This window comes from Chitinimonas taiwanensis DSM 18899 (assembly GCF_900119825.1).
Classification (GTDB): Bacteria; Pseudomonadota; Gammaproteobacteria; order Burkholderiales; family Chitinimonadaceae; genus Chitinimonas; species Chitinimonas taiwanensis.
Genome location: NZ_FPKR01000003.1, coordinates 1 through 109,458, shown reverse-complemented (window position 1 = coordinate 109,458; position 109,458 = coordinate 1). Strand labels below are relative to the sequence as shown.

At 64.4% G+C, this 109,458-nt stretch carries 115 protein-coding genes (1 of these 115 only partly in view); 67 read left to right on the top strand and 48 right to left on the bottom strand.

What is annotated here, in order from left to right:
* The 3 genes from BT173_RS04250 to BT173_RS04240 all read right to left on the bottom strand — a co-directional run.
* Positions 1-724, bottom strand: the 5' portion of a protein-coding gene (locus BT173_RS04250) for a hypothetical protein (protein WP_072427391.1). Its footprint begins 572 nt before the window's first position; only the first 724 of its 1,296 coding nucleotides appear in the window; the start codon lies at positions 722-724; its stop codon lies off the left edge, out of view.
* Positions 721-1,155 carry a hemerythrin domain-containing protein gene (locus BT173_RS04245; RefSeq protein WP_072427390.1) on the bottom strand — a complete coding sequence of 145 codons (435 nt, stop codon included), beginning with the start codon at positions 1,153-1,155 and terminating at the stop codon, positions 721-723. The genes BT173_RS04250 and BT173_RS04245 overlap by 4 nt, the downstream gene beginning before the upstream one ends.
* Positions 1,156-1,265: 110 nt before the next feature.
* Complete coding sequence (locus BT173_RS04240) at positions 1,266-1,862, bottom strand: DJ-1/PfpI family protein (protein WP_072427389.1); 597 nt, start codon at positions 1,860-1,862, stop codon at positions 1,266-1,268.
* Between the two features lie 92 nt (positions 1,863-1,954).
* Between BT173_RS04240 and BT173_RS04235 the strand changes: the two genes are divergently transcribed.
* Positions 1,955-3,292: an aminotransferase-like domain-containing protein gene (locus BT173_RS04235; RefSeq protein WP_072427388.1), complete on the top strand. Its 1,338-nt coding sequence runs from the start codon at positions 1,955-1,957 to the stop codon at positions 3,290-3,292.
* Here the strand turns inward: BT173_RS04235 and BT173_RS04230 are convergent.
* Positions 3,289-4,215 carry a LysR family transcriptional regulator gene (locus BT173_RS04230; RefSeq protein WP_072427387.1) on the bottom strand — a complete coding sequence of 309 codons (927 nt, stop codon included), beginning with the start codon at positions 4,213-4,215 and terminating at the stop codon, positions 3,289-3,291. The genes BT173_RS04235 and BT173_RS04230 overlap by 4 nt on opposite strands.
* Positions 4,216-4,309: 94 nt before the next feature.
* Between BT173_RS04230 and BT173_RS04225 the strand changes: the two genes are divergently transcribed.
* From BT173_RS04225 to BT173_RS04215, 3 genes are all read left to right on the top strand, one after another.
* Positions 4,310-5,308 (top strand): sodium-dependent bicarbonate transport family permease, encoded by a 999-nt coding sequence (locus BT173_RS04225; protein ID WP_072427386.1) that lies wholly within the window; start codon positions 4,310-4,312, stop codon positions 5,306-5,308.
* Positions 5,309-5,310: 2 nt separating this feature from the next.
* A complete protein-coding gene (locus BT173_RS04220; protein WP_072427385.1) occupies positions 5,311-6,120 on the top strand; it encodes a DUF6671 family protein in 810 nt (269 codons plus the stop codon).
* 109 nt (positions 6,121-6,229) lie between these two features.
* Positions 6,230-6,826 (top strand): YitT family protein, encoded by a 597-nt coding sequence (locus tag BT173_RS04215; RefSeq protein ID WP_072427384.1) that lies wholly within the window; start codon positions 6,230-6,232, stop codon positions 6,824-6,826.
* A 55-nt stretch (positions 6,827-6,881) separates the two neighbouring features.
* On the opposite strand, the gene BT173_RS04210 is transcribed toward BT173_RS04215, so the two are convergent.
* Positions 6,882-7,547 (bottom strand): response regulator, encoded by a 666-nt coding sequence (locus BT173_RS04210; protein WP_072427383.1) that lies wholly within the window; start codon positions 7,545-7,547, stop codon positions 6,882-6,884.
* Positions 7,548-7,566: 19 nt separating this feature from the next.
* Complete coding sequence (locus tag BT173_RS04205; RefSeq protein WP_072427382.1) at positions 7,567-9,501, bottom strand: type IV pili methyl-accepting chemotaxis transducer N-terminal domain-containing protein; 1,935 nt, start codon at positions 9,499-9,501, stop codon at positions 7,567-7,569.
* On the opposite strand from BT173_RS04205, the gene BT173_RS04200 reads away from it, so the two are divergent.
* Positions 9,500-9,988: a SirB2 family protein gene (locus tag BT173_RS04200; RefSeq protein ID WP_245794125.1), complete on the top strand. Its 489-nt coding sequence runs from the start codon at positions 9,500-9,502 to the stop codon at positions 9,986-9,988. The genes BT173_RS04205 and BT173_RS04200 overlap by 2 nt on opposite strands.
* A 6-nt stretch (positions 9,989-9,994) precedes the next feature.
* Here BT173_RS04200 and mobA read toward each other — a convergent pair whose 3' ends face one another.
* The 5 genes from mobA to trhP all read right to left on the bottom strand — a co-directional run bounded on the left by mobA (position 9,995) and on the right by trhP (position 14,172).
* Entirely contained in the window at positions 9,995-10,555 is a 561-nt protein-coding gene (mobA, locus tag BT173_RS04195; RefSeq protein WP_072427381.1) for a molybdenum cofactor guanylyltransferase, read from the bottom strand.
* Complete coding sequence (gene mobB, locus BT173_RS04190; RefSeq protein ID WP_072427380.1) at positions 10,552-11,052, bottom strand: molybdopterin-guanine dinucleotide biosynthesis protein B; 501 nt, start codon at positions 11,050-11,052, stop codon at positions 10,552-10,554. Before mobB ends, mobA begins: the two co-directional genes overlap by 4 nt.
* Positions 11,049-11,708: a carbonic anhydrase gene (locus BT173_RS04185; RefSeq protein ID WP_072427379.1), complete on the bottom strand. Its 660-nt coding sequence runs from the start codon at positions 11,706-11,708 to the stop codon at positions 11,049-11,051. The genes mobB and BT173_RS04185 overlap by 4 nt, the downstream gene beginning before the upstream one ends.
* 9 nt (positions 11,709-11,717) lie before the next feature.
* On the bottom strand, positions 11,718-12,716 hold the full coding sequence (gene moaA / locus BT173_RS04180; protein WP_072427378.1) for a GTP 3',8-cyclase MoaA: 999 nt from the start codon (positions 12,714-12,716) through the stop codon (positions 11,718-11,720).
* An 88-nt stretch (positions 12,717-12,804) separates the two neighbouring features.
* Positions 12,805-14,172, bottom strand: a complete 1,368-nt coding sequence (gene trhP / locus BT173_RS04175) for a prephenate-dependent tRNA uridine(34) hydroxylase TrhP (protein ID WP_072427377.1) — start codon at positions 14,170-14,172, stop codon at positions 12,805-12,807.
* Between the two features lie 234 nt (positions 14,173-14,406).
* On the opposite strand from trhP, the gene BT173_RS04170 reads away from it, so the two are divergent.
* A complete protein-coding gene (locus tag BT173_RS04170; RefSeq protein ID WP_072427376.1) occupies positions 14,407-16,182 on the top strand; it encodes a PAS domain S-box protein in 1,776 nt (591 codons plus the stop codon).
* A 15-nt stretch (positions 16,183-16,197) separates the two neighbouring features.
* Here the strand turns inward: BT173_RS04170 and BT173_RS04165 are convergent, their stop codons facing one another.
* From BT173_RS04165 to BT173_RS04125, 9 genes are all read right to left on the bottom strand, one after another.
* Complete coding sequence (locus BT173_RS04165) at positions 16,198-16,602, bottom strand: ribonucleotide reductase subunit alpha (protein ID WP_072427375.1); 405 nt, start codon at positions 16,600-16,602, stop codon at positions 16,198-16,200.
* Between the two features lie 92 nt (positions 16,603-16,694).
* Complete coding sequence (locus BT173_RS04160) at positions 16,695-17,441, bottom strand: peptidylprolyl isomerase (protein ID WP_072427374.1); 747 nt, start codon at positions 17,439-17,441, stop codon at positions 16,695-16,697.
* A gap of 64 nt (positions 17,442-17,505) precedes the next feature.
* Positions 17,506-18,294 carry a type IV pili methyl-accepting chemotaxis transducer N-terminal domain-containing protein gene (locus BT173_RS04155; protein WP_072427613.1) on the bottom strand — a complete coding sequence of 263 codons (789 nt, stop codon included), beginning with the start codon at positions 18,292-18,294 and terminating at the stop codon, positions 17,506-17,508.
* 62 nt (positions 18,295-18,356) lie between these two features.
* The gene (gene narI, locus BT173_RS04150) at positions 18,357-19,040 is read right to left on the bottom strand and encodes a respiratory nitrate reductase subunit gamma (RefSeq protein WP_072427373.1); all 684 of its coding nucleotides are present in this window, start codon (positions 19,038-19,040) and stop codon (positions 18,357-18,359) included.
* 15 nt (positions 19,041-19,055) lie between these two features.
* Positions 19,056-19,793, bottom strand: coding sequence for a nitrate reductase molybdenum cofactor assembly chaperone (gene narJ, locus BT173_RS04145; protein WP_084658162.1), 738 nt, complete (start codon positions 19,791-19,793; stop codon positions 19,056-19,058).
* Between the two features lie 73 nt (positions 19,794-19,866).
* Positions 19,867-21,435 (bottom strand): nitrate reductase subunit beta, encoded by a 1,569-nt coding sequence (gene narH / locus BT173_RS04140; protein ID WP_072427372.1) that lies wholly within the window; start codon positions 21,433-21,435, stop codon positions 19,867-19,869.
* Complete coding sequence (locus BT173_RS04135; protein ID WP_072427371.1) at positions 21,432-25,166, bottom strand: nitrate reductase subunit alpha; 3,735 nt, start codon at positions 25,164-25,166, stop codon at positions 21,432-21,434. The genes narH and BT173_RS04135 overlap by 4 nt, the downstream gene beginning before the upstream one ends.
* Positions 25,167-25,442: 276 nt before the next feature.
* Positions 25,443-26,828 (bottom strand): NarK family nitrate/nitrite MFS transporter, encoded by a 1,386-nt coding sequence (locus BT173_RS04130; RefSeq protein WP_072427370.1) that lies wholly within the window; start codon positions 26,826-26,828, stop codon positions 25,443-25,445.
* 36 nt (positions 26,829-26,864) lie between these two features.
* The gene (locus tag BT173_RS04125) at positions 26,865-28,139 is read right to left on the bottom strand and encodes an MFS transporter (protein WP_072427369.1); all 1,275 of its coding nucleotides are present in this window, start codon (positions 28,137-28,139) and stop codon (positions 26,865-26,867) included.
* 257 nt (positions 28,140-28,396) lie between these two features.
* On the opposite strand from BT173_RS04125, the gene BT173_RS04120 reads away from it, so the two are divergent.
* The 11 genes from BT173_RS04120 to BT173_RS04070 all read left to right on the top strand — a co-directional run bounded on the left by BT173_RS04120 (position 28,397) and on the right by BT173_RS04070 (position 38,278).
* Positions 28,397-29,398: an efflux RND transporter periplasmic adaptor subunit gene (locus tag BT173_RS04120; RefSeq protein WP_175545551.1), complete on the top strand. Its 1,002-nt coding sequence runs from the start codon at positions 28,397-28,399 to the stop codon at positions 29,396-29,398.
* Positions 29,395-30,636 carry an ABC transporter permease gene (locus BT173_RS04115; protein ID WP_072427368.1) on the top strand — a complete coding sequence of 414 codons (1,242 nt, stop codon included), beginning with the start codon at positions 29,395-29,397 and terminating at the stop codon, positions 30,634-30,636. The genes BT173_RS04120 and BT173_RS04115 overlap by 4 nt, the downstream gene beginning before the upstream one ends.
* A complete protein-coding gene (locus BT173_RS04110) occupies positions 30,633-31,322 on the top strand; it encodes an ABC transporter ATP-binding protein (RefSeq protein ID WP_072427367.1) in 690 nt (229 codons plus the stop codon). The genes BT173_RS04115 and BT173_RS04110 overlap by 4 nt, the downstream gene beginning before the upstream one ends.
* 88 nt (positions 31,323-31,410) lie before the next feature.
* Positions 31,411-31,926: a hemerythrin domain-containing protein gene (locus tag BT173_RS04105; protein WP_072427366.1), complete on the top strand. Its 516-nt coding sequence runs from the start codon at positions 31,411-31,413 to the stop codon at positions 31,924-31,926.
* Entirely contained in the window at positions 31,923-33,155 is a 1,233-nt protein-coding gene (locus tag BT173_RS04100; protein ID WP_084658158.1) for an NnrS family protein, read from the top strand. The genes BT173_RS04105 and BT173_RS04100 overlap by 4 nt, the downstream gene beginning before the upstream one ends.
* 33 nt (positions 33,156-33,188) lie before the next feature.
* A complete protein-coding gene (locus BT173_RS04095; protein ID WP_072427365.1) occupies positions 33,189-33,395 on the top strand; it encodes a DUF3079 domain-containing protein in 207 nt (68 codons plus the stop codon).
* A gap of 215 nt (positions 33,396-33,610) precedes the next feature.
* Positions 33,611-34,093, top strand: coding sequence for a (2Fe-2S)-binding protein (locus tag BT173_RS04090; protein WP_072427364.1), 483 nt, complete (start codon positions 33,611-33,613; stop codon positions 34,091-34,093).
* 3 nt (positions 34,094-34,096) lie between these two features.
* A complete protein-coding gene (locus tag BT173_RS04085) occupies positions 34,097-36,265 on the top strand; it encodes a xanthine dehydrogenase family protein molybdopterin-binding subunit (RefSeq protein ID WP_072427363.1) in 2,169 nt (722 codons plus the stop codon).
* Positions 36,265-37,260, top strand: coding sequence for an XdhC family protein (locus BT173_RS04080; protein WP_072427362.1), 996 nt, complete (start codon positions 36,265-36,267; stop codon positions 37,258-37,260). The genes BT173_RS04085 and BT173_RS04080 overlap by 1 nt, the downstream gene beginning before the upstream one ends.
* Positions 37,257-37,844 (top strand): nucleotidyltransferase family protein, encoded by a 588-nt coding sequence (locus BT173_RS04075; RefSeq protein ID WP_072427361.1) that lies wholly within the window; start codon positions 37,257-37,259, stop codon positions 37,842-37,844. The genes BT173_RS04080 and BT173_RS04075 overlap by 4 nt, the downstream gene beginning before the upstream one ends.
* 113 nt (positions 37,845-37,957) lie before the next feature.
* The gene (locus BT173_RS04070; protein WP_072427360.1) at positions 37,958-38,278 is read left to right on the top strand and encodes a cupin domain-containing protein; all 321 of its coding nucleotides are present in this window, start codon (positions 37,958-37,960) and stop codon (positions 38,276-38,278) included.
* A gap of 44 nt (positions 38,279-38,322) precedes the next feature.
* Here BT173_RS04070 and BT173_RS04065 read toward each other — a convergent pair whose 3' ends face one another.
* A complete protein-coding gene (locus tag BT173_RS04065) occupies positions 38,323-38,490 on the bottom strand; it encodes a DUF1398 domain-containing protein (RefSeq protein ID WP_217651399.1) in 168 nt (55 codons plus the stop codon).
* A gap of 134 nt (positions 38,491-38,624) precedes the next feature.
* Here BT173_RS04065 and BT173_RS04060 point away from each other — a divergent pair, with 134 nt between their 5' ends.
* The 3 genes from BT173_RS04060 (at position 38,625) to BT173_RS04050 (ending at position 41,704) form a co-directional block, all read left to right on the top strand.
* Positions 38,625-40,616, top strand: coding sequence for a ribonucleoside triphosphate reductase (locus tag BT173_RS04060; protein WP_072427359.1), 1,992 nt, complete (start codon positions 38,625-38,627; stop codon positions 40,614-40,616).
* 178 nt (positions 40,617-40,794) lie between these two features.
* Positions 40,795-40,965, top strand: coding sequence for an anaerobic ribonucleoside-triphosphate reductase (gene nrdD / locus BT173_RS19210; RefSeq protein WP_072427358.1), 171 nt, complete (start codon positions 40,795-40,797; stop codon positions 40,963-40,965).
* Positions 40,928-41,704, top strand: a complete 777-nt coding sequence (locus BT173_RS04050) for an anaerobic ribonucleoside-triphosphate reductase activating protein (protein WP_072427357.1) — start codon at positions 40,928-40,930, stop codon at positions 41,702-41,704. The genes nrdD and BT173_RS04050 overlap by 38 nt, the downstream gene beginning before the upstream one ends.
* Before the next feature lie 17 nt (positions 41,705-41,721).
* Here the strand turns inward: BT173_RS04050 and BT173_RS04045 are convergent, their stop codons facing one another.
* Positions 41,722-42,285: an isochorismatase family protein gene (locus tag BT173_RS04045; RefSeq protein ID WP_072427356.1), complete on the bottom strand. Its 564-nt coding sequence runs from the start codon at positions 42,283-42,285 to the stop codon at positions 41,722-41,724.
* Between the two features lie 142 nt (positions 42,286-42,427).
* Here BT173_RS04045 and BT173_RS04040 point away from each other — a divergent pair, with 142 nt between their 5' ends.
* The 8 genes from BT173_RS04040 (at position 42,428) to BT173_RS04005 (ending at position 49,507) form a co-directional block, all read left to right on the top strand.
* On the top strand, positions 42,428-43,105 hold the full coding sequence (locus tag BT173_RS04040; protein ID WP_072427355.1) for a Crp/Fnr family transcriptional regulator: 678 nt from the start codon (positions 42,428-42,430) through the stop codon (positions 43,103-43,105).
* Between the two features lie 200 nt (positions 43,106-43,305).
* Positions 43,306-44,472, top strand: coding sequence for an NAD(P)H-dependent flavin oxidoreductase (locus BT173_RS04035; RefSeq protein ID WP_072427354.1), 1,167 nt, complete (start codon positions 43,306-43,308; stop codon positions 44,470-44,472).
* Positions 44,473-44,707: 235 nt separating this feature from the next.
* On the top strand, positions 44,708-45,031 hold the full coding sequence (locus BT173_RS04030) for a DUF2249 domain-containing protein (RefSeq protein WP_072427353.1): 324 nt from the start codon (positions 44,708-44,710) through the stop codon (positions 45,029-45,031).
* Positions 45,031-46,371, top strand: a complete 1,341-nt coding sequence (locus BT173_RS04025; RefSeq protein ID WP_072427352.1) for an aldehyde dehydrogenase family protein — start codon at positions 45,031-45,033, stop codon at positions 46,369-46,371. The genes BT173_RS04030 and BT173_RS04025 overlap by 1 nt, the downstream gene beginning before the upstream one ends.
* A 103-nt stretch (positions 46,372-46,474) precedes the next feature.
* A complete protein-coding gene (locus BT173_RS04020) occupies positions 46,475-47,017 on the top strand; it encodes an iron transporter (protein ID WP_072427351.1) in 543 nt (180 codons plus the stop codon).
* Positions 47,018-47,019: 2 nt separating this feature from the next.
* Positions 47,020-47,337, top strand: a complete 318-nt coding sequence (locus tag BT173_RS04015) for a cupredoxin domain-containing protein (protein ID WP_072427350.1) — start codon at positions 47,020-47,022, stop codon at positions 47,335-47,337.
* Positions 47,338-47,343: 6 nt separating this feature from the next.
* Positions 47,344-48,144 (top strand): FTR1 family iron permease, encoded by an 801-nt coding sequence (locus BT173_RS04010; RefSeq protein ID WP_072427349.1) that lies wholly within the window; start codon positions 47,344-47,346, stop codon positions 48,142-48,144.
* Position 48,145: 1 nt separating this feature from the next.
* Positions 48,146-49,507, top strand: coding sequence for a 4Fe-4S binding protein (locus BT173_RS04005; RefSeq protein WP_072427348.1), 1,362 nt, complete (start codon positions 48,146-48,148; stop codon positions 49,505-49,507).
* A gap of 22 nt (positions 49,508-49,529) precedes the next feature.
* Here BT173_RS04005 and BT173_RS04000 read toward each other — a convergent pair whose 3' ends face one another.
* On the bottom strand, positions 49,530-50,165 hold the full coding sequence (locus BT173_RS04000; protein WP_072427347.1) for a cation efflux transmembrane domain-containing protein: 636 nt from the start codon (positions 50,163-50,165) through the stop codon (positions 49,530-49,532).
* 62 nt (positions 50,166-50,227) lie between these two features.
* Between BT173_RS04000 and BT173_RS03995 the strand changes: the two genes are divergently transcribed.
* Positions 50,228-50,656 carry a MerR family transcriptional regulator gene (locus BT173_RS03995; RefSeq protein ID WP_072427346.1) on the top strand — a complete coding sequence of 143 codons (429 nt, stop codon included), beginning with the start codon at positions 50,228-50,230 and terminating at the stop codon, positions 50,654-50,656.
* A gap of 70 nt (positions 50,657-50,726) precedes the next feature.
* Here the strand turns inward: BT173_RS03995 and BT173_RS03990 are convergent, their stop codons facing one another.
* The 3 genes from BT173_RS03990 to BT173_RS03980 form a co-directional block, all read right to left on the bottom strand.
* Positions 50,727-52,298 carry a M20/M25/M40 family metallo-hydrolase gene (locus tag BT173_RS03990; RefSeq protein WP_072427345.1) on the bottom strand — a complete coding sequence of 524 codons (1,572 nt, stop codon included), beginning with the start codon at positions 52,296-52,298 and terminating at the stop codon, positions 50,727-50,729.
* Between the two features lie 106 nt (positions 52,299-52,404).
* Positions 52,405-54,225, bottom strand: coding sequence for a M4 family metallopeptidase (locus BT173_RS03985; RefSeq protein WP_072427344.1), 1,821 nt, complete (start codon positions 54,223-54,225; stop codon positions 52,405-52,407).
* Positions 54,226-54,661: 436 nt separating this feature from the next.
* Positions 54,662-55,432 (bottom strand): substrate-binding periplasmic protein, encoded by a 771-nt coding sequence (locus BT173_RS03980; RefSeq protein WP_175545550.1) that lies wholly within the window; start codon positions 55,430-55,432, stop codon positions 54,662-54,664.
* Positions 55,433-55,574: 142 nt separating this feature from the next.
* On the opposite strand from BT173_RS03980, the gene BT173_RS03975 reads away from it, so the two are divergent.
* The 3 genes from BT173_RS03975 (at position 55,575) to BT173_RS03965 (ending at position 57,611) form a co-directional block, all read left to right on the top strand.
* Complete coding sequence (locus tag BT173_RS03975) at positions 55,575-56,174, top strand: TetR/AcrR family transcriptional regulator (RefSeq protein WP_245794124.1); 600 nt, start codon at positions 55,575-55,577, stop codon at positions 56,172-56,174.
* An 18-nt stretch (positions 56,175-56,192) separates the two neighbouring features.
* Entirely contained in the window at positions 56,193-56,396 is a 204-nt protein-coding gene (locus BT173_RS03970; RefSeq protein WP_072427341.1) for a tautomerase family protein, read from the top strand.
* A 111-nt stretch (positions 56,397-56,507) separates the two neighbouring features.
* The gene (locus tag BT173_RS03965) at positions 56,508-57,611 is read left to right on the top strand and encodes an alkene reductase (protein WP_072427340.1); all 1,104 of its coding nucleotides are present in this window, start codon (positions 56,508-56,510) and stop codon (positions 57,609-57,611) included.
* Between the two features lie 102 nt (positions 57,612-57,713).
* Here BT173_RS03965 and BT173_RS03960 read toward each other — a convergent pair whose 3' ends face one another.
* Positions 57,714-58,889 (bottom strand): amino acid aminotransferase, encoded by a 1,176-nt coding sequence (locus BT173_RS03960; RefSeq protein ID WP_072427339.1) that lies wholly within the window; start codon positions 58,887-58,889, stop codon positions 57,714-57,716.
* 23 nt (positions 58,890-58,912) lie between these two features.
* Complete coding sequence (locus BT173_RS03955) at positions 58,913-59,824, bottom strand: DMT family transporter (protein ID WP_072427338.1); 912 nt, start codon at positions 59,822-59,824, stop codon at positions 58,913-58,915.
* Positions 59,825-59,972: 148 nt separating this feature from the next.
* Between BT173_RS03955 and BT173_RS03950 the strand changes: the two genes are divergently transcribed.
* The 16 genes from BT173_RS03950 (at position 59,973) to BT173_RS03875 (ending at position 70,835) form a co-directional block, all read left to right on the top strand.
* Positions 59,973-60,446, top strand: a complete 474-nt coding sequence (locus BT173_RS03950) for an Lrp/AsnC family transcriptional regulator (RefSeq protein ID WP_072427337.1) — start codon at positions 59,973-59,975, stop codon at positions 60,444-60,446.
* Positions 60,447-60,540: 94 nt separating this feature from the next.
* Positions 60,541-61,950 carry a sigma-54 interaction domain-containing protein gene (locus tag BT173_RS03945; protein WP_072427336.1) on the top strand — a complete coding sequence of 470 codons (1,410 nt, stop codon included), beginning with the start codon at positions 60,541-60,543 and terminating at the stop codon, positions 61,948-61,950.
* A gap of 164 nt (positions 61,951-62,114) precedes the next feature.
* Positions 62,115-62,555 (top strand): hypothetical protein, encoded by a 441-nt coding sequence (locus BT173_RS03940; RefSeq protein WP_072427335.1) that lies wholly within the window; start codon positions 62,115-62,117, stop codon positions 62,553-62,555.
* Positions 62,556-62,888: 333 nt separating this feature from the next.
* Positions 62,889-63,224 carry a hypothetical protein gene (locus tag BT173_RS03935; RefSeq protein ID WP_072427334.1) on the top strand — a complete coding sequence of 112 codons (336 nt, stop codon included), beginning with the start codon at positions 62,889-62,891 and terminating at the stop codon, positions 63,222-63,224.
* Between the two features lie 269 nt (positions 63,225-63,493).
* Complete coding sequence (locus BT173_RS03930; protein WP_072427333.1) at positions 63,494-63,835, top strand: YciI family protein; 342 nt, start codon at positions 63,494-63,496, stop codon at positions 63,833-63,835.
* Positions 63,836-64,017: 182 nt separating this feature from the next.
* Positions 64,018-64,476: a hypothetical protein gene (locus BT173_RS03925; RefSeq protein ID WP_072427332.1), complete on the top strand. Its 459-nt coding sequence runs from the start codon at positions 64,018-64,020 to the stop codon at positions 64,474-64,476.
* Between the two features lie 120 nt (positions 64,477-64,596).
* The gene (locus tag BT173_RS03920) at positions 64,597-65,070 is read left to right on the top strand and encodes a GNAT family N-acetyltransferase (RefSeq protein WP_217651397.1); all 474 of its coding nucleotides are present in this window, start codon (positions 64,597-64,599) and stop codon (positions 65,068-65,070) included.
* Positions 65,071-65,176: 106 nt separating this feature from the next.
* Entirely contained in the window at positions 65,177-65,707 is a 531-nt protein-coding gene (locus BT173_RS03915; RefSeq protein WP_084658154.1) for a GNAT family N-acetyltransferase, read from the top strand.
* A 153-nt stretch (positions 65,708-65,860) separates the two neighbouring features.
* Positions 65,861-66,610, top strand: a complete 750-nt coding sequence (locus tag BT173_RS03910; RefSeq protein WP_139256038.1) for a sterol desaturase family protein — start codon at positions 65,861-65,863, stop codon at positions 66,608-66,610.
* Positions 66,611-66,790: 180 nt separating this feature from the next.
* A complete protein-coding gene (locus BT173_RS03905; RefSeq protein WP_139256037.1) occupies positions 66,791-67,210 on the top strand; it encodes a hypothetical protein in 420 nt (139 codons plus the stop codon).
* Between the two features lie 132 nt (positions 67,211-67,342).
* Entirely contained in the window at positions 67,343-67,744 is a 402-nt protein-coding gene (locus BT173_RS03900) for a hypothetical protein (RefSeq protein WP_072427328.1), read from the top strand.
* 146 nt (positions 67,745-67,890) lie between these two features.
* Positions 67,891-68,637 (top strand): GNAT family N-acetyltransferase, encoded by a 747-nt coding sequence (locus tag BT173_RS03895; protein WP_072427327.1) that lies wholly within the window; start codon positions 67,891-67,893, stop codon positions 68,635-68,637.
* Positions 68,638-68,657: 20 nt separating this feature from the next.
* Positions 68,658-69,242 carry a hypothetical protein gene (locus BT173_RS19730; protein ID WP_217651396.1) on the top strand — a complete coding sequence of 195 codons (585 nt, stop codon included), beginning with the start codon at positions 68,658-68,660 and terminating at the stop codon, positions 69,240-69,242.
* A 64-nt stretch (positions 69,243-69,306) separates the two neighbouring features.
* Positions 69,307-69,807 carry a hypothetical protein gene (locus tag BT173_RS03885; protein WP_072427326.1) on the top strand — a complete coding sequence of 167 codons (501 nt, stop codon included), beginning with the start codon at positions 69,307-69,309 and terminating at the stop codon, positions 69,805-69,807.
* 145 nt (positions 69,808-69,952) lie between these two features.
* Positions 69,953-70,399 carry an SRPBCC family protein gene (locus BT173_RS03880; RefSeq protein WP_072427325.1) on the top strand — a complete coding sequence of 149 codons (447 nt, stop codon included), beginning with the start codon at positions 69,953-69,955 and terminating at the stop codon, positions 70,397-70,399.
* 73 nt (positions 70,400-70,472) lie between these two features.
* On the top strand, positions 70,473-70,835 hold the full coding sequence (locus tag BT173_RS03875; protein ID WP_072427324.1) for a DUF1801 domain-containing protein: 363 nt from the start codon (positions 70,473-70,475) through the stop codon (positions 70,833-70,835).
* Between the two features lie 49 nt (positions 70,836-70,884).
* On the opposite strand, the gene BT173_RS03870 is transcribed toward BT173_RS03875, so the two are convergent.
* Positions 70,885-72,945, bottom strand: coding sequence for an alkaline phosphatase family protein (locus tag BT173_RS03870; RefSeq protein WP_175545549.1), 2,061 nt, complete (start codon positions 72,943-72,945; stop codon positions 70,885-70,887).
* Positions 72,946-73,275: 330 nt separating this feature from the next.
* On the opposite strand from BT173_RS03870, the gene BT173_RS03860 reads away from it, so the two are divergent.
* The 8 genes from BT173_RS03860 (at position 73,276) to BT173_RS03825 (ending at position 78,025) form a co-directional block, all read left to right on the top strand.
* Positions 73,276-73,983 carry a DUF4386 domain-containing protein gene (locus tag BT173_RS03860; RefSeq protein WP_072427321.1) on the top strand — a complete coding sequence of 236 codons (708 nt, stop codon included), beginning with the start codon at positions 73,276-73,278 and terminating at the stop codon, positions 73,981-73,983.
* Between the two features lie 72 nt (positions 73,984-74,055).
* Positions 74,056-74,556, top strand: coding sequence for a DinB family protein (locus tag BT173_RS03855; protein ID WP_072427320.1), 501 nt, complete (start codon positions 74,056-74,058; stop codon positions 74,554-74,556).
* Positions 74,557-74,630: 74 nt separating this feature from the next.
* Complete coding sequence (locus BT173_RS03850) at positions 74,631-74,840, top strand: DUF4287 domain-containing protein (protein ID WP_072427319.1); 210 nt, start codon at positions 74,631-74,633, stop codon at positions 74,838-74,840.
* Positions 74,841-74,865: 25 nt separating this feature from the next.
* Positions 74,866-75,321, top strand: a complete 456-nt coding sequence (locus BT173_RS03845; RefSeq protein ID WP_072427608.1) for an SRPBCC family protein — start codon at positions 74,866-74,868, stop codon at positions 75,319-75,321.
* A gap of 39 nt (positions 75,322-75,360) precedes the next feature.
* Positions 75,361-75,753 (top strand): VOC family protein, encoded by a 393-nt coding sequence (locus BT173_RS03840; RefSeq protein WP_072427318.1) that lies wholly within the window; start codon positions 75,361-75,363, stop codon positions 75,751-75,753.
* 51 nt (positions 75,754-75,804) lie between these two features.
* Positions 75,805-76,278, top strand: coding sequence for a GNAT family N-acetyltransferase (locus tag BT173_RS03835; RefSeq protein ID WP_072427317.1), 474 nt, complete (start codon positions 75,805-75,807; stop codon positions 76,276-76,278).
* A 68-nt stretch (positions 76,279-76,346) separates the two neighbouring features.
* Positions 76,347-77,348 carry an alpha/beta hydrolase gene (locus BT173_RS03830; RefSeq protein WP_072427316.1) on the top strand — a complete coding sequence of 334 codons (1,002 nt, stop codon included), beginning with the start codon at positions 76,347-76,349 and terminating at the stop codon, positions 77,346-77,348.
* Between the two features lie 122 nt (positions 77,349-77,470).
* Entirely contained in the window at positions 77,471-78,025 is a 555-nt protein-coding gene (locus tag BT173_RS03825) for a hypothetical protein (RefSeq protein ID WP_072427315.1), read from the top strand.
* Positions 78,026-78,065: 40 nt separating this feature from the next.
* Here BT173_RS03825 and BT173_RS03820 read toward each other — a convergent pair whose 3' ends face one another.
* The gene (locus BT173_RS03820; protein WP_072427314.1) at positions 78,066-78,824 is read right to left on the bottom strand and encodes an SDR family oxidoreductase; all 759 of its coding nucleotides are present in this window, start codon (positions 78,822-78,824) and stop codon (positions 78,066-78,068) included.
* 139 nt (positions 78,825-78,963) lie between these two features.
* Between BT173_RS03820 and BT173_RS03815 the strand changes: the two genes are divergently transcribed.
* Positions 78,964-79,869, top strand: coding sequence for a LysR family transcriptional regulator (locus BT173_RS03815; RefSeq protein WP_072427313.1), 906 nt, complete (start codon positions 78,964-78,966; stop codon positions 79,867-79,869).
* A gap of 13 nt (positions 79,870-79,882) precedes the next feature.
* Here the strand turns inward: BT173_RS03815 and BT173_RS03810 are convergent, their stop codons facing one another.
* The 10 genes from BT173_RS03810 to BT173_RS03765 all read right to left on the bottom strand — a co-directional run bounded on the left by BT173_RS03810 (position 79,883) and on the right by BT173_RS03765 (position 92,258).
* A complete protein-coding gene (locus BT173_RS03810; protein WP_072427312.1) occupies positions 79,883-80,530 on the bottom strand; it encodes a DsbA family oxidoreductase in 648 nt (215 codons plus the stop codon).
* 124 nt (positions 80,531-80,654) lie between these two features.
* On the bottom strand, positions 80,655-81,776 hold the full coding sequence (locus BT173_RS03805; RefSeq protein WP_072427311.1) for an ABC transporter substrate-binding protein: 1,122 nt from the start codon (positions 81,774-81,776) through the stop codon (positions 80,655-80,657).
* A 113-nt stretch (positions 81,777-81,889) separates the two neighbouring features.
* Entirely contained in the window at positions 81,890-83,650 is a 1,761-nt protein-coding gene (locus BT173_RS03800) for an extracellular catalytic domain type 2 short-chain-length polyhydroxyalkanoate depolymerase (RefSeq protein WP_072427310.1), read from the bottom strand.
* A 274-nt stretch (positions 83,651-83,924) separates the two neighbouring features.
* Entirely contained in the window at positions 83,925-84,926 is a 1,002-nt protein-coding gene (locus tag BT173_RS03795) for a porin (protein WP_072427309.1), read from the bottom strand.
* Positions 84,927-85,232: 306 nt separating this feature from the next.
* The gene (locus BT173_RS03790; protein WP_072427308.1) at positions 85,233-87,371 is read right to left on the bottom strand and encodes a 3-hydroxybutyrate oligomer hydrolase family protein; all 2,139 of its coding nucleotides are present in this window, start codon (positions 87,369-87,371) and stop codon (positions 85,233-85,235) included.
* Positions 87,372-87,488: 117 nt separating this feature from the next.
* Positions 87,489-88,490 (bottom strand): branched-chain amino acid ABC transporter permease, encoded by a 1,002-nt coding sequence (locus BT173_RS03785; RefSeq protein WP_175545547.1) that lies wholly within the window; start codon positions 88,488-88,490, stop codon positions 87,489-87,491.
* 1 nt (position 88,491) lies between these two features.
* Complete coding sequence (locus tag BT173_RS03780; protein WP_072427307.1) at positions 88,492-89,397, bottom strand: branched-chain amino acid ABC transporter permease; 906 nt, start codon at positions 89,395-89,397, stop codon at positions 88,492-88,494.
* A 101-nt stretch (positions 89,398-89,498) separates the two neighbouring features.
* Positions 89,499-90,701: an ABC transporter substrate-binding protein gene (locus BT173_RS03775; protein WP_072427306.1), complete on the bottom strand. Its 1,203-nt coding sequence runs from the start codon at positions 90,699-90,701 to the stop codon at positions 89,499-89,501.
* A gap of 53 nt (positions 90,702-90,754) precedes the next feature.
* A complete protein-coding gene (locus BT173_RS03770; protein ID WP_072427305.1) occupies positions 90,755-91,477 on the bottom strand; it encodes an ABC transporter ATP-binding protein in 723 nt (240 codons plus the stop codon).
* The gene (locus tag BT173_RS03765; RefSeq protein ID WP_072427304.1) at positions 91,470-92,258 is read right to left on the bottom strand and encodes an ABC transporter ATP-binding protein; all 789 of its coding nucleotides are present in this window, start codon (positions 92,256-92,258) and stop codon (positions 91,470-91,472) included. The genes BT173_RS03770 and BT173_RS03765 overlap by 8 nt, the downstream gene beginning before the upstream one ends.
* A 505-nt stretch (positions 92,259-92,763) precedes the next feature.
* Here BT173_RS03765 and BT173_RS03760 point away from each other — a divergent pair.
* Genes BT173_RS03760 through BT173_RS03740 form a run of 5 tightly spaced genes read left to right on the top strand, consistent with a single transcriptional unit; the run spans position 92,764 to position 96,878 of the window.
* A complete protein-coding gene (locus BT173_RS03760) occupies positions 92,764-93,399 on the top strand; it encodes a thermostable hemolysin (protein WP_072427303.1) in 636 nt (211 codons plus the stop codon).
* Positions 93,396-94,823, top strand: coding sequence for an AMP-binding protein (locus BT173_RS03755; protein ID WP_072427302.1), 1,428 nt, complete (start codon positions 93,396-93,398; stop codon positions 94,821-94,823). Before BT173_RS03760 ends, BT173_RS03755 begins: the two co-directional genes overlap by 4 nt.
* On the top strand, positions 94,820-95,494 hold the full coding sequence (locus BT173_RS03750; protein WP_072427301.1) for an iron-containing redox enzyme family protein: 675 nt from the start codon (positions 94,820-94,822) through the stop codon (positions 95,492-95,494). The genes BT173_RS03755 and BT173_RS03750 overlap by 4 nt, the downstream gene beginning before the upstream one ends.
* The gene (locus BT173_RS03745) at positions 95,491-96,273 is read left to right on the top strand and encodes an SDR family oxidoreductase (protein ID WP_072427300.1); all 783 of its coding nucleotides are present in this window, start codon (positions 95,491-95,493) and stop codon (positions 96,271-96,273) included. The genes BT173_RS03750 and BT173_RS03745 overlap by 4 nt, the downstream gene beginning before the upstream one ends.
* Positions 96,270-96,878, top strand: a complete 609-nt coding sequence (locus tag BT173_RS03740) for a tetratricopeptide repeat protein (protein WP_072427299.1) — start codon at positions 96,270-96,272, stop codon at positions 96,876-96,878. The genes BT173_RS03745 and BT173_RS03740 overlap by 4 nt, the downstream gene beginning before the upstream one ends.
* Before the next feature lie 11 nt (positions 96,879-96,889).
* Here BT173_RS03740 and BT173_RS19590 read toward each other — a convergent pair whose 3' ends face one another.
* The 7 genes from BT173_RS19590 to rfbB all read right to left on the bottom strand — a co-directional run bounded on the left by BT173_RS19590 (position 96,890) and on the right by rfbB (position 101,645).
* Complete coding sequence (locus BT173_RS19590) at positions 96,890-97,066, bottom strand: hypothetical protein (RefSeq protein ID WP_175545546.1); 177 nt, start codon at positions 97,064-97,066, stop codon at positions 96,890-96,892.
* Between the two features lie 3 nt (positions 97,067-97,069).
* Positions 97,070-97,444 (bottom strand): ExbD/TolR family protein, encoded by a 375-nt coding sequence (locus BT173_RS03735; RefSeq protein ID WP_308417552.1) that lies wholly within the window; start codon positions 97,442-97,444, stop codon positions 97,070-97,072.
* A gap of 51 nt (positions 97,445-97,495) precedes the next feature.
* On the bottom strand, positions 97,496-98,239 hold the full coding sequence (locus BT173_RS03730) for a MotA/TolQ/ExbB proton channel family protein (protein ID WP_072427297.1): 744 nt from the start codon (positions 98,237-98,239) through the stop codon (positions 97,496-97,498).
* A gap of 67 nt (positions 98,240-98,306) precedes the next feature.
* Complete coding sequence (locus tag BT173_RS03725) at positions 98,307-98,963, bottom strand: energy transducer TonB (RefSeq protein ID WP_072427296.1); 657 nt, start codon at positions 98,961-98,963, stop codon at positions 98,307-98,309.
* Between the two features lie 191 nt (positions 98,964-99,154).
* The gene (gene rfbC / locus BT173_RS03720) at positions 99,155-99,700 is read right to left on the bottom strand and encodes a dTDP-4-dehydrorhamnose 3,5-epimerase (RefSeq protein ID WP_072427295.1); all 546 of its coding nucleotides are present in this window, start codon (positions 99,698-99,700) and stop codon (positions 99,155-99,157) included.
* A complete protein-coding gene (gene rfbA / locus BT173_RS03715; RefSeq protein WP_072427294.1) occupies positions 99,697-100,581 on the bottom strand; it encodes a glucose-1-phosphate thymidylyltransferase RfbA in 885 nt (294 codons plus the stop codon). Before rfbA ends, rfbC begins: the two co-directional genes overlap by 4 nt.
* Positions 100,578-101,645: a dTDP-glucose 4,6-dehydratase gene (rfbB, locus tag BT173_RS03710; protein WP_072427293.1), complete on the bottom strand. Its 1,068-nt coding sequence runs from the start codon at positions 101,643-101,645 to the stop codon at positions 100,578-100,580. Before rfbB ends, rfbA begins: the two co-directional genes overlap by 4 nt.
* 106 nt (positions 101,646-101,751) lie before the next feature.
* Here rfbB and BT173_RS03705 point away from each other — a divergent pair, with 106 nt between their 5' ends.
* Complete coding sequence (locus tag BT173_RS03705) at positions 101,752-102,813, top strand: YheT family hydrolase (protein WP_217651395.1); 1,062 nt, start codon at positions 101,752-101,754, stop codon at positions 102,811-102,813.
* Positions 102,814-102,817: 4 nt separating this feature from the next.
* On the opposite strand, the gene BT173_RS03700 is transcribed toward BT173_RS03705, so the two are convergent.
* Positions 102,818-103,603 (bottom strand): MOSC domain-containing protein, encoded by a 786-nt coding sequence (locus BT173_RS03700; RefSeq protein WP_072427292.1) that lies wholly within the window; start codon positions 103,601-103,603, stop codon positions 102,818-102,820.
* A 138-nt stretch (positions 103,604-103,741) separates the two neighbouring features.
* On the opposite strand from BT173_RS03700, the gene BT173_RS03695 reads away from it, so the two are divergent.
* The 4 genes from BT173_RS03695 to BT173_RS03680 all read left to right on the top strand — a co-directional run bounded on the left by BT173_RS03695 (position 103,742) and on the right by BT173_RS03680 (position 109,130).
* Positions 103,742-105,217, top strand: coding sequence for an AGE family epimerase/isomerase (locus BT173_RS03695; RefSeq protein ID WP_072427291.1), 1,476 nt, complete (start codon positions 103,742-103,744; stop codon positions 105,215-105,217).
* 108 nt (positions 105,218-105,325) lie between these two features.
* The gene (locus BT173_RS19585; RefSeq protein WP_072427290.1) at positions 105,326-105,568 is read left to right on the top strand and encodes a hypothetical protein; all 243 of its coding nucleotides are present in this window, start codon (positions 105,326-105,328) and stop codon (positions 105,566-105,568) included.
* An 89-nt stretch (positions 105,569-105,657) separates the two neighbouring features.
* Positions 105,658-108,471 carry a YjbH domain-containing protein gene (locus tag BT173_RS03685; RefSeq protein ID WP_072427289.1) on the top strand — a complete coding sequence of 938 codons (2,814 nt, stop codon included), beginning with the start codon at positions 105,658-105,660 and terminating at the stop codon, positions 108,469-108,471.
* A complete protein-coding gene (locus tag BT173_RS03680) occupies positions 108,468-109,130 on the top strand; it encodes an MORN repeat-containing protein (RefSeq protein ID WP_084658150.1) in 663 nt (220 codons plus the stop codon). The genes BT173_RS03685 and BT173_RS03680 overlap by 4 nt, the downstream gene beginning before the upstream one ends.
* Positions 109,131-109,458 lie beyond the last annotated feature (328 nt).

The window sequence follows — 109,458 nt, the reverse complement described above, 5'->3', positions numbered from 1 at the left end:
CGCCCTCCAAACCACCGAGCGCAAGCGGGATATACAGCAGCCAGGGCAGCAGGCGCTCGGCCGCGGCCGGCGGGCGCGGCGTCTGCCAGAACATCGGCAGCACGGTGGCCGCCACGCCAGCCAGCAGCGTAGCCAGCCAGCCGCCCAGGCCCCAGGCGATATGCCAGTCGAGCAACCAGGGCAGCGGCAGCGCCAGGCCTGCGCCGAACAGGCTGGCCAGCAGGCCGCCCAGCAGCAGGGTGAGCAGCAGCGCGATGCCGATATGGCGCAGCATGCGCGTGCTGGCATTCACCGCCACCACGCGCCAGCCAGCCCGGCAGATCGCCAGCGCGGGCAGGCCCAGTAGCGGCGCACCCAGCCAGCCAGCCCAGCGAAAGCCCAGGGCAGAACCCTGCAGAAAGCCAGCCGCCAGCGCGCTGGCCGTGCCTACGCAGCACAGCGCCACGCCAGGCGCCAGCCAGCGTGCCAGCGGCACCGGCACCCCGGCCAGCACCGGCAGCAACTGGAACAGCGCGCCCAACATCACTGGCAGCAACATGCCCAGCGCCAGCAGGTGCACGAGGCTGAGGCTGAGCGGGGCAAAGCGGTCGGGCAGCCCATCCGGCGGGCCGAAGGCCAGCAGCAGGCCGGCTGCCACACCTACCCAGGGGGCGGGCAGCAGGCAGCCGAAGACCAGGCCTGGCTGCGGCGCGCGCTCGAAGGCGAGCGCTGGCGCCGCACTCATGCCGGCTGGCCGCTGCGCGCCAGCAGGGTGGCAAGGTCAGCCACGCGCAGCGCGCACATCGGGTAGAGCACGTTCTCTTCCTTGACGTTGTGCTGCTGGATCAGCACCAGCAGCGTATCGAGCTCGGCCAGCAGGCCATCGCGGTCGGCGGCGATCAGCTGCATGCGGCAGCTGTCGAGCAGATCGCGCATGGTGGCGTGCTCGTCGCGCATCACCGCGGTCGGGCCGTGGCGCATGCCGGTGGCCGCCTCGAAGGCCGGAAACAGCTGCTGCTCTTCCAGCTCGAAATGCCCGAGCAGCGACTGCTCGGCCTCGTCGAAGCAGCGCTGCGCCAGCGGCCAATCGTCGCCACGCAAGGCGCCCTCCACGCGCGCCAGCAGCGCGTCAGCTTCATGGTGTTGATGGATGAGGGTGGCAATCGGGTCGGACATGGCGGCGCTCCGCGAAGGGGAATGCCGCCATGCTAGGGCGCCTGCCAGACGCCGGCCTTGATGGGGAGCAAGCGAATCGCTGCCGACGCCGGCATGCGGCGCGGGCGTGCCTACAGATAAGGCTGGATATGCGCGAGCGCCTGCGCCTGATACGCCTTCTTCTCCCCCACCGGGGCGACGTAATGCAGCGCGCTTTGCGCGGCCGCGATGCCGGCCAGGCGGGCGATCACCCAAGCGGCCAGATAGGGCGAGGCCAGACAGCCGCCGGCGGTGGCGATATTGCCGCGCGCCACGAAGGGCTGCTCGAGCACCGCCACGCCCGCTTCCTGCACCCAGGGCTTGCTGATCAGATCGGTGCAGGCCGGCAGATCATTGAGCAGGCCGAGCTTGGCCAGCACCAGGGTGCCCGAGCACTGCGCACCGAGCAGCTGGCGCTGTGGGTCCAGGTGCAGCCGCGCCATCAGCGCCGCATCGGCCACCACCTCGCGCGTGCGCATGCCGCTGCCCACCAGCACCGCATCGGCCATGGCCGCCTCCTCCAGCGAGGCCTGCGCCTCAAGCACCACCCCGTTCATCGAGCGCACGTGCGGCGTGGGGCAGGCCAGGCTCACGCGCCAGCCCGGCTGCTTGACCCGGTTCAGGATGCCCAGCGCAATCAGCGAATCGAGTTCATTGAAACCGTCGAAAGTCAGGATGGCGATATGCATGGCGGGCTCGGCAGCAGGTGGGTGAAGGCAATGCCGGCAGCGTAGAATCAGTCAGCAATACAATCAAAAAATTGTCATGGATACATTGACCGATGCCCATCGCCCGCTACCGCCTGCTGCTGGATAAGCTGGCCGCCGAGATCCGCAGCGGCCGCTGTGCACCGGGCAGCCGCCTGCCCACCCACCGCCAGTTCGCCGCCGAACAGGGCGTGGCCCTGGTTACCGCCAGCCGCGTGTATGCCGAGCTGAAGGCGATGGGCCTGATCAGCGGGGAAACCGGGCGCGGCAGCTTTGTGCGCGCCAGCGCGCTGCCGCGTGGCCAGGGCATAGACCAGCACGCCAGCGCGGCCGGCATGCTGGACCTGAACTTCAACTATCCGGCCCTGCCCGGCCAGGCTGAGCTGTTGCGCACGGCCTTGCGCCAGCTGGCCAGCAGTGGCGACCTGGACGCCCTGCTGCGCTACCAGCCGCACGGCGGCCTGCTGCATGAGCGCGCCTGCGTGGCGCGCCACCTGGCCGCGCGCGGCCTGACGGTAAGCGGCGAGCAGGTGCTGATCGTGGATGGCGCCCAGCACGGCCTGACCATCTGCGCGATGGCCCTGCTGCGTCCGGGCGATATCGTGGCGGTGGATGCGCTCAGCTATCCGGGTTTCAAGGTGCTGGCCGAGGCCCTGCATCTGGAACTGGCGCCCATCCCGGTGCGCACAGACGGCCCCGATCTGGCCGCGCTGGCCAAGCTGTGCCAGCAGCGCCCGCTACGCGCCATTTATGCCATGCCCACTCTGCACAATCCGCTCGGCTGGGTGCTCGATCAGGCACAACGCACGGCACTGGTGGCGATTGCGCGCCGCCATGCGCTGCTGATCATCGAAGACGCCGCCTATGCCTTCCTGGCCGAAGACCCGCCCGCGCCGCTGGCCGCGCTGGCCCCCGAGTGCACGGTCTATGTATCGGGTCTGTCGAAGAGCGTGGCCACCGGCCTGCGTGTGGGTTTTGTGGCGGCGCCACGCAAATGGATAGGCCGGCTGGAGCGCGCGATCCGCGCCACCACCTGGAATACGCCGGGTGTGATGACGGCCCTGGCCTGCGCCTGGCTGGAGGACGGCACAGTGGCGCGCCTGGAAGCCGAAAAGCGCGCCGATGCGCAGGCGCGCCAGGCCATCGCCGCCCAGGTACTCGGCCACCTACCCTGCACCAGCCACCCAAGCTCTTACTTTATCTGGGTAGCGCTGCCCGACGAGGCGCGCGCCGACCGGGTCGTCCAGGCCCTGCTCGCGCAGGGTATCTCGCTGGCCAGTGCCGAGCCGTTTGCCACCGGCGCGCAGATTCCCCAGGCCCTGCGCGTGGCGCTCGGCTCGCTGGCGCGGGATGCGCTGGGTGGGGTGCTGGAAAGCGTGCGCGCAGTGATCGACGCGCAGCGCTACCCCTAGCGCGGCGCGGCGAGTGGAGCGGCGCTGCCCGGCAGGCGCGCCACATATTCGCGTAGATGGAGCAGGAATTCCGCCGCTACCGGCGAGAGGCGCTTCGCCTTCTGGTGCACGATGTACCAGTTGGCCTCGATGGGAAACTGCACCACCGGCAGAATGGCCAGGCCATCGAGCGCCGGGTCGGCATGCAGCGCGTGGCGCGATAGAACGGCCAGCCCGAGGCCAGCGGCAACGGAATGCTTGATCGCCTCATTGCTGCCCAGCTCCATGCGGATCGAGGGCTGGAAACCCAGCGCGGCGAAATGGCTGTCCACTGCACGGCGCGTGCCCGAGCCCGGCTCGCGCAGGATGAAACGCGCGTCCTGCAGCGCATCCAGACTCAGCGCTGCCTGCCCAGCCAAGGGGTGGCCGAGGGCGGCCACCAGCACCAGCGGATTGGCCAGGAAGGCCTCGGAGGCGATATCGCTGTGCAGCGGCGGCTGGGACATGATGTAGAGATCGTCCTCGTTATGATCGAGCCGACCGAGCACCCCGTCGCGATTGAGCACCGACAGGCTGACATCCACCTGCGGATACTGGGTGCAGAAGGCGCCGAGCAGGGCCGGCACAAAGTACTTGGCGGTGCTGACCACCGCCAGGCGCAGGCGGCCGCGCTGCAGACCCTGCAACTGGTCGATCTGCTGACCGAACTCGCTCCAGGCGCGGTAGATGGTCTGCGCGGTCTCGGCCAGATGGCGCCCGGCCTCGGTCAGGTGCACGCGCTTGCCGATCACCTCATACAGCGGCAGACCAACGTTCTCCGACAACTCCTTCAGCTGCATCGACACCGTGGGCTGGGTGATATGGCAGGCCTTGGCCGCCGCGCTGATGCTGCCGTGCTCGGCCAGGGCCAGGAAGAGCTGTAGTTGACGGAAGGTGACATTCATCGTTTTTTATCTATGCAAAAGATATTTATTATCGATTTTACCTGATTAACGTAAAGCCCTAGCATGCCGGCCACATTAATCAGGGAGCCGCACCATGCAAAGCTTGCTCGACCCAGCCATCCTGTTCTTCGTCTTTGGCGTCGCCGCAGGCCTGCTGAAATCCAATCTGGAAATCCCCCCGGCCATCTCGCGCTTTCTCTCGCTGTATCTGCTGATGGCGCTCGGCCTGAAGGGCGGCTTCGCGCTCGCGCACTCGGGGTTGACGGGTGAAGTGTTGCGCAGCCTGCTGGTAGCGGTGAGCCTAGCCGTCCTGGTGCCACTGCTCGGTTACAGCCTGCTTAAACGCCTGACCACGCCCCTGGATGCCGCGGCCATCGCGGCCACCTATGGTTCGGTCAGCGCGGTCACCTTTATCACCGCCACCCAGTTCCTCGATCGCAGTGGGCTTGAATACGGTGGCCATATGGCGGCGGCCATGGCGCTGATGGAGTCGCCCGCCATCATGCTGGCGGTGCTGCTGGCCAATCAGCTACGCACCAGCGCCCAGCTGGCCACGTCGGGCGCGCACGGCGCGACCTTGCAGCTGGGTACACCGGCAAGCACACCGGTGGGCAAGCTGCTGCATGAATCGCTGACCGACGGTGCGCAGCTACTGTTGCTGGGCGCCATGCTGGTCGGCCTGCTGACCGGCGAGGCGGGCAAAGCCGCCATGCAGCCTTTCTCGGGCGATCTGTTCAAGGGCATGCTGGCCTTCTTCCTGCTGGATATGGGCCTGTTGGCCGCGCGCCAGCTGCCGCAGCTGCGCCAGAATTCGCCCTGGCTGCTGGCCTATGCGCTGCTGGCCCCGCTGCTGCATGCCGGCTGCGCACTGCTGCTTTGCCTCGTCATGCAGATCAGTGCCGGCAATACCGCCTTGCTGATGGTACTGGCAGCCAGCGCCTCCTATATCGCCGTCCCGGCCGCCATGCGCCTGGCCATTCCGGAAGCCAAGCCCTCGCTGTATGTCGGCATGTCGCTGGGCATCACCTTCCCCTTCAACATCCTGCTCGGCATTCCGCTCTACACCAGCATTGCGCGCTGGGCGATGGCCTGATCATGCAAGCCATCACCCTGCTCAGCCGTCATGCCAAGCAGATGGCGCTGACCGCGCCGCTGGCCCAGGCCGGTTACGCACTGCACTGCTATACGGATTTCGATACCGACCAGCTCGGCACCTTCTGCGGCCAGATTCCACGCCGCCAACACCAGATCGAGACCGCGATTCATAAGGCGCAGCTGGCAGCCGAGCTGGGCGGCACACGCTTCGGCTTGGGCAGCGAGGGGGCCTTTGGGCCCGACCCTTTCATCGGCCTCTCGGCCTGGAGCCATGAGCTGCTGGCCTGGTGGGACGCAGCGCAGCAGTACGCGGTGCTGGCCCATAGCGCCACGCCCGACACCAACTTCGCCCACGCCCTGGTGCATGGCTGGGATGCGGCGCGCGACTTTGCCCAGGGCGCCGGCTTCCCCACCCATGCCCTCATGGTCGGCACGCCGGCGCGGCAGATTCTGGCCAAAGGTCTGAGCGAGCCGGATGCCTTGCATGCCCAGGTCGAGGCCCTGCTGGCCGAGCATGGCGCCGCTTGGCTGGAAACCGATATGCGCGCACATCTGAACCCCACCCGCATGGCCGTCATTGGCCAGACCGGGTTCAAGCTGGCTGCCAAGCTGAATAGCCACTGCCCGGCCTGCGCGCGCCCCGGCCATGCCGCTCACCGCCCGCTTGCCGGCGCACCTTGCCGGCAGTGTGGTACGGCTACCCGGCGGGCCAAGGCGGAAATCTGGCAGTGCCCGGCCTGCCAGCACGAGGTGACCCTGGCCTTGGCCAGCCAGGCTGACCCGGCCGAATGCGACGCCTGCAATGCCTGAATGGCGCGCCCGACGGTCACGGCCTGCGCAATGCTTGATCCAGGTCCATGACCCAGGGCCAGCGCCACGCTAGGCTAGCTCCCCTTGTCTTTTCCGCTTTGCCCGCCCCATGCCCCAACACCATAGCCTGCTCGAAGACCTGCAAGCGCTGCTGATCGGCAGCCTGTTCGTGGCGCTGTCGGTGCTGTTGCTGCGTCAGAGCGGGCTGTTGACCGGCGGCACGGCCGGCCTCGCCTTTATCGGCCACTACCTGAGCGGCCAGGCATTCGGCCTGGTGTTCTTCCTGCTCAATCTACCCTTCTACCTGTTTGCCTGGCGCGCGCTGGGCTGGGTATTCACGCTGAAAACCTTCGCCGCGGTCAGCCTCTTATCGCTGTACAGCGAATGGCTGCCGCACCTGATCCATATCGACCGGCTGCAGCCGGCGTTTGCCGCGATCTTGGCCGGCCTGCTGGCAGGTGCGGGGCTATTGATGCTGGTGCGTCATCGCGCCAGCCTGGGCGGTCTGGGCGTGTTGGCGATCTGGTTGCAGGAGCGCTATGGCTGGCGCGCCGGCAAGCTGCAGATGGGGGCCGACGCCCTGATCCTGCTACTCGCCCTGCTGGCCATCGACCTGCATTCGGTCGCCCTGTCGGTGCTCGGCGCGGCAGCCATGAATGCGGTGATTGCCATCAACCACAAGCCTGGGCGCTATGTGGGCATGTAGGTCAGCCCGCATGTCCCAGCGAGGATGACGCGGGCCGGTACAGTCTGCGCGGGTTTCAGCCCTGCTCGCCACTCATGCCGTGCTCGACCGCGTACACGGCCACCTGCACGCGACTGCTCAGGTTGAGCTTCTTTAGGATGTTCTGCACATGGATCTTGACCGTGCTCTCGGCCACATCGAGGTTGCGGGCAATTTCCTTATTGCTTTCGCCGCGCGCCAGGCACTGGACGATCTCGCGTTCGCGCGTAGTCAGCCGGTCGCGTTCGGCCGGTGCGCTGGGACTGGGTGCGGCGCTCGGTTGGGCGCGGAATTGCGCCACCAGCTTGGCGGTCATGCTGTCGGCAATCACCGGTTCGCCCTTGTGAGCGCGGCGGATCGCGGCGGTCAGCGCCTCGGCCTCGATATTCTTGATCAGATAGCCGCGCGCTCCGTCGCGCAGCGCCTGGCCAAGCTCGTCCGCCTCTTCCGATACGGTCAGGATGATGACCGCGGTTTGCGGCAGGTCCTGCACCAGCAGCTGCAGGGTTTCCAGGCCGGATAGGCCGGGCATGTTCAGGTCGAGCAGGATCACATCGGGGTGATATTCCTTGGCGCGTTTGATGCCTTCCACGCCATCGGCCGCCTCGGCCACGATCTCAAGGTCAGCCTCGCGCTGCAGGAGCTGGCGTACGCCGGAGCGAAACAGGCTATGGTCGTCAATCAGCAGGATACGAATCGTCATGTCGGGTTCCGGGAAAAATTCAGGCAGCCTGGCGTTCGCTGCTGGGCAGGATGAGCTGGACGCTGGCGCCCTCGCCGGGGCGGCCCTCCAGGGTCAGCTGGGCATTCAGGCGCGCGGCGCGCTCCTGCATGATGTGCAGGCCGATATGCCGCTCGCCACGCTCGGCCACTTCGCCCGCCTCATAGCCCTCGCCATTATCGCGGACCAGCAGCTCGAAATCGCGCGCATTGCGGATCTGCACGTCCACTCGGCTGGCATGCGCATGCTTGCGCACATTCGACAGCGCCTCCTGCAGGATGAACAGCACCTGCAGCTGCTGCTCGGGCGGCAGCGGCGCGCCGTCCGGGTCGTCCACCTGCAGCGCCACCTCGATACCGGTCTGGCGACGGAAACGCGCCAGCGTGTCCTCCACCGCTGCCATCAATTCGCCCTGGCCGAGCTTGCTGCGGAAGTTGATCAGCAGCTCACGCACATCCTGGTAGCTTTCATCCACACCGGTGCGCAGCAGCGGCAGGATATTGCGAACCTCGTCCAGATCGTTGCGCTGCACTGCGGCGTCCAGCATCTGCAGCTGCAGATTGAGGAAGTTCAGGCCCTGGGCAATGCTGTCGTGCAGGCCCTGCGCGACCAGGCTGCGCTCCTCGGCCACCGCTAGCTGGCGCGCCTTGGCGCTCAGGCGGCGGTTGTCCAGCGCCACACCCAGGTGCTGACCGAGCGTTTCCAGCAGCTGGGCCTCGGCCGCCGGCACCTCGTGTGAGTTACGGAAATGCAGCGAGAAGGAGCCGAGCACCTCGTCCTGGGTCACCACGCGGAACACGGCCAGACCCTTGAAGCCATCCTTGGCGCAGTGGAAGGCCTCGGGCTGCGGCAGCTTGCGGAAGTCGCGGATCACGACCACGCCCTGCTGGGTGGCCTCACCACAGAAGCAGGCATCCACCTTCATGCAGTGCTCAGTCTCCTCGAGTGCTTCCGACAGGCCCTCGGACACCACCAGGTGCAGCTTTTCACCCAAGGGGTCAATCACCCGGATGCTGCCGCCGTCGGCATTGAACTGCTGCATCACGCGCTGCAAGAAACCCTGGCAGAGCGCATCGATATCATTGGGCAGGTTCAGGAAGGCGGCCATATCGTAGAGTGCCCCGAGCTCGCGGTTCTGCTCGGCCAGCTGGGCCGTTTTCTGTTGCACGCGGTCTTCCAGCTCGCGGTACAGTCCTTCCAGCTCATCGGCCATATGGTTGAAGCCCTGGGCCAGCGCGCCGAATTCATCGCGGGTCTCCACCGGCACACGTACACCGAATTCGTGTGCGGCCATGCGGCGCAGGGCGTCCTGCAGATGCAGGATGGGCGCGATGATCCATAGATACAGCAGGTAGATGGTGGCCAGCGTGCCCACGCAGGCCAAGCCCAGCAGCACAGCCTGCGACAGGCGTAGCAGCGTGGTCTTGCCGGCATTGTCGGTTTCTATCATCTGCACCAGCTGGTCGGCTTCGGCCACGAAGACCGGCAGCGCCTGCAGATAGCGGCTGCGGTCCGCCCCAGCCAACGCGCTGCTGGCGGCCGGCTGCAGCTGCTCAAGCCAGATCTGTTCGACCTTGCGCATCTGCTCGCGAATAGCCGGCACATTGGGCAGGAATAGCGGGCGCGATGGTACGCCGCTTTCCAGGCGCAGCAGGGTGTCTTGCTGGGCCTGCAGCTGCAGCTGGGCCTCGGCCGCATGCATGGAGCCCGGTTGTAGCAGCTCGATGGCCACCCGGTTGGCGCGCATGCGTAGGCTGCCAGTATCGTTGATGGCCGCACCCGCTCCTTCCAGCTGCCAGGACAGCCACAGCGTCCAACCTATCATGCCCAGCACCAGCAACAGCGCCAGCAGCGCGCTGGCAATGATGCGGGTAGACAGACGATCGCGTAGCGAAGGCTGTTCTACCGGGCTGACATCGGGATACACATCATTCATGGTCTTGATCTATTACAAGGCCGCCCTGGGCGGCTTGCCCTATGCTATCGCAGCGTCACCACACGGTCGCCGCATCCTGTTCACGCTTTCCGACATCCCAGCCATGAGCTATTTCGCCCTGCGCCATCTGCACATCAGTGCCGCCCTGCTCAGTATCACCCTGTTTGCGCTGCGCGGCGCGCTGGCGCTGTACGGCGTGCACTGGCGACGCTGGTCGCTGCTGCGCTGGCTGCCCCATATGAACGACAGCGTCCTGCTGGCCGCCGCCATCACCCTGGCCTGGATGAGCGGGCAGTACCCATTCCAGCAAGCCTGGCTAAGCGCCAAGGTGCTGGCCCTGCTCGCCTATATCGGCCTGGGCAAGCTGGCCCTACGTGCCGAGCAGCCGCAAGTGCAGCGGCTGCTTTGGTTCATCGGCGCGCTCGCCTGCGTCGCCTATATCGTCGCGGTGGCGCGCACCCGCAGCCCCTGGCTGGGCCTGGCCTGAACGCCTTCAAGCCGGGTCAAGCAGGCTATCCAGGGTATTCCGGTTCTCCAGGCGCTCGGCCACCCAGACCTCGCGACCACCCACAGCCTGCTGCCAGCGCATCACCCCGCGCTGGCCGGCATCCAGACGACGGGCTATCTCGGCGCGCTGGCTGCTGCGCAGCAGGCAGACCGCCGGGTGGCTGCGCGCGTTATCGCGCGCGCTGACCACCGCCACGCCGTCCTCCAATCCCGCCTGCAACAGCGCCAGCAAGTTGGCCGGGTAGGGTAGTACATCGCAGGGCAGCACCAGCAGCGCCTCGGCCTGGCTGGCGGCCAAGCCCGCCTCAATGCCGGCCAGCGGGCCGGGAAAACCGGCGCGCAGATCGCTGAGCACCGGCTGGCCATAGCTGCGGTAAGCATCGAGATTGCGATTGGCGGAAACCCACACCTGGCCCAACGGCCAGGCGCGGCAGGCCTGCAAGGCATGCTCGACCAGGGTCTGCCCCTGATAGCGCTGCAAGCCCTTGTCCAGGCCCTGCATGCGCGTGGCCGCCCCGCCGCACAGGATCAGCGCATCCACCTTCATGTCCACTCCCTTGCCTGGGCCAAGATAAACGCCGCCACGGCCTCAGCATCGTTCAGGTCGAGCTGGGGCAGGGTGCACGCCAGGCGCGCATCGCTAGCCACCGCCAACAGGCTGGCATCCTCAGCATACAAGGGCGGCAGGCCCAGGGCGGGGCGGAAGACCTCTAGGCGCGGCAGTGCCGCATGCTTGAAGCCTTCCACCAGGGTCAGCTCGGCCGGTGCCAGGCGGGCCAGCTGTTCGTCCAGCGTGGGTTCGGGTGCGTCGCGCAACTCATGGAAAATCGCATAGCGATAGGGTGAGGCGAGCAGCACCTCTGCCGCGCCGGCGGCGCGAAAACGCGCGCTGTCCTTGCCGCTCGGTTCCAGTACCACATCATGGTGGCTGTGCTTGATCACATTCACCCGCAGGCCCTGGGCAGCCAACAGCGGCAGCAGTGCTTCGATCAGGGTGGTCTTGCCGCTGCCCGAGCGGCCCACCAGACCAAACACGCGCCTCATGCGCCCTCCGGCACCAAGGGGCAGACCAGGGGCAGGAAGGCATCGGCGCGCGGCGAATAGGCGAGCAGCGCGCCGGCATCCAGGTCGAAATACCAGCCATGCAAGGTCAGACTGCCGGCGGCCAGCCGCTCGGCAATCCACGGGTAGCTTTCCAGATTACGCAGCGATACCAGGATGGCGGCCAGCTCGCAGGCGCGCTGGCGCTCGGCCGGGCTGGCGCTAGGTAGCTGGCGCATGATGGCGGCGCGGGCCGGCTCGGCAATGTGTATCCAGCGGCCGATATAGTCCATCGGCGCCTCGCCGCTGAAGCGCTGCTCGACCAGCGCGCGGATGCCGCCGCACTGGGCATGGCCCATCACGATGATGCGCGCCACATTCAGCTGCTGCACGGCGAACTGCACGGCCGAGGTGACCCCGGCGAAATGCTGCTTGGGGTCGCAAGGCGGCACCAGATTGGCCACATTGCGCACGGTAAAGATATCGCCCGGATCGCAGCCGAGCAGCAGGGCCGGGTCAACGCGCGAATCGCAGCAGCCGATTAGCAGCGTGTTCGGGTGCTGGCCCTGGCGCAGATCGCTGTAGAGCGAGGGGTCGGTTTCGAAATACTGCTGCTGAAAGCGCTGGAAGCCATCGATAAAGCGTTCAAGGTCGTGCATGGCCGGCTCCTAGCCCCCGGTCTGCGACATGAAGCGGATGATCTTAGACGGTGCGGTGTTGAATTCATGCCGCTCGGGCTTGATCGCGATGGCCGCCACGATGGCTGCGCGCAGCTCGGCATCCGTGGCGCCCGCGCGCAGCTGGGCGCCGAGTGCGACCTTGTCTTCCTGACCCAGGCATAGATAGAGCGTGCCATCCACCGACAGGCGCACGCGATTACAGGCGGCGCAAAAATGCTGCGACATCGGGGTGATCACCCCGAGGCTCATGCCGCCCTGCGGCGCGGTCCAGTAACGGGCCGGGCCGGCGCCCTGCCCTTTCAGCTCAGGGATCAGCGCAAAGCGCTGCGCCAGGCGCTGGCCGAGCTGGCTGAGGTCAATGCCGGCCGTGGCGCGCCCCGAGTCACCGATCGGCATCGGTTCGATCAGGCGCAGCACGAAGCCATGTTCGATGGCAAAGGCCACCATGCGTTCGACCTCAACCTCGTTCACACCGGCCTGCACCACCATATTGAGCTTGATCGGCGCAAAGCCGGCCTGTTTGGCGGCCATCAGCCCATCCAGCACATCGGCCAGGCAGTCGCGCCCGGTGATGCGCGCAAAACAGCCCTCGTCGAGGCTGTCGAGACTGATATTCAGGCGCTGCACGCCGGCCGCCTTCAGCTCGGCCGCATGGCGCGCCAGCTGGGTGCCATTGCTGGACAGGGACAAATCGCGCAGGCCAGGCAGGGCGGCTAGCCGGCCGGCCAGCTCGCTAATGCCACGGCGCAGCAGCGGCTCGCCACCGGTCAGGCGCAACTTGGCCACGCCGAGCTGCACGAACAAGCCGACCAGGCGGCTCATCTCGGCATGGCTCAGCCAGTTGGCCGGCTCTTCAAAGCCCTTGAAGCCCTTGGGCAGGCAATAGGTACAGCGCAGATCGCAACGATCGGTGACCGAAACACGCAGGTAATCGATACGGCGACCGAAAGGGTCGATCAAGGCGGGTGCGGCAGGATCAGCATTCATGGCTACAGCCCGAGGGGAGTCTGGCTGTCATTGTGCGCAAAGCCGCGCCGCCGCGCCATTGGCTGGTCGGACTAGTTACTTTGGGTGGCTAACGCAACTCGCCATCGGCGCAGAAGCGCGCCAGCAACGCACCCGGCTGCGCCTCCGGCCAGTGCATGCGCACCGTGTGGCCAACGCCGGGCGCTTCATCCAGCCATTGTCCATCCAGACCCTGCAGGGCGGCCAGCTGGCGCTGCTGGTTGCCACTGGGGTGGATCAGCTCCAGCTGGTCGCCCAGGCGGAATTTGTTCTTCACCGCGATCTCGGCCCAGCCCTCGCGCACCGCCAGCACATCGCCCACATACTGGCTGCGTGCCGAGCGCGAATGGCCGTACAGATAGTTCTGCGCCTCCTGGCTCGGGTGGCGCTGGTAGAAGTAATCGGTGTAGCCACGGTTGGACAGGCCATCCAGCTCGGCCAGCAGGGCCGGGTTGAACGGCCGCCCAGCCAGCGCGTCGTCGATGGCGCGCCGGTAGGTTTGCGCGGCGCGCGCCACGTAGTAGCGCGACTTGGTGCGCCCCTCGATCTTGAGCGAGTCCACGCCAATCTGCACCAGCCGTTCCACATGCTGAAGCGCGCGCAGGTCCTTGCTATTCATGATGTAGGTGCCGTGCTCATCCTCGCTGATTTCCATCAGCTCGCCGGGTCGGCCACCCTCCTCGATCAGATAAGCGTGTTCGGCGAGCGGATGGCGCGGCACCTGGCCCGCACTGGCCAGCGCAAGATTGGCGTCTGTCATGGCGCGGCCGACGTCGAGGTCAATCTTCTGCAGCTGACCGGCGCCATCGGCGCAACCGCCATGCAGCTTGTAGTCCCAGCGGCAGGCATTGGTGCAAGTGCCCTGGTTGGGATCGCGATGGTTGAAATAGCCGGACAGCAGGCAGCGGCCCGAGTAGGCAATGCACAGCGCGCCGTGCACGAAGACTTCCAGCTCCATATCGGGGCAGAGCTGGCGGATTTCCGCCACCTCATCGATCGACAGCTCGCGCGACAGGATGATGCGCGTGAGCCCCAGCGCCTGCCAGAACTTGACCGCCGCATAGTTGACGGTATTGGCCTGCACGCTCAGGTGGATGGGCATGTCCGGCCAGGTCTCGCGCACCAGCATGATCAGGCCGGGATCGGCCATGATCAGCGCGTCGGGGCGCATGGCAATCACCGGCGCCATATCGGCCAGATAAGTCTTCACCTTGGCGTTATGCGGCAGCAGATTGGAGGCCACGAAGAACTGCTTGCCGCGCGCATGCGCTTCTTCGATGCCGAGACATAGGTTTTCCAGTTTGAAGTCGTTATTGCGCGCGCGCAGCGAATAGCGCGGCTGACCGGCATACACGGCATCCGCACCGAAATCGAAGGCGGTACGCATGCGGTCCAGATCGCCCGCCGGCAGCAGCAGTTCAGGTTTGGGTACGGGCATGGGGGCTGGCTCGTGGTTCAAACCTGCCAGTTTAGCGAGCCGGCCGACACCAGGCAGGCATGCGGCGCGATGGCTTGATCTGGATCAAGCCGCGGCAGCGATCGGTTCATACCAGCCAGAGCCAGGCAGACGGCGTACTGCTACGGCGATTTCGTTCTATACCGGAGAGCAGCAAGCCGCCCGGCCCTGCCAGACGGCCTCCACCCATTCCTGCTGCCCGGACAAGGACCCATCATGCTCCGCTGGATTCAGCGCTGGCTTGCCGCTGGCGATGTCGTACAGGCGCTCAATAGCGCCCAGGCCGTCATACAGTTCCGTACCGATGGTTGCATAGAGCATGCCAATCCGATCTTCCTGCGCCTGATGGGCTATCAGGCGGCTGAGATCCTCGGTCAACACCACCGCCTGTTCGTGGACCCGGCCACCGCGCAGAGCGATGCCTACCGGCAGTTCTGGGAGCGCCTGCGCGCAGGCGAGGCGCAGACCGCCTGCTTCAAGCGCCTCGCCAAGGGTGGCCGCGAAGTGTGGATACAGGCGTCCTATGTGCCAATACGCAGCCGCGGCAAGGTCAGCAAGGTGATCAAGTTCGCCTCCGATGTGACCGAGCAGGTGCTGCGCAATGCCGATTACAGCGCGCAGCTAGCCGCCATCGATCGCGCCGAAGCCGTGATCGAGTTCGATCTCGACGGGCATATCCTGTATGCCAACGCGAACTTCCTGAACCTGATGGGCTACCAGTTGGCCGAGATCAAGGGCAAGCACCACCGCCTGTTCGTGGCGGCCGAGGAAGCGGCCAGCACCGAATACAGCCGCTTCTGGCAGCGCCTGCGCGAGGGTGAATACCAGACCGCCGATTACCGGCGCATCGGCAAGGGCGGCAAGGAGGTATGGATCCATGCCACCTATAACCCGATCCGCAGCCCGGACGGCAAGCTGATCAAGGTGGTCAAGTACGCGTCAGACATCAGCGAACAGGTGCGCCGCCAGACCGCCTTCCGGCTGATGTCGCTGGTGGTGAACGAAACCGATAATGCCGCGCTGGTGACGGATGCGGCCGGCGCGGTGATCTTCGTCAACCAGGGCTTTGTGCGCATGACAGGCTATAGCGCCGAGGAGATGCTTGGCCGCAAACCCGGCGAGCTGCTGCAGGGCGAGGCGACCGACCCGGCCACCGTGGCTGACATCCGGGCGAGCTTGAAGGCGCGCAAGGCCTTCAATGGTGAGATTCTCAATTACGACAAGCAGGGGCGCGAATATTGGATTTCACTGGCGATCAACCCGATCTTCGACGCCGAGGGTCGGCTGATCAATTTCGTCTCGGTGCAGGCCAATATCAGCAGCACCAAGGAGCGCGAGCTTGAGTACAGCAAACGCTTTGCCGCCATCGATGTGACCAATGGGGTCGCGCGCTGGGATATCCAGGGCAGGCTGGTGGAGGCCAATTCTTTCATCATCGAGCACCTCGACTACCCCAACCTAGCCGAGCTCTTGCCCAAGGCACGCACCCTGCCCGAGATTCTCGGCCCAGAACGTTTCCAGCGCCTGCTGGGCGGCGAGCAGATCGCGGCCGAATGCCAGCTGTTCCGTCGCGATGGCTCACAGGTGCTGATGAATGCCAGCATCTCCCCAATTACCGATGCCAAGGGACGGGTCAGGCATATCGTCAGCTATGGCGTGGATATCACCTCGAAGATGGAGGCGGAGCGGGTCACCGAGCAAGAGATGCATCAGGTAATCGCCTCGAGCGAGCAGATCCGCCAGATCATCGAGACCATCAACCAGATTTCCAAGCAGACCAATCTGCTCGCCCTGAACGCCGCCATCGAGGCAGCGCGCGCCGGCGAGCAAGGACGTGGCTTCGCCGTGGTGGCGGACGAGGTGCGCAAGCTGGCTGTGCAGTCGGCCAGCTCCTCGCACGAGATCGCCGGCCTGGTAGAGGAATCAATCGGGCGCATCCGGAACCTGGAGGCCTCGCTGCGCCGGCTCAGCGAAACCAACCGCGCGCATTAGCGCAGGCTGGGGCGTTCAGTGCAGCATCAGCAGCTCGCCCTGACGATCGAAAGCCAGGAAGGACTGTAGATGGCCCTGTTGGATGGCCTCGATCATGCGGTTCAGATGCGGCTCGGCCTCGGCGCTGCTGGGCGGTTGGCCGGCGCGGCCGGACAGGCTGGCGGCGAACATCAACTGCCAGTGCTGCCCCATCTGGGCCGCCTCGGCGGCCAGGCTGGCGAAGTCGGCCAGCTCGGCAGGCAACTTGTCCACGCACATACGTGGCACCAGCGCACCGCCTTGGCCAGCTTCGAAGCGGGCGCGTTGCGCCGGCGTGGCATCGCTGGGCAGCTCGGCCGCGGCAAACACGAACAGCAGCCTTTGCGGCTGGTCCTGCTGCTGGGCGGCCTGCAGCAAGTCGGCGAATGAGGCAAGTTGCATGGTCAATTCCCTGAAGTGAATGGCGTGGTGGCTAGGCGGCGGGACTGGCCTCAGCCAGTCGCACACTGGGCGCAAATGGGATAGCGAGGTGCTTACTGCACCAGCGGGCTGTCGGCGCCTTCCAGGGTAATCCCCTCGATCTTGGCCCGGCCCACCAGCAGTTGCAGGTACTGGCGCCAGGCTGCATCGCGGCTGGCTGCCTGCAGGGCCTCGCCGATATGGGCTTGCACACGCTCGAAAGGCAGCACACGCCCCTCGATACGGCGCGCCACGCGCACGATATGCAGGCCAAAACGGGTTTCCAAGAGGCGGGGCAGAATCTCACCCGGGTTCATGGCAAACACCACGCGCTCGAATTCCGGCACCGTGTCACCGCGGCTGAGCTGGCCAAGATTGCCGCCCACCTCGCCAGATGGGCAGTTGGACAGACTGCGCGCCAGCTCGGCAAAACGCGTCGGCTCGGCCAGCAGTTCCTGCAAGCTTTGTTCGGCCAGCTCGCGCAGCGCTTCCAGCGGCACGCGCTCGGTGATCTGGAACAGGATGTGATCGACCTCGACCAGCTCACCCACGGTAAAGCGCTGCGGATACTGCTGGTAATGACGCAGGCAGCTCGCCTCGTCCGGTTCGGGCACCTGCACCTCGGCGGCCAGCAATGCCTCGATGGCGGCTTCCTCGCTGGCGGCGGGCAGGCCCAGACGTGCCGCCTCGTCGAGCAGGATGCGCCGCAGCGCCAGGGTAGTCACCGCGCGCTTGAGCGGGTTGGCCGCATCCTGATGCAGCGGCAGCTCGCGCTCGACCTCGGCGTCTTCGATTTCATAACCATTGATGACGATAGCCATGCTGTACTCCTTGTGCCGGCAACGCGCCGGCCGTGCGTTCGGGCAGAAGCTGCTGCCGCTGTGCCTATTTCGGCCCGGCGCTATACAGCCGGGTCACCTCGTCCATCACCTCCACCAGGCGTTCGCTGGTGGTGGCGATATGCGCGACATCGCCTTGCGGCTGATTCAGTGCGTTTTCCAGGAATTGCCATTGCTGCTTGGCCAGCTCCAACTGGCGACGGATGGCCGGGCTGTTGACCGGCGCGCGTTGCAAGCTGTCCAGCGCGCCACCGAGCTCGGTACGTGCCTGCTCGGTCGCATCCCGCTGCACTGCACCATCCACACCCAGCTTCTGCAGCAGCGCGTACTTGGCCAGGCGCTGGCTGAGCATGCGCGTGCGGCCGGCCAGATTGACCCAGCGACCGCTATCGGTGCCGCTCTGCTCCTGCAGGCTCAGGGTCAGCACATGACTGGCGCCCAGCACCGCCTCGGCCTGCTGCTCGACCTGGCGGCTGCTGTCGCGGCCCGGCCGCTGAGCCAGCATGGGCTTGAGCCGCTGCCATTCGGCAGCCAGCCGCGCCAGCTCATCCTGGCTGGCCGGCCAGGGCGCCAGCTGCTGTTGCAGCTGCTGCTGGCTGGCATCGAAGCGGGCCACCGAGTCGCGCAGCTGTCGTTCGGCCGCCTCGCTCAGCACGCCCAGCCCCAGCTGGGTGTAGTTCTTCACGATGCGCTGGCTGAGCATGCGCTGCCGGCCAGCCAGGTTGATGGCGTCCAGCGCGCTGGCGGACTGGGTGGTGCCCGCCATCAGCGGCAGGAGCGCTGGGGCCAGCACCAGGCTGGCCGCGAACAGGAGCTTGCTGAAACGAAGAGACATGATGGGTTTCGATTCGGGGAAGGGGCTGGCCGCCGGCGGGCGACGGCCAGCGTGAAACACGCTCAGCGCGGACGGACCAGCTGCCAGGCACGGCCCAGATAGGTGACCGAGCCAAAGCCGCTCCACACATGCACGAGGCGGGTGAAGGGGAAGATCGCAAACAAGCTCATGCCCATGAACAAATGGGCTTTGAACAGCCAGTGCGCACCGACGATAAAGGCCGGGGCATCGCCCTTCAGGGTCACGATGTGCTGGGCCCAGCTCATCAGCAGCACCATTTCATGGCCGTCCATATGCTGGGCGGAAACAAAGATGGTCGACAGGCCCAAGAGCAGGGTGATCAGAATCCACAGCAGCAGCACCTTATCGCCCGGCTTGGTCACCGCGGCGATGCGCGGGTCACTGAGGCGACGATGCAGCAGGATGACGAGGCCCAACAGGCAGATCCCGCCCATCACACCGCCGGCGGCCATGGCAAAGCCTTGTTTGAAGCTATGGGTCACACCCAGCGCATCCCATACCGCCACCGGGGTGAGCAGGCCGACCAGGTGGCCGAAGAACAGGCCGATGATGCCAAGGTGAAACAGGATATTGCCCAGACGCAAATTGCCGCGATGCAGCAGCTGCGAGCTGTCGCTCTTCCAGGTGTATTGCTCGCGCTCGAAGCGCGCCAGGCTGCCGAAGATGAAGATGGCAAAGGCGATATACGGATAGATGCCGAAGATGAATTGGTGCAGGTAGCTCATGATGGTCTCCAAGGCTTACAAGCCCCTCTCCTCGCGGGAGAGGGGTTGGGGTGAGGGAGGGACGGCGGCGGAGGCATACAATGCCCCCTCACCCCCGGCCCCTCTCCCGGTGGGAGAGGGGTGAGCACGCGGGTAAAACTGCACGGTATGGGTGCCGTTCAGGCTGGGCTTGAGCAGCGGTTCGACGCCGTCGGCACCAGGGCCGAAGGTTTCCATCGCCTCGTCCATATCGCGTACCGGTGGGTCGGTCTGTTCCAGTGGCACCACATCGGTCAGCGAACACAGCACGACAAACACGCTCGCATACGGGCTGTCGTTGCGGGCCAAGCGCTTGCCGATGGCGGCCAGCACATGGATCGCATCGCCGAGCAGGGCCTGGGCCTGCTCGGGCTCGACCAGGCTCAGGTACTCGAGAAACAGCGGTACATGGTCGGGCAGCTCGGCAGCGTCGGGTTCGAAGCCGTTGCGCTGGTATTCCTGCAGCAGGTCGACCATGGCCTGACCACGGTCGCGGCTTTCGCCATGCACATGCTCAAACAGATGCAGCGAGTGCGCAGGGCTGCGGTCGAAGGTGCCGACATAGTTCTCCTGCAAGGCCACAAGACCGTGCTGCTTGAAGTAGTCGGTCAGCGGGCTCAAGGTTTCCTGCGCGTCCGGATAGGCATCGAGCGCGTCGTCGATTTCGACCAGCGCGTCGATCAAGTCCTGCTCCGGGTAGGTAAGCAGGGCGGAAAGAATTCGGTAAAGGCTCATGGTGGGCTCCTGAAACGATGGGGAAGATCGCGCAGCACAACGTCCCGGAAGGCTGCGCGCCCTCCCCTGTCGTTTACTCCTCCGTTGTCACTGGCTTCTTGCGCGACTTGGGCATGTCGACAAAGATCACGCTGCCCTGCGGCTTCTTGCCGAACAGCGAACCCTCCGAAGTCCCCCCCGAGCAACCATTGCCAAAGGTGAAGCCGCAGCTGCCCTTGTCATTGAAGCTGTCCTCGACCATTTCCTTATGGCTGGTCGGAATCACGAAGCGGTCTTCGTAATTGGCAATCGCCATGATCTGGTACATGTCTTCCACAGTGGCCGCGTCCAGACCCACCTTCTCGATCAGACTGGTTTCGGCCTTGCCATGCACGACCTCGCTGCGCTTGAAGGCGCGCATGGCGATCATGCGTTCCAGCGCGGTGACCACCGGCTTTTCCTTGCCGGCCGTCAAGAGATTGGCCAGGTAGCGCACCGGGATACGCAGGCTCTTCACATCGGGGATGATGGTGTCGCCCACGGTGCGATGCGGCATGCGCCCGGCCTCGGCCGCGCCCTGGATGGGTGAGAGCGGCGGGATGTACCAGACCATGGGCAGGGTGCGGTACTCGGGGTGCAGCGGAAAGGCCACCTTCCACTCGCAGGCCATCTTGTAGACCGGGCTCTTACGCGCCGCTTCCAGCCAGCTTTCCGGAATGCCCTGCTTGCGCGCCTCGGCAATCACGGCCGGCGAGTGCGGGTCGAGGAAGACCTTCAGCTGTTCTTCGTACAGGTCCTGCTCGTTCGGCGTGGACGCGGCCGCTTCGATCAGGTCGGCGTCGTACAGCAGCACACCCAGGTAACGGATGCGGCCTACACAGGTTTCCGAGCAGACCGTGGGCTGGCCGGCTTCGATGCGCGGGAAGCAGAAGGTGCACTTCTCGGCCTTGCCGCTCTGCCAGTTGTAATAAATCTTCTTGTACGGGCAGCCCGAGATGCACATGCGCCAGCCGCGGCACTTGTCCTGGTCGACCAGCACGATGCCGTCGTCCTCGCGCTTGTAGATCGAACCGGACGGGCAGGACGCCACGCAGGTCGGGTTCAGACAGTGCTCGCACAGGCGCGGCAGATACATCATGAAGGTCGACTCGAAGGTCGAGTACAGCTCCTTCTGCACGCCCTCGAACAGCGCATCGCGGCTACGCGAGCTGAACTCGCCGCCGAGGTCGTCTTCCCAGTTCGGACCCCATTCGATCTTGTCCATCTTCTTGCCGGTAAGCACCGACACCGGCCGCGCGGTGGGCGGGGTCTGGCTCAGCGGCGCATTCTTCAGATGCTCGTAGTCGTAGGTGAACGGCTCGTAGTAGTCGTCGATGGCCGGCAGGTTCGGGTTGGCGAACAGATTGGCCAGGATCTTCAGCTTGCCACCCTGACGTGGCTCCAGCTTGCCCGCGGCATTACGCTTCCAGCCGCCATTCCACTTAGTCTGGTTTTCCCACTCCTTCGGGTAGCCAATGCCAGGCTTGGTTTCCACATTATTGAACCAGGCGTATTCGACGCCATCGCGGCTGGTCCAGACGTTCTTGCAGGTCACCGAACAGGTATGGCAGCCGATGCACTTGTCCAGATTCAGCACCATGCCAACTTGGGCGCGGATTTTCATTTGGCGACTCCTTCTTCCTCAACCCGGGGGCCTTCCAGCCAGTCCACCTTCTTCATCTTGCGCAGCACCACGAATTCATCGCGGTTGCTGCCCACGGTGCCGTAGTAGTTGAAGCCATACGCTTGCTGCGCATAGCCACCGATCATGTGGGTGGGCTTGAGCACGGTACGGGTCACCGAGTTATGAATGCCGCCGCGCTTGCCGCTGGTTTCCGCACCCGGCACGTTCACGATCTTTTCCTGGGCGTGGTACATCAGGCACATGCCCTGCGGTACGCGCTGGCTCACCACCACCCGGGCGGTCAGCGTGCCGTTCACGTTGAAGACTTCCACCCAGTCGTTGTCGACGATGCCTGCCTGCTTGGCCTCGGCTTCCGAAATCCACACATGCGGGCCACCACGGCTCAGGGTCAGCATGCGCAGGTTGTCCGAGTAGGTAGAGTGGATGCCCCACTTCTGGTGCGGGGTGATCCAGTTCAGCACCAGCTCGTGCTCGCCATTCGGCTTGCGACCCAGCATGGGCTTCACGGTCTTGGTGTCGATGGCCGGCTTGTACACGCAGGAGCCTTCGCCAAAGTCCAGCATCCAGCGGTGATCCTGATAGAACTGCTGGCGGCCGGTCAGCGTGCGCCAGGGAATCAGCTCGTGCACATTGGTGTAGCCGGCGTTGTAGCTGACCTCTTCGCTTTCCAGGCCCGACCAGGTCGGGGCCGAGATGATCTTGCGCGGCTGCGCCTGCACATCGCGGAAGCGGATCTTGTCGTGCTCGCGGCCGATGGCCAGATGGGTGTGATCGCGGCCGGTGATCTTGGACAGCGCGTCCCAGGCCTTGACCGAGACATGGCCATTGGTTTCCGGCGCAAAGGTCAGAATCATCTCGGCCGCATCAATCGCGCTATCCAGACGCGGACGGCCCTTGCTCACGCCTTCCTCGGTAACGGTCTTGGTCAGATCGGCGATCTCATGCACCTCGTGCTGGGTATCCCAGTTGATGCCCTTGCCGCCGTTGCCGAGCTTGTCGAGCAGCGGGCCGATCGAGGTGAACTTCTTGTAGATGTCATGGTAATTACGTTCGACCACGGTCATATTCGGCGCGGTCTTGCCGGGGATCAGCTCGCATTCGCCATGCTTCCAGTCCTTCGGCTCCAGCGGCTGACCGAGTTCGCCCGGGGTGTCGTGCATGAGCGGGGTCAGCACGATGTCCTTGCGCGTACCCAGATACGGCCCGCCGATCTCGCTGAACTTCTTCGCCAGCAGCTTGTAGATTTCCCAGTCGGTCTTGCTTTCCCATAAGGGTTGCACAGCCTCACTCAGCGGGTGAATGAAGGGGTGCATGTCCGAGGTATTGAGGTCGTCCTTCTCGTACCAGGTGGCGGTGGGCAGCACGATATCGCCGTACAAGCAGGTGGTGCTCATGCGGAAGTCGAGCACGGTCAACAGGTCGAGCTTGCCCTCGGCCGCGGCGTCGCGGAACTTCACTTCCGAAGGCTTGATCGCATCGGCTTCATCGCCGAACAGCGCGTTCTGGGTGCCGAGCAGATACTTGAGGAAGTACTCGTGCCCCTTGCCGCTGGAACCGAGGATGTTCGAGCGCCAGACGAACATATTGCGCGGGAAGTTGGCCGGGTTGTCCGGGTCATCACAGCTCATATGCAGATTGCCGGACTTGAGCTGGCTGGCGGCAAAGGCGACCGGGTCCTGGCCGGCGGCTTCGGCGGCGGCCACCACATCGAGCGGGTTGGTCTGCAGCTGCGGGCAGGACGGCAGCCAGCCCATGCGCTCGGACTTGGCGTTCAGGTCGATCATGCTCATCCGGCCATATTTGGCGCGGTCGGCGGTCGGGGCGAGGATCTCGTCCACATGCAGCTTTTCATGCCGCCACTGGCTGGTGTGCGCATAGAAGAAGCTGGTGCCATTCATCTGACGCGGCGGGCGCTGCCAGTCGCTCGCGAAGGCCAGCGGTGCCCAGCCGAACTGTGGACGCAGCTTTTCCTGGCCCACATAGTGGGCCCAGCCGCCACCGCTCTGGCCCACACAGCCGCACATCATCAAGAGGTTGATGATGCCGCGGTAGGTCATATCCATGTGGTACCAGTGGTTGAGCGCGGCACCGACGATGACCATGCTCTTACCCTGAGTGTCATGCGCATTCTGGGCGAATTCGCGCGCCACCTGGATCACCAGCTCGGGCTTCACGCTGGTGTGCTTTTCCTGCCATGCCGGGGTATAGGGCACGTCGTCTTCATAATTGGCAGCCACATTGCTGCCGCCCAGGCCACGGTCTATGCCGTAGTTGGCCATCTGCAGGTCGTACACGGTGGCCACCAGCGCGCTGCTGCCGTCGGCCAGGGTGATGCGCTTGACCGGCACATTGCGTACCAGCAGCTCGTCGTGCTCGCCACCGAAATAGGGGAAGCCCACGCCGGCCACCTCATCGCGGCTGTCGATCAGGCTCAGGAGCGGGTCGACCTCGCGGCCGCTGCCGCCGTCCTTCTGCTCCAGGTTCCAGCGCCCGACCTTCTCGCCGTCATTGACCTTGCCTTCGCCCCAGCGGAAACCGATCGCGCCATTCGGCACCACCAGGTCGCCGGTCTTGGCGTCGATTTCCAGCGTCTTCCACTCGGGGTTGTTGGCCTCGCCGTGGTTGCCGGCCAGATGGGCGGCGCGCAGGAAGTGGTCGGGCACCAGGCAGCCGTTGCGCTCCTTGAGCAGCACCAGCATTGGCATATCGGTGTATTGCTTGGCGTAGCGGCTGAAGTACTCGGACTTAGCGCCATGGTGGAATTCCTTCAGCACCACATGGCCCATGGCCATCGCCAGCGCGGCATCGGTACCCTGCTTGGGCGCCAGCCAGATATCGCCAAACTTGACCATTTCGCCAAAGTCGCTCGACACCGCCACCGTCTTGGTGCCCTTGTAGCGCACCTCGGTATAGAAGTGGGCGTCCGGCGTACGGGTCATCGGCACGTTCGAACCCCATACCATCAGGTAGGTCGCGTTGTACCAGTCGGCCGATTCGGGCACGTCGGTCTGCTCACCCCAGATCTGCGGGCTGGCCGGCGGCAGGTCGCAGTACCAGTCATAAAAGCTCAGGCAAGCGCCGCCCAACAGGCTCAGATAACGCGCGCCCGCGGCATAGGACACCATGGACATGGCTGGAATCGGCGAGAAGCCGACCACGCGGTCCGGGCCGTATTTCTTGATGGTCAGCGCATTGGCCGCGGCAATGATTTCGGTCGCGGTATCCCAGTCGGCGCGCACAAAGCCGCCCTGGCCACGCACGCTCTTGTAGCGCTTGGCCTTCTCGGGGTTCTGGCTGATGGATTCCCAGGCCGCAATCGGGTCCATGGTCTTGCGCGCCTCGCGCCACATCTCGATCAGGCGGCCGCGGATCATTGGGTATTTCACGCGCTGGGCCGAGTACACATACCAGCTATACGAGGCGCCACGCGGGCAGCCGCGCGGTTCATGATTGGGCAGGTCGGGCCGGGTGCGTGGGTAATCGGTCTGCTGGGTTTCCCAGGTGATCAGACCGTTCTTCACATACACCTTCCAGCTACACGAGCCGGTGCAGTTCACGCCATGGGTGGAACGGACGATCTTGTCGTGCTGCCAGCGCGAGCGGTAAGCGTCTTCCCACTTGCGGTCTTCGTCCACCACCGCGCCGTGGCCATCCGCAAAGGTGGACTTCACGCGCGACATGAACTTCAGTCGATCCAGAAAGTGACTCATTGTTGTTCTCCGATGCGGCCACCCGAGGGGCGACCGAGGCTGCGATTGGGACAGTGCCACTGTAGGTTTTTGCGTGGCAGCGGCCCATTCACCGGAGGAGGAAGAGCGCCAAGGCAGTGGGACTAGGTCAGCTAGGTCGAAAGGACTAGATCGGCGCTCGACGACCCAAGCCTCGCGCACCTCTAGCTTGGCTTCAGCGCAGCGAAGCCCAACATCGGTCGCGGCAAAACAAAACGCCCGGCATGCACCGGGCGTTTTGGCTTACTGGACTGACACTCAGCACGGCATCGGCGCATTACGGCGTGCGTACCACCACCAGGTGATCGCCATGCAACTCAGGTAGAAGCCGATAAAGCAGATCAGCGCCGCATCCACCCCACCGGTCAGGTCGAGCGAGGTGCCGAAGCTCTTCGGGATGAAGAAGCCGCCATAGGCGCCGATGGCACCGGAGAAACCGAGCACGGCGGCCGCTTCCTTGCTGGCATCCAGCACGGCCTGCTTCTCGGCCTTTTCGCCCTTGCCGGCGGCGGCGCGCTGACGTTCGGTCAGGAAGATGACCGGGATCATGCGGAAGGTGGAGCCGTTACCGATACCAGTCAGCGCGAACAACACGATGAACATGGCCAGGAAGCCGTAGAAATCCCCGCCGACACCGTTCTGCGGCAGGTAGTGCAGCACGCCGAACACCGCCGCAATCATGGCCGCGAACGTCCACAGCGTGACGCGGGCACCGCCGAGCTTGTCCGACACCCAGCCGCCCAGCGGCCGCGCCAGCGCACCGACCAAGGGGCCGAGGAAGGCATAGGCAGTCGGGTTGATGCCGGGGAACTGCGACTTGGTCAGCATGGCGAGGCCGGCCGAGAAGCCAATGAAGGAGCCGAAGGTGCCGATATACAGCCAGCACATCAGCCAGTTGTGCTTGCGCTTGAAAATGACTGCCTGATCGGCGAACGAGGCCTTGGCGTCGGCAATATCGTGCATGCCAAACCAGGCAGCCAGGCTGGCGATGATGATGAAGGGCACCCACACGAAGCCGGCATTCTGCAGCCAGATGCTCTTTTCCACGCCGTCCTTCACATAGCTATGGCCGTCGCCGCCCAGCGTGCCCAGCACGGCACTGGAGATCACCACCGGCACCACGAACTGCACCAGGGAGACACCGAGATTACCGATACCGGCATTCAGACCGGTGGCCAGGCCCTTCTTCGCCTTGGGGAAGAAGAAGCTGATATTGGCCATGCTGGAGCTGAAGTTGCCGCCGCCCAGGCCGCATAACAGCGCCAGGATCAACAGGGTGGGAAAGCTGGTACTTGGGTCGCGCAGTGCAAAGCCCATGCCGATGGCCGGGATCAGCAAGCTGGCGGTGGAAATCGCTGTCCAGCGCCGCCCGCCGAAGATGGGTACCAGGAAGCTGTAGAAGATGCGTAGGGTGGCGCCCGACAGCGCGGGCAGCGCAGTCAGCCAGAACATCTGGTTCTTCGAAAGCTGAAAGCCGGCCTTGTCGAGGTTGACCACCACCACGCTCCACAGCATCCACACGCTGAAGGCCAGCATCAGGGCGGGGATGGAAATCCACAGATTGCGATTGGCGATGGCGGCGCCGGTTTGCTGCCAGAAGCCGGGGTTTTCCGGCTCCCAGCGTTTAAGCACATGACTGGACATGATGAAGATCCTGGTAAGCAGATAGGGAAGTCGGAATCAGGCGGGCTTGCCAGCCAGCGCGCGCTGGCCCTGGGCCACGCTCTCGGGGCGGAAGCTGAAGTGCATCCAGACCAGGCTCACGCACACCGTGCCGTACAGCAGCATGAAGGCGCTCGAACGCACGCCGGTCAGGTCGAGCAGCAGGCCAAACAGGATGGGCAGGATGAAGCCGCCCAGGCCGCCAGCCAGGCCAACGATGCCGGACACGGCGCCGATGTTTTGCGGGAACTCATCCGAGATGAACTTGAATACCGAGGCCTTGCCCACCGCCATGGCGATGCCGACCACGAACAGCAGGATGGTGAACAGCGTGGCATTCAGGCCGATATGGAAGGTCTGCGGGCCGCTCACGGTCAGGATGGTGAACTGGGTTTGCGGATAGCTGAGCAGGAAGAAGGCCACCCAGCACACCCACATCACCCACCAGGTGGTCTGGTAGGCGCCGTACTTGTCCGAGATCCAGCCGCCAATCGCGCGCAGCACACCACCGGGCAGCGAGAAGCAGGCAGCCAACAGGGCGGCCAGTTTCATATCGAAGCCGTATTCGCCGATGTAGTACTTGGTCATCCACAGCGCGAGGCCCACATAGCCGCCGAACACCACCGAGTAGTACTGGCAGTAGCGCCATACGCGCGGGTCGCGCAGCATCTTCAGCTGGGCGCCGAAGCTGGCGGTGGACTTGACCAGGTGTTCGGGCTTGCTGGCCGAGCCGAACCAGAACAGCAGCGCGGTCACCAGCATGGCCACCGCATACACCTTGGGCACGATCATCCAACTGCCGCCGGCTGCGGCGATCAGTGCCGGGGCGACGAACTTGGTCAGGGCCGAGCCGGAGTTGCCGGCGCCGAACACGCCCATGGCAAAGCCCTGGCGGCTCTTGGGAAACCAGCGCGCCACATAGGGCGTGCCCACCGAGAACGAGCCGCCGGCAAGGCCGACGAACAGTGCCAGCACCAGGAAGTGCCAGTACTCGGTCGCATAGCTCATCAGCCAGATCGGCACCACCGTGGACAGCATCAGCAGGAAGAGCACGATGCGGCCGCCGAAACGGTCGGTCCAGATACCGAGCGGCACGCGCACCAGCGAACCGGTCAGCACCGGCATGGCGGCCAACAGGCCAAACTGGGTTTCGCTCAGATTGAGCTGGGCCTTGATGGGAATGCCCAGCACCGCAAACATCATCCAGACGGCAAAACAGATGGTGAAGGCAAAGGTACTGGAGATCAGCACCGAGGTGGCGCCGGGTGGGGCCTTATCGGGTACGGTCGTCATGATGGGGGGCTCACGATCTTTCAGGGGTTTGTGACGCAGAGCTTAGGGCTGCCCCCCAGCGTCCACCATTCGCCACAAGGCGAGCCGGCCGCACGCAATCGGACTAGTTCGAGCTGCCTATGGCCCTAGTTCCCCGGACGAGCGTGGCGCCGCCAGACCACCCCGGCCGCACACCAGGCGCGGCGGCGCCAGATGCCTGCGCTACCATGGCAATGGCAATCTGTTCGTATCCAAACCGATACCTCAAGGACAACAAGGTGAAACGCGCTACCGTGCTGTGGCTGCTGGGTGTGATTGCGGCGCTGGCGGGCCTCTTGGTCTGGTTCATGCAGCCTGCGCGGCTGGTGGTGATCTCGCCGCAGCGCGGCGAAGCAGTGGAAGCCGTGTATGCCAGCGGCCAGATCGAGCCCGGCGTGCAATTGCCCATCGCACCGCGCAGCGCCGGCTATGTGGCCGCGGTGCTGGTGCACGAGGGCGATACCGTCCGGCGCGGGCAGCTGCTGCTGCGCCTGCAGGATGACGACCTGGCCAGCGGCGAGGCCGAGCTGGCCGCGCGCAGCGAACTGGCGCGCCGTCAGTGGGAGCGCGCCCAGGGCCTGCGCGCTCAGGGCTTCGTGTCCCAAGCCGAGCTGGACCGCAACCACACCGAATACCGGGCTGCGAAAGCCGCCCTGGCGCGCAGCCAGAGCCAGCGCCGCTTCCTGCATTTGAGCGCCCCGGCCGATGGCCTGATCCTGAAGCGCGATGTGGAGGTCGGCCAGTTCGTCAATATGGGCCAGCCGCTGCTCTACCTGGCCTGCTGCGCCCCCCTGCGCGTGGTGGCCGAGGTGGACGAGGAGGACATTGGCCGCGTGCAGCCGGGCCAGGCGGTGCTGCTGCATGCCGATGCCTTGGGCGAGGCGGTGCTGCAGGGTGAAGTCAGCGAAATCACCCCCAAGGGCGATCCGGTCAGCCGCAGTTATCGCGTACGCATGAAGATTGCCGAGCCCGCGCGCTTCAGGGTGGGCATGACGGTGGATGCGAACATCGTGCTGGCGCGCCGGCCCGATGCGCTGCTGCTGCCGCGCAGCGCCGTGCAGGACCAGCAGGTATGGCGCGTGCGCGCGGGCCGGCTCGAACGGGTAAAGGTACTGACCGGGGCCGCCAGCGCCGAGCAGATTGAAATCCGCAGCGGCGTGGCGACTGGCGACGCGATTGTGGCCAGCCCAAGCGACACCCTGGCGGTGGGCCAGCGCGTGCGGGCGGTGCGCGCACCATGATTGCGCTCGGCATTGCCTTCACCCATCTGACCAGCCGCAAGCGCCAGACCGCGGTCTCGCTGATCGGCGTCGTGCTCGGCGTGGCTTTCTTCCTGGCGGTGTCGGCGCTGATGCGCGGCTCGGAAAAGGACTTCATCGTCCGGCTGATCGACAACAGCCCCCACATCACCGTATCGGACGAATACCGCAGCGCGCGCCTGCAGCCGGTAAACCAACAATGGCCGCAGGCGCTGGCCGAGATCCGTGGCCTGAAGCCGCAGACGGAAACCCGCGGCATACGCGGCTGGCGTGCCAAGCAGGCGCTGATTGCCGCCCTACCCGGCCTGCGCGTGGCGCCGGTGCTGACCGGCTCAGCCGTGCTGGTGTTCGCCGGCCAGCAGCAGGGCGTCAGCCTGTCCGGCATCATTCCGGCGCAGATGCGCGGGGTGAGCACCATCGAGGACAAGCTGATCGCCGGCACGCTGGACCAGCTGTCGGCCAATAGCAATGGCGTGATCATCGGTGCCGGTCTGGCCGACAAGTTCAAGCTGCGCCTGGGTAGCACCCTGAGCGTGATCGCGGCTGGCGGCGCCAACCGCACGCTGACCGTGGTCGGCATCTTCCGCAGCGGCAATGCCAGTTACGACGAGAGCCAGACCTATGTGCTGCTCAAGCGCGCCCAACTGCTGCTCGACCGTCCCGACCGCGTGAACCGCTTCATCCTCAAGCTGGACGATGCCAATAGCGCGCGGGCCGTGGCCAGCCGCATCGAGGCACAGATAGGTTACAAATCGGTCAGCTGGGCCGAAGCGTCCGAGGACATCCTCAATGTGCTGTTCGTGCGCAATGTGATCATGTACTCGGTGGTGTCGGCCATCCTCGTGGTGGCCTCCTTCGGCATCTACAACACCATTTCGACCATCGTGATGGAAAAAACCCGCGATATCGCCATTCTCAAATCGATGGGCTTTCTGGCCGCCGACATCAAGCGCATCTTCCTGCTGGAGGGACTGATCGTCGGTGCCATCGGCAGTGTGCTGGGGCTGCTGTGTGGCCTGGGGCTGATGCGGCTGCTGGCCAGCATCCAGATCCGCCCGCCCGGCGGCACCGAGACGGTAAACCTGCCTATCTGGTGGGGTAGCGAGCAATTCCTGATGGCCGCCGCCTTCGCGCTGGCCTCCTGCCTGCTGGCCGCCTGGCTGCCCGCGCGCAAGGCCGGTCGCCTGCATCCGGTCGATATTCTGCGCGGGGCGACATGAGCACCGTGTTACGCGCGCGCCAGCTGACCCGCATCCTGCCCGGCGAGGTGCCCACCACCCTGGTGCGGGGCATAGACCTGAGCATCGAGGCGGGGGAATTCGTCTGCATCATGGGGCCCTCGGGCTCGGGCAAGTCATCCCTGCTTTACCTCTTGGGCCTGCTCGATGTGCCGAGCAGCGGCACGGTGGAACTGGATGGCGTGAACACGCAGGGCTTCAGCGACGATCAGCTCACCAGCGCGCGGCTGGCCAAGCTGGGTTTCGTGTTCCAGTTCCACTTCCTGCTGGCCGAATTCACCGTGCTGGACAATGTGCTGCTGCCGATGCGGCGGCTGGGCAAACTCGGCGACAGCCAGGCCCGCGCCCGCGCCACCGAGCTGCTGGCCCGGCTGGATGTGGCCGAGCATGCACACAAACACCCCAGCCAGCTATCGGGCGGCCAGCGCCAGCGGGTGGCGATTGCGCGCGCCCTGGCCAATGACCCGCTGGTGCTGCTGGCCGACGAGCCAACCGGCAATCTCGACACCGCTTCCAGTAGCAATGTGCGCCAGATCCTGCATGACCTGACCCGCGAGATGGGCAAGTCGGTGCTCGCCGTCACCCACGACCCACGCTTTGCCGCGCTGGCCGACCGGCGCATCAATGTGGTGGACGGCCAGTTGGACCCAGACTGGCAACCTGTCTGACGCCATCGCGCAAAAGCTTGATCGCCGACAGGGCAGGCTGCACCGGCATCACGCATGCTGCTCACCAAGCCTTAGTGAAAGTCGCCCCATGTTGAATTCCCCTGCCATTGCACCCGGCTTTGACGAACCGATTGCGCTCTTGACCGCCTGCCACGACAAGGTGCGCCGCTTTGCCAGCCTGAGCCTGAAGCTGGACGAGCATCTGAGCCGGCGCGGCCAGGATGAGGAAGCGGCCCAGGCGGCGGCCAATATCCTGCGTTACTTCGATATGGCGGCGCCGCTGCACCACGCGGACGAGGAGGACGACCTGTTCCCCGCCCTGCGCGAGCTGGACGACCCGGCCCTGAATGCCGACCTCGCCCGCATCGAGGCCGAGCACGCCTCTCTGGATGTGCTCTGGCAAGCGGTACGCCCCTGGCTGCAGGCGATTGCCGACCACGGCGTGCCGCTGCGCCCCGCGGAGCTGGCCGCCTTCGCACGCGACTACCCGGCCCATGCAGCGCGCGAGGAAGCACTGCTCTACCCGGCCGCGCGCCAGCTCTCGCCCACCACCCTGGCCCGCATCGGCCAGAATATGCGCGCCCGACGCGGAGCCACAGCATGAGCCTGACCGTCTTCAATACCTCGATCGAACCACCGAGCCCCCCCACACCGGCCGTGGGCAGCGCCTGGCAGAGGCTGCGCAGCGTGCCGCACCGCGCCTATTTCGGCGCCGGCGTGCTGGCCATCCTCAGTCTTGGCTTCTGGTGGGCACTGGCCATTGCCCGTCCGCTGCTGGGCAGCTATCCGGCCCTGATGGTGCACGGGCTGATGACGCCGCTGGGCGTATTCCCGCTGTTCATGCTCGGCTTTATCTTCACCGCCGGCCCGCGCTGGCTGAATGTGAGCGAGCCGGCCGATGCCGCCAGCCACCTGCCGCTGGCACTCGCCTATCTGGCGGGTCTGTGGCTGGCCCTGGCCGGTTTCAGCCTGGGCGGCAGCTGGCCGGCCGCGGGCTTCCTGCTCATGCAGCTCAGCTGGAGCATCGCCAGCCTGCGCTGGTGGCGGCTGTACCAACGCAGCCAAGTGGCCGACAAGCGCCATGGCCTGCGCATCCTGCTGGCCATGGGCCTCGGTGCACTGGCGCTGATGCTGGCCCTGCTGTGGGTGCGCTCGGGCGATGGGCGACTGTGGTGGCTGGCGCGCCAGATCGTGTTCTGGGGCTTGCTGCTGCCGGTCTTCCTGACCGTGTCGCATCGCATGCTGCCCTTCTTCACCCAATCCGCCCTGCCCGGCCACGCCAGCTGGCGCCCGCACTGGCTGCTGGATGGCTGGCTGGCCGGCTGCGCGCTGCTGATCATGGCCGATGCATTCGGGCAGGCCTGGCTGGCGGCACTCAGCGCCTTCGCCCTGGCTGCCAGCCTGGCCTACACCAGCTGGCGCTGGGGTCTGCGCGCCAGCCTGCAGAACCGCCTGCTGGCCATGCTGCACCTGAGCTTCGCCTGGCTGGCGCCGGCCCTGTTGCTGCAGGGTCTGCATAGTGCCGGCGTGGCGGTGGGTGCCGCCCCGGCCCATGCAATCGGCCTCGGCTTCTGCTGCACCATGCTGGTCGGCTTCGTGACCCGCGTCACCCTGGGGCATGGCGGGCGCGATCTGGTGGCCGACAACACTTACTGGACCATCTATCTGGGCCTGCACGCCGTGGCCGCGCTGCGCGTGGGACTGGCGTTGTGGGGCGGCCCACCGGCCTGGCTGCATCTGGCCTCGGCCGGCTGGCTCTTGCTGATGCTGGCCTGGGCCGCGCGCGTGCTGCCCATCTACTGGCACGCCCGCGCCGATGGCAAACCCGGCTGAGTCGCTAAGCAGCCTTCCTGGCGGAGTCCCATCATGGCCAAGAAAATCCCGCTCCATCCCAAGCACCCCGAGCGCATCTGCTGGGGCTGCGACAAATACTGCGCGGCCGATGCGTTGAACTGCGGCAATGGCAGCGACCGCACCCAGCATCCGGTCGAGCTATGGGGCGAGGACTGGTTCGAATGGGAGCAGGCCACGGCAGGTACAACGCCCGCCCCTGCGGCCGGAACAAGCGAGTAAAACCCGCCCTGCCACTAGGCAGCGGGGCGCAGTGGCTTGCTCCGGCCCAGTCACTTCGGGGCAATCCGCCCCGACGATCTTGCGCCCTCTCTCTCGCTACACCGTGCGCTTGAGCGCCGCTTGTCTCCTCTGAGTTTGCGTCTGCTGCCTGCTCGCCAATACTGCTTCGGTTAGCCAGCCCACCGATACCGGATCAGCCAGCCACGGAGCACGCAATGACCGCACTCAACGTCAACGGCAAGACCGTTCAGGTCGATGTCGAACCCGATACCCCACTGCTTTGGGCCCTGCGCGACGAGCTAGGCCACACCGGCACCAAATACGGCTGCGGCATGGCCCTGTGCGGCGCCTGTACCGTCTGGATGGATGGCCAGCCCGTGCGCTCGTGCAGCATGCCGGTATCTGCCGTGGGTAAGGCCAAGGTCACCACGATAGAGGGGCTGAGCGGCAAGGCCGGCCGCGCGGTGCAAGCTGCCTGGCGCAAGCTGGACGTCGTGCAATGTGGCTATTGCCAATCGGGCCAGATCATGTCGGCCGCGGGCCTGCTGGCCAAAAACGCCAAGCCGTCCGACGCCGATATCGACGCCGCCATGGCTGGCAATGTGTGCCGTTGCGCGACCTATCACCGCATCCGCGCCGCCATCCACGAGGCTTCCGCCATCATGGCCGGCAAGGCCAGCGAAAAGATGGAGGGCTGAGCCATGCATCTGCCCGAACTCTCACGTCGCGATCTGCTCAAGGCCGGTGCCGCCACGGCGCTACTGATCGGCTTTCAACTTACCCCCGGTGGGCGCGCCCGCGCCGCCGCCATGCCGACCAGCGCGGTGCCGAATGCCTTTGTGCGCATCGGCAGCGACGACACGGTGACCGTGCTCTCCAAGCATCTGGAAATGGGGCAAGGCACATATACCGGCCTTGCCACCATCCTGGCCGAAGAACTGGATGCCGACTGGCAGACCGTGCGCGTGGAAGGCGCACCGGCCAATGCCGCCGTGTACAACAACCTCAACTGGGGGCCGATACAGGGCACGGGCGGCAGCTCGGCCATGGCCAACTCTTGGATGCAGCTGCGTCAGGCTGGCGCCAGTGCGCGCGCGCTGCTGGTGGCAGCGGCCGCCAAGGATTGGGGTGTGCCGGCCACGGAAATCAGCGTACAGGCCGGCTTGGTCACGCATGCCGCCAGCGGCCGCAAGGCTCGCTTTGGCGAGCTGGTGGCCACAGCAGCCACGCTGGAAGCCCCCAAGGAGGTCAAGCTCAAGGACGCCAAGGACTTCAAGCTGGTCGGCAAGCAGAAGCTGTCGCGTCGCGACAGTGCCGACAAGATCAACGGCAAGGCCATCTTCACCCAGGATGTTCAATTACCCGGCATGCTCACCGCCGTGGTTGCCCACCCACCGCGCTTCGGTGCCAAGTTGCGCAGCGTGGACGCGAGTGCGGCCAAGGCCGTGAAGGGTGTGGTTGATGTGCTCACCATCGAGTCGGGCGTGGCGGTGCTGGCCAAGGGTTTCTGGGCCGCCAAGAAAGGCCGCGATGCACTGAAGCTCGATTGGGACGAAAGCGGCGCAATCCAGCAGGGCAGCGGCGAGCTGCGCGATGAGTTCACGGCCCTGCTCAAGCAGCCCGGTGCAGTGGCCAACCTGCAAGGCGAGCCCGATGCTGCCTTTGCCAGGGCCGCCCAGGTGGTGCGCGCGGTCTACGAGTTCCCCTACCTGGCCCATGCCGCGATGGAGCCGCTCAATTGTGTGATCAGCCTGGGCACGGATGGCGCCGAAGTCTGGAATGGCGAGCAGTTCCACACCTTTGACCAGGGCGCGGTTGCCGCCGTGTTTGGGCTCAAGCCCGAGCAGGTGAAGATCAATACCCTGTATGCAGGCGGCAGTTTTGGCCGGCGAGCCAACCCGGCATCGGACTTCGTGATCGAATGTGCGCGCATCGTGAAAGCCAGTGGTGGCAAGACACCGGTCAAGATGGTGTGGACGCGTGAGGATGATATGCGCAGCGGTTACTACCGCCCTATGTATCTGCACGAGGCCGAAGCCGCGCTCGATGCGCAGGGCCAGCTGATCGGCTGGCGGCAGCGCATCGTCGGCCAGAGCATCATCACCGGCACCGCCTTCGAAGGCTTCATGGTCAAGAACGGTGTGGACGCAACCTCGGTGGAGGGCGCAGCCAACCTGTCCTACCACGTGCCCAATCTGCGCGTGGACCTGCATTCGCCTCAAAAGGCCGTGCCTGTGCTGTGGTGGCGTTCGGTGGGCCATACCCATACCGGCTTTGCCGTAGAGACACTGATCGACGCAGCGGCCAGCGCGGCCAAGGCCGATCCGGTCGCCTTCCGGCTGGCCTTACTCGACAAGCATCCGCGCCATGCCGGTGTGCTCAGGCTGGCGGCCGACAAGGCCGGCTGGGGCAAGCCGCTCAAACCCGGCAAGAAGGGCGAAAAACGCGGGCGCGGCGTGGCAGTGGTCGAGTCCTTCGGCAGCTATGTGGCCGAAGTGGCTGAAGTGACAGTGCTGGCCGATGGCAGCTTCCGCATCGACCGCGTGGTATGCGCGGTGGATTGCGGCATCGCGATCAACCCCGATGTGATCCGCGCCCAGATGGAGGGCGGCATCGGCTTTGGCCTGTCGGCCACCTTGCATGGCGCGATCACGCTCAAGGATGGGCAGGTGGAGCAAAGCAATTTCCACGACTACCCGGTGCTGCGCATCAACGAGATGCCCAAGATCGAGGTGCATATTGTGCCCAGCGACGCCCCACCCACCGGCGTGGGCGAACCCGGCGTACCGCCGATTGCCCCCGCGGTGGCCAACGCGCTAGCGGCCATCACCGGCAAGCGGCTAAGCACCCTACCGCTGAAGCTGGCCTGATGGACGCGCTTGATCTGCAGGTGTTGGCGCGGGCGCGCGACTGGTTCATGGCTGGCGAGGCCGTCTGGCTGGTCAGCGTGATCGAGACCTGGGGCTCGGCACCGCGTCCGGTCGGCTCCTTGCTGGCGGTGCGCGGCGATGGGGCGGTCACCGGCTCGGTATCGGGCGGCTGCGTGGAGGACGACCTGGTCCGCCGCGTCAGCCGCGGCGAGCGGCCGAGCGAGGCCGGCATCGTTCGCTACGGGGTCAGCAAGGAAGAGGCCACCCGCTTCGGCCTGCCCTGCGGTGGCACGCTACGCCTGCTGGTTGAGCCGCTGCGGGCGACCGACTGGCTCGACACCCTGCTGGCTGCCACCGCCCGCCATGAACTGGTCGCTCGCATCGTCACCCTGGGCAGCGGCCAGATCGAACTGCGCCCGGCCCAACGTGGCGACAAGCCGGCCTTCGATGGCGAACGCTTCACCAGCATCTTCGGCCCGCGTTGGCGCCTGCTGCTGATCGGTGCCGGTCAGCTATCGCGCATCACCGCGCAGATGGCGCAAGCACTGGGCTTTGCCGTGCATGTGTGTGATCCACGCCGCGAATACCGCAGCGATTGGGACGTGGATGGCGTGCTGTTCGAGGACGGCATGCCCGACGATGTGGTGGTGGCGATGGAGCCGGACGCCCACACCGCCATCGTGGCGCTGACACACGACCCCAAGCTCGACGATATGGCCCTGCTCGAAGCACTCAAATCGCCCGCCTTCTATGTGGGTGCACTCGGTTCGCGCAGCAATACGGCGGCGCGACGTGAGCGGCTGGCGCTGTTTGATCTGTCTGGCGAGGAAATCGACCGCCTGCACGGCCCAGTCGGCCTCTATCTGGGCAGCCGCACGCCGGCGGAAATCGCCATCGCCATCCTGGCCGAAATCGTCGCGGTGAAGAACGGCGTGCCGGTGTTGCAGCGTCCACCCGCTTTAGCGCCGGCCCATGTGGAAGCCAGCCGGCGATGAGGGCAGTAGGCCTGCTGCTGGCAGCCGGGCGCGGCCAGCGTTTTGATCCGAGCGGCGCCCAACACAAGCTGCTGCAGACCCTGCCCGATGGCCGCCTGGTGGCCGAAGCGGCCGCCGATGCCCTGCTGGCCGCCCTGCCGCAGGTGCTGGCCCTGCTGCCCGCCAATCACGATAGGCATACCGATGCGCTGAGTGCTGCTTTACAGCGCCGGGGCTGCAGGCTGCTCCATTGCGAGCAAGCGCACCTTGGTATGGGCCATACGCTGGCCGCCGGCGTGGCGGCCAGTGCGGATACCCAAGGCTGGCTGGTGGCACTGGCCGATATGCCCTGGGTGCAGCCAGCGACAGTCCGCGCGGTGCGCAATGCACTACGCGAGCGCGAGACGCTGGTGCAGCCGCTTTACGCAGGCCAGCCCGGCCACCCGGTCGGTTTCCCACACCGTTACCGAGCAGCCCTACTGGCCTTGCAAGGCGACCGCGGCGCGCGCGCTGTGCTGGCTGGACAGACCGTCTGGCAGATTGAAACCAGTGACGCCGGCGTGACGCGGGATGTGGATACGCCTGCTGATCTGTACCTAGCCTAGCCGGCAAGCTTCCAGCCCTAGCACGCCCTAAGCAGGACGAATCGCACCGAGTCCGTCTCACTGTGCATCGGCAGCCGCTAGACTGAAGCTAGGCATCCCTCAAGGAGTAAGTCATGGCCCAAACCCACGCCAAGTCGGGCGATCTGGTCTGGATCAATACCCAGAGCGGCGAAGCCAACCAGGTACTGGTGCGCGACACGCATATCGAAATCTTCCGCCTGAGCCTGGCTGCCGGTGCCCAGCTGCAAAGCCACCGCGCCGCTGGTGCCATGAGTGCGCAATGCCTGAGCGGCGAAGTCCGCTTCAGCTGCCACGGCCAGACCCACACCCTACTACCCGGCGCCCTCATCTATCTGCAGGACGCCGAACCGCATGCGGTCGACTGCGTGCAGGACGCCAGCCTGTTGGTCACGCTGTTCCTGCATCGCCGTTAAGGCCGAACTCAAGTGTGGCCAGCCAGCTGGCCGGGACGGCGCCATCAGTCCGGGAAACGCTCGATATGGGTCTCGCCCCTGCGCCCGACATAGCAGACATGACGCCCAGCCAGCCACACGGTGTAACCAACGCAGCCAGCGGCCTGGGAAAGTCGTTTGAACTCGGGATACATAACCTTGCCCTGTTGGGCGCCCACGATGGCGGCACGCAACACAGCTGCTGGGCCACGCGGCAGGGCACAAACTTGACCCTCATCAAGCCTTTGCAAAACACCCGCCCCGGCCTGCTTTAAACCACTACATCTAGTGCTAGTCTGCGCATCAAACCACTAGATGGAGTGTTTTCATGCATCCGCAGCACGTAATGAAACGTGATGGCACCTTGGCCGTTTTTGACCAGGGCAAGATACAGCAGGCGCTGGCGGCGGCTGGGCGGGCGACCGGGGAGTTCGATCCCGTGGTGGCCGGGCTACTGACCGAGCGGGTGCTGGCCAACCTGGCCGATCAGCCTTGTCCAGGCATCGAGACCATCCAGAACCGGGTGGAGGAAACCCTGGTGGCGGCCGGTTGCTGGCGCACGGCGCGCGCCTACATCGTCTACCGCGAGCAGCATGCGCGTCTGCGCGCGCTGCAGCACACGCTGGTGGACGTGGAAAGCGCGATGGAGGAATACCTCGAGCAGCGCGACTGGCGCGTGAATGCGAATGCCAACCAGGGCTATAGCCTGGGTGGGCTGATCCTGAATGTGGCCGGCAAGGTGACCGCCAATTACTGGCTCAACCATGTCTACAGCCCCGAGGCAGGCCGCGCGCACCGCGAGGGCGATCTCCATATCCATGACCTCGATATGCTCAGCGGCTACTGCGCCGGCTGGTCCTTGCGCCAGCTGCTGACCGAGGGCTTCAACGGTGTGCCGGGCAAGGTGGAGGCCACGCCACCCAAGCATATGTCGGCCGCCATCGGCCAGATCGTCAACTTCCTCGGCACTCTGCAGAACGAATGGGCGGGTGCGCAGGCGTTTTCCAGCTTCGATACCTATATGGCGCCCTTTATCCGCCGCGATGGCATGAGTTATCGCGAGGTCAAGCAGGCCATGCAGGAGCTGATCTACAACCTGAACGTGCCGAGCCGCTGGGGCACCCAGACGCCGTTCACCAATCTGACCTTCGACTGGACCTGCCCGCAGGATCTGGCCGGGCAGATTCCGTATATCGGTGGCGAGGAGATGCCATTCAGCTATGGCGAGCTGCAGCACGAGATGGACCTGATCAACCGTGCCTATATCGAGGTGATGATGGCCGGCGACGCCAAGGGCCGCGCCTTCACCTTCCCGATTCCGACCTACAACATCACACCCGACTTTGACTGGGATCACCCGAACACCGAGCTGCTGTTCGAGATGACCGCCAAGTATGGCCTGCCCTACTTCCAGAACTTCCTCAATTCCGACCTTGAGCCGCATATGGTGCGTTCGATGTGCTGCCGCCTGCAGCTGGATCTGCGCGAGCTGCTCAAGCGCGGCAACGGCTTGTTTGGCTCGGCCGAGCAGACCGGCTCGGTTGGCGTAGTCACGGTGAACTGCGCGCGACTCGGCTACCTGCACTGGGGTGACGAGGCCGGCCTGTATGCGGCGCTGGACCGCTTGCTGGAACTGGGGCGCGATGTACTGGAAGTGAAGCGCAAGGTGGTGCAGCGCTATATCGACCAGGGCCTTTACCCCTACACCAAGCGCTACCTGGGCACGCTGCGCAATCACTTCAGCACCCTGGGGGTGAATGGCATCAACGAGATGGTGCGTAACTTCAGCCGCAATGCCTACGACATCACTGCGCCGGAAGGCCATGCGATGGCGGTGCGCCTCTTGGACCATGTGCGCGCGCGCATGACCGAATTCCAAGAGCAGACCGGCCATCTGTACAACCTGGAAGCCACACCGGCCGAGGGCACTACCTACCGCTTTGCGCGCGAGGACAAGAAGCGCTGGCCGGGCATTTTGCAGGCCGGCACGCCCGAGCAGCCCTACTACACCAATTCCAGCCAGCTGCCGGTCGGCTACACCGACGACCCCTTCGAGGCGCTGACCCTGCAGGCCGAGCTGCAGGGCAAGTACACGGGCGGCACCGTGCTGCATTTGTATATGAATGAGGCGGTCAGCAGCAGCAGCGCCTGCAAGCAGCTGGTACGGCGTGCACTGAGCAACTTCCGCCTGCCCTATATCACCATCACGCCCACCTTCTCGATCTGCCCCAAGCACGGCTATCTGAGCGGCCAGCACGAGTTCTGCCCGAAGTGCGACGCCGAGCTGCTGGCGCGACAAAGCAGTTGTTGTGCCGAATAAAGTCCCTCTCCCCTCGGGAGAGGGGTTGGGGTGAGGGGCGACGCTTGTTCATCGCGCAGATGACTGATCAACCGACGTTCCCTCACCCTGCCCTCTCCCAGAGGGAGAGGGGCCAAACCCGTAGCTCGGTACTGGTGCCGGCCTACTCCAACATCACCACTCGCCAAGGAGACTTGCCATGATCGCGACACAGCCCCACCCCCAGCCCGTACTCGACCCCAGCCTGCGCACGCGCTGCGAAGTCTGGACCCGTGTGATGGGCTATCACCGGCCGGTTTCCTCCTTCAACACCGGCAAGCAGGGTGAATTCCATGAACGCCGCTTCTTTACCGAACAGCGCGGCGCCTGATGCCGGGCGGAGCCGGCTGGAGGGCGCGCAGCCCATCCAGCTGATACCGGCTCCCCGCCCCGGCCAGAGCGCCCCGCATGAGCCAGCCCTGGCCGGGCTGGTGCCGTTTTCCAGCGTGGACTGGCCGGGGCAGCTGGCGGCCGTGCTGTTTATCGGCGGCTGCCCGTGGCGCTGCCATTACTGCCACAACCCGCATCTGCAGGAACGCAGCAGCCAGTACCGCTGGCAGGCGGTGCGCGACTGGCTGCACAGCCGGCGCGGCCTGCTGGATGGCGTGGTGCTATCGGGCGGCGAGCCGCTGAGCGAAGCGGCCCTGCCCGGCATGATCGCCGAGCTGAAGGCGATGGGCTTCAAGGTGGCCCTGCATAGCGCCGGCATATACCCGCAACGCCTGGCCGCCGTGCTGCCCGATCTGGACTGGGTGGGCTTTGATGTGAAGACCGATGCCGACGGCCACGATGCGCTGACCGGCCGCGTGCGCAGCCATTGGCCAACCGGCATCAGCCTGGAAATGCTGCTGGCCTCGCCCTGCGCGTTCGAATGCCGCACCACCTGGAGCCCGGCCTGGCTCAGTGAAACCCGGCTGCTGGCCTTGGCGGAAAGCCTGGCCGAGCGCGGCGTGCGCCATTACGCCGTGCAGAACTACCGCAGCAGCCCGGATGTGCCGCCCGATGCGGTATTGAGCCTGTCGGCGCAGAGCCAGCTCGCGCAGTGGTTCGAACGCTTCGAATACCGTTAGGGCGGCCCGCAGCCTGACTAAGCCGCGCCGAAGGCGAACTCGGCCGCGCCGGCCACCGCATTGCGCCGGCCTGGGTAGCTGAGCCAGTGCAAGGCGATATTGAGCTCGCGCATGACCTGGGCGGCATCGATGCGGCTGCCGTCGTCCAGCACCAGGTTGGCGGTGCTGTGCGCGTCCTCCAGCAGGGTCAGGTCGTAGCCGCGTTCCAGCGCGGCATAGGCGGTGGCGCGTATGCACCAGCCCGAGGCCGCGCCGGCCAGCACGATATGGGCGATACCGGCCTCGGCCAGCACCTGCTCAAGCTCGGTCTGCTCGAAGGAGGAGTGGAAGTGCTTGTCGATAAGTCGCTCATGCGCCAAGGGCTTCAGCTCGGGCACCAGCTGCCAGGCCGGCGAGCCCTGCGACAGCTCGGCATCGGCATGCGCAACCCAGATCACCGGCACGCCGGCCGCGCGGGCGCGCGCCACGGCGGTCGCGATCTGGGCAATCACCCTGGCGGCATCCCAGCACTCGGCCATCACGCCCACCTGTACATCCACCACCAGCAAAGCCTGCTGGCTACCTGCACGAATACTGGCCATCGTTTTCCTCCTGACTGGGTTTTGATTCCATGCTGCTATCGGGCAGCTTAGGTGCCAGTCAGTCTAGTCCATCCGGCGAATACCGCCGCGCGCGCCACAGGCCTAGCATCGCGCCATCTTCCTCAGCAAGGCGGCACCGGCCATGGCCCACAAACTCGATATCGACGCGCTGCTGGCGCGCCTGCCGCTGTTTCGCAATTTGGATGCCGCCCAACTGGCGCTGATGGCACGTGCCAGCCAACAGGTGCGCGTGGCCAAGCATCAGTTCGTGTTCCACCGCGGCGATCCGGCCAATGGCCTGTATGTGGTGGCGGTGGGCGGCATCAAGCTGGCCATTCCCTCGCCCAGCGGGCAGGAAAAAGTGATCGAGTTCTTCGCACCCGGCCAGGCTTTCGGCGAAGCGGTGATGTTTCTCGACAAGCCCTATATGGTGCAGGCCCAGGCGCTCGAGGACACACTGCTGATCTGGATAGACAAGCAGGACATCTACGCGGCCATCGATCACGACCCGTCGTTTGCCAAGCGCATGCTGGCCGGCCTGTCGCTGCGCCTGCACGCGCTGGTGCAGGATATCGAGACCATCAATCTGCAGAATGCCTCGCAGCGCGTGATCAGCTTCCTGCTCAAGCAGCCGCGCGAGGGCGACCAGGTGCATTTCCCCTTCAACAAGAATGTGATCGCCTCCAAGCTCGGCCTCACGCCCGAGACCCTGTCGCGCCTGCTGCACCAGCTAAGCGCCAAAAACCTGATCCGCGTGGACGGCCGCGATGTGCAGATCCTCGACCCCGAGGCGCTGGAAGCCCAGCTCTACGGCAGCTAGGCGGTATGGGGCGGCCGGCCTGCGACATGCCCCGCCCCGCGCCCATTACCTTTCACGCCTCACGCCTCACCACCAAAAATTCGAGCAAGCGATTGATTCTGCAATACTTTCCCCGCCCGCATACGTCCTTGACGCCGCTCAAGGAAAGCCGGCGCACAAGCGCCTAGGCTGCGGCATCTCTTCCTATTCGGAGCATTAGCATGTGGTTCAAGCAGCTGAAACTGGCCGGGCGCGAGGTATTGCCCATCGTGCAGGGCGGCATGGGCGTAGGGGTGTCGGCACACCGGCTGGCCGGCGCGGTGGCCCGCGAGAACGCGCTCGGCACCATCGCCAGCGTGGACCTGCGTCACCACCACCCCGATCTCCTGGAAGCCACCCACCGCTGCCGCGACCATGCCCAGATTGACGCAGCCAATCTGACCGCGCTGGACCGCGAGATCCAGTCGGCCAAGGCGGTGGCCCAGGGGCATGGACTGATTGCAGTGAATGTGATGAAGGCGGTGCGCGAACACCCGGCCCTGGTGCGCCAAGCCTGCGAGAGCGGTGCCGATGCCATCGTGATGGGCGCCGGCCTGCCGCTCGACCTGCCCGAGATGACGGCCGATCACCCCAAGGTGGCGCTGATTCCGATTCTGTCCGATGCACGCGGGGTGAGCATCGTGCTGAAGAAATGGCTGAAGAAGGGACGCCGTGCCGATGCCATCGTGATCGAGCACCCAGCCCATGCCGGCGGCCATCTGGGCGCGGCACGCATCGATGATCTGCGCGATGCGCGTTTTGATTTCGCGCGCGTGCTGGAGGAATGCCGCGCGCTGTTCGCCGAGCTGGGCCTGGGCCGTGATGCGCCGCAGCTGATCCTGGCCGGCGGCATAGACAGCCATGCCAAGGTGCGCCACTGGCTGGAAGCGGGCGCCGATGCGGTACAGCTGGGCACGGCCTTCGCGGTCAGCGCCGAGGGCGATGCCCACCCCAACTTCAAGCACACGCTGGCCGGCGCCGACCCGGCCGAGCTGGTCGAGTTCGTCAGCGTGGCCGGCCTGCCGGCGCGCGCGGTGGCCACCCCCTGGCTGAACAACTATCTGCGCCGCGAAGCCAGCCTGCAGGCGCATGCCAAGGCCGATGTGCGCCGCTGCACCCAGCGCATGGACTGCCTGAGCCAGTGCGGGCTGCGCGATGGCATCAGCCGTATCGGCCAGTTCTGCATCGATCTGAAGCTGGCCGCTGCGGTGCGCGGCGAGGTGGACAAGGGCCTGTTCTTCCGCGGCGCTAGCCGCCTGCCCTTCGGCCAGGCCATCCGCCCGGTACGCGAGCTGATCGCCTACCTGCTGCACGGCACCTTCCCGGCGGATTTGCCCCAGCCGGTTTAACGGCAATGACCAATTCACCGCAGAGAACGCGGAGGTCACGGAGGAAGGCGGACTGGGCATGTCGGCCGCCCTCCTCACCCTGTATTCCCTTCCCGTACTCCGCGTCCTCTGCGGTGAAATCTCCGCTTGAAGCAACAAACAACATGGCACGCGATTTACTTGTTCTGGCTCAAGGCCAGCCTGCGCCGGCCTGCCTAAGATGAGCCCATCTCAAGCCCAAGCGGAGCAAAGCAATATGAACGGCATCATCAGCGACAACACCTTTGTTTTCGACGCGCGCGGCGTGGCCAAGCGCTTCCGGCATGCCGCCATCTTCGGCGCGCTGGAAGCGCTGCGCGAAGGCGAGGTCATGCGTTTCATCAACGACCACGAACCGCTGCCGCTGCTGCAGCAGATAGGTCAGCGCTACCGCGAACAGGTGCGCATCCACTATGTCGACCACAATCCCGAGCAGGTGGTGATCGATTTCTCCGTGCATCCGCTCAATCACAGCGAAGCGGCAGCCGGCGGTGGCTGCGGTAGCGGCCAAGGCAGCGGCTGCGGTTGCAGCGGCGGCTGATGCAGGCGAATCGCTTTGTCTCGCGCGACCCGCGCGACGGCCAGGTCTTTGCCGAACGGCCAAGCTGGCAACGACACGACACGCGGCAGGCACTGACTGCCGCGACCCAGGCCGCAGCGCACTGGGCCAGCAGCACGCTGGCCCAGCGCGCTGCCTTGTTGCGTGCGTTGGGCGAGGCCTTGCTCTTGGCCAGCCCGGTGCTAGCCAACAGCATCCAGCGCGAAATGGGCAAGCAGTATGCCGAGGCTGATGACGAGGTGCTGCGCGCGGCCAAGTGGTGCCAATTCCTAGCCGAGCAGGGCCCGGCCTGGCTGGCGCCCGAGCCAGGTGCACACGGCCAGATCTGGCGTCGCCCGCTGGGCGTGGTGCTGGCGGTTACCCCGTGGAACTACCCGGTCTGGCAGATCTTCCGCCCGCTGGCCGCCGCGCTGCTGGCCGGCAATGCGGTGCTGATCAAACCAGCGCCGAATGTGGCGCAGACCAGCGCGCTGGTGGAGATGATCTGCCGCGAGCTGCTGCCCAAGGGCCTGGTGCAATGCCTGTGGACCGACGAGGTAGGCACGCGCGAGGCGCTGGCCGACCCGGCGGTGAGCATGCTGGTATGCACCGGCAGCGAGGCCACCGGCCGCCAGCTCGGCGCGCTGGCCGCCCACCATCTGAAGCCGGCCGTGCTGGAGCTGGGCGGCAATAACGCCTTCATCGTGTTGGCCGATGCCGATATCGCGGCCGCGGCCGAAGCCGCTGCACAAAGCCGCTGCCTGAATGCCGGCCAGGCCTGTACGGCTGCCAAGCGCTTTATCGTGGTCGAGGCAGTGGCCGATGCCTTCCGCCATGCGCTACGCGCGGCCCTCGCGCATTACCAGTGCGGCAGTACGCTGGCGCCGCTGGCGCGTGCCGATCTGCGCGACAAGCTGGCGCGCCAGGTGAGCCTGAGTGTGGAACAGGGTGCGCGCTGCCTGCTCGGTGGCCAGCCGGCCGGCGGGCGCGGCTATTACTTTCCCGCCACCCTGCTCGAACAGGTGACGCCCGGCATGCCGGCCTTCGACGAGGAGCTGTTCGGCCCGGTGGCCTGCCTGAGTGTGGTGGCGGATAGCGCGGCCGCCATCGCCCTGGCCAATGCCAGCCGCCAGCAACTGGCCGCCAGCCTGTGGACGCGCGACACTGCACAGGCCGCGCCGCTGGCCGCCCAGCTGCAGGCCGGCATGCTGTGCCTGAACAGCCGCCCCACCTCACGCTTCGCCCTGCCCTTTGCCGGCAGCCAGGCCTCGGGCTTTGGCAGCACGCTGGGCCGCGACGGCCTGCTGGCCTTCACCCGACCGGTAGCCTGGCTGGCCGGCTAGCCGCCCCTCTCTTGCCCCCCCCGCTTTCCTTGATCCAGGACAAGGCTGCCCGCGCCTGCCATCCGCAAAATAACGATAACAATTCTCATTAAAGGAAAGCCCCATGCCCCACCTCTCCCTCGTCTCACGCCTGCTGCCCTTCGCCCTGCTGGCCTGCCAGCTACCCGCCCTGGCGCTCGAATACCCGATCGGCAAGCCGCAGCAGCAGGCTGGCCTGGAAGTGGCGGCCGTCTATCTGCAACCGATCCAGATGGAACCGGCCGGCATGATGCGCGCCGCGGCCGATAGCGATATGCACCTGGAGGCCGATATCCGCGCGCTGGCCGATAACCCGAACGGCTTTCCCGAAGGCAGCTGGGTGCCCGGCCTGCAGATCAGCTATCAGCTGAGCAAGGCGGACGGTAAGCCGGTGGCCAGCGGCAATATGCATGCGATGGTGGCCAGCGACGGCCCGCACTATGGCGACAATGTGAAGCTGGCCGGCCCGGGCAAGTACACGCTGACCCTGCGCGTGCAGCCGCCCGGTGGCGATGCCCACTTCGGCCGCCATGTAGACAAGGAAACCGGCGTGGCCGCCTGGTTCAAGCCCTTCTCGCTCAAATATCCGCTGGTGTTTGCCGGCACCGGCAAGAAGGGCGGGTACTGAGCATGCGCGGCGCCCTGCTGGCCGCACTGCTGGCTGGCGCCGCCGGCGCGGCCGAGCTGCCCAGCTACACGATCACCGCGCGCGATGGCCGGCTGACCCCGGCCGCGCTCAGCGCACCGGCCGGCCAGCGCATCAAGCTGAATATCGTCAATGCCGGCCGCAGTCCGATCGAGTTCGAGAACCTGCGTCTGCGCGTGGAGAAGGTGCTGGCGCCCGGCGCGCGCTCCTTCGTGGTGCTCAATCCGCTGCGGCCGGGCGAATACCGCTTCATCGACGAATTCCACCCGGCCACCGGCCTGTTTGTCCTCACTCTGCGTTAGCCCACCATGAGCCAAGCCCTGTTTATTCTCTGGCGCGAATCGGCCGAAGCGCTGCTGATCGTCGGCATCCTGCACGCCTGGCTGCGCCAGCAGCCGGAAACAGCCGCGCGCCTGCGCTGGCTATGGGTCGGCGTGGCGGCCGGCATTGGCCTCGCCCTGCTGCTGGCCGCCGCCCTGCTGGGCCTGCTGCGCCAGCTGCCCGAAAGCGCGCTCGACTACGCCCAGCTGGGCATGATGTTGCTGGCCGCCGGCCTGATCGTGCAGATGGTGGCCTGGATGCGCCGCCAGGGTGGCCAGCTGCGCCAGGCACTGCAGGCCGAAGTCGATGCGCGCGCCGGGCCGGGCATTGCCGTACTGGCTGCGCTGGCCATTGCCCGCGAGGGGGCGGAGACCGTGGTCTTTCTGTACGGCCTAGGCCTGGAGCAGACCAGTGCGGGCGAGCTGGCCCTGACCGTGTTGCTTGGCCTGGGCCTCGCGGCAGCTAGCTACTGGCTGCTGCAGCAGGGCGGGCGCTGGCTGCAGTGGCGGCATTTCTTCCGCCTGAGCGAAACCCTGTTGCTGCTCCTGGGTGGCGCGCTGCTGATCGGCGCGCTGGAAAAGCTCACCATGCTGGGCTGGCTGCCCACCCTGGTGGACGAGCTGTGGGACAGCAGCTGGCTGCTCGATGATGCGAGCCGGGCCGGCAATCTGCTGGCCAGCTTCACCGGCTATCGCGCCCATCCGGCCCTCAGCCCGCTGCTCGGCTTGGCGCTGTACTGGCTGCTGGTCGCTTATTACTTGCTCCCGGCCCGCCGGGCGGTCCGCTGACATGCGTGCCGACAGCCGCCTGGCGCGCCTGGGCCTGTGGCTGCGCGCCCATCAGGGCCAGATCCGCGCGCTGCAGTGGCTGGTGGTGGCGATCTACTTGGTCCTGCTGATCTTGCCGGCCCTGCTGCCCTTGCCGCCGGCCCAGGCCAGCTTGCTGGACAGCCTGAACGGCATTGCGCAGATGCTGTTCTGGGGCTTGTGGTGGCCGGGCGTCATCCTGTCGGTGCTGCTATTCGGCCGCCTGTGGTGCGGCCTGCTCTGCCCGGAAGGCATGTTGTCCGAATGGGCGAGCCAGTGCGGCCGTGGCCGACGCGCGCCCGACTGGCTGCGCTGGCCGGGCTGGCCGCTGCTGGCCTTCGTGCTGACCACCGTGTACGGCCAGCTACTCAGCGTCTATCAATATCCACGCCCGGCCCTGCTGATCCTGGGCGGCTCCACCGTGGCTGCCATGGCGGTCGGTTATGCCTATGCGCGCAATAAGCGCATCTGGTGCCGCTATCTATGCCCGGTCAGCGGCGTATTCGGCCTGCTGGCGCGCCTGGCGCCGCTGCATTACGCGGTGGACCGTGCGGCCTGGGATGCGCCACCCAGCCGCAAGGTCATCGCGATCAACTGCGCACCACTTATCGATATCCGCCGCATGGACAGCGCCAGCCAGTGCCATCAGTGCGGGCGCTGCGCGGGCCAACGCGATGCGGTGCAGTGGGCCTGGCGCCAGCCCGGCCAGGAAATCATCACGCTGCGTCCCGAGCAGACACGCGGCTGGGAAGTGGCACTGCTGCTGTATGGCCTGATCGGCACCGCCGGTGGCGCCTTCCTGTGGAGTAGCAGCACGCTCTTGCTGCAGGCCAAGCAGGGGCTAGCCGGCTGGCTGATCGAGCACGAGCAGGCACTCTGGCTGCTGGATGACACGGCACCGTGGTGGTTGCTTACCCACTACCCGCAGCTGAACGATAGCTTCAGCTGGCTGGATGGCGCGCTGATCCTGGCCTATATCGCGCTGGCTGCGCTGGCCCTGGGCAGCTGGGCCTGGGCTTGGCTGGCCGCTGCCGCGCGCCTGCTGCAGCACGACTGGCGCGCACGCCAGCGCCAGCTCGCCTACTGCCTGACGCCGCTGGCCGGCCTGACCCTGCTGCTCGGTCTGTCGCTGACCAGCTTCAGTCAGCTGCGCGGCCTTGGCCTGGCGCTGAACTGGCGCGGCTGGCTGCAAGGCGGTCTCTTGCTGGCCGGCCTGCTGTGGAGCTTGCAGCTGGCTTGGGCACAGCTGGCCGGCCTGCCGCGTCGCCGTCGCGCCCTGCTGCTGTATGCCCCCGCCCCCATCGGCATTGCCTTAGTCTGGCTGGGCCTCTTGTTCGGCGCCTAATGCAGATAGAGGCGCGCCAGGCTCAGGCCGCCTGTACCTGGCGCAGCTCGCGGCGTGCCTGCGGCAGCACCTGCCAGGCGGCTGCCAGCGCAAGGCCCGCCATCACGGCCGCCACGGCCAGATCGGGCCAGGCGCTGCCGCTGCCGAACACGCCGAGTGCCGCCAGCAACACGGCCAGATTGCCGAGCGCATCATTGCGTGTGCACAGCCACACGCTGCGCATATTGCTGTCCCCATCCCGGTACGCATACAAGAGGCCCGCCACGCTCAGATTGGCCAGCAAGGCCAGCGCACCCACCCAACCCATGGTCAGTGGCTCTGGGCTACTGCCCTGCCAGGCATGCCAGAGCGCGCTGCCTAGCACCCACAGGCCAAAGGCCGCCATGCTGGCCGCCTTGAACAAGGCGGCCTGGGCACGTCGCTGTAGCGACATACCGAGCACCAGCAAGCTGAGCGCGTAATTGGCCGCGTCGCCAAAGAAGTCGAGCGAATCGGCCAGCAGCGAGACCGATTCGGCGCGCAGGCCGGCGCCGATTTCCAGCGCAAACATGGCGAAGTTGATCCACAGCGCCAGCCACAGCACGCGCCGGTAGGCCGGGCTGGGCTGCGCCTTGACAGCAGGTTCTTGTGGGTGGGAATGGCAGCAGTGGGCGCCCATGGCTTGCTCCGGTCAGTAGGGAAGCCCTATGCTGAACCCTGTAGTCACTACAGGGTCAAGCCATGGGCAGCGCGTACAGCATCGGCACCTTGGGCCAAGCGGCCGGGGTGAATCTGGAAACCATCCGCTACTACGAGAAGATCGGCCTCTTGCCCGCGCCGGCGCGCGCGGCCAGCGGCTACCGGCGATACGACGAGGGCGCGGTCAAGCGGCTGCGTTTCATCCGCCGTGGCCGCGAACTGGGCTTCAGCATCGATGAGGTGCGCACTCTGCTGCAGCTGGCCGACCACCCCGAGCAGCCGTGCGTACAGGCCGATGCACTGACCCGCCAGCACCTGGCCGAGGTGGAGGCCAAGATCGCCGATCTGCAGGCCATCCAGGCCGCGCTGAGCCGGCTTGCCCACTGCGCGAGTGCCACGGCCGAGCACTGCCGGCTGATCGAAGCACTCGATGCGCGCCAGTGCTGCGCGCACGGCGACCAGCCCACCTAGCCCTATCCGGCGCACAAAAAGCCCCCGCCACGGCCATGCCGCGCGGGGGCTGTTTACGCCAGCGCGGGGCTTACTGCGCGCGGTAAGTCACTTTCAGGTTGTAGGTAGCGGCCGCGTAGCCATTCAGCATCACGTACACATCGCCATTGGCCGTCATATTCACCGTGCAGCTCTCGGTCGAACCCGATTTATACGGCCGGCAGTCATAGGCGCTGGTGGTCGGCGCGGCGCCCTTGCGCACATACAGGTCCGCGTCGCCAGTGCCGGTCAGATCAGCGACCAGGCTGCCACCCGCCGCCACCTTGAAGGGGCCGAAGTTGGCCTTCTGCCCCTTGGCCAAGCTGCCGCTGAAGGTCTCCACCTTGTCGCCCGGTGGCGGCACCGAGGGACCATCGCTACCCAGTTCCACCGCATAAGCGAGGGCCAGACGGCTGAACTTCAGCGCATGCAGGGCCTGGCTGCCGGTATTCGCATAGGTGTCGTTGATGGTGTGGATATACGGATCGGACTGGCTGAAGCTGGCTTCGAAGGGCAGCGAGGCGGCAAAACCCTGGCCATTCCAGGACGCATGGTCGGAGCAACCGTAGCCGCACCTGTCATAACCGACCTTGAGCGTGGGCTGATAGCTGCTGATCAGGCTGGCCAGGAAGCTGTTCTGTTGGCTGTCGGTGTAGTCGGTATAGATATAGATATCGTTGACCGAGCCCTTGTAATTGGTCATGTCCAGCTGCATGACACCCACCACATTCACATTGTCGGTCTTGAATTTCTTGGCGATATCCTGCGAGCCACGCAAGCCGACCTCCTCGGCCGCATAGCCCATGAACTTGATGGTGCGGCGCGGCTTGTAACCCGAGGCCAGCATCACGCGCGCGGCCTCGGTCAGGCTGGCGATGCCGGAGGCATCGTCATCGGCGCCCGGCGCGCGCTTGTTCTCGCTCATGCCGCCCGACACGATGGAATCAAGATGGCCGCCCAGCACCACCACTTCGCTGGCGTTATCGGTGCCCTTGATGGTGAGGATGACCGATTTCTGCGGATAGCCGGTGTGGATGAACTGCTCGACCGTTACATCGCTGCGCCCTGCCCCCAGCTGCTGCCAGCGTTGCGCGAGCCAGTTGGAGGCGTTCACGCCATGGGTAGTGGTGTAGTAGCGGTTGGTGAAGGCAGACAGGTCGTTGATGGTGGCGGCGATATTGCTGTCCTGCATCTGCGGCAGCAGCGGGTTGACCAGGGTCGGGTTATCGATCGCGTACGAGGGCCGGCTGGCCAGCAGATTGACCGTGCCGCTGGCCTGCAGGGCGGCCAGTGCATCGGCCTCGCTGGCATGGGCCATATAGCCACCGCAGCGGCGCAGCTCGTGGTGCACGGCCTCGCTCAGACTCAGCAGCATGTCTTCGTCGACCAGCACCGCATGCGCCTGCTCAAGGCGCGCAGCCTGGGGGCTGGCCAGACCCGCCGGCACGCCGGCCTGGCTGGCCGGCATGGCCCGGCTGACGCTGGCACGCGTGGTGGGGGAAATCTTCTGCAGCTCGGCCAGGGCAGCGTCGCCCACGGTAATCCAGACCTTCTTCGGCGCGGCCTCGGCAGTACTCAGCGTAAAGGCGCTGACCAGCAGCAGGGCGATCAGTTTGTATTGCATGACATGACTCCTTCCACCCGGCGCATGGCGGCGGGCAGCAAGCAAGATTTTGGGGGCGTTAGCGCAAGGAAAAAGCCCGCTCCCACGCAGGGAGCGGGCCAAGGGCTTACTGGTGATTGCCCACCAGGGTCACGCCGCTGAAGGTGCTGTAGGCATTCAGCATGATGTAGTAGGTCCCGACCTTGGGCGCAGCGATGGTCACAGTCTCGTTATTGCCGGAGCGATAAGGACGGAAGTCATAGGAAGTGAGCGTCGGCGCCGAACCGAACTTCACGTAGATGTCCGCATCGCCAGTGCCACCCGAGATCTTGAAGGTCAGATTGCTGGCCCCGGCCGGAATTACCATCGTGTAGTTGAGCTTATTGCTCTTGGTGGCGCCCAGGCCGCTGACCGGTACACCACGGGTCAGCACGGTGCCGGTGGGGGGCGGCGTGGTGCCACAGCTCACGCCCACGGCGCTGAAGGCCGCCGTGACATCGGCCTTGCTATAGCCACGGTTCTCGGCTGCCGTTTCCACCCCGCAAGCGCCCTGGTTGAAGGTGCTATTGGCGGTCCAGTGCAGGCGGTTGGCATCCACCATCACCTCGAAGGCCTTGCGCGTGTTCCAGCCCGGTTTATTGGCCAGCAGGTAGAAGGCCTTGTTGTACACACCGCTCGAGTAGTGGACATCCATGCCGCTGGTGTAATTGCTGGCGTGGCCAATCGAGCGACCGTCGCGTGTCGGGTCGTCCATATAGCGCAAGGCCCCGCTACGCTTGAAGATCTCGGCGCCCACCATCCAGTCATTCGTGCCCTTCATGTAGTACTCGGCCGCTTCGCCGGCCATGTCCGAGAAGGCCTCGTTCATGCCGCCTGACTGGGCCGAGTAAACGAGGCCCGAGTTCTGCTCGGTAAAGCCATGGCTGACCTCGTGGGCCGACACATCGAGCGAAACCAGCGGGTAGAAGGTCGAACCGCCGTCACCGAAGGTCATCGAGCTGCCGTTCCAGAAGGCATTCTCGTAATTGGTGCTGTAGTGCACGCGCATCTGCAGGGTCTGGCTGATCGGGCGCAGACCGAACCAGCTCTGGTACATATTGAAAATCACATTGCCGAAGTAGTGCGCGTCGTTCAGGGGTGAGTAGGCGCCATTGATCTGCTTGACGGTATTGCGCGGGCAGGTGAACTGGAACGGGGTGGAACCACTGGTACCGCCATTGAGGTTCACCGTGATCACATTGCCGCTGTTCATCTTGCAGTCGTCGGTCACCACCAGCGGGCCAAAATCGGTGCCGTATTCATACTGGCCCGTCTTGGTATTCCCCCCGGGGCCGGTGGCATCGCGGTGAGCCAGGCCTTCCCAGCGCTCAAGCACCGCGCCGGTATTGGCGTCGATGAAGAAGTGCGGGCGGCTCGGGTGGTCGGCGTCCTCAATCACGAAGGACACCAGGTAGACGAGACGGGCGACATTGTTCTTGTCCAGCTTCACATACAGCGTGGCTTGATCGTTTTCGGTCTTGCCATTCACCCGCGCCAGGCTTTTGGCCTGGGCCAGCATATTGGCCGCGCTGAACACCGGTTTCGCGCTGGCCAGATCACTGGCAATGCCGCTCAGCATGCTGCCGGCCAGGGCCGGTTGCACAGCGCCGGCCGTTTGCTGGGCCACCACGGCCTCGCCGAACACCGGCACGCCCTGGTAGTACTGCTGATAGCGGGTAACGGTTTTGCCATTGCGATAAGTCTGGCTGCGCTGCGCCTTCAGCTCGGACTGGCTCAGCCCCAGCATCGCATGTACACCGGTCTGGCCACTGGCCAGGGCAGCCGACAAGAGGCTGTCGGGCGAGCGTTCCTGCAGATTGATGCGCTCTGCGGCAGTGGCGCCAAAGGCGCCCAATACCAGCAGGGAAAGGACAGCGGGACGTGCAACGGCAAAAAGCACTGGCTTCATGACTTACTCCTCAGCTCCTCTGCGTGGGGACAATTCCCCAGATCTGGTGAACTCGCACGGCGATAGCCGGCGATATTCACCTCCCCGCACCACACGCCCGGTAAGACGTACGGCAGCGTCGTTTACAAATGGCGCATGGCACCACTTGTCATGCCTGGGCCAGCTCAATTTTTCGAGCAAGCGACCGCTTTGTCGTCTAGTGAGCAGTCAGCGCACGCGGTACGACTACGGTTTTGCAATCTGTGGGAACGACCGGCAGGCGGGCGAGTACACACCGCCTGCATTCTTGTATCGGCCGGGGAAACCGGGCCGGCTGCACGTTGAAGTGCTGGCCTACTGGTAGTAGTCAAGGGAAAAGCGTGCGTCAAAATACCGAAGTCAATCGCTGACGAACGGTAGGAAGACGGGTTGATGTGCAACAGTGGCTAGGCAGCAGCTAGTTCTGCCAGTCGCGAATGCCATATTTGGCCAGAATGCGCGCCAACTCGCCCGACTCACGCAAGGCACGCACACCGCGGTCGAGCATCCTGACCAACGCTTTCGCTTGCGGATGTTGGGGCGAGACCGACACATATACCGGCCCGCTATGCAGACAGCCTGCAAAGCGGAACTCCGCACTACGACCACTTTGCTTGAACCAGTCGTTCAGCACGTACTCGTCCTCGAGCGTCAGGTCGATCTGGCCGCGCGCCAGCGCCTCGAGGTGCTTGTGCAGATAATCGCTGCCGCCGCCCAGGAAGATATAGCTGCGGTTGCGCGCGGAGCGCACATGGCTGTCTACTGGCTCGCCAAAGGTCTGATCATTGTTCACGGCCAGGCGCAGGCGCGTGAGATCCGCCACCGAGTGGTAATGCCATTGCGAATCGGCCCGGGTAACGAAGCAGCTGCGACTGACGCCAAAGGCTTGCTGACCGAATACGAAGTCAGGCGCATCGCTCTTCAAGGTGCCGGCAATCAGATCGGTCTGTAAGTTGCGCGTGGCAACGATGGCCCGTCGCCAGGGATACTCCTGGTAACGCATCTTGCGCCCTTGCTGGGCCAGTGCGGCATCCAGAATTTCAAGCATAAAGCCTGGCCGTTTGGCCTGTGGGTCGGCCGCGCAGTTATATGGGCACCATAGCGCGCCCGCCACCTTCAGCGCCGGCTCTGCCGCCCAGCCCACACAGGTACTGCACAGCAAGCTGGCGAGCAGCAAGCAAAATCTCATCGCACTTCCTCCTCGGCGCATTGGCCACCTGGACCCGACGCTACCGTATGCATTCACCTCAGCAATGTAGTAGAAAGCCCCTTCTAATTGCAGGGCCATTTAACACTAGACGACTGGTCTATTTTTACCTACCATGCGAAACATGATGGAAAAACCCTTCGACAACACCCGCGAACACCTGCTGGCCACCGGCGAGAGCATCATGCTCGGCAAGGGCTTTGCCGCCGTGGGCCTGGCCGAGATTCTTGGCTCGGCCGGGGTGCCCAAGGGCTCGTTCTACCACTACTTCGATTCCAAGGAAGGCTATGGCGTGGCGCTGCTCGAGCGTTTCTTCGCCACCTACCTGAGCGGGCTGGATGCCATCGTGGCCGATGCCAGCCTGAATGGCCGCGCCAAGCTGGATGCCTATTTCGCTGGCTGGGACCGCGTGGCCGAACACGGCAGTTGCGAATCGCGCTGCCTGGTGGTCAAGCTCACCGGCGAGGTCAGCGACCTATCCGAAGCCATGCGCACGCAGCTTGAGCGTGGCATTGCCGGCATCATGGAACGCCTGGCCGCCTGCATTGTCATCGGTCGTGCCGACCGCTCGATTCCGCCCGGCCGGCCGGCCGAGCAACTGGCTGCCGCGCTCTACCAGCTCTGGCTGGGCGCGGCCCTGGTGGCCAAGGTTCAACACAGCCGCAGCCCCTTTCAGGCTGCGCGCCAATCCAGCGATGCCCTGCTGGCCCCCGTCATTCACTAGCCCAAGCCAGGACCTGCCATGCCTTATGTGAATATCAAGATCACCCGCGAGGGTGCCAGCAAGGAAGAAAAAGCCGCGCTGATCGCCGGAGTGACCGAACTGCTGCAGAAGGTATTGAACAAGAACCCGGCCACCACCGTAGTGGTGATCGACGAAGTGGATACCGATAACTGGGGCATTGGTGGGGAACAAGTCACCGAGCGCCGCAAACGCGGTAGTTAATCCCAATTCAAGCGCGCTGCAAGCGCAGCGCGCCCGCAGCACAAGCAGCCTTCGGGCTGCCTTTTTTGACGCACCAACTAGACGACCGGTCTAATTTAACAGGAGCACACCATGTCTCTGGACAAACTGCTGACCCCCGTACGTATCGGCAAAACCGAACTGGCCAACCGCGTGTTCATGGCGCCGCTGACCCGTTCACGGGCCGCCCAGCCTGGCGATCTGCCCGCCGAGCTGAATGCGCGCTACTACACCCAACGCGCCAGCGCCGGCCTGATCATCACCGAAGCCACCCAGATTTCGCGCCAGGGCCAGGGTTATGCCTGGACCCCAGGCATCTATACCGATGCACAGGAAGCCGGCTGGAAGAACGTGGTCAGCCAGGTGCATGCGGCGGGCGGGCATATCGCGCTGCAGCTGTGGCATGTGGGGCGCATCTCGCATTCGCTGCTGCAGGAGGGTGGCCAGCCGCCGGTGGCGCCGTCGGCCATCCGCGCGCAGAACTCGAATGCCTTCGTGGTACTGCCGGATGGCACGCCCAGCAACGAACCCACCGAGACGCCGCGCGCGCTGGAAGCCACCGAGCTGCCCGGCATCGTGGCCGACTATGTGGCCGCCGCGCAGCGCGCCCTGCGGGCCGGCTTTGACTTCGTGGAAGTGCATGCCGCCAACGGTTATCTGCTCAACCAGTTCCTGGACAGCGGCGCCAACCAGCGCCAGGACCAGTACGGCGGCAGCCAAGAGAACCGCGCGCGCTTCGTGCTGGAAGTCGTGGATGCCGTCGCTGCCGCCATCGGTGCCGATAAGGTCGGCGTGCGCCTGTCGCCCAATGGCGTGTTCGGCGATATGAGCCCGAACGGCAGCCTGGAAATGGGCCACTACCTGGCCGGCCAGTTTGGCCAGCGCGGCCTTGCCTATCTGCACATCGCCGAACCCGACTGGGCTGGCGGCGCCGCACTGAGCGAGGACTACCGACGCAGCCTGCGCGCGGCCTTCCCCGGCACGCTGATCTTCTGCGGCGGCTACGATGCCGAGCGCGCCGAAGCGCTGATCACCGCCGGCACCGCCGACGCCGTGGCCTTCGGTCGCCCCTATATCGCCAACCCCGACCTGGTGGCGCGCTTTGCCAAGGGCGCCGCGCTGAATGCACCGGATGCCAGCACCTTCTACGGCGGCGCGGACAAGGGTTACACCGACTACCCGACCCTGGCCGCTTAAGCCTAGGACTGGCCGCCGTAGCGCTTACATGCAGGCCAACGCTGGCCAGCCATCAAAAACGCCACCCAAACAGCGGGTGGCGTTTTTTTTATGGCTGTGGAATCAGGCCACGGCCGCCAGCGCGACAGCCAGATCATCGCAGCGCGTCTCATCCAGCCCAGCCAGATTCAACCGCCCACCGCCGACCAGATAGACCGCATGCTCAGCGCGCAGCTGCTCTACCTGGACGGGGCTGAGCGGCAGCATGAAAAACATGCCCTTGTGGCGGCGCAGGCGCTCGCCATCCAGGCCCCGCGCGGCCAGTGCGTCGGCCAGGCGTGAGCGGATGCACACGATGCGGGCGCGCATGCCGTCCAGCTCCTCGTGCCACTGCTGGGTCAGCGCCGGGCTGGCCAGGATGCGCGCCACTACCTCGGCACCGTGGTCGGGCGCCATGCTGTAGCTACGCCGCGCCAGTTCGAAAAGTTTGCCCTGCACGCGCTGCGCGCTGGCGGCCGAGCGCGAGAGCAGCATGGCCGCACCAGTGCGTTCTCGGTACAGGCCAAAATGCTTGGAACAGGAATAGGCGACCAGCAGCTGCGGCAGCGCGCGGGCCAGTATCTGCAAGCCGGCCGCATCGGCCTCCACGCCATCGCCAAAGCCCTGGTAGGCAAGGTCCACCCAGGGCAGGAAGCCCTGCCGGCTAGCCATGCCAGCGATGCGCTGCCAGTCGGCCAGACTCAGGTCCACGCCGCTCGGGTTATGGCAGCAGCCATGCAAGAGCAGCACATCGTCCGGCCCAAGGCCGGCCAGCGTATCGAATAGCGCATCACGGCGCAGGCTGCCGCTGGCCACGTCCAGATAGGGATAGCTGGCCACCTGCAAGCCGGCCGCGCGCAGGATGGGCGCGTGGTTCACATAGCTGGGGTCGCTGATCCACACGGTAAGGCCGGGCCGGGTCGCGGTCAGCAAGTCGGCCAAGAGGCGCAGCGCACCGCTGGCACCCGGAGTCTGAATCGCCGTCCAGCGCGCGGCCTCACGGTCAGCGGGCAGGCAAAGCTGCATGACCGCATCGAGGAAGGCTGTATTGCCCGCCAGGCCCAGATAACTCTTGCTGGCCTGCGCCTCGCACAGCGCGCGCTCGGCCGCCTTCACCGCGGCCATCACCGGTGTCTGGCCTTGCACATCGCGGTATACGCCCACGCTCAGGTCCAGCTTGTGCGGCCGGGCATCGGCGCGAAACGCCTCCACCACGGACAGAATCGGGTCGGCCGCAGCCGGGCTCAAGGTATCGAACATAGGTGGCTCCAGAAGCGTGGGCACTAGGTGTTAGGGCGGTTGGCCAGCAGCACGCCGGCCACAATCAGGGCCATGCCCAGCAGCGAGCTGAGCGGGGGCAGCTCGCCCAGCAGGGGCACAGCCAGCAGCGAGGCCACCACCGGGGTCAACGCGCCGGCAATGGCGGCCTTTTCCACCCCCAGCCGCGCCACCGCGTAGGCGTAACTGAGCGTGGACACGAGACCCACACCCAGGCCCTGCAGCAGGAATTGCAGCACAAGCTGGCTGGCCGGCAGCTGTGGCAGCTGCAGTGGTGCATCGCTTAGCCACAGCGCCAGCAGCAAGAGCGGCAGCGAGCCATAGGTAAGCACAGCGGCGCCCTCCAGCGGCCCCAGCCCGCTGCGCCGCAGCGCGAGGGTGAAACCAGCCCACAACAGGCTGCCGAACAGGAACAGCGCATAGCCCTGCCCCAGGCCCGCCTGGGCATGGCTGAGCGAGAACAGCAGCATCAGCACCACTCCGCTCGCGATCAGCGCGAGGCCTTTGCGACGGCTGGGCGCCAGCGGCTGGCCGAGCAGGCCCAGCGCCAGCAGCGATACAAACAGCGGCAGCGTGCCGGGCAGCAGCGTGCTGCCATCGGCCACCGGTGCGTGGCGCATACCCAGGCCCGCCACCAGGAAGTACGGCAGACCGGCACCGCACACCATCATCAGCAAAAGCGGCCAGGGCACGGCGGTGATCTTGCGCCAGCGCTGCCAGAGCACGGGCAGGAAGCACACGGTGGCGGGCAGGAAACGGAACAGGGCGATTTCCAGCGGCGGCAGCGCAGCCTTGGCGCCCAGGCGCAGCGAGAGAAAGAAGCCGGACCAGACCAGCACGGTCAGGCCCAGTGCCAAGAGGCCCAGAATGGGGGCGCTCAGGCGCGGGTTTGGGGCAAGCGTCAGGGCGGTGCTCATGGCAGCCTCCAGCCAGATTCGATGCGCCATTATCCCGGCGAGCGGCGGGGCGTTTCAGGGCAAACTTCGCAATATCAGGCCAGATAATTGGCGATAAACACCCACAAACAAGCCATAATTAGCGGAATCAACCAATACCTCGCTCAGCATGGACCGCACCGACCGCCAGATACTGCAACTGCTCCAGGAAGACGGCCGCCTCTCCACCGTGGAGCTGGCCGACAAGGTGGCGTTATCGCCCTCGCCCTGTGCGCGCCGCCTCAAGCGTCTGGAGGACAGCGGCATCATCAGCGGCTACCGCGCGGTGCTGAACCGCAATCTGCTACAGCTGGCCACCACGGTGTTCGTGAATGTGCGCCTGATGCACCACCGCGAGGACGCGGTGCGCCTGTTCGAAGCCGCCATCGAGCAGCTGAGCGAGGTGATCAGCTGTCATGTGGTCTCGGGCGCGTTTGATTACCTGCTGGAAGTGGTGGTGCGCGATCTGGCCGATTACGAAAAGCTGGTGCGCAAGCTACAAACCCTGGCCATGGTGCAGGACATCACCAGCAACTTCGCCATCCGCACGGTGAAAAGCGGCGCCCCCTTGCCGCTGGAAGGCAGCAGCACGCTGCGCGGCTGACACAGACTGTCCGGCCGGGCAGACAGAATCGGTGCCGGTGCCGGCAAGCTCACGTACACTCGCCCGAGGAGACAACAGCCCAAGAGGCAAGCTTATGAAACTCGGCCTGGACCTGCCCGAAGCCAGTGATCTGCCCCACCCTGCGCTGCAAAGCGTGCTGCAGCGTGCGTTTTTTGATGTATTCGAGCGCCAGTTTGCCGGCGCGGTAGTCATCAACACCGATGCGCGCGTGGTGTGGATGAACCCGCACTACGCCGAGATCCTAGGCATTGCCGACCTCAACCGCATCCTGGGCGAGCGCATCGACGTACTGCTGCCCAATACCAAGCTCACCGAAGTGCTGCGCACCGGCGAGCCCATCCTGCTCGACTTCATGACCCACCGCGAACGCACGTTCGTGGTCTCGCGCTTCCCCATCATGGACGACGCCGGCCAGATCATCGGCGCGGGCGGCATCATGCTCTACGACGCCTGGCAGCCGCTAAAGCCGCTGATGGACAAGTTCAGCCGCCTGCAGCAAGGCCTGTTGCAGATACGGCGCGACTTCAGCCGCGAACGCAGCGCGCGCTACACCTTTGCCGACGTAGTGGGCGAAGGCCCGGCCTGCAAGCGCATGAAAGACCTGGGCAAGCGCGCCGCCGGGCTCGACGCCACCGTGCTGCTGCTGGGCGAAACCGGCACCGGCAAGGAACTGCTGGCCCAGAGCATCCACGCCGCCAGCATGCGCGCCAGCCAGCCCTTCGTAGCCCTGAACGTCGCTGCCATCCCCGACACCCTGCTGGAAGCCGAGCTGTTCGGCGCCGCTCCGGGCGCCTATACCGGCGCCGACCGGCGCGGCCGCGACGGCAAGTTCAAGCTGGCCGATGGCGGCACCATCTTCCTGGATGAAATTGGCGACCTGCCGCTGGCCACCCAGGCCAAGCTCTTGCGTGTGCTGCAGGAAATGGAAATTGAACCCTTGGGCGCCAACCAGCTGATCAAGGTGGATGTACGCGTAATCGCCGCCACCAGCCGCGACCTGCCGGCCATGGTGGAAGCCGGCCAGTTCCGCGCCGACCTGTTCTACCGCCTGAATGTGCTGCCGATACGCCTGCCACCGCTGCGCGAACGCAGCGAGGACATCGCCCCGCTATCGGAAAAACTGCTCGCCGATATCTCGCTGCGCAGCGGCGCCGCGCGCAAGAGCCTGAGCCCGGAAGCACTGACCTGGCTAGCCAGCCAGCCCTGGCCCGGCAATGTGCGCGAGCTGCGCAATGCGCTGGAACAAGCCACCATGCTGGCCGACCACCCCGAACTGACCCCGGCCGACTTCCTGCCCGCCGGCCCGCCGCCACCGCTAAACCCGCTGACGCTGGCCGAAGCGGTGCGCCGCGCCGAAATGGAAGCCATCCGCAGCGCCCTCTTGGCCAGCCGCGGCAACAAAAGCGACGCCGCCCGCATCCTGGGCATAGGCCGCGCCACGCTGTATGAAAAGTTGGCGGGGTATGGGTTGGAGAAGGTATGAGGCCGCTGGGACTTCACGCAAGCGCGTGGTGTATTAATGTGCCGAAGACCGCTGGATGTCTAAATCACCCACAGCCCCGCGACAACACGCCAAGCGATACCCCCTACTCAACTAAGACCTCCACTTAGGGGGGCGAATTAGCTTCATTTATTTAGGAGCCGAAAGTGTTAGACCTCAATATTGATCTTGAAGCCCTGCTGGATGAATTTATCAAAGAGCAACACCAGCTACTGGCGGTGGACTCTAGCGAGCAAGCCATCGCTCACCAGCTTGCCAATAAACTGAAAGTTGCATTCCCAGAATGGGATGTTGACTGCGAGTACGATCGCGACATGGACAAGATAAAACGTCTGACTTATGCCATTTCGCCAAATGATCCTGCATCCACACGCAAGGTTGTTCCCGACATCATTATTCATCGAAGGATGACTAGTAAAAACTTAATAGCCGTTGAAATAAAAAAATCCACAAACCCAGAACAAAACTTCAAAGATCTTTCAAAACTCAAAGCATTCAGAGAGCAACTGGGCTACCAACACACACTTTTTGTACGCTTCTTTACAGGGCCAGGGAAAACAGGAATAGCAGATTATGAATTTTTCTAGCACCCAACAGTCCAGTAGGGTGGGCAAGGCAGTGCCCACCTTGGTGACCAAATCGATGGTGCACAATCGCTTCGACGCTAGGGTGGGCAGCGTGGCTGCCCACCGTACTTGGCTTACAACCTGAAGCGGCTGTGCTGGCTGAAGGAGACGAGCGTGGCGGCGTCTTGACGCCCGATGTGCGTTCTGGGCCAAGAGAAAGCAGGTTCAGGATTGGAAAGTGAGTCCGCAACGAGCCCGAATTTAGGCAAATTGCGCAAAAATTCAGCAGGTCATGTTGATCTGCCAGATCGGTGCCCGGAAACGAGGTTTCTGGAAGTACCCTTAAAGAACTTGATGGACGAAGAATTCAATATCACAGAGATGGTTCATTCAAAGGTTTTCGTGAGGATTAATATGGCTAAATTCAAAGATTTCAGCTTCACTGTTGGAGATGATGGAGATCACGAAAGACTGACCGCTGAGATTGATTATCAACAGACCTTTGTGGCAATGCTTACTCAAGAAGACGGATTTGAGAATTTGAAGCTGGAGCTCTTTTCCCCAGATAATCCTGATGTGGCAATACACAGCTTCCCGCTTCAGGACTTCTTGATGGCCATTGATTTGGCGAAGAATAAGCTCACCCAAGTTAGCGGCATTACACCGTTCGGTGATGATGTGCCTATGTAGGAAACCTCAGACAAGGGTGGACAACTTATTGGCCACGCATTCAGGTAAAACCAGCCCAGCAGGATGGGCAAGGCATTGCACACCTTGCCGGCCGTATAGATAGCACCCTCACTCTATTCTTTATTTAGAAAAACACTGTTGGAGGAAGTCAAGGTGAAGCAAAGCCCACCAATTTTCACCAAGAATACTCATGCACAGCCAAGTATCTGATTCGGCCTTCCATTCCTAGGAGAATGCCGCACGAATCCGCTCAATCTGGGAGTAATGCAATGCCCCGCTATTTAATTTCGTTTGATGATGGTTCGATGGACCATATTCCGGATGCGGATTGGCCGGCAGTGGGCGAGGCGGCGCATCAGGTGGTGCGCGAAGCCAAGGCGGCGGGAGTGTGGATATTCGGCGCGGGCATACAGCGTCAGCAATCGACGCTCGTAGCATGTGACGGCAGCACCACCGATGGCCCCATGCCAGAGACGAAGGCAGTGATCGGCGGCTTCTCCATCATCGAAGTGCCCAACCGCGAGGCTGCGCTGTATTGGGCTGCAAGAATCGCGGAAAGCTGCCGCTGCACGCAGGAAGTACGCGAGATCATGTTCGACCCAGAGTCTTGATACGGCCCAGCGCCCAGCCCAGTAGGGTGGGCAAGGCCTTGCCCACCTTGCCGGCCATACCGATGGCGCACTCTCGCCTCGGCACCACGGTGGGCAGCAAGCTGCCCACCCTACTTGGCTACGAGCAGGGTCTTAGCACGCATCGTGCTTTGTTCGGCTGGCGATAATGCGAGGAGCGCGAGATGAAAACCGAGGCCGTGATCCCTAAGCCCTATCCTGCCCGCGGCGCGCAAGCGTTTGGCGCCACAGCTAGCGATGCCATCGGTTTTGCCGCGATGCTGCAGGCCAAGACCGCACAGGCTGCGGCCGCGAGGGCGTCAAACGGGCCTGCGGCAAGCGAACCGGTGGATTTCACCGCCATGACGCGGCAGCAGCTGTTCGACTGGATGAATGGGCAGATTCGTGCAGGCAAGCTGTCGCTGGATGACAGCACGGCTTTTCTGGGCATGACGATCAAGGTCTCGGTGGCCAGCGGCCAACCCGTACCGCTGGCTGGCGACACCAGCCGCATCGATTTCATCGAGAAGGCGCGCCAGGGTGTGGTGGGCGCGCTGGAGCGCAAGGACCCGGCGCTGGCCAAGCACCTTGAAACGGCCATCGCCTTTATGCTGTGCAACCAATGCCAGCCATACCTTGCCTAGCGACGCGGTGTATTGTTGAGCGCACCGGCTGGTGCGGCTCGATATCCCCTCCGCAGAACCCATATCCGCTCCTTTCCTATGCTGCTAATCACACCTGCTACACCCGAAGACGCTCGCGCAGTGGCCGAAATCCATATCAGCGCCTGGCGCGCGGCCTACCGTGGCGTATTTCCCGATGCCTATCTGGCTGCGCAGTCGCTCGCCGAGCGCGAGGCGTGGTGGGCAGAGGTCATTGCGGGCGGCAAGACAGCGGTTTTGCTGGCTAAGTCAGCAGACACGCTGCGAGGCTGGCTGAGCTTTGGTGCTTGCCGCGACACCGATGCGCCGTCCAGCCAAGCAGAACTTTGGGCGATGTATGTGGCGCCCGACATCTGGTCGCGCGGCATTGGGCGCACGCTGTGGCATCACGCCCAGCAAACCATGCATGCTCAGGGCTTTACCCACTGCAGCCTGTGGGTACTCGCACACAATGCGCGGGCGATACGCTTCTACACCGCAGCAGGCTTCCAGCTCGATGTTTGCCCGCCTAAATCCATTGAACGCGGTGGCCAGTGCTTTGAGGCGCGACGCTATCTGTGCGTGCTGGCCACCTAGCCGGGCGGGCGTTTCTCGACTATGGTTCCGGCCGTCCGCCCAGCTCCGCGCGGCCTTCGCCTAGCCGCATGCCCCATTCGGGCCGGCCAAGCCAGGCCGCTGCGGCATGAAATTACCGCCGCCCACCATGAACACGATCACGATTACACCGGCAGGGCCAGCGCAGCATGGCCTGCTGTTCCGCCTGCTGCAGCTGTATTACTTCGAGGCCAGCCACTGGAGTGACGAGGATATCCTGCCCAGTGGCCTGTACGACGCCAGCGAGGAGGGCGTGCGTTCCTACCTGCTGGGTGGCGATGATTACGCGCTGCTAGCCTGGGTGGATGGGCACCCGGCCGGCTTTGCGCTGGTGGAAGCGGCCCAGGGCGTGCCACCGGCCCGGTATGAGCTGGCCGATATGTTTGTGCTGCCTAAATACCGCGGGCGCGGCGTGGCCGAGGCACTGCTGGCGCAAACCATGCTGCCCAGCCCCGCACCCTGGTTGGTGGCGGTGTTCAAGCGTGATGCGGCTGCGCTGCGCTACTGGCAAAAGCGCTTTGCGCAGTGGCCGGCAAAATCCGTCCAGGCGCAGGCCGACCGTGCCGACTCGCCTTTCCATCTGTTCGTCGTCAGCGCGCTGGCGCCGGCCGATGCCTGAGGCCGCTGCCGCTCACGCGCTCATTCCACCGCCTTAGCCACCCTTTGCGATGACACCTGGCTCCCACGTAACCCGTTCCGACTCCCTGTCTACGCAATGCGCGCGTCGCAGGGTAGGCAAGCCAGTCGGGGCGACACACCAAGGCATGCCCGCATGATCGAACTCTACACTTATCCGCTGATTGCCCTGCTCTTCGTGGCCATCTTCTGCCGCGAGGTAATCGCCCCGGCTTCCCGCAACCACTGCGACCGGCGCTGGCTGATCCTGTCGACCGGCCTTGGCGTGGCCACCGTGCTGGTCACGCTCTTGCTTGGCTATCTATTCGCCAGCGGCATCGAACAACACGCGCTGATCCAGGCCTCGCGGCACCTGCCCGACCCGGTCACCGGCCTGCTCAGCTTTCTGTTGGCGAGCTTCATCTTCTATTGGTGGCACCGCGCCACGCATCGCTTCGATCTGCTCTGGCGCATCTTTCACCAGCTCCACCACAGCGCCAAGCGTGTGGAAGCGCTGACCGCCTTCTATGCCCACCCGATGGATACCGCCGCGGCCGTGCTGATCAGCGCGTTTTCCAGCTATCTGATCCTGGGTGCCTCGCCGCTGGCGGCGGCCATCGCGCTCTTTCTGACCGGCGCCTTCGATCTCTTCCTGCATAGCGATCTGCGCACGCCGCGCTGGCTTGGCTATCTGGTACAGCGCCCGGAAATGCATACGGTCCACCACGAGCAAGACCACCATGCGCAGAACTATGGGCTGCCGATCTGGGACATGCTGTTCGGCACTTGGGCCAACCCCAAGGAGCGCTCGCTCGCGCTGGGTTTTGACGAGGCCAGGTCGCAGCGCATCAGCGATATGCTGCTGTTTCGCGATGTGCATCAATCCAAGCCCGATGCGATGCCTTAGCCATTGCCCCGTTGCACGTGGCTCATAGCGCGGTCATGCAATTCTCGTGGTTCAAACATCAACGCAAGTCACCAAATATGATTAGCAAAGCCAATGCGTAATAAGACAATCTCACGCCGGATCAGCGCATCATTTATTCGCAGCATAGGCAAGTGGGAAGTAGACAATAGGCGGAAAGGCGTGCTCATCATCGAACGAGACGAGATTGTACAGCCACTATTTTCACCACTTTGGCTTCTAGCCACACTCCTCACCATTTACATTGCCCATATAACTTTAATCATCAATGAGCGCGGATGGAAGGGTGCTTTCATATTGATCGCTCCAGCGCTATTTATCATCTGGCTGGCTATTAGCAAGCACCAACCCGTCATTGAACCAGAGCGCCTAGAATTCAATAGCACAGAAGAATCCTTGACCATCACAGAGTCGGACGGAAAAATCAAGCGGGCGCACACCCTTAAATATCAAGATATTGAAGCACTTGCATTTCACCCCCCACGCCTATCTCAACAAACTCGTGCCACGGACCTCATCATTATCAGACCAATAAATGAAGCCTTGCCAAGTATTAGAATTGAGAGCATTAGACAAGTTTGATCAACCATCTATACGGCCATTAATTCAGCACTGCCATCATGGGTTGATAGAGAATACGGCAGCATTGCATAGCATCACTTAGCAGCCAGCCAATGTCGCGCAGCGCATTTGGGAAACCATGCTAACTTACCCATGAGCAACGCTCATGAATTCTTAATAACCACCACTCAAGCCATGAAAATGAATCCACTCTCTCTTGCCAGCATCGCCATACTGTTAAGCGGCGCGGTCTACTCTGGTTTTTCCATTGGCCTCGCGCTACCCGGCGCGGCGATTTTCTCCCTGGTGGTCGCTGCACCTTACAGCTTCTTGCTGAGGCAGAGCGGTCAACGCGCGCTGGCTTTGCCACTCATCGGGGCTGCCGTTGGCCTCGCTGGCGTACTGCTGGTTCAGCTCATGTCAGGCGGTACACCATTCGCCCCTGACTATTACTTGTTTGGTTCGGCTTTAGGCCTATGTGTTGTTTCATTTATTGCGTCCCTACTCCTTTTGCTTGCACCCAAGCTGAGGGCTAAGTTATTTCCTTCTCGCTAACCCATCGCGGAGCACCGAGCGCGGTAGGCGTGCCCTGTAGTCACACTGGCGCTGCAGGTACCGCGATGTAAACCTGCTTGGCTTAGGGTCCTCACACGCAGTCAGGCAACGCGCTGCTTTCCATTCGATTACTATCCATTTTATTTATGTCAGTTACTGCTCACTCCACCTTGTTCTCCCCCGCCATTGAATCGTTTTGGCAGCACACCTTTCTGGGCGGCGACGTGCTGCAGCACAGCGCTGAGCTTAGCGTGGCCACCCAGGCCGACCTCGATGCGGCGCGGCGGGTGATGCTGTTGCGCCGGGCTGCTGGTCAGCTGCAGGCCGTCTGCACGCCAGCACTAGCCGAGCGGCTGGCGCTGCGGCAGCAGCCTGTGCGCAATGAGGCCATGCTGCGCGAACGTTTGCAGCAGGCCGATCTGCCGCTGCATGGCGCCGACTACCTGTTTCACTTCAGCGAAGCGGACAAGACCGCCCTGATGCAGGAGATCACGCCCAGCTCGGTGCGCCAGCTACAGGCGGCCGATGCCGAACTGTTTGCGGCCTTCCAGGGTGCGGCCTCCGAGCAGGATCTGGACGACGCCTATGTGGAGCTCGATCACTGGGCGGTGTTCGGCGCCTTCGAGCAGGAACGCCTGATCTGCGCGGCCAGCATGTACCCTTGGGATGGTCAGCAGATTGCCGATATGGGCGTGCTGACCCTGCCGCCCTACCGCGGCCAGGGCCACGCCAGCCGGGTGGTGCGCGCGATCAGCCGGCATGCGCTGACGCTGGGTTACCAACCGCAGTATCGCTGCCAGCACGACAATATCGCCTCGGCCGCACTGGCCCGCTCGGCCGGGCTGAGCCTGTTCGGCAGCTGGGAAGTGATTTCGCCCGATGCGGCAGACTAGAACCGGCGAGCGCCCGCACGATGACCACACCTTGCCTGACACAAGCCATCCCGAATGAGCAGGGCCAGCTGGTCCTGCGCTTCGGCGCATCCGAATACCGGCTGTTCACAATCGCACAGCTCTCCCAACAGGCTGGCTGGGCGCAGCTCGCCTACCCGCAGCATGGCAAACGCTTCAGCTTCGATGCGCAACGCCTAACCTGGCCGGCCGCCGGCGAAGTGGAGGCCAGTTATCTGTACGCACATTCGCAGCCGCTCAGCACTGCAGAGCTGGAACAGCAGACCCTGCGCCTGGGATACCAAAACGAGGCGCCCAGCGCGCAGGACGCGCGCCACCATGTCTACTATGTTTACCTAGCGCCTTTCAGCGCACAGCCCTTCCAGCTCGGGGAATCGATAGGCGGTGGCATGGCCGAGCGCGGCGGTAGCTGCGCGCTGAACCTGGCGCAACTGCGCGTCTGGCCGGACTGGCAAGCGCACTTCGCGCTGGCCGGCTGCAGCTGGGCGGTACCACTGATCGCGGCGCCGCAGGCCGAAGTGGCAAGCCTGCTCAAGGCGCTGATCGAGGGCGCTTGCCTGCGCAATGGTCTGCCCGAGCCGGCCTAAACTCAGGCGTACTGGCCATATTGTCATTTCCCCTCAACCGCCCTCCCCTTGGACCGACACGCTCATGCGCACGCTACTCTTGGCCCTATTACTGAGCCCGCTCTGCACCTACGCCGCCGAGGCCACGCCAGAGGCCGCCGTGTCTGCGCTTTGGCGTGCGCTGTCCCACGATGCGGGGGCAGATGTCGATCTTCCCGTGCTGAAGCGCCTGTTCCATGCTGATGCAGTGGTGTTTCTAGGGCACTACCAGAAAGAGCGCCTGCGGCTTCGCCGTCTGAGTGGCATAGATTTCCTCAAGCCCAGCGCCCCCATCAACAAAAAGGGCTTTTATGAGTGCGAGGTCGCGCGTCAGCTGCATCGCTACGATCGCTTCGCGGTCGCCTATAGCGTGGTGGAATCGCGCAGCGACCAGGCCGCGTCGCAGCCCGATTTCGTGGGGGTGAACAGCATCCAGCTTCAGCAGGTGGGCGAGCAGTGGCAGGTGCTGTCCTTGCACTACCAGGTGGAAAAACCCGGTCTGCCCATCCCGCTGGACGGCGGGCAGAGCGGCCGTTGCCTGGATTGAGCCACTGGCGCAAATTGCTGCGGCGCGCGCCGGACAGATGCTTTTTATTGAAATTTCGGCCGGCGCTGTCGAAACTCAGGCGCCTTGTCCGTCGTACTGCTAGAGGCTGCCGCTGGCGGCCTCCCCACCCATCAGGAGCCCGACCATGTCCTCTCGCAGCGTTCGTCTACATCGCGTGATCCGCGCCAAGCCCGAAAAGCTCTACCGTGCCTTTCTTGAGCCCGAGGCGCTGGCCAAGTGGCTGCCGCCTTATGGCTTTACCTGCACCGTCCACCATCTGGACGCGGTGGTGGGTGGCAGCTTCAGGATGTCCTTCCGCAATTTCTCCACCGGCCATGCGCATGCCTTCGGCGGCGAGTACCTGGAGCTGGTGCCCAATCAGCTGATCCGCTACACCGACCGCTTCGAGGACAGCAATCTGCCTGGTGAGCTGCGGGTCACGGTCCAGCTGAGCGAGGTGTCCTGCGGCACCGAGCTGACGGTGCTGCAGGAAGGCATTCCCGAGATGATCCCGCTCGAGATGTGTTATCTGGGCTGGCAGGAATCGCTGGCCCAGTTCGCCACCCTGGTCGAGCCGGACATCCCCGGCTGAGCCACCGCCGCCCGCTGCGGCCGACTGCAGCGGGCTGCCACGCCCTTCTTTCCAGCCAGCGAAAGCACCGCCCATGTCCGCCAAGACCGTTGAAGCCCTACTCGAAGACATCCGCCTGCTGGGCGAAACACGCCACGCGCTGACCTGCGCGGTGCGCGAACTGGTCAGGCAGCAATGCACGCCGTTTGCCGAGGAGGTCAAATACGGCGGCATCCTGTTTGCCTCGGGCGTGCCCTTCTGCGGCGTGTTCGCCTACAAGGAGCATGTGTCGGTGGAGTTCGGCCACGGCGCGGCCATCACCGACCCATTCGGCCATCTCGAGGGCAGCGGCAAGTTTCGGCGCCACCTGAAGCTCAGCACCCTGGCCGATATCGAGGGCAAGCAGCTCGCGCAGTACCTGCCCCTGGCCTTGAAGGCAGCCCAGCAGGCGGCTTAAGTGCCATCTCAGCGCAAACCACCAGTACGCGGAGCACCAACTCGCTGAGCTAAACCGGCACCGCCGGCTCGATGATCCAGTAATCGCCCCCACGCTTGGTGGTCAGCCAGTCGCCATCCCAGTTGGCGCTCAGCCGCTGGCCGCTGGCGTAGGCGCTTTCCAGGTAGATGCGGTCGCCGTAGTGCAGCGGTAGATGGGGCTTGTCGACCTGTTTGATGATCCAGGTCTGGTTCTGGGTGTAGGGTCCCTGCACATAGTTGTTGTAGTAGTAGCAGTCCGATGAATCGCGCCAGGCGCCCAGGAAGTTGGCTGCGCCTACGCCCTCCTCCAGCGTCAACAGCAAGCTGCTGCTGCCGTCGTCCACCTGGGCGGGCGGGTCGGCCAGCGTAGTGCGCAAGGTCAGCGTGGCGGCCTGCTCGCTCAGGGTGGGGAAATAGGCGGCCAGGTTCAGGTCGACCGCGAAGCCGAGCAAGTCGTCGGGTAGCCAGCCACCCTTCATGGCGCGCTGGAACTGGCCCAGGTATTTGCCGTACTGGTTGCGCAGCACGATCTGGTCGCCGAAGCGCACCGGCTCGCCCAGCCGGCGACCCACTTGCAGGAAGCCGATATCCGCCGCATCGCTGCGTGGCTGCTGCAGGCTCAGCACCTGCTCGAAGCTCGGTGCCTGGCGCGTACGCTCCCCAAAGTTGCCGATCTGCTCATCCAGCCCCTGCCATTTCAGCGTATTGGCAATGATGGCGGTATGGTCGAACGGCACCGGGCCAGGCGCGCGGAACACTGTGCCCCTGGCCACCCAGGGTGAAATCAGCAAGGTGGGCACGCGTGCGCCGTAGCGCTTGAAGTCAAAACCATGGGTGTCGAAACCGGGTGGCTGATCGCCCCAGGGTGCCACGGCGGCCGGCGGCGGCACATGGTCGAAGCTACCGACGAATTCGTCGAAGGTGATGATGAACAGGGTCTTGTTCCAGGCCGTCTGGTTAGCGATCAGGCTCGCATACACATCGCGCACGAAGTTTTCGGCCACGACCAGATTGCCTGGTGGGTGGTAGTCATTGCCCAGCTGGGTGAGCAGATTCTTCAGGCCGGCATCGGTGGCCGACTGCGAGATGGTCCAGGTCGGCTCCAGATAGCTGAAACGGGGCAAGCTGCCGGCGCGCGCCTGAGCATGAAACTGCTGCATGTCCTTGAAGTGGGCGCTGGCATCGGGAATCTGCTGGATCTGCGGGAAGAGCCGCCAGGTGTAGTTGGAGGGGAGCTCGCCCGAGGTGAGGCCATGCAGATAGTCGGTATAGCGCTGCAGCGCTTGCAGCATTTTCATCAGCGCATTGCCCACAGCCGGATCAAGTAGCTTGAGCAGGTCGATCAACGTCGGCAGGGCCTTGAGCAGGGCGGCGATCTTGTGCGGCAGAAAGCTGGTCTGCCAGAAAACTGCCCAATCCACCCCGCCCGCCGCCAGCGCATTGAACAGCGTAGGCTCGGGAAAGCGGTCATCGCCGATGCCCATATGCAGGATCTTCTCGATTTCCTTGGCCTCGGGCGAGGTTTCTAGCTGGCCGTTATTGACCAGGCCATGCGAAGTGCCGGTCATCAGGAAGGCGCGGTTCGGATTGGTTTGCGAGGGCACTGAGGCAAACCAGTCGTCGCACACCGCATAGTGGCGTGCCAACTGGCTGAGCACCGGCAGCTGGCCGGGCGTATAGGTTTGCATGATCATGCCGGCGGCTTCGATGTCCTGCGCGCTGAAGCCCTGCGCCGTCATCACGTCGACGAAGTCCTGCAGCACGCCGGTCATGGTGGCCGTAGCGCCGGGTGGCGGATTCGGCGTATTGAAGAACTGCTGGTTCACATGCGCGAACTCCTCGCCCGGATCGGCGCTCGGCACGGTGAAGCCAGCCGCCCCGCGCACCGGCGGCGAGGACAGCCCATTGCTGGCGCGGTTCAGAAAGGCTTGCAAATCCACCTGTTGCAGGCCGCGAAATGCATCACCCGGCGCGGCGGGCGGAATATTGACGGCCGGTTGATCGTGCTCGTACAACCAGCCCAGCATGCTGTCGAAAGACCGGTTCTCCAGCATCAATACCACCACGTGCTCAATCTGCTGCATGGACATACGCAATCCTCCTGGCGGCTTCCGCCCTGTCGCCGGCCTGTCGACTTTCCAAGGCACTGGCCTGCGTACGGGCGGTATGCATGATGTGGCGTGGCGCGGCTTGCGCACGCTCAGCATCACTCTAGGCGCAGTGCGCGCGACTGCCTGTGAAGCAGCCATCACGGTGCCCGCCAAGTAATGCCAAGCCAGCCGGCACAAAACTGGCACGGCCCGTGGCCGCGTGGCGGGGAAGCCACAATACGGCGGCCTAGTCAGTAGGCGCACTAGCCAGCGCGCGCGCCGGCGTGCTCCCATGCACGCGCCTTCCACCACCGCGAGCCAAGGTCTACCGTGCGCCTCTCCCCGTCCGTGTTTCCCTTCCACCTCCGCCTGATCGGTGTCTTCTACCTAGCCATCATTGTGCTCGGCCTGTTTGGCGAAACCCTGGTCAGAAACACGCTGATCGCGGTGGGCGACCCCAGCACCACGCTGGCCAATATCCAGGCCGCGCCTGGCCTGTGGCGCGCCGGCATAGGCGGCGATCTGCTCATGCATGTGCTGGATGTGCCGGTGATCGTGGTGCTTTATCTCCTGCTCAAGCCGGTCAACGCTCCGCTCGCCCTATTGGCAACGCTGTTCAATATCGTCCAGACCGCCGTGCTGGCGGCGAACAAGCTCACCCTGCTGCTACCGGCCTTGATCGCCACCCAGCCGGCCGGCCCGGACACGCCGGGGCTGGTCGTGCTGGCCCAGCTCGCCATACAACTGCATGGCTACGGCTTTGGTATCGGGCTGATCTTCTTTGGCATGGCCTGCCTGGTGCGCGCCTACCTGATCGTGCAATCCGGCTATTTCCCCAAGGCCATCGGCCTGCTGCTAGGCCTGGCTGGCCTGTGCTACCTGATCAATAGTGCGGCCCTGCTGCTGGCGCCGGCGCTGGCCGCCATGCTGTTCCCCGCCATCATGATGCCGCCGCTAGTGGGCGAGCTGGCGCTCTGCTTGTGGATGATGGTGCGCGGCGTGGATGCGCAGGCCTGGCAGCGGCGCCAGACCGCTTAGCTTCGCCAAGCGGGTGGCACAGGGCTACACTTTGCTACCGTCCTCCCGCTTACTCGCACCGGTGCGCATGCCATGTCCCACACCACCCTGACGTCCCTGTTTGCCTACAAGGCCTGGGCCAATACCGAGCTGTTTTCCCTGCTGGCCACGCTGGGCGAGGCACAGGCAGCCGAGCTGCATAGCTGCCTACGCACCCTCAACCATATCCATGTGGTGGACCGGCTGTTCCAAGCCCATCTGGGCGGTCCGGCATGCCCGTACAGCGCGACCAATACCCCGGATACGCCCACGCTGGCCGCGCTGCGCGAGGCCGTGGCCGCCTGCGATGCCTGGTATCAGGACCATATCGCCAGCTTGTCGAATGCCGATCTGGCGGAAAGCATCGCCTTCACCTTTACGGATGGCGATCGCGGCCGCATGTCGCGCGAGGAGATCCTCCTGCACGTGATCACCCATGGCGGCTATCACCGCGGCAATGTCGGCCAGATCCTCAAATCGCTGGGGATGGCACCGCCGCGCGATCTGTACACCAAATTTCTGCACCAGAGCGAACCGGCGCGCCGTCAGGGCTAGACAGCCGCCCCACAGGGTCGCAAGCGGCGCTCAGACCGCGCGGACCGTTTTTTTACCCGAAGCAGGAGGAAGACATGACCGAACAAGCCAAGCCCAAAGGCCCCGCCAGCTATTTCCCGTCCATCGAGAAGACCTATGGCCAGCCGATTGCGCACTGGCTGGACATCCTGACCCAGGCCGGGCCGCGCAAGCATATGGAGTTGGTCAGCCTGCTCAAGTCCGAGCACCAGCTCGGCCATGGGCATGCGAATGCCCTGGTTGCCCACTTCCTGGCCAGCCAGTAGCCGCCGGCCGCAGCGAAAGATGGCCATGTCCGCTCTCCCCGACGCCCAGACCAGCGCCGCGCGCGCCTTCCTGCATCAGCGCCTGCTGGATGCCACACCCACGCGGGTATTCGCCGCCTTTGCCGACCCTGCGCTGCTGGCGCGCTGGTGGGGGCCAGCGGGCTTTCGCAGCAGCTTCCAGACCTTTGAATTCCGGCCGGGTGGCGCTTGGCGCTTCGTCATGCATGGGCCGGATGGTCAGGACTATCCGAACGAGAGCCGCTTTCACACGCTGCAACCGGACCAGCGCATCGTGATCGAACACTTGGCGCTCGTGCACCATTTCTGGCTCGACATCACGCTGAGCGCCCAAGGCGCGCAAACCCTGCTGCAATGGCGGCAGGTATTCGACAGCGCGGAGGAAAGAGACGCGCTGGCCGACTTCGTCGGCCCAGCCAATGAACAGAACCTGGACCGGCTGGCCAAGCTGCTATGCACGTAGGGCTAGACGCGCGCCAGGCCAAGCAAGGGAGCAGCCCTGATGGCGATCGAACTCGATCATCTGATCGTTCCCTGCCGCGACCAGCGTGGCGCGGCTGCCCTGCTGGCGCGCATTCTGGGTGTCCCTTGGGCAGAAGCCGGACCTGGGCCGTTCTGCCCCGTGTATGTGAGCGCGGGGCTGACCCTGGATATGGACCAGGTAGCAGGGGAGCCTATGCGCCTCCACTACTGCTTTCGCCTGTCCGATGCCGAATTCGATGCGCTGCTGATGCGCCTGCAGGCGCTGGGCGTGGCCTACCGCAGCACACCGCATGGGCCGACCGATGGGCAGATCAATACCCAGCATGGCGGGCGCATCGTGTACTGGAGCCAGCCGGATGAGCATATCTGGGAGGCGCTGACCGTCAGCTATGCGCGCCAGCCCGCCCCCTAGCCCGGCAGGCGCACCGCGCGAGGGGCCGCTACACTGGGCGGCCCGCCCCACATGTTCGCCTCCCCCATGTCGCTCACCCTGGCCCGCTTCACCCCCGCCGACCTGGCCGCCGCGCGCAGCCTGACCCTGGCCGCACTGCATTCGACCGCCTATCTGAGCCCGGGCGAGATCGACGCTTTGCTTGAGCATTGCTGCGCCAACTATGCGCAATGCATGGCCGAGGGCGATGCCCATCTCTTCCTGAAGTGCCTGCAGGGTGATGAGATGGTCGGGCTGATGCTGGTCAAGGCCTACTGGAACCTGGCCGAGCTGTATATCCGCCCGGCCAGCCAGGGCAGCGGCGCCGGGCAGGCCTTGCTGGCGCAGGCGCTGCTGCAATGCCGCACACGCTCGCCGCGCGGGCATCTGCGCGCCAATGCCTCGCGCAATGCCGAGGGCTTCTACCGCCGCCACGGCTTTGTGGACTTCCCGCTCGCCCAATCGCTGCCCTATGGCTGCGTGCCGCTCGTCTATCCGTTTGACTAAGGCCGACCTGGCCCCCTACCTCGCATGTACTACAGTCAGGCTCACCCCTTCCTGATTGGAGTGACCGCATGCGCCGCTTCCTGCTCTGCTCGCTGAGCGTCCTGGCCCTGCTTGCGCTGGGCACTTTTGCTGCGCTGCAGCTGAGTCCCTGGCCGGGCGCGCTGCTGATACGTGCCGTATTTGATAGCGGCGCACAGCGTGCCTTCAGCGCGCAACAGCCTCATCTGCCGGCCGACATCGCCGAGCAGCGCGATCTGCAATATGCAGCGGATAGCCCGCATGCCTTTCTGGACCTGTTCTACCCGGCAAATAGTGCGCAGCGCAAACTGCCCACCATCGTGTGGATACATGGCGGAGGCTGGGTATCGGGCAGCAAGGCCCTGTTAGGGAACTATGCGCGCATCCTGGCCGGACAAGGTTTTAGCGTGGCGGTTGTAGGCTATGCGATCGCGCCCGGCGCCACCTACCCCACGCCCGTGCGTCAGGTGCACGCGGCACTCGGCTACCTGAGCCGGCAGGCCAGCATGCTACCTGTGGATGCCGACAAGCTGATCCTGGCTGGCGACTCGGCCGGCGCCCATATCGCAGCCCAGGTGGCGGCCAGCCTGAGCGAGCCGGACTATGCTCAGCGCATTGGCGTACAAGCCAGCATCGCGCGTAGCCAATTGGCCGCCGTGCTGCTGTACTGCGGACCTTACGATATACGCGAGGTCAATCTGGACGGCGGCTTCGGTGCCTTTTTGCGTACCGTGCTCTGGGCCTATAGCGGGCGCAAGGACTTCCAGCAGGACGTGCGCTTCGCCACCGCTTCGGTGCTGCCCGAAGTCAGTGCGCGCTTTCCCCCCGCCTTTATCTCGGCCGGCAATGCCGACCCGCTGCTCGGGCAGTCGCAAGCCTTGGCCAGTGCACTGTCCAAGCAAGGCGTGACAGTGGAAACACTGTTCTTTCCACCCGATCTCAAGCCCGAGCTCGGACATGAATACCAGTTCGATCTGGACGGCAAGCCGGGCCAGCAGGCCTTGGCGCGTTCGGTTGCCTTTCTGCGCCGCCACATTGGCCAGCCCGATTAGCTAGCGCTCGACCCGGTCTTATTGCCACCGACCACACTGGCCGCTCCCACGATGGGTAGGCGATACTGCGAGCCGGCCGCCACGCTGCGGCCAAGCCAACCATATCGATAGGGAGTAGGACTATGAAAAAGCTGATCACCATCGCACTGGGCCTATGCCTGCAAGTCAATGTCTGGGCCCTGGGTGGCTACGGCAGCCTGAGCGGCGATGAGAAAATGGTCGCCGAGACGATCAAGAACACGTTGGCGGTCAGTGAGGCGGACGCGTTTGCGCTGTTCGATGGTTATATCAAGAACTATCTGGATACCGATGACTGGCAGTACAACTCCTTCAATAACGAAACGCTGACCGCCAGCAAGGTCGAGCAGTCGAAGAACAAGACGCTCTACCTGAACTTCGTCACCGATAACCGCTATATCAATGTCTCGCTGATCAAGTTTGCGGCCGAGAAGCATGTGCAGATCCACGCGCTGGAAACCCTGCCGCGCACTGCCCAGATCGCCACCGACAAGCACGAGTCGCTGAAGGCCGATAAGGAATTCACGCTCGATACCGACAAGCCACAGTTCTCGGTATTCACCCGCAAGGGCTATAGCGACCGCGTCAAGGTGCTGGTCAATTCGGGCGTGGGCGGCATCCAATATGTGGACTTCATGAGCTACGACCTGAAGCAGTAAGCCCCCTGGCGCACTGGCCACGCCCGGCCCGGGCGCCCGCTTACAGGAACATGCCGCCCGAGGCCTCCACCCGCTGGGCATTCAGCCAGCGGCTCTCGGGGGCAAACAGCATGGCAATCGCGTCACCGATATCGTCGGGCATCCCCACGCGGCCTAGCGCGGTCTGGCTGGCCAAGTAGGCATTCATCTGCGCATTGTCGCGCACCACGCCGCCGCCAAAATCGGTCTCGATGGCGCCCGGCGCAATCACATTCACCGCAATGCCGCGCGCACCCAGCTCCTTGGCCTGATAACGGGTCAGCACCTCGATGGCGCCCTTCATGGCCGCATAGGCGGCAAAGCCAGGAATCGCGAAGCGGGTCAGCCCGGTGGATACATTGAGGATGCGTCCACCATCAGCCAGCAGCGGTAACAGGGTCTGGGTGAGGAAGAACGGCCCCTTGAGCTGGATATTCATCAGCTGGTCGAACTGCGCCTCGCTGGTTTCGGCAAAGCCGGCATGGATGCCGATACCGGCGTTATTGAGCAGGAAATCGAACTGCTCGCGCTGCCAGTGTGCGCGCAGCTGCGCCTGCAGCGCGCTGGCAAACGCGGCAAAACCCGCGCTTTCGCCAACATCCAGTTGCAGGGCCGCGGCCTGGCCGCCCAGCGCGTTAATCTCGGCCACCACCGCGGCGGCCTCGGCTTGCTGGCTGCGGTAGGTGAGCACCACATCCACCCCACGCGCGGCCAGCTTCAGCGCGGCATTGCGCCCCAGGCCACGGCTGCCACCGGTAATCACGGCAATCTGCTTACGCATCGGTATCACTCCTGTCGATTCAGCGTCGGGGCCCTCCCCCGTGCTTGCTGCGCAGTCTATTGCCGGCTTTAACCTCGATAAATCAGCCAGAAATGATTAGATTGTTCGCCATTAGCGAAAAATGGCAAAAGGGGAAAACATGGAACAGCTGCAGGCGATGCGCATCTATCTGCGCGTGGCGGAATTGGCCAGCTTCAGCCAGGCGGCCGAGCAGCTGAGCCTGCCCAAGGCCAGCATCTCGACCGCAGTCCAGCAGCTGGAGGGCCAGCTTGGCGCCCGGCTGCTACACCGCACCACGCGCAAGGTGCAGATGACCCAGGACGGCCAGGCCTACTACGAGCGCTGCCGCGACCTCTTGGCCGATATGGAGGAGTTGCAGAGCATGTTCCAGCAGGCCGAGGGCGGCCTGAGTGGGCGGCTGCGCGTGGATATGCCGAGCGGCGTGGCGCGCCATATTGTGCTGCCCGCCCTGCCCGCTTTTCTGGCCGCCCACCCGCGCCTGGCACTGGAGCTGAGCAGCACCGACCGGCGTGTCGATCTGGTGCGTGAGGGTTTTGACTGTGTGCTGCGCATCGGCACGCTGGGCGATTCCAGCCTGATCGCGCGCCCGCTTGGCCACTTCCGCCAGATCAACTGTGCAAGCGCTGCCTACCTGGCCCGCCATGGCACACCGCAGACCCTGGACGACCTCGACCAGCACCAGCTGATCCACTACCAGCCCACGCTGGGCAGCAAGGCGCTCGGCTTCGAATACCAGGATGCGGACGGCCAGCCGCGCTACCGCGCCATGCCGGGCGCGCTGAGCGTGAACAACACCGATGCCTATATGGGCGCCTGCCTGGCTGGCTTCGGCCTGATCCAAGTGCCGACGGTGGGCGCCGCCGTCCATCTGGCCAGCGGCGCCCTGCAAACCGTGCTGCCCGACTACCCGGCCCCGCCCATGCCGGTCAGCCTGCTGTATGCCAACCGCCGCCAGCTACCGCGCCGGGTGCAGGCCTTTATGCACTGGCTGGCCGAACTCATGCAGCCGCATCTGGCCAGCTAGGGCATGCACTCCGTCAGACTTGCGCGGCGATCTCGCGCAGGGCGCGCTCGAACAGCTCAGGTGGCTGGCCGCCCGAAATCAGGTGGCGTTCGTTGATGATGATGGCCGGCACCGAGCGGATGCCGTGCTGCTGGTAGAAGGCCTGCGCGCTGCGCACCTCGGCCGCGTAGGCATCGCTGGCCAGGATGGCCGCGGCACGCTCGCCATCCAGCCCGACCTGCTCAGCCAGCTGCTGCAAGACCGCGTGATCGCTCGGGTCAAGTCCATCGGTGAAGTAGGCCTTGAACAGCGCCTCCTTCAGCGCGCGCTGACGGCCTTCGCCTTCGGCCCAGTGCAAGAGGCGGTGCGCGTCGAAGGTGTTATAGATGCGGCTGCGCTTGCCCTCGGTAAAGCTGAAGCCGACCTCGGCACCGCGCGCACGTATCGCCGCACGGTTCTGCGCAAGCTGCGCCTCATCCAGCCCGTACTTGGCCGCCAGGTGTTCATGGATGTCCTCGCCCTCGGCCACCATCTGCGGATTCAGCTCGAAGGGCTGGAAATGCAGCTCAGCGCTCAGCTCGCCGTCCAGCCGGCGCAGCGCCTCAGCCAGCGAATACAGGCCGACTGCGCACCAGGGGCAGGACACATCGGAAACAAAATCAATCTTCAAGGCTTTGGCCATGGCGGGCTCGCATCAATGCGGTCTAGGAAGCGACAAGATGCGCGCGGCAGCGCCCACTTTCAAGCACCGGCCCGCTAAACAGCCGGCGCGGGCGACATCGATGGGCGGGCGAGCCATCGTGTCGCTACTTAAGCAGGCGCCCATCACCGCCGATCACCGTTACCTCGACAAAGCTGGAACCGCTGCGCTTGCGTGCGCCAAAGTCCACTCGGTAGCCGCCCACATCATAGGGGCTGAGCGAGGCCAGCGCGGCGTTCAACTTGGCGCGCGTCGGTGCGGGGCCGGCGCGGCGCAAGGCCTCGGTCAGCACCTTGGCGCCAATGAATTCCTCGAAGGCGGTGTAGCTGGGCTCGGCGCCGTCGCCATACTGCTTGAGCAGGGCCTGGAATTCCTTGAGCACCGGCAGATTGGGCGTGTACGGGTAAGGCACCACCTGCGAGATGCCGAGGCCGCGTACCGCCTCGATGCCGGCCAGGCGCACCAGCTCGGCCGGGTCGACCACCGAGATATTCATCAGTTGGGCCGCGCCACCGCCCGCGCGGTAGGCCTTGGCAAAGGCAGCAGCCGGCTTGTTGACCGCCACCATGATGATGGCCGCCGGCTGGGCCTTGAGCATGGCGGTCACCGCCGGGTTCACCTCGGCGGTATTGCGCGGATAGCCGACCGCCAGCAAGGGCTGCAGCTTGCGGCGCGCCAGGGCGTCCTTCACCCCATCCAGGCCCGATTTACCGAAGGCATCGTCCTGGTAGAGCACACCGATCCGCTCGTAACCGAGCGTGCTCAGCTGCTTGACCATGTGCTCGGCCTCGTCCGCATAGCTGGCGCGGATATGGAAGATGCTGGTATTGCCCGCCTCGCGCAGCGGCGCGCCACCCGTGTAGGGCGCCACCAGTGCGATGCCGGCCTCGCTGAGCACGCGCTGCTTGAGCAGCTCGGCGATATTGGCCGTGCCGGCAAAGCCGATCAGCGCGAGCGCCTGGTCTTCGGCTATCAGCTTGCGGGTCTGCGCTACGGTCTGCTCGACCTGGTAAGCATCGTCGCGCACCACATGGCGCAGGCGCGCGCCATGTATGCCGCCCTGGGCATTCACATGGTCGAACCAGATACGCGCACCCAGCACCATACGCTGGCCAGTGCTGGCAATCGAACCACTGAGCGGCGCGGCCTGGCCGATGACCAGTTCGGCCGCCAGCACGGGCACAACCAGCAGGACAAGCAGCGCAGCGGATAAAAAGCGATACGACATGGGATCTCCAAGGGGCACGGCCCCTTTGCAAGGTGAGAAAACAGAGGGAGAAAGACAGCGCGACCCGATCAAGCTGCGGGCCGCGCTGCGGCGCGCAAGGCGCCCAGTGCAGATCAGGAACAGCTGCCGATCAGGTAGTAATCGGGGCCGGTCTGCTTGAGCGTGGTGGTAGTGAAGGTGTTCCACAGGCCCATGTTCTGGCCGCTGCCCTTGGCATAGGTGTAGCCGCCGCTCTGAGTAGCGCGCCCGGCCGTGGTATGGGCGTAATTGCTGCTGGTGAAGCAGACCGGCGCGCTGCTGGTGGTAGCGCTGACTGCGCTGGAATCGGCGCTTTCCGTGCCACCCGCATCCTGGGCGCGCACACGCCAGTAATAGGTGGTGGCCGCGCTCAAGCCGCTGTCGGTGTAGCTGGTGGTGGTGATCAGCGCGCTGTTGTCGCGGCTATAGGGGCCGTTGGCGCTGCTGGCGCGATAGACGTTGTAGCCGGCCACGCCGGCCACCGCACTCCAGCTCAGCCCCACGCTGCTGTCGGCGACGCTGCTGATGGCGAGGCCGCCCGGCACCGGCACCGCGGGTGGCGTGCCGGTGGTGCTGGCATTCAGCATGCTGCTGGCCGCGCCCTCCACGCCACCGCTGCCCACCGCGCGCACCGTGTAGCTATAGGCGGTGCCGCTGATCAGGCCAGCATCGGTATAGGCGGTGCTGCTGATCAGGCTGGTATTGGCCTTGCTGCCATTGCGGTACAGGTTGTAGCCGCTGGCGCCGCTGACCGCGTTCCAGCTTAGGCTGATGGAACTGGCGCTGCTGCCGGTCTGGGCCAGGCCGCTTGGCGCAGCCAGACTCACCGCGCCGCTGGCAATGCGCTCCATCATGGCCTTGATGGCGCTGATCTGCACGCCGCTCTTCTGTGCGAAGTTGCTGCCATACCAGCCCACCCAGTCCCAGCAGCCGTTGGGATTGGGCAGGCTGCCGCTGGCGGCGGTGGCGTGGCTGCTGTTATCGGCCACAGTCTGCGGATACAGCACGATCAGCCGGTTGGTATCGGCCCAGCGGTTGTAGCCGGTGTGCTTGATGAACTTGTCGCCAATCTTGTCGTAGTACTGCTGGCAGCCGTGCAGGGCCACGTGCAGCTTGCAGGCTTGGCCCGCCGCACAGTCGGCCGGCACATACAGCCAGCCTGTGCTGTCCATGCCCCGGCTAGTCGGATTGGCGATGAACTCGCTCTGGTTGAACTCGATGAACTGGCCGGACAGCGTGCCGTTATTGCGCGCATTCAGGCTGCCGTAGATGTGCTGGAGCAAGGCGCCGGCCGCGTCATAGCCGCAGTTGCTGATATAGGGCGAGGTGGCGCTTGAGCAGGCGTTATTGCCCGTGCTGTCGAAATCGGTCGGGAAGGTATGCGCGGTATTGAGATTGTTCTTGTACTGCAGATTGGCGCTCGGCACGAAGTTCGAGGCAGTGGTGTAGTAGTCGCGCAGCTTGTTCATCACCCCTGGTCCCACCGTGCTGTCGGAGGTGCCCGAGAACAGGAAGACCTTGTGGCTGGCCAGATTGGCCACCGGGTCGATGCTGACCCCGCTGCGGCTGTTGGTGGTGCTGACCAGGGGCGCCACATTCGGGCTGCCCGCATACATGCAGGCCGTGTAGTTGTTCTGGCCTGCGCAGTCGTACGGGCCGCCGGCGATGATGCCGGCCCCCTTGAACAGACTGGAATGGGCGAGTTGTAACTGTACAGCCATGAAGCCGCCGGCCGAGAGACCGGAGACCGAGCTGTCATTGAGCGTGACGTTGTAACTGCCCAGATTGACGGCAGCGAGGGCGGCGGGCGCGATCAGGCCGAGGCCGAGTGCACCCAGGGAGCGAAAGGCTTGCATCGTGTTGTCTCCATATTGGTGTGGGGATTTCCTCCCTCGCCACGACCCTTCATCTCCAGGGCGAAGATCGGGTTCTCGGATTCACGTACTGCCCTGGCTGCGCCTTGCACGCAGCCTGTGCGGCCCGGGGCGGAAAAAAGGGCGGCGCAAGCCGCCCTCAAGGTGGTGCTAGTCCCGGCTGCTCACCCCAGGAAATCTGGACAGCCGGACCAGGGTTTGCCCACACAGGGCGCGCAGCGCAATGTGCGGGCAGAACCGGTGTTGGCCCATGCGCTTAGAACGCGTGCATGACGGCCAGGGTCAAGGCGGTCTGGTCATTGGCCGAGCCATCGGCATCCTTGCGCGCATATTCGGCCACCAGATTGGTGCGCTTGCTCAGCGCATGCTTGACGCCCAGCGCCATCAGCCGGTAGTCGCTGTTCGCCACGCTGCTGCCAGCCAGGTCCTGCTCGCCGGCCAGGATGATGCCGGCCTTGTAGGTGGTGGGGCCGACTGCATAGGCGAGCGTGCTAATCACGCTATCGCGCTCGCTCTGGTTGGCATCCAGCTCGCCGCGCTGCCAGCCCAGCTGCACGGTCAGCGCATCGAACTTGGCCGCGCCGCCCAGCAGCAGCGCAGTCTTGTCGGCGCCAGCCACACCGCCGGCATCGCTGATGCTCGAATACGCGCCGAACACGCCAAACTGGCCGAAGTTGTAGCGCGCGTTCATCGACAGCGCGCGGGTTTCCTTGACCGTATCGGTCTCGTTCTCGCCCACGCCAAGCTGCACGGCGGCGGTAAAGCCATTCAGGTTATTGCTGTCGTAACGCACACTGTTATGAAAGCGCGCGCCGCCGGCGCTGGCGGTGGCACCCAGCGCGCCGGCATTAGTCACGCCGTCCACGCCATAGATGGCCAGGCCCAGGCTGCTGCCGTCGAAGATCTCGAAGTAGTCGGCGGTATTGGTGTACGGCGTCTTGCCACGACCCAGGCCCAGCTTGCCAAAGCCGCCGCTCAGGGCCACCCAGGCTTCGCGCTGGCCGAAGTTCATGCCGTCACCGGTATCGATATTCACCTGCTGCTCGAGCTGGAAGCTGGCCTTCAAGCCATCACCGAGGTCCTCGGTGCCACGAAAACCGAGGCGCGAAGGAGTGTACAGATTGTCGATCTTGGTCTTGGTGGTGCTATTGGCCTTGTGCAGGATCAGGCCGGCATTGGCCTGGCCATACACGGTTACATCGGCCAACGCGCCGGCAGAAACCAGCAGGGCCAGCAGCAGGGGAAGCTTGCGTTGCATAGGTGTTATCTCCGTTGTCAGTACTGCGTTGTGTTTGTTGCCTGAATCGATGGGCCAAAAAAGGTCGCCGGAGCGGGCTGGCCGCCCCGGCGCGGTGGCGCAGGCCGGATCACGGCTGCCACCCAGTGTTTGCGGAGCACGCTTTGGCCAGACCCTGCCTTCCGCATTGCGACAGGGCCTTGTTCGGTAGTGGCATGCCGGGCAGGCGGGGCCGGAAAACCCGGACCAAGAAGCAACCGCCCCCGCCTGCTGGCATACCGGGTGCAGCGCCGCCAGCAGGCGGCGCCGGTCGGTGCGCAGACCGCCCTAGTTGGGCACGCTCAGCACGCCGGCCGCGTAGCTGATCGCCTCGCTGCCGGCCGGATTGGCGGCGATATAGGGCACATTGGCGCTGCTGATGTTGTCGCTGGCATTGACACGCGGCGTGGTGCGCACCAGCTGGCTCTTGGGTAGCGCCGTGCCGTGCTGCAGGTGGTCCCACATCGCATCCAGCGCGCGGCCCGCATACACATGCAGCGGGATAAAGCGGGTCGGGAAGCCGGACAGGCCGAGGAAGGCATCGAAATGCTGCCCGTGGGTGACCTCGATATAGCGCAGCCGCGAGCTGGCTCCTTCCACCTTCTGGTTGGCGGCGTAATAGGCGCGCGCTGCGTGGTTGACCGGAATCAGCGCATCGGCACGGCCGGCCACGATAATGGCTGGCTTGCCGCGCAGATTCGCACTGAGCAGCGTCTCGGCCACACCGGCGCGCACCTTGTCGGACTGGGCTAGCTCGCTGCCGCTGAGTGCCGCCCCGGTCAAGGGGTCGATGCCGGTGGCCAGCTTGCGCAGGCAGATCGCGCCATCGATGTTGTAGTCAGCGCTATTGGTGGAGGCCGACAGCGAGAAGGCATCGGCGCGCGCGCCGCCCACGCTCAGATTGTTGACCACGCTGATCCCGCCCGTGGGTGGCACGCCATTGCCATTGCCGAAGATGGCGGCCAGATTATTGGCCAGCGGTGCCACCACCGCACCGGTAGTCGCATCGGTAAATGCATAGCTATAGCCACACACATTGTCGGCCACGCTGAAGCGGCCATAGGCGTTCACATAAGCCATGGTCACGCCCAGGGTGGCATTCAGGCCGTAGTGGCTGGCGTGCAGCGCGTCAGCTTCGGCCAGCCAGCCGCCGGCGCGTAGCTTGGCCAGCGCATCGCTGGCCTGCTCCTCCAGCGTGGCGCCGGTGACCAGGCCCTTGGCAGCCAGGCTGCTGCAGCGCGCCGCCCCCAAGGTCGCGTTCACCGCATTGAAGGCCGAGTTGGTACCGGCCAGGGCAGCGGCCTGCACCGCGCAGGGCTGGTAGAGATTGGCCAGGGTGAAGTAGTCGATCAAGGGCTTGCCGATGCTGGTCTGCAGCACCCCGCCCTGCTGGATGCTGATGCCGCTCACATCCTTGGGCTGGGCCTGCGGTTCACCCACGGCCACGCCGTCGATCAGGCCGCGGCTGTCCTGCTCGGCCGCGGCCAGCGCGGCGCCACCGCCATTCGAGACCGAGGCGGCAATCACAGTCACCCTGGCCGGGGTTGCATAATCGGCGCGCTTGCCACCACCGTCGGCGGCCGCTGCGTATTTCTCGTTCAGCAGATAGAAGGCGAACTCGACCGCGCGCAGCGTGGCCTGACCCCAGTCCTTCTCACTGTTCTGCTGCGAATGCGCATGCTTGAGCGCAATCCGGTTCGGGAAGGCGGCATTGAAGCTGGCCAACTCGGCATCGCTGAGCGCGGCGCTGAAGTTGGCGTTCGTACCGGCGCTGGCACGGCTGGCGCGGGTGCCGTCGATCAGATTGACCGTGTCATTGGCCAGATCATGTACGCCAAGACCGCTGCCCTTGTCGGCATAGGCGACCGCGCAGCCTTGCTTGAGCCCCCATTCCCCCGCGGCCGAGATTGCGCCATACACGCCGCGCGAACCGCTTGAGGTGGCGGTCACCACGCAGGGGCGGCTGCTGTCGAAGCTGGCCGGAATCTGCACCATCAGGGTCACGTTCTGGCGGCCAGTGCCATCGTCGGCGAAGGCGATATGCTCCTCGCCGGCAATCTTGCCCTCGCCCAGCGAGTCATTGCCGCTGCGGTCGATATTCGGCCCATACAGGCGGCCATAGCCACCGGTCGTGGTCATATCCACCAGCGCGCGGTAGTTGTTGTAGATCGCATCGCGGCGCAGCTCGGCCGCTGTCGGTGCGCTCGCGTCGGCAAAGGCTGGCCGCGCACCGGCAAGGCCGGTCTTGCCCAGGCCCGCGGTCAGCAGGTCGTCGCTCGTGCCGTCGTAAGTCTTGCTGGCGATACTGCCCAGCCAGCCGGGTTTGACATTCTTGGCCACCGGGGCCGGGTCATCGCTACCACAGGCGGCCAGGGTAAAGCACAGGATCAGGGCGCTGCTCAAAGGCTTCAGGTAAGGCAGGGGCATGACATTGTCTCCAGTTTTTATGGGAAGTCAGGCTGCAGCTAGCCCGCCCGGCGCCAGCCAGCTGGCGCGGGAGGGGTGAATTCAGTGCGTGGAACGGTGTGGGTGGGCCGGGTGGCGCTAGAAGGTCTTCTTCAGCCTATGGGCAATCTCGCCCACGATGCCGCGCCGGAAGGCCAGCACGCACAGCACGAAGATGCTGCCGATGGTGACGGTGACCCAGGAGCCGAGGCTGGATAGCTCGTGGTGCAGGCTGACCACGGTGACCGCACCGACCACCGGCCCGAGCAGGGTGCCCATGCCACCCAGCAGGGTCATCAGCACCACCTCGCCCGACATATGCCAGGACACATCGGTCAGTGAGGCGAGCCCCACCACCAGCGCCTTGGTGGCGCCAGCGAGGCCGGCCAGCGCGGCCGACATCACGAAGGCGGCCAGCTTGTAACGGTCGACCCGGTAGCCGAGCGAGAGCGCGCGCGCCTCGTTCTCGCGGATCGCCTTCAAGGCCACGCCGAAGGGCGAGTTGACCGTACGCCAGATCAGCCAGTAACCGCCGAAGGTGATGGCCAGCACGAAGAAGTACAGCGCCAGCGGTAGCTGCTGGCCGCCGATGCTGACCGTGGCGGATAGATCGATCAGGCCCAGGAGGCGCCCCTTAGGAATGCCCTGCAGTCCGTCCTCGCCACCGGTCATCGGCAGCTGCAGGCAGGCGAAGAACACGATCTGCGCGAGTGCCAGCGTCACCATGGCGAAGTAGATGCCCTGGCGGCGGATGGCCACCAGGCCAATCAAGAGACCCAGCACGGCCGCGCCGGCGGTGGCGAACAGAATGCCGAGCTCGGGTGTCAGGCCCCAGACCTTGAGCGCATGGCCGCTCAGATAGGCGGCGCCACCAAAGAAGCAGGCATGGCCAAAGCTGAGCAGGCCACCAAAGCCGAGCAGCAGATTGAAGGCACAGGCGAACAGCGCGAAGCACATCAGCTCCATCGCGAACACCGGGTAAATGAAGAAGGGCGCGGCGGCGCAGACAGCCAGCGCCATGCCCCAGGGCAGGTAGTTGGGACGGGAGTCGGCCATGCGCACCACATTCAGGCTGGTTTGATTCAGATCATGCGCTTGCATCTCAGGCCTCCTTGCCGAACAGGCCGGCCGGGCGCCACAGCAGCACCAGCGCCATCACGATGAAGATCACGGTATTGGCCAGCGGCGGGTAGAACACCTTGACCACGCCTTCCAAGAGGCCGAGCGCGAGGCCGGTGACGATGGCGCCCATGATGGAACCCATGCCGCCGATCACCACCACCGCGAACACGATGATGATCAGGTCCGAACCCATCTTCGGGCTGACCGAGTAGATCGGTGCCGCCACCACACCGGCGAGGCCAGCCAGCGCCACTCCGAGGAAATAGGTGAGTGTGCGCAGCATCGGCACATCAATGCCGAAGGCGCGCGTCACATCGGGGTTCTCGGTGCCGGCACGCAGATAGCTGCCCAGGCGTGTGCGTTCGATCAGGTACCAAACGCCGAAGCACACCGCCAGCGAAAGCACGATGGCGAACAGCCGGTACTTGGGAAAGAACATGAAACCCAGGTCGAACGCGCCTTCCAGGATTTCCGGCTTGCCGTTATAGGGCTCGCCCGAGACATTGAAGTAATTGGTGAACACACCCTCGAAGATCAGCGCGAGGCCAAAGGTAAGCAGCAGGCCGTACAGATGGTCGACCTTATACAGGCGCTGCAGCATGGTCTTTTCCACCACCACGCCGATACTGCCCACGATGAGCGGGCCCAGGATAAGCGCGGCCCAGAAGCTCATGCGCAGCGATTCGTCGCCCAGGAAGCGACCTAGGTAATCAAAGCCGAGCAGCGCGGCAAACGCACCCAGCATGTAAAACGCACCGTGGGCAAAGTTCACCACGTTCAGCATGCCGAAGATCACCGCAAGGCCAAGGCTGAGCAGCGCGTAGAACGCGCCATTGTTCAGCCCGAGCATGGCCTGCGACAGTACGGCCTGGAGGGGGATATCCATGGAGTCAACCTCATCAAAACATCAGCGCTGCCCTCCCCCGCACGAGGGCGAGGGAGACCACACTTGCACGCGCGGCCCACGCCGGGGCCGCGCGCCACGGCTTATTTCTTCACCAATGCGCACTCGCTGGCCGACAGCGGCTTGAAGGCCTGCTCACCCGGGATGGTGGCCACCAGCTTGAGCTGATCCCACTGCCCCTTGGATTCGGACGGCTTGAGCACTTCCACCAGATACATGTCATGCACGAAGCGGCCGTCCTCGCGGATCACGCCCTTCTTGGCGAAGAAGTCATTGACCGGGGTCTCGCGCATCTTCTTCATCACCGCATCGGCGTCATCGGTGCCGGTAGCCTTGATCGCGTTCAGGTAATGCATGGTCGAGGAGTACACGCCGGCGTGGTCCATGGTCGGCATGAAGCCGGCCTTGGCGAAGAACTTCTTGCCGAAGGCTTCCATCTCCGGGTTCAGCTCCCAGGAATAGGCGGTGGTGAACTTCATGCCCTGGGCGGCGTTCAGGCCCAGTGCCTTCACATCGCTATCGAATACCAGGAGGCCGACGATGGTCTGCTTGAGGCCGAATTCCTTGGCCTGCTTGACCGCGTTGACGAAGTCGCCGCCCGCGTTCGCCAGGCCCACCACCTTGGCGCCCGAGCTTTGCGCCTGCAGCAGATAGGAAGAGAAATCCGTCGAGGACAGCGGATGCTTGACCGTGCCGGCCACCTTGCCGCCCAGCGCCTGGACGATCTTGGCGGCATCGCCTTGCAGGGCCTGGCCGAACGCATAGTCGGCCTGCAGGAAGTACCAGGAATCCATGCCCTGCTTCATCAGCGCGGTGGCGGTGCCCTTGGCCAGCGCATAGGTGTCGTAGGCGTAGTGGATGCCGTAGGGCGAGCATTCCTTGCCGGTCAGCGCGGTGGAACCGGCGCCGTTATTGATGGTGATGCGCTTCTTTTCCGCACCGAGCTTCTGCACCGCAATGCCCACGCCCGAGTTGAGCAAGTCATTGATCATGTCCACGCCCTGGGTGTCGAACCATTCGCGCGCCTTGCCGGCGCCGATATCGGCCTTGTTCTGGTGGTCGGCGCTGACCACCTGGATTGGCTTGCCCGCCACCTTGCCGCCGAAATCGGCAATCGCCATTTCCGCGGCAATCACCGAGCCCTTGCCGCCCACGCCGGCATACACGCCCGACATATCGGTCAGGATGCCGATCTTGACCACATCGTCCGAGATCGGGCCGGCCACGGCCAGGCCCGGCAGGGCCAGCGCAAGGGCCAGGGCGAGTTGTTTGCGTCGTGCTTGCATGATGATGTCTCCGTTGTTTTTGGATGGGTGTTGCAAGGGATGCGTAGGGGCGCTTAGACGCCCAGATACTTGTTGAGCCGGTCGGCGCTGGCCGACAGCTCCTCGGCCGAGACCGCGTCCACCACCTGGCCGTGTTCGATCACGTAGTGGCGGTCGGCAATGCCGGCGGCAAAGCGGAAGTTCTGCTCGACCAGCACGATGGTGTAGCCGCGCGCCTTCAGGAGGCGCACGCTGTCGCCGATCTTCTTCACGATCACCGGCGCCAGGCCCTCGGTGATCTCATCAAGCAGCAGCAGGCGCGCGCCGGTGCGCAGGATGCGCGCCATGGCCAGCATCTGCTGCTCGCCACCCGACAGGCGCGTGCCCTGGCTCTTGCGCCGTTCCCACAGATTGGGAAACAGCTCGTAGATTTCCTCCAGCGACATGCCATCGCTGCGCACCTTGGGCGGCAGGTTCAGGTTCTCTTCCACATTCAGGCTGGAGAAGATCGCGCGCTCTTCCGGGCACCAGCCCACACCAAGGTGAGCAATCTTGTGGGTGGGCAGCTGGATCGCTTCGCGGCCGTTGACCATCACCGAGCCGGCGCGCCGGCCGGTCAGGCCCAGAATGGCTTTGAGTGTGGTGGTACGCCCAGCACCATTGCGGCCCAAGAGGGTCACCAGCTCGCCGCGCCGTACGCCAAAGTCGATGCCATGCAGGATGTGCGATTCACCGTAAAACGCATGCAGGCCGGTCACGCGCAGCATTTCGCCGCCGTGGTCGAGTACATCAGCCATGGTGGGCTCCTTCGAGTTCGGTGGCCTCGTCGGCCGAGACGCCCATATAGGCTTCCATCACACGTGGGTCCTGCGAGACGGTGGCGTAATTGCCCTCGCTAAGCACCTGGCCGCGCGCCAGCACGGTGATCTTGTCGGCCAGGGTGGCCACCACCTTCAGGTTGTGCTCGACCATCAGAATCGTGCGCCCTTCAGCCACGCGGCGAATCAGCGCGGTCACTCGGTCCACGTCCTCGATGCCCATACCTTGGGTAGGCTCGTCGAGCAGCATCAGCTTGGGTTCGAGCGCCAGGGTGGTGGCGATTTCCAGCGCGCGCTTGCGGCCATAGGCGAGCTCGCCGGCCAGCACCTGGGCGAAGTCGGTCAGGCCGACATCGGCCAGCAGGGTCATCGCGCGGTCGGTATAGGCATCGAGCTGGCGGTTGGAGGTCCAGAAGCGGTGTGAACCACCGGCCACGCGCAGCAAGGCCACGCGTACATTGTCGAGCGCGCTCATATTCGGAAACACGGCCGAGATCTGGAAGGAGCGGATCAGGCCCTTGAGCGCCACCTCGGCCGGCTGCAGCGCGGTGATGTCCTCGCCCTGGTAGATCACCCGGCCATGGGTAGGCGGCAGGAATTTGGTCAGCAGATTGAACACGGTAGTCTTGCCGGCACCGTTCGGGCCGATCAGCGCGTGGATGCTGCCGCGCGCTACCTTCAGGTTCACGTCGGATACCGCGGCAAAGCCGCGGAATTCCTTCCCGAGGCCCTGGGTTTCCAGAATGATGTCTTGGTCCATCTTGTCTCCGTCATCCACCAGGGCAAGGCCCGGGCTTGAGGCGCGGAGAGGACAGGGGGGCACGGCAGGACAGCACGGCAGCGGGCGCTGCGTGGCAGGTCGGGCAAAGCGTCTGTCTTCTCCAGTGTTGTCGTCTGGCGTGCGGATCGAGCCACACGCCGAACCGTGCTCAGCCACCAGGGCCGGCCGGTAGCCTCTCATGGCAAGGCCTGTGCCAGTCACGACAAGACACTGAAAAATAAGAACAAATGCACTAATCACGCGGGTAAACACATAGTCCGGCTCCGCTGCCTGCCTGCCCAGCCGGACAAGCCAGTGCCGAAAGCCTGTCAAAGCCAGCCCGCGCCTGTCCGGCTGGCGAGACGCCGCGCCCGCAAAGCCGGACCCGACTGTTCGCGGCGGCGGAATCGCGCTCTATCCAGCACGCAACACCCCCCTTAAGCTGGCTTTAAGCCACAGCCCTCAGCATCTGCTCGTCCGGTTGGAAAACGAACGAGAACGAGCGATGCCCGCCTTGAGTGCCTATCCCTACAGCCCGCGTCCGTGCTTGCAAGCACGCCTGGAGTCGGCCGATGTGCCCGACATTTTTCCCTTTGTGCGTGCCCGCTTTCAGGCCGTGCACGAGGCACGCATCATTCGCCTCCTGCCCGAGCAGTTCACCGTGCGCGCAGCCGATGGCCAGCTGCTGGCCACGGCCGGCCTACAATCGGCCGAGCGCGGCAGCCTGTTTCTTGAGCACTATCTGAATCAGCCGGTGGAGATGGCCGTGGCCCAGGCACTGAACCGCCCGGTGGCGCGCGCCGATATCGTCGAACTCGGGAATCTGGCCGCCCAGGGTGGCCACACCCATAGCCTGATCCTGGCGATGATGCGTTACCTGGCCAGCACGCGCTGCCGCTATGTGGTGTTCACGCTGACTGCACCGGTACGCGCCACCTTCCGGCGCATGGGCCTGCCGCTGACCGCCCTGAGCGAAGCGGCGGCCGAGCGCGTGCCGCAGCCCGAGAACTGGGGCGCCTATTACCAGCAGCAGCCGATTGTCATGGTCGGCGATATCGCTGCTGGCCTGGCGGCGCTGGAAGCCAACCCGATTCTGGCCCGCGCCGCCGCCCAGCTCAGCACGCAGGAGGGGCAGCGATGAAAGCCGTCCTGCACGCCCTGCACACGCATGCACAACGCCAGGGCGATGCCCCGGCGCTGATCAGCCCGGCGCACACGCTCAGCTATGCCGAACTGGCCGAGCGGGTGGACGCGCTGGCCAACTGGCTGAGCCAGCAAGGCTGGAGTGGGCCACTGGCCTGGCTGGCCGACAACGATATCGATTGGGTGGTGCTCGACTTGGCGCTGGCCCAGGCGGGTATCGCCGGCCTGCCACTGCCGCCCTTCTTCAGCGAGGCGCAGCGCCAGCATGTGCTGGCCGATAGCGGCGCGCGCTGGCTGATTTCGCCCGACCCGCGCGGTCAGGCCCTGCCTAGCACCCAGCTGACTGCCCTGCCCTTGCCACACACCGGCACTGCCGCACCGCTGCCGTCCGGCACCTGCAAGCTCACCTATACCTCGGGCACCACCGGGGCGCCCAAGGGCGTCTGCCTGTCGGCTGCCCAGCTCGATGCGACCGTGGCCGCGCTGGATGCCGCCATCGGCCCCTTGGCAGTCAGCCGCCATCTGTGCGTGATGCCGCTGGCAGTTTTGCTGGAGAACCTGGCCGGCGTCTACCTGCCGCTGCTGCGCGGCGTGCCGGTGGAGCTGATGCCGCTGGCCAGCCTTGGCATGGCGCAGTTCCCGCCCGATGTGCCGCGCTTTATCGGCACCCTGGCGGCCAGCGCGGCCGATAGCCTGATCCTGCTGCCCAGCACTTTGCAGTGGCTGGTGGCCGCCACCGCGGCTGGTCAGCTGCGCAAGTCCTGGCGCTTTCTGGCCGTGGGCGGCGGCAAGAGCGCGCAGGCCACGCTCTTGCAGGCGCAGGCACTGGGCCTGCCGGTATTCGAAGGCTATGGCCTGTCGGAAGCCGCCTCAGTCGTCGCACTCAACCGGGTCGGCGCGCAGCGCATCGGCAGCGTGGGCAAGCCGCTCGCCCATGTGCAGGTGAGCATCGCAGCCGATGGCGAGGTGCTGGTAGGCGGCAACACCATGCTCGGCTACTTGGGCCAGGACAGCGCCTCCGCGCAGATCGCCACCGGCGATCTTGGCCAGCTCGATGCTGATGGCTTTCTGACCATCCTTGGGCGCAAGAAAAACACCATCGTCACCGGCATGGGGCGGAATGTCTCGCCCGAATGGCTGGAGGCCGAATTCTGCGCGCTGCCCGGCATACGCCAGGCCTTCGTCTACGGCGATGAGCAGCACGGCTTGCATGGCCTGTTCTTCAGCAGCGAGGCGCTGGCCGCCAACGCGCTGCTGGCCGCCCACAACGACCAATTACCGGGCTACGCACGCCTGAGCGGCTGGCAGCTGTTGGAGCAACCGCTGAGCGTGGCGGCCGGTGAAATCACCGCCAATGGCCGTTTGTGCCGCGAAACAATCCTGTCCAACCATCGCCTTATCGGGCTAGGGGAAAATACATGAGCTTCTATCAACGCCTGCAAGCCGAAACCGCTGCCGAGCGCGCCTATCTGCTGTCCGCACCGGCCATCCTCGACTGCCAGCGCGCGGTGGTGCCGCATGCGCGCTATGTGGCCTTCCTCACCGAGGCTTACCACCACGTCAAACACACCGTGCCGCTGCTGATGGCAGTGGGTAGCCGCCTGCGTGCCGATCAGCGCCCGCTGTTCGATGCGATTGTCGAGTACATCGATGAAGAGAAAGGCCACGACGAATGGATACTTGGCGATATCGCCGCCTGCGGCGCGGATGCCGAGGCAGTGCGCCATGGCCAGCCGCACGCCAGCACCGAGCTGATGGTCAGCTACGCCTGGGATAGCGTGATGCGCGGCAATCCGGTCAGCTTCTTTGGCATGGTGTTCGTGCTGGAAGGCACCAGCGTCAATCTGGCCACCCCGATGGCCGGCATCATCCGCCAGACCTTGGGCCTGCCCGCGCAGGCGATGACCTATCTGAGCAGCCACGGCGCGCTTGATCAGTCGCACATCCGCTTTTACGAGGAACTGGTCAACCGCCTCGACGACCCGACCGACCAGGACGCCATCATCCATATGGCGCGACGCATGTTCGTGCTGTACGGCAATGTGTTCCGCTCGCTGACCGAGCGCGAAACACGCGTCGCGGAGGCCGTATGAAACTCGCGCTGCTGACTGGCGCCAGCGGCGGCATTGGCGCGGCCATTGCCCAGGCCCTGGTGGGTGAAGGCTGGCAGGTGTGGCTGATTGCACGCGATGCGGCCAAGCTCGATGCGCTGGCCAAGCGACTGGGGCCGCGCGCGCGCGCACTGCCGCTCGACCTGAACGACCCGGATAGCCCGGCCCTGCTGGCCGACGCGGTGAACGCCCAGCCGCTGCCGCTGGGTCTGTTGATCAACGCAGCCGGCATCCAGCATTTCGGCCTTTTCCCCAGCCAGAGCGAGGCGCAGATCGACGCCACGCTGGCACTGAACCTGGCCATTCCCATGAAGCTGATCCGCGCGCTCTGGCCACAGCTTGGGTCCGCGGCCACCGTGGTCAATGTCGGCTCGGTGTTCGGCAGCATTGGCTACCCCGGCTTTGCCAGCTATTGCGCGAGCAAAGGCGGCCTGCGCGTCTTCAGCGAGGCGCTGGCGCGCGAAACCGGCCAGCACGGTCCACGCATCCTGCACTTCGCCCCGCGCGCGGTCGACACCGCACTGAACGACGCACGGGTCAGCGCGATGCATGCGGAACTGGGCACCGCCGTGGATGCACCCCAAAAGGTCGCCGCCGAGCTCATGCGCGCCCTGCGCAAGACAACGGTGCGCGAATGGGTGCTCGGCTGGCCTGAAAAGCTGTTCTTCCGCCTCAATCAGATTCTGCCCGGCGCCGTCGATGGCGCACTGGCCAAGCAATTACCCATTGTGCGCCGCTATGCGCAAGGAGAGAAAACATGAAAACCGTCGCCAAGATCCTGATCGGCCTCTTGTTGTCCGCCGCTGCCCTGGCGGCTGACCTCGGCCAGGTTCAGCAGCGCTGGGCCGAAGCACAGTACCAGCTGCAGGGCGATGCCAAGGAAGCGGCCTTCGCCCAGCTGGTCAAGGACACCGATAGCGCAGGCGCGCAGGACCTAGCCCTGCTGACCTGGAAGGGCATCGTCAATTCCAGCTATGCGGGCGCTAAGGGCGGCTTGGGTGCGCTCAAGTATGCGAAGGCGGCCAAGGCGGCGTTCGAGGCGGTGATCGCCAAGGACGCCAGCACGCTCAATGGCTCGGCCCTGACCTCGCTGGGCGTGCTCTACCACAAGGTGCCGGGCTGGCCGATTGGCTTTGGCGATGACAAGAAAGCGGCCGAGCTACTCAAGCGCGGGTTGGCGGCCAATCCGGACGGCATAGACAGCAACTACTTCTACGCCGAGTTCCTGTTCGACCAGGGGGATAAGGTCGCTGCGCGCCAGCATCTACTCAAGGCACGCAGCGCAGCGCCCCGTGCAGGCCGGGAAAGTGCCGATCGTGGGCGGCAGGGAGAGATCAACGCCCTGCTAGCCAAGTTGGAAAGCTAAAGGCGAGATAACTAAAGACGCGGCGGCGACAGGCGCCAGCGCACCGTCGTCGCCTTGCGCTCGCCCTGGCATTGGGTTGCGCGTTGGCAGTGGCCGTGGCGCCAGCAGCGCATGCAGGGCGGCATGCTGTAGCTGAGCCAGGCCACGCCCAGGATCACGCCCGTGAGCAGGATGAGCGCGATCCACATCGTTTACTGCCCCGGCTCGGTGACAAAGCCGAGCTTGTGTACACCGGTGCGCTGGGCGGCCGCCATGGCCTGGGCCACATGCTCGTACTGCACCTTGCGGTCGGCACGGATATGCAGCTCGGGCTGCGGAGTCTGCACGGCCAGCTCGGCTAAGCGGGCCGCATAGTCTTCCTTGCTGACTACCGCCTCATTCCAATACAGCGTGCCGTCCTCGGTAATTGCCAGGTTCACCGTCTTGGGCTTGATCTCGTTCGGCGCATTCTCGGCGCGCGGCAGATCAAGCTTCACCGAATGGGTGATCACCGGCACGGTCAGCATGAAGATGATCAGCAGCACCAGCATCACATCGACCAGCGGAGTCATATTGATCTCGCTCATCACCCCGCCGCCGCTGGGCCCTTCGAAGTTTCCGCTTCCGAACGCCATCGCTTAGCCCACCTGTTGCTGGCTGCGTACGGTGGTCAGCACCGGCTTGCCATTGTTTTCCGGGCGCACCACCGGCGCACCGGTCACGAAGTAGGCGTGCAGGTCGTGGGCGAAGCGGTTGATGCGGCCAAGCAGCGCGTTATTGCCGCGGGTCAGCGCGTTGTAGCCGAGTACGGCCGGGATGGCGACCACCAGACCAAAGGCGGTCATGATTAGCGCCTCACCCACAGGGCCCGCCACCTTGTCGATGCTGGCCTGGCCCGAGAAGCCGATGCTGATCAGTGCATGGAAGATGCCCCACACCGTGCCGAGCAGGCCCACGAAGGGCGCGGTGGATCCGACCGAAGCGAGGATGGACAGGCCGGACTGCATGCGCTCGACCGATTCATCGATCGCGCGCTTGAGGCAGCTGGTCACCCAGTCGGTCAGCGCCAGCTGGCCGTGCAGATCGTCCTGGCTGTCGCGATGGTGGGCAACCGCATCGCGCGCTTCCTCGGCCAGATGGCGGAAGGGATTGCTCTCGCGATCGCCATCCAGCAGGTGCAGGCCGGCGCTGAAAGACTGCGCATGCCAGAACTCGGCCGTGGCGGACTGAGCCATGCGGCGCTGGCGCATCTGGCGCAGCGCACGCGTGACGATCACATACCAGGACGCAATCGACATCAGCAGCAAGGCAATCGCCACGCCGCGGGTAACCACATCGCCTTGCGCCCACATATTGGCCAGGCTGAAATGACTCTGTTCCATTGCTACGTCTCTCCAAACAAGGCCCGCTTGCTGCAAGGCCGGATATCCATCATTGATGCGCGCAGGCCTAGCCCGCGTTCAGGGAAAAATTCAGCGGTTGCACATACCAGTAGGCAATGGCGTTATCGCCCTGGCGCGCCGGTACGAACTTCCAGCGCTTGACCGTGCTGAGCGCCACCTCATCGAGACGGCTGAAACCGCTCGATTGCTTGAGCTTGATCTCACCCACGGTGCCATCGGCCAGCACATAGATCGACAGCAGCACGCGCCCTTGTTCGCCGAGCTTGCGTGACAGGGTCGGATAGGCCGGGGCCGGGTTATTCAGATGGGCGGCATCGCTGCGCGGTGGTACCACCGCGGGCGGTGCTGGTGGTGCCGGCGGGGCGGGCGGCGCTTCGGCGCGCGCCACTTCCGGCTGCACGGGCTGCGGCTCGGCGGCGGGCGCGGTAATCGCATCCGGGGCCGGTGGCGCGTTTTTCGACGGCGGCAATGGCGCCGGCTTGGGTGGAGTGGGTCTTTGCTGCGGCTTGGGCGGCGCTGGCGTCGGTTCGGATGGCGGGGCGACGACGGGCAAGGGCTGCGGCGGCAACACCCCGGCGCTGATCACCGCCTGCGGTGGCGTTGGCGGGCTGCTGCCCAGACCATAGGCCAGTGCCAACAGGCCCAGCAGATGGGCCGTGCAGATCAGCAATAAGGGCAACGCCCGACGAGTCAGCTTGGACATCAAGGCCTTGAGGGAATAAGACTAAGAATGCTTTTGAGAATTATTCTTATTTTAAGGCAATTGTATGCAGCGGTAAAATTTTCCTGCATCGCAACAAAGTCATGTGCCCGATCGGTTGCACCGGTCGCTAAATGAAAACGCCCTGCCAAAATGGCAGGGCGTGTCAGGGATGGTAGTGCCGCGCTGGGGGCTCAGGCGAAAACCTCGGCCTCGGCGAAGCTCAAGGCCGCCACATCCTTGGCCGACAGCGCCGGCGCGCTCTGCAAAGGCCATTGGATACCGAGCTGCACGTCGTCCCAGCGTATCGCCCGCTCATGCGCAGGCGCATAGTAATCGGTGGTCTTGTACAGAAACTCGGCCACTTCGCTTACCACCAGGAAGCCATGCGCAAAGCCCTCCGGCACCCAGAGCTGACGCTTGTTCTCGGCGCTCAGGCTCACGCCCACCCACTGACCGAAAGTCGGTGAGCTGCGGCGGATATCGACCACCACATCGAACACCTCGCCAAGCGTGCAACGCACCAGCTTGCCCTGCGCCTGCTGCAGCTGGTAGTGCAGGCCACGCAAGACGCCCTTGGCCGAGCGCGAATGGTTGTCCTGCACGAAATTCACGCTGCGCCCAATCGCGGCCTCGAAGCGCGCTTGGTTGAAGCTTTCGTAGAAGAAGCCGCGCTCATCACCGAACACCTTGGGTTCGATGATCTTCACCTCGGCAATCGTGGTATCGATCACATTCACAGTCGGGGTTCTTTCAAAATCTGCAGCAGGTATTGGCCATAGCCGGTTTTCTTCAGGGGCTGCGCGAGCTGTTCCAGCTGCGCCGCATCCACCCAGCCCTGACGGAAGGCAATCTCTTCCGGACAGCAAACCTTGAGGCCCTGACGGCTCTCGATGGTCTGGATGAATTGACTCGCTTCCAGCATCGACTCATGTGTACCGGTGTCCAGCCAGGCATAGCCGCGCCCCATGGTCTGCACATCGAGCTGCCCTTCGCGCAGATAGACGGCGTTCACATCGGTGATTTCCAGCTCGCCACGCGCCGAGGGACGGATGCCCTTGGCGATCTCGACCACGCGCTGATCGTAGAAATACAGACCGGTCACCGCATAGTTGGACTTGGGCTGGGCCGGCTTTTCCTCAATGCTGATCGCCCGCCCGCCAGCATCGAATTCCACCACGCCATAGCGCTCGGGGTCGTGCACATGGTAGGCAAACACGCTGGCGCCCTCCGTCTTGGCGGCGGCGGCCTGCAAGAGCTCGGCGAACTCGTGGCCGTAGAAGATATTGTCACCCAGCACCAGGGCCACATTATCGCTGCCGATGAATTGCTCGCCGATGATGAAGGCCTGCGCGAGCCCATCCGGGCTGGGCTGTACCGCGTACTGCAGATTCAGCCCCCACTGACGGCCGTCGCCGAGCAGCTGCTCGAAGCGCGGCGTGTCCTGCGGGGTGGAAATGATCAGGATGTCGCGTATCCCGGCCAACATTAGCGTGCTGAGCGGGTAATAAATCATCGGCTTGTCGTAGATGGGCAGCAGCTGCTTGCTGACCGCAATCGTGGCCGGATAAAGCCGGGTGCCCGAGCCACCGGCCAGGATGATGCCCTTGCGCGCGCTCATGGCTTAGCTCCGTATTGCGTAAAGACCCAGTCGCGGTAAGCGCCGCTCGTCACATTCTCCACCCAGTCCTGATTGGCCAGATACCAGGCCACCGTCTTGCGGATGCCGCTCTCGAAGGTCTCGGCTGGCTTCCAGCCAAGTTCAGCCTCCAGCTTGCGCGCATCGATCGCATAGCGACGGTCGTGGCCGGGCCTATCCTGCACAAAGGTGATCTGCGTCGCATACGACTGCCCGTCGGCGCGCGGCTTTAGCTCATCCAACAGCGCGCAGATGGTCTTCACCACCTCAAGATTGGCCTTCTCATTCCAGCCGCCGACATTGTAGGTCTCACCCAGACGACCGGCCTCCAGCACGCGGCGGATCGCGCTGCAGTGATCCTTCACATACAGCCAGTCGCGGATCTGCTGGCCATCACCGTAAATCGGCAGCGGCTTGCCCTTCTGGGCATTCAGCAGCACCAATGGAATCAGCTTCTCGGGGAAGTGGTAGGGGCCGTAGTTGTTCGAGCAATTGGTGGTCAGCACCGGCAGGCCATAGGTGTGGTGCCAGGCACGTACCAGATGATCGCTGGCCGCCTTGCTGGCCGAGTAAGGGCTGTTCGGCTCGTAGCGGTTACTTTCCGAAAACGGCGCATCGGTCTCGCTCAGCGTGCCGTACACCTCGTCAGTCGACACATGCAGGAAGCGGAAAGCCGCCTTGGCCTGCTCGGGTAGCGCAGCCCAGTAGGCGCGCACGGCTTCGAGCAGATTGAAAGTGCCCAGCACATTGGTCTGGATGAAATCGCCCGGGCCATGGATGGAGCGATCGACATGCGACTCTGCGGCGAAATTCAACACGGCGCGCGGCTGATGCTCGGCCAGCAGGCGGGCGACCAGCTCGCGATCGCCGATATCACCCTGCACAAACACATGACGCGCATCGCCCTGCAAACTCTTCAGGCTATCCAGATTACCGGCATAGGTCAGCTTGTCCAGATTCACCACGGTCTCATCCGACTGGGCCAGCCAGTCGAGCACGAAATTACCGCCAATAAAGCCGGCGCCGCCAGTTACCAAGATGGTCATGTTTTACCCGTGAAAATATGCAAAATAGAATTCAAGGCCGAAAGGATACCGAGTCCTCGCCGCACTGCCCAGCTGTAACAGGCTAAGCCAACATCGCTTTGGCCATATGGCACAAGGCTGCGACGAGCGCGGCGGCGCCGACAGGCGCTACACTGAGAGCATGCTCAACACCCTGCCGCCCTACCGCCCAGCCGCCTGGCTAATCGGCCCGCACAGCGATACCGTCTACCCGGCCCTGGCGCTCAAGCGCCCGCCACCCGCCTACCGGCGGGAAATCTGGACTGCCCCTGATGGCGACGAGATCGCCATCGATTGGCTGGACGCACCCGCCCAGCCCGACGCGCCCTTGCTGGTGCACTTCCACGGCCTGGAAGGCAGCTCGGCCAGCCACTATGCGAGTGCGCTCATGCATATGGCCAAACAGCGACAATGGCGCGCTGCGGTCGCGCATTTTCGTGGCTGCGGCGGCCATCCCAACCGCAAACCGCGTGCCTACCATGCCGGCGACTCGGGCGAAATCGACTGGATATTGCGACGCTTCCGAGCCGTCCACGCCGGTGCGCTGTTCAGCGCCGGCGTGTCGCTGGGTGGCAATGCGCTGGCCAAGTGGCTAGGCGAACAGGCTGAGCAAGCGAATAGCGTCTTACAGGGCGCAGCAGTGATTTCCGCCCCGCTCGATCTGGTAGCAGCCGGCAAGGTGCTGGATCGCGGCCTGAACAAGGCCATCTACACACGCGAATTCATGCGTACCCTGCGCCCGAAAACCCTGGCCCACCTGGCGACGTTCTCCAAGGAGCTGTCCTTCCTGAATGTGTCGCCGCGCGAGATCGCCGCCGCCCGCACCTTCAAGCAATTCGATGCACGAGTGACCGCGCCATTGCACGGCTTCGCGGGCGTGGACGACTACTGGCAACGTGCAAGCGCCAAGCCGCATCTGAGGGCGATCGCGGTGCCCACACTGGTGATCAATGCACGCAACGACCCTTTCCTGCCCGCCAGCGCCTTACCCGGCCCGGCCGACGTCAGCACGGCCATCACCTTGCTGCAGCCGGCACGCGGCGGCCATGTGGGCTTTGCGGAAGGCCCCTTCCCCGGCCGCATCGATTGGCTGCCACGCTGCCTGATGAGCTTCTTCGATCAGCATGGCGGCACCGGCCCCGCGCGCTAAACCATCAGGCCAGGACTTCCACCGCATCGCCGAGCTTGACCAAGCCGGTGCCACGCGCGACAAGGTTGATGCCGAACATGGTACCGGCCTCGCTGCGCCGGTAGCCATTCAAGGTGGCCAGCGGCTCCTGCTTCGGATGCAAGCTCGCCTGCTCGGGATCGACGGTGGTGAAGATGCAACGCGAGCAGAGCTTGACGTTCTCGAACACCACCTCGCCCACGCGAATGCGTTGCCAGCCATCCTCGACAAATGCCTGCCCGGTCTGCACCACCAGATTGGGGCGAAACTGACGCATGCTCACCGGCTGAGTCAGGCGCGCATTCAGGTCGGCCAGCGAGGCAGTGCCGATCAGCAGCAGCGGATAACCATCGGCGAAGCCTACCGGCACGCTGGGGTCAGCATGGGTGCGCCGCGTGGTGTGCGCATCCACATACACCAGGCGGCAGGCCACGCCGAGAAAGTCGGAAAACCAGAAGTCTGCATCCCAGCTCCCGGTGCGCGCCGCAAAAGCACTGCGCCAGACCTCCACCGGCACATCCTCGTTCATGTCAGCACGCTCAACGCGCAGCTCGGGCATATCGGGCGCCGTAAAGCAGGCACCCTGCGTATCGGCCGCCACCTCGATCAGCACCAGACGCGGAAACTGCCGGCCAGTCATGAACTGCCCGTCGGCACCGATCAGCATCCAGCGCCGGTCGTGCTGCAGCCCCATGGGCTCGACCAGCGCCTGCTCGACCAGTTGGGCACGGCAGGATTTGAGCGGGTGAATATGTATTTCGGCGAGCTGCATGCTGAACTCCGAGAGGGCTACACGGACAAATGCCGAATATAAGCGCAAGTCCCCCGTCCCCGCAGCTAGAATCCTCGACCAGCCTTCATCCGCACCGGCTTCCTCCTCAGCGCGCCGGTCGCCCAATCGGAGCTTTACATGTCATTTCTGCGCCCTCTCGGCCTTAGCCTGCTTGCCAGCCTCAGCCTGCTTGCCAGCGCAGCCGATCCTCGTCTGGGGCAAACCTGGCTAGATCATGCTAAGCAGGACCTCTTGCCCTGGTGGACGCATGTCGGCGCGCAAGGCGAGCCGATAGGTCGCTTCCCCACCTTCCGCTGCAACGATGGCAGCGCCTACCGCAGCGAAGCCCCCTGCCCCGAGCTGGCCGATCCACCGGCCTGGATCAAGCCCGAGCTCGGCCGCCAGTATGTGCGCATGCAATCGCGGCAGATCTATGCGTACGCGATGGGCTTTCATCTGACCGGTGACATCAAGCTCCTGCAGCTGGCCGAAGCGGGCGTGCGCGACCTGCGCCAGCGCGCGCTGGACCACCGCAGTGGCAGCGCCGCGAGCTGGTTCGAAAACGGCAAGCCCAAGCCCGCCATCGGCCTGCGCACCAGCCAGGACCTGTCCTACGCGGCCCTGGGCCTCGCCTCGGTGTATTACCTGACCCGCGATGCCCAGGTCTTGGCTGACCTGATCCGCCTGAAACAACATATCTTCAATACTTATCAGGACAAGAAGACCGGCCTGATCAAATGGGTGGCCAAGGACGATGGCAGTGGCGAGGCCGAGCGCGAGGAGCTGGTCGCCACGCTTGACCAGCTGAACGCCTACCTGATCCTGGTCACGCCGGCCTTGCCAGAAGGTCCGCTCAAACAACGCTGGCAAAACGATATCGCCCAGCTCTCCAAGGCCATGATCGCGCGCTTTCATGACCCCGCCACGGGTCAGTTCTGGGGCACGCGTGGGGCGGCCGATAGAGAGAGCGCCGAGGGCCGGCACAACGACTACGGCCACACCATCAAGGCCTACTGGATGCTGTACCTGGGCGCACAGCAGAACCAAGATGCCGCCCTGGCCGAGTTTGCCCGGGAAGGCATGCGTAAGGTGCTGGCGCAAGCCTGGCTTGCCGATACCGGCAGCTGGGGAGAAAAACGGCTGGCAGATGGCAGCAGTTCCAACCGCAAATCCTGGTGGATCTACGCCGAACTCAGCCAAGCTGCTGCCACGCTAGCCATGCTGGAAGGCGATGACGCCGAACGCTGGCATGACGCGAGTCAATGGTGGCTGGCTCACTTCGTCGATCGCCAGCACGGCGAGGTCTGGGGCAGCCTGCCCGCCAACGGGCAAAGCGACGGCCGCCAGCTCAAGCAGCATCACTGGAAAAACGGCTTTCACTCGATGGAGCATGCGCTGATCGGCTACCTGAGCGCGCAGACCCTGGCCAAGCAAGCCAGCCGGCTCTACTTCGCCCAGCCGCCATCCCGCAAAGCCCCCGCACTGCGGCCTTATCTATTCGACGCAACGGTACTGAAAGTGCAGCAACAGCGCCTAGGTCAGCGCAACATCCAGCAAGTTGACTTCCAGATCATGCCGCAGCGCAACATCGAAAAGGCGACAGCCGCACAATAATGTGGGCAACTCAGGTTTTTCTGTTTGCCTTTTAGCCAAGCCGCCTATTACCATGCAGGTGGGAAGCTGTTTGCCCTCCGATTTGAAACTGAAGCGAGGAAACCAATTATGAAGCTGAAGATGATTCTGGCCGCCGTGGCCGCCCTGTCGATGTTCTCTGCCCACGCCGCTGAAGCTGCTGCCACTTCGGCTGGCAGCTCGGCCGCTGGTGCTGGTGCCGCTGGCGCTGGTGCTGCTGCTGGTGCCACTACCGCTGCGATCGCCGCGGGCGTTGCCGCTGCTGCTGCCGTTGCCGTGACTGCATCGTCGGACGACACCCCGTCGAGCCACACCACGCCGTCGCACCACTAAAGCAATCGCTTAGTAGTGAACAAATAGCCACTTCGGTGGCTATTTGTTTTTTTGCTTGTTCAGTTGCTCTTGATGACATCCCCTAATCAATGAAAACCCCCAATCTGCCCCCGCTTCTCCTGGCCTTTTTGATCGGTACCTTATTTGCCCACGCAGACAGCACGGTGAATGGGCAGCGTGGATTCATTCAAATGCCAGATGCGCGCATCGGAAAGGAGGGCAGCTGGCGGACTGGCTTTGCCCTCCAGTCACCCTACCGTGCATTTTGGTCTAGCGTGGCACTGATGCCCTGGTTAGAGACATCGGCACGCTTCACTCGTATTTCAGGGGTAGAAGGTTTCCCTGATAGCCCCCAGTACGGCGATTACGGTGACAAAGCATTCGCTGCCAAACTACAAATATTCAGCGAAGGCCCGTGGCAACCTGCTTTGGCGGTGGGCATTGATGACTTTGAGGGAACCGGCCTCTTTACGTCAAACTACCTAGTGGCCAGCAAACAGGTTGGATCAGCCGACGTCAGCGTGGGTTATGGTCGAAAACGAACAAAGGGGCTCTTCGCTGGATTGCGCCACCCGATTCCAAGCTTCGCTTATCTGGATGCCATTGTAGAATACGATGCCAACAGATATGAAACGGACTCGCGTGCACGAGAAAGCGGTGCGGACAAGCGCAATCCTGGGCTTAACATTGGTCTCGCTTATCAGTATGGGTGGCTCAATGGGCAGGTTGGACGCATGCGTGATGGGACAATGACCGCCAATGCATATGTGGACATCCCGCTCGATAGAAAAGAGTTCATTCCAAAATTGAATGAACCCGCGGCTTTGGAAAAGCTGCCAGTGCGACCAACCGAACAAGCTTGGCTAGACGACGGGCAGTACCAGCGAAACCTCCTCCGAGCATTGCAGCGCCAGCAGTATCGAGACATTCATTGCAGTTACCGCGCTGCGACGCTGGATATCGAACTTGCCAACACGCGCATTGCTCTGCCTAGCCGCGCCGCAGGGCGCGCCGCGCGCATTGCGCTTGCTCACGCACCTTTTGGTGTGCGTGAGATCAGTATTACCCTGAAGCAAGGCGGCTTGCCCGTCACCCAATACCGCTTCAACGATACCGATGCCCTCGCCCGCTACTTCAATGGCGCACTCTCACGTGAAGACCTTGCGCGGTCGGTCACGATCAAACAGGCGTCCGCCAATGAACCTGATTCGCCAGAGACATCGGCAGAACAGATCGCGCAATGGGATGAGCCCAACTACAGCGCCGATCTGGAGGCCGGGCAAAGCACAGGCGAAGTGGCAGCCCTCAGCGTGCGCGATCGGGGGCTGAGTCAGTTGCGCATAGCACCAAAACTCGGCGCCTACTTCAATGACCCGAGCGGCGTATTAAAGTACGACCTCTACCTACAGGCCTCCTTAAACGCCCGTCTTGCCCAGCGCACGTTCCTCGACCTCTCAGCCACCGCGTCGGTTCTGGAGAATGTTTCAAGCGTCACGCAAGATTCGAATAGCGCCCTGCCCCACGTACGCTCGGACGTTGCGCAGTACAAGCGCGATAGCAAAGCGGCATTGGAGCGCGCGGCGATCAGTCAGTACTTCCACTTGGGCCAGGGCTGGTATGGCCGCACCAGCGCAGGTTTGTATGAGGAAATGTTCGGTGGTATCGGTGGGCAAGTGCTCTATCAACCCAGTCGCGCCCCCTATACCCTTGATCTCACACTCGACCGGGTCAGGCAGCGGGATACCGGTGGCGGACTCAAGTTCAGAGATTACGAAACCACGACTGCCATTGCCTCGCTCCACTATCGTATCCCCAGTCAAGGCCTGACCACGACCTTGCGCGCCGGGCGCTTCCTCGCGGGAGATGAGGGCGTCAGGGCGGAAGTCGCCAAGCGCTTCCGATCCGGTGTAGAAATGGGGGCGTGGTATACGGTCACGAATGGCAATGACATCACGTCGCCAGGCTCACCGACCAGCCCTTACCACGACAAGGGTGTCTTCCTGTCCATCCCGCTCAATATTCTGCTGACCAAGGACACGGCGGCAGTGGGTCGTTACAGCTTGGCCCCCTGGACGCGTGATGTAGGTCAGATCGTTGCTTACCCAGGCGACCTTTACGGCATTGTGTCGCGCTACCTGACAAACCGGGAGGACCGTGACGGCTTGGTCGAACTGGATGACCTCGACGATGACTACCGGATGCCGGTGCCGCAAACGCTCTTTTACCGACAGCCAATTCACGACCAAGCCAAGATGCTCTGGTCTGGGTTGGGCGACACAGCCAGCCGCAGCGGCATGTCCAAGCTCGCCTACGCGGGCGGTGCCATCTGGTTAGCCAGCAGATTCGATAGCCGCCTGGATAGGCGAAGTGTCAAATCCACACCCAGCAAGAGCACGCAAAAAGTCATTGACGCGGGCGACGCCCTGCCTTGGGCAGGCTTGGCGCTATCGGGTGCGCTGGCTACTTACGAGGGCAATAACCGGTTAAGCCGCACAGCCTACTCCGCCTTCCAGGCGGGCATCTCCGCAGGGGTACTGGCTGAAGCGGGCAAATGGGCATTTGGGCGCACCCGTCCGAAGGCTGATGCAGGAGACTCGCTGGAAGGCTTCGATCGTCGCCAATCGCGACACAGCCTGCCATCGAGCCACGTTGCGGTGGCCACTGCTGTCGTGACGCCCTTCGCTCAGGAGTACGCGATGCCCGCACTCTATGCCCTACCAGCCATTACCCAGTACGGCCGTATGCGCTCCAGAGAACATTGGTTCTCCGATGTAGTTGCCGGCTCGCTGCTCGGTATTGCGGCTGGCCAATATAGCTGGGACTGGAATCGAAAACGCAGCAAGCTCGAGCCGGAAGTCCAAATTGGCACACGATCGATCAACTTGCGCTGGGACATGCAATGAAACCAATCTGGATGATTGCCACAGTGATGGTTACCATCTGCGGCTTGGCACAGGCCAGCTGCAGGGTACTGGACCCTGAGCTGCAGGGGCGCTACGAGGGTGCTTGCAACGGTGCCGGCCTGGCGGATGGCTTTGGTGAAGCTCAGGGGCCCGTCAGTAGCTACACTGGCTATTTTGAGAATGGAAAAAAACACGGCCAAGGGATTAAAACCTGGCACAAAACCGGCGACCAGTACCACGGTGAGTTCCGTGGCGACTATCGTGAGGGCTGGGGAAGCTACACTTGGGGCAGCCAATCACCCTGGGCTGGCCAGAACCACGAAGGCGAATATCTGAAGGATCTGCGAGAAGGATTTGGCGTTTACTTCTGGCCCAATGGTGATAAATTTTCTGGGCAATGGAAAGCAGGTTTACGTTATGGCGAAAGCTACATGGAAGTCAGAAAAAAACTAGCGACGAAACTCATCATGACGTCCATTTCACTCAATCAAACTGTCTGCACAGTTACAAAAGAAGGCATTGGAACAAGCAGACTAATAAGAGCCATGGTAACTAACGTGGCCAAGACAGACATCACACTGTTAATTGAAGAGGATGGCAAAACCACCAAAAAACTGATTACAGACCAACAGTTTGGCCAAGATTGGCAGCCCTGCTAGAAGGTCCAGAATTAACAACCAGCCCCATTCGCTCATCACCTTTTGATTAGTCATCCGGACTACTTCGCAGATCAGAGACCACACACTTCAACAGAGAACACCTGAAGCGCATCAAAAAACAGGAACTACTGTTTCATAAGGTAATCCCCCCGTTTTTAACGGGAGTCAGAAGTAGAGGTAAGCGACCATGGCCAGCCGCTGTTTGGGGGTGATGCCGCCCAAGGCCATGTTTGGGTGGACTGTCCCGGAAACGGTAGACAACCTCCAGCCTCACGCCGCGGCTAGTTCAAAGGCCTCGGGACTGACGCCGCCAAGATGGCTATGACGG

Excerpts from the sequence above, each read along its gene's own strand:
- BT173_RS04090 (WP_072427364.1), top strand. The coding sequence starts at position 33,611 with ATGACCGCACTCAACGTCAACGGCAAGACCGTTCAGGTCGATGTCGAA.
- BT173_RS04035 (WP_072427354.1), top strand. The coding sequence starts at position 43,306 with ATGTGGTTCAAGCAGCTGAAACTGGCCGGGCGCGAGGTATTGCCCATC.
- BT173_RS03895 (WP_072427327.1), top strand. The coding sequence starts at position 67,891 with ATGTCAGTTACTGCTCACTCCACCTTGTTCTCCCCCGCCATTGAATCG.
- BT173_RS03970 (WP_072427341.1), top strand. The coding sequence starts at position 56,193 with ATGCCTTATGTGAATATCAAGATCACCCGCGAGGGTGCCAGCAAGGAA.
- BT173_RS03700 (WP_072427292.1), bottom strand. The coding sequence starts at position 103,603 with ATGCAGCTCGCCGAAATACATATTCACCCGCTCAAATCCTGCCGTGCC.
- BT173_RS04115 (WP_072427368.1), top strand. The coding sequence starts at position 29,395 with ATGATTGCGCTCGGCATTGCCTTCACCCATCTGACCAGCCGCAAGCGC.
- BT173_RS04020 (WP_072427351.1), top strand. The coding sequence starts at position 46,475 with ATGCCCCACCTCTCCCTCGTCTCACGCCTGCTGCCCTTCGCCCTGCTG.
- BT173_RS03725 (WP_072427296.1), bottom strand. The coding sequence starts at position 98,963 with ATGTCCAAGCTGACTCGTCGGGCGTTGCCCTTATTGCTGATCTGCACG.
- mobB (WP_072427380.1), bottom strand. The coding sequence starts at position 11,052 with ATGAGGCGCGTGTTTGGTCTGGTGGGCCGCTCGGGCAGCGGCAAGACC.
- BT173_RS03975 (WP_245794124.1), top strand. The coding sequence starts at position 55,575 with ATGATGGAAAAACCCTTCGACAACACCCGCGAACACCTGCTGGCCACC.
- rfbB (WP_072427293.1), bottom strand. The coding sequence starts at position 101,645 with ATGACCATCTTGGTAACTGGCGGCGCCGGCTTTATTGGCGGTAATTTC.
- BT173_RS03815 (WP_072427313.1), top strand. The coding sequence starts at position 78,964 with ATGGAACAGCTGCAGGCGATGCGCATCTATCTGCGCGTGGCGGAATTG.
- BT173_RS19585 (WP_072427290.1), top strand. The coding sequence starts at position 105,326 with ATGAAGCTGAAGATGATTCTGGCCGCCGTGGCCGCCCTGTCGATGTTC.
- BT173_RS04095 (WP_072427365.1), top strand. The coding sequence starts at position 33,189 with ATGGCCAAGAAAATCCCGCTCCATCCCAAGCACCCCGAGCGCATCTGC.
- BT173_RS03900 (WP_072427328.1), top strand. The coding sequence starts at position 67,343 with ATGAGCAACGCTCATGAATTCTTAATAACCACCACTCAAGCCATGAAA.
- BT173_RS03685 (WP_072427289.1), top strand. The coding sequence starts at position 105,658 with ATGAAAACCCCCAATCTGCCCCCGCTTCTCCTGGCCTTTTTGATCGGT.
- BT173_RS04110 (WP_072427367.1), top strand. The coding sequence starts at position 30,633 with ATGAGCACCGTGTTACGCGCGCGCCAGCTGACCCGCATCCTGCCCGGC.
- BT173_RS04070 (WP_072427360.1), top strand. The coding sequence starts at position 37,958 with ATGGCCCAAACCCACGCCAAGTCGGGCGATCTGGTCTGGATCAATACC.
- BT173_RS03810 (WP_072427312.1), bottom strand. The coding sequence starts at position 80,530 with ATGGCCAAAGCCTTGAAGATTGATTTTGTTTCCGATGTGTCCTGCCCC.
- BT173_RS04210 (WP_072427383.1), bottom strand. The coding sequence starts at position 7,547 with ATGACGATTCGTATCCTGCTGATTGACGACCATAGCCTGTTTCGCTCC.
- BT173_RS03880 (WP_072427325.1), top strand. The coding sequence starts at position 69,953 with ATGTCCTCTCGCAGCGTTCGTCTACATCGCGTGATCCGCGCCAAGCCC.
- BT173_RS03950 (WP_072427337.1), top strand. The coding sequence starts at position 59,973 with ATGGACCGCACCGACCGCCAGATACTGCAACTGCTCCAGGAAGACGGC.
- BT173_RS04060 (WP_072427359.1), top strand. The coding sequence starts at position 38,625 with ATGCATCCGCAGCACGTAATGAAACGTGATGGCACCTTGGCCGTTTTT.
- BT173_RS03680 (WP_084658150.1), top strand. The coding sequence starts at position 108,468 with ATGAAACCAATCTGGATGATTGCCACAGTGATGGTTACCATCTGCGGC.
- moaA (WP_072427378.1), bottom strand. The coding sequence starts at position 12,716 with ATGAATGCTGATCCTGCCGCACCCGCCTTGATCGACCCTTTCGGTCGC.
- BT173_RS03910 (WP_139256038.1), top strand. The coding sequence starts at position 65,861 with ATGATCGAACTCTACACTTATCCGCTGATTGCCCTGCTCTTCGTGGCC.
- BT173_RS03800 (WP_072427310.1), bottom strand. The coding sequence starts at position 83,650 with ATGCAAGCCTTTCGCTCCCTGGGTGCACTCGGCCTCGGCCTGATCGCG.
- BT173_RS04015 (WP_072427350.1), top strand. The coding sequence starts at position 47,020 with ATGCGCGGCGCCCTGCTGGCCGCACTGCTGGCTGGCGCCGCCGGCGCG.
- narI (WP_072427373.1), bottom strand. The coding sequence starts at position 19,040 with ATGAGCTACCTGCACCAATTCATCTTCGGCATCTATCCGTATATCGCC.
- BT173_RS04105 (WP_072427366.1), top strand. The coding sequence starts at position 31,411 with ATGTTGAATTCCCCTGCCATTGCACCCGGCTTTGACGAACCGATTGCG.
- BT173_RS04085 (WP_072427363.1), top strand. The coding sequence starts at position 34,097 with ATGCATCTGCCCGAACTCTCACGTCGCGATCTGCTCAAGGCCGGTGCC.
- BT173_RS04160 (WP_072427374.1), bottom strand. The coding sequence starts at position 17,441 with ATGGCTATCGTCATCAATGGTTATGAAATCGAAGACGCCGAGGTCGAG.
- BT173_RS04170 (WP_072427376.1), top strand. The coding sequence starts at position 14,407 with ATGCTCCGCTGGATTCAGCGCTGGCTTGCCGCTGGCGATGTCGTACAG.
- BT173_RS19730 (WP_217651396.1), top strand. The coding sequence starts at position 68,658 with ATGACCACACCTTGCCTGACACAAGCCATCCCGAATGAGCAGGGCCAG.
- BT173_RS03965 (WP_072427340.1), top strand. The coding sequence starts at position 56,508 with ATGTCTCTGGACAAACTGCTGACCCCCGTACGTATCGGCAAAACCGAA.
- BT173_RS04125 (WP_072427369.1), bottom strand. The coding sequence starts at position 28,139 with ATGACGACCGTACCCGATAAGGCCCCACCCGGCGCCACCTCGGTGCTG.
- BT173_RS04235 (WP_072427388.1), top strand. The coding sequence starts at position 1,955 with ATGCCCATCGCCCGCTACCGCCTGCTGCTGGATAAGCTGGCCGCCGAG.
- BT173_RS04205 (WP_072427382.1), bottom strand. The coding sequence starts at position 9,501 with ATGAATGATGTGTATCCCGATGTCAGCCCGGTAGAACAGCCTTCGCTA.
- BT173_RS04045 (WP_072427356.1), bottom strand. The coding sequence starts at position 42,285 with ATGGCCAGTATTCGTGCAGGTAGCCAGCAGGCTTTGCTGGTGGTGGAT.
- BT173_RS03755 (WP_072427302.1), top strand. The coding sequence starts at position 93,396 with ATGAAAGCCGTCCTGCACGCCCTGCACACGCATGCACAACGCCAGGGC.
- BT173_RS19590 (WP_175545546.1), bottom strand. The coding sequence starts at position 97,066 with ATGTGGATCGCGCTCATCCTGCTCACGGGCGTGATCCTGGGCGTGGCC.
- BT173_RS03875 (WP_072427324.1), top strand. The coding sequence starts at position 70,473 with ATGTCCGCCAAGACCGTTGAAGCCCTACTCGAAGACATCCGCCTGCTG.
- trhP (WP_072427377.1), bottom strand. The coding sequence starts at position 14,172 with ATGCCCGTACCCAAACCTGAACTGCTGCTGCCGGCGGGCGATCTGGAC.
- BT173_RS04075 (WP_072427361.1), top strand. The coding sequence starts at position 37,257 with ATGAGGGCAGTAGGCCTGCTGCTGGCAGCCGGGCGCGGCCAGCGTTTT.
- mobA (WP_072427381.1), bottom strand. The coding sequence starts at position 10,555 with ATGAAGGTGGATGCGCTGATCCTGTGCGGCGGGGCGGCCACGCGCATG.
- BT173_RS03845 (WP_072427608.1), top strand. The coding sequence starts at position 74,866 with ATGTCCGCTCTCCCCGACGCCCAGACCAGCGCCGCGCGCGCCTTCCTG.
- BT173_RS03925 (WP_072427332.1), top strand. The coding sequence starts at position 64,018 with ATGAAAACCGAGGCCGTGATCCCTAAGCCCTATCCTGCCCGCGGCGCG.
- rfbA (WP_072427294.1), bottom strand. The coding sequence starts at position 100,581 with ATGAGCGCGCGCAAGGGCATCATCCTGGCCGGTGGCTCGGGCACCCGG.
- BT173_RS03760 (WP_072427303.1), top strand. The coding sequence starts at position 92,764 with ATGCCCGCCTTGAGTGCCTATCCCTACAGCCCGCGTCCGTGCTTGCAA.
- BT173_RS03960 (WP_072427339.1), bottom strand. The coding sequence starts at position 58,889 with ATGTTCGATACCTTGAGCCCGGCTGCGGCCGACCCGATTCTGTCCGTG.
- BT173_RS04010 (WP_072427349.1), top strand. The coding sequence starts at position 47,344 with ATGAGCCAAGCCCTGTTTATTCTCTGGCGCGAATCGGCCGAAGCGCTG.
- BT173_RS03780 (WP_072427307.1), bottom strand. The coding sequence starts at position 89,397 with ATGGATATCCCCCTCCAGGCCGTACTGTCGCAGGCCATGCTCGGGCTG.
- BT173_RS03855 (WP_072427320.1), top strand. The coding sequence starts at position 74,056 with ATGTCCCACACCACCCTGACGTCCCTGTTTGCCTACAAGGCCTGGGCC.
- BT173_RS03770 (WP_072427305.1), bottom strand. The coding sequence starts at position 91,477 with ATGGCTGATGTACTCGACCACGGCGGCGAAATGCTGCGCGTGACCGGC.
- BT173_RS04215 (WP_072427384.1), top strand. The coding sequence starts at position 6,230 with ATGCCCCAACACCATAGCCTGCTCGAAGACCTGCAAGCGCTGCTGATC.
- BT173_RS03980 (WP_175545550.1), bottom strand. The coding sequence starts at position 55,432 with ATGAGATTTTGCTTGCTGCTCGCCAGCTTGCTGTGCAGTACCTGTGTG.
- BT173_RS04025 (WP_072427352.1), top strand. The coding sequence starts at position 45,031 with ATGCAGGCGAATCGCTTTGTCTCGCGCGACCCGCGCGACGGCCAGGTC.
- BT173_RS03785 (WP_175545547.1), bottom strand. The coding sequence starts at position 88,490 with ATGCAAGCGCATGATCTGAATCAAACCAGCCTGAATGTGGTGCGCATG.
- BT173_RS03990 (WP_072427345.1), bottom strand. The coding sequence starts at position 52,298 with ATGCAATACAAACTGATCGCCCTGCTGCTGGTCAGCGCCTTTACGCTG.
- BT173_RS04135 (WP_072427371.1), bottom strand. The coding sequence starts at position 25,166 with ATGAGTCACTTTCTGGATCGACTGAAGTTCATGTCGCGCGTGAAGTCC.
- BT173_RS03695 (WP_072427291.1), top strand. The coding sequence starts at position 103,742 with ATGTCATTTCTGCGCCCTCTCGGCCTTAGCCTGCTTGCCAGCCTCAGC.
- BT173_RS04245 (WP_072427390.1), bottom strand. The coding sequence starts at position 1,155 with ATGTCCGACCCGATTGCCACCCTCATCCATCAACACCATGAAGCTGAC.
- BT173_RS04165 (WP_072427375.1), bottom strand. The coding sequence starts at position 16,602 with ATGCAACTTGCCTCATTCGCCGACTTGCTGCAGGCCGCCCAGCAGCAG.
- BT173_RS03750 (WP_072427301.1), top strand. The coding sequence starts at position 94,820 with ATGAGCTTCTATCAACGCCTGCAAGCCGAAACCGCTGCCGAGCGCGCC.
- BT173_RS04000 (WP_072427347.1), bottom strand. The coding sequence starts at position 50,165 with ATGGGCGCCCACTGCTGCCATTCCCACCCACAAGAACCTGCTGTCAAG.
- BT173_RS03765 (WP_072427304.1), bottom strand. The coding sequence starts at position 92,258 with ATGGACCAAGACATCATTCTGGAAACCCAGGGCCTCGGGAAGGAATTC.
- BT173_RS03930 (WP_072427333.1), top strand. The coding sequence starts at position 63,494 with ATGCCCCGCTATTTAATTTCGTTTGATGATGGTTCGATGGACCATATT.
- BT173_RS03830 (WP_072427316.1), top strand. The coding sequence starts at position 76,347 with ATGCGCCGCTTCCTGCTCTGCTCGCTGAGCGTCCTGGCCCTGCTTGCG.
- BT173_RS03945 (WP_072427336.1), top strand. The coding sequence starts at position 60,541 with ATGAAACTCGGCCTGGACCTGCCCGAAGCCAGTGATCTGCCCCACCCT.
- BT173_RS03795 (WP_072427309.1), bottom strand. The coding sequence starts at position 84,926 with ATGCAACGCAAGCTTCCCCTGCTGCTGGCCCTGCTGGTTTCTGCCGGC.
- BT173_RS04230 (WP_072427387.1), bottom strand. The coding sequence starts at position 4,215 with ATGAATGTCACCTTCCGTCAACTACAGCTCTTCCTGGCCCTGGCCGAG.
- BT173_RS04100 (WP_084658158.1), top strand. The coding sequence starts at position 31,923 with ATGAGCCTGACCGTCTTCAATACCTCGATCGAACCACCGAGCCCCCCC.
- BT173_RS03820 (WP_072427314.1), bottom strand. The coding sequence starts at position 78,824 with ATGCGTAAGCAGATTGCCGTGATTACCGGTGGCAGCCGTGGCCTGGGG.
- BT173_RS04005 (WP_072427348.1), top strand. The coding sequence starts at position 48,146 with ATGCGTGCCGACAGCCGCCTGGCGCGCCTGGGCCTGTGGCTGCGCGCC.
- BT173_RS03985 (WP_072427344.1), bottom strand. The coding sequence starts at position 54,225 with ATGAAGCCAGTGCTTTTTGCCGTTGCACGTCCCGCTGTCCTTTCCCTG.
- narJ (WP_084658162.1), bottom strand. The coding sequence starts at position 19,793 with ATGAGCCTTTACCGAATTCTTTCCGCCCTGCTTACCTACCCGGAGCAG.
- BT173_RS03705 (WP_217651395.1), top strand. The coding sequence starts at position 101,752 with ATGGCACAAGGCTGCGACGAGCGCGGCGGCGCCGACAGGCGCTACACT.
- BT173_RS03735 (WP_308417552.1), bottom strand. The coding sequence starts at position 97,444 with ATGAGCGAGATCAATATGACTCCGCTGGTCGATGTGATGCTGGTGCTG.
- BT173_RS03885 (WP_072427326.1), top strand. The coding sequence starts at position 69,307 with ATGCGCACGCTACTCTTGGCCCTATTACTGAGCCCGCTCTGCACCTAC.
- BT173_RS03955 (WP_072427338.1), bottom strand. The coding sequence starts at position 59,824 with ATGAGCACCGCCCTGACGCTTGCCCCAAACCCGCGCCTGAGCGCCCCC.
- BT173_RS04240 (WP_072427389.1), bottom strand. The coding sequence starts at position 1,862 with ATGCATATCGCCATCCTGACTTTCGACGGTTTCAATGAACTCGATTCG.
- BT173_RS04200 (WP_245794125.1), top strand. The coding sequence starts at position 9,500 with ATGGTCTTGATCTATTACAAGGCCGCCCTGGGCGGCTTGCCCTATGCT.
- BT173_RS04130 (WP_072427370.1), bottom strand. The coding sequence starts at position 26,828 with ATGTCCAGTCATGTGCTTAAACGCTGGGAGCCGGAAAACCCCGGCTTC.
- BT173_RS04080 (WP_072427362.1), top strand. The coding sequence starts at position 36,265 with ATGGACGCGCTTGATCTGCAGGTGTTGGCGCGGGCGCGCGACTGGTTC.
- BT173_RS03995 (WP_072427346.1), top strand. The coding sequence starts at position 50,228 with ATGGGCAGCGCGTACAGCATCGGCACCTTGGGCCAAGCGGCCGGGGTG.
- BT173_RS04040 (WP_072427355.1), top strand. The coding sequence starts at position 42,428 with ATGGCCCACAAACTCGATATCGACGCGCTGCTGGCGCGCCTGCCGCTG.
- BT173_RS03835 (WP_072427317.1), top strand. The coding sequence starts at position 75,805 with ATGTTCGCCTCCCCCATGTCGCTCACCCTGGCCCGCTTCACCCCCGCC.
- BT173_RS03915 (WP_084658154.1), top strand. The coding sequence starts at position 65,177 with ATGAAATTACCGCCGCCCACCATGAACACGATCACGATTACACCGGCA.
- BT173_RS03805 (WP_072427311.1), bottom strand. The coding sequence starts at position 81,776 with ATGTCGTATCGCTTTTTATCCGCTGCGCTGCTTGTCCTGCTGGTTGTG.
- BT173_RS03790 (WP_072427308.1), bottom strand. The coding sequence starts at position 87,371 with ATGCCCCTGCCTTACCTGAAGCCTTTGAGCAGCGCCCTGATCCTGTGC.
- BT173_RS03740 (WP_072427299.1), top strand. The coding sequence starts at position 96,270 with ATGAAAACCGTCGCCAAGATCCTGATCGGCCTCTTGTTGTCCGCCGCT.
- nrdD (WP_072427358.1), top strand. The coding sequence starts at position 40,795 with ATGATCGCGACACAGCCCCACCCCCAGCCCGTACTCGACCCCAGCCTG.
- BT173_RS04030 (WP_072427353.1), top strand. The coding sequence starts at position 44,708 with ATGAACGGCATCATCAGCGACAACACCTTTGTTTTCGACGCGCGCGGC.
- BT173_RS04220 (WP_072427385.1), top strand. The coding sequence starts at position 5,311 with ATGCAAGCCATCACCCTGCTCAGCCGTCATGCCAAGCAGATGGCGCTG.
- BT173_RS04155 (WP_072427613.1), bottom strand. The coding sequence starts at position 18,294 with ATGTCTCTTCGTTTCAGCAAGCTCCTGTTCGCGGCCAGCCTGGTGCTG.
- BT173_RS03850 (WP_072427319.1), top strand. The coding sequence starts at position 74,631 with ATGACCGAACAAGCCAAGCCCAAAGGCCCCGCCAGCTATTTCCCGTCC.
- narH (WP_072427372.1), bottom strand. The coding sequence starts at position 21,435 with ATGAAAATCCGCGCCCAAGTTGGCATGGTGCTGAATCTGGACAAGTGC.
- BT173_RS03825 (WP_072427315.1), top strand. The coding sequence starts at position 77,471 with ATGAAAAAGCTGATCACCATCGCACTGGGCCTATGCCTGCAAGTCAAT.
- BT173_RS03730 (WP_072427297.1), bottom strand. The coding sequence starts at position 98,239 with ATGGAACAGAGTCATTTCAGCCTGGCCAATATGTGGGCGCAAGGCGAT.
- BT173_RS04050 (WP_072427357.1), top strand. The coding sequence starts at position 40,928 with ATGAACGCCGCTTCTTTACCGAACAGCGCGGCGCCTGATGCCGGGCGG.
- BT173_RS03775 (WP_072427306.1), bottom strand. The coding sequence starts at position 90,701 with ATGCAAGCACGACGCAAACAACTCGCCCTGGCCCTTGCGCTGGCCCTG.
- BT173_RS03935 (WP_072427334.1), top strand. The coding sequence starts at position 62,889 with ATGGACGAAGAATTCAATATCACAGAGATGGTTCATTCAAAGGTTTTC.
- BT173_RS04225 (WP_072427386.1), top strand. The coding sequence starts at position 4,310 with ATGCAAAGCTTGCTCGACCCAGCCATCCTGTTCTTCGTCTTTGGCGTC.
- BT173_RS03840 (WP_072427318.1), top strand. The coding sequence starts at position 75,361 with ATGGCGATCGAACTCGATCATCTGATCGTTCCCTGCCGCGACCAGCGT.
- BT173_RS04185 (WP_072427379.1), bottom strand. The coding sequence starts at position 11,708 with ATGCACGACCTTGAACGCTTTATCGATGGCTTCCAGCGCTTTCAGCAG.
- BT173_RS03870 (WP_175545549.1), bottom strand. The coding sequence starts at position 72,945 with ATGTCCATGCAGCAGATTGAGCACGTGGTGGTATTGATGCTGGAGAAC.
- BT173_RS03745 (WP_072427300.1), top strand. The coding sequence starts at position 95,491 with ATGAAACTCGCGCTGCTGACTGGCGCCAGCGGCGGCATTGGCGCGGCC.